112 protein-coding genes, 2 tRNA genes and 2 riboswitches (1 of these 116 only partly in view) are annotated in these 111,732 nt (G+C 61.9%); of the genes, 79 read left to right on the forward strand and 35 right to left on the reverse strand.

Going from position 1 to position 111,732, the window contains the following annotated elements; all coding sequences use genetic code 11:
* Positions 1 to 4 precede the first annotated feature (4 nt).
* The 10 genes from tuf (C7441_RS02680) to rpoC all read left to right on the forward strand — a co-directional run bounded on the left by tuf (C7441_RS02680) (position 5) and on the right by rpoC (position 13,961).
* Positions 5 to 1,180, forward strand: coding sequence for an elongation factor Tu (gene tuf / locus C7441_RS02680; RefSeq protein WP_109611637.1), 1,176 nt, complete (start codon positions 5 to 7; stop codon positions 1,178 to 1,180).
* A 326-nt stretch (positions 1,181 to 1,506) separates the two neighbouring features.
* Positions 1,507 to 1,582, forward strand: a tRNA-Trp gene (locus C7441_RS02690).
* 299 nt (positions 1,583 to 1,881) lie between these two features.
* A complete protein-coding gene (gene secE / locus C7441_RS02695) occupies positions 1,882 to 2,085 on the forward strand; it encodes a preprotein translocase subunit SecE (RefSeq protein WP_019171569.1) in 204 nt (67 codons plus the stop codon).
* A gap of 28 nt (positions 2,086 to 2,113) precedes the next feature.
* On the forward strand, positions 2,114 to 2,641 hold the full coding sequence (gene nusG, locus C7441_RS02700) for a transcription termination/antitermination protein NusG (RefSeq protein WP_019171570.1): 528 nt from the start codon (positions 2,114 to 2,116) through the stop codon (positions 2,639 to 2,641).
* 158 nt (positions 2,642 to 2,799) lie between these two features.
* Positions 2,800 to 3,228 (forward strand): 50S ribosomal protein L11, encoded by a 429-nt coding sequence (rplK, locus tag C7441_RS02705; protein ID WP_019171571.1) that lies wholly within the window; start codon positions 2,800 to 2,802, stop codon positions 3,226 to 3,228.
* A 4-nt stretch (positions 3,229 to 3,232) separates the two neighbouring features.
* Positions 3,233 to 3,931, forward strand: a complete 699-nt coding sequence (gene rplA / locus C7441_RS02710) for a 50S ribosomal protein L1 (protein ID WP_109611639.1) — start codon at positions 3,233 to 3,235, stop codon at positions 3,929 to 3,931.
* Positions 3,932 to 4,281: 350 nt separating this feature from the next.
* Entirely contained in the window at positions 4,282 to 4,800 is a 519-nt protein-coding gene (rplJ, locus tag C7441_RS02715; RefSeq protein ID WP_019171573.1) for a 50S ribosomal protein L10, read from the forward strand.
* A gap of 54 nt (positions 4,801 to 4,854) precedes the next feature.
* Positions 4,855 to 5,232 (forward strand): 50S ribosomal protein L7/L12, encoded by a 378-nt coding sequence (gene rplL, locus C7441_RS02720; RefSeq protein ID WP_019171574.1) that lies wholly within the window; start codon positions 4,855 to 4,857, stop codon positions 5,230 to 5,232.
* A gap of 209 nt (positions 5,233 to 5,441) precedes the next feature.
* A complete protein-coding gene (gene rpoB, locus C7441_RS02725; RefSeq protein ID WP_109611900.1) occupies positions 5,442 to 9,581 on the forward strand; it encodes a DNA-directed RNA polymerase subunit beta in 4,140 nt (1,379 codons plus the stop codon).
* Between the two features lie 183 nt (positions 9,582 to 9,764).
* The gene (gene rpoC / locus C7441_RS02730) at positions 9,765 to 13,961 is read left to right on the forward strand and encodes a DNA-directed RNA polymerase subunit beta' (protein ID WP_109611640.1); all 4,197 of its coding nucleotides are present in this window, start codon (positions 9,765 to 9,767) and stop codon (positions 13,959 to 13,961) included.
* A gap of 515 nt (positions 13,962 to 14,476) precedes the next feature.
* Here rpoC and C7441_RS02735 read toward each other — a convergent pair.
* Positions 14,477 to 14,758, reverse strand: a complete 282-nt coding sequence (locus C7441_RS02735; RefSeq protein WP_109611641.1) for a transcriptional regulator — start codon at positions 14,756 to 14,758, stop codon at positions 14,477 to 14,479.
* A 475-nt stretch (positions 14,759 to 15,233) separates the two neighbouring features.
* Here C7441_RS02735 and rpsL point away from each other — a divergent pair, with 475 nt between their 5' ends.
* The 38 genes from rpsL to C7441_RS02930 all read left to right on the forward strand — a co-directional run bounded on the left by rpsL (position 15,234) and on the right by C7441_RS02930 (position 42,243).
* Complete coding sequence (gene rpsL, locus C7441_RS02740) at positions 15,234 to 15,605, forward strand: 30S ribosomal protein S12 (RefSeq protein ID WP_008837709.1); 372 nt, start codon at positions 15,234 to 15,236, stop codon at positions 15,603 to 15,605.
* 60 nt (positions 15,606 to 15,665) lie between these two features.
* Positions 15,666 to 16,136, forward strand: coding sequence for a 30S ribosomal protein S7 (gene rpsG, locus C7441_RS02745; RefSeq protein ID WP_019171577.1), 471 nt, complete (start codon positions 15,666 to 15,668; stop codon positions 16,134 to 16,136).
* A 30-nt stretch (positions 16,137 to 16,166) separates the two neighbouring features.
* Complete coding sequence (fusA, locus tag C7441_RS02750) at positions 16,167 to 18,257, forward strand: elongation factor G (RefSeq protein WP_109611642.1); 2,091 nt, start codon at positions 16,167 to 16,169, stop codon at positions 18,255 to 18,257.
* 65 nt (positions 18,258 to 18,322) lie between these two features.
* Positions 18,323 to 19,498, forward strand: coding sequence for an elongation factor Tu (gene tuf / locus C7441_RS02755; protein ID WP_109611637.1), 1,176 nt, complete (start codon positions 18,323 to 18,325; stop codon positions 19,496 to 19,498).
* A 67-nt stretch (positions 19,499 to 19,565) separates the two neighbouring features.
* Positions 19,566 to 19,874 carry a 30S ribosomal protein S10 gene (gene rpsJ, locus C7441_RS02760; RefSeq protein ID WP_006205468.1) on the forward strand — a complete coding sequence of 103 codons (309 nt, stop codon included), beginning with the start codon at positions 19,566 to 19,568 and terminating at the stop codon, positions 19,872 to 19,874.
* A 67-nt stretch (positions 19,875 to 19,941) separates the two neighbouring features.
* Positions 19,942 to 20,655 (forward strand): 50S ribosomal protein L3, encoded by a 714-nt coding sequence (gene rplC / locus C7441_RS02765; protein ID WP_019171227.1) that lies wholly within the window; start codon positions 19,942 to 19,944, stop codon positions 20,653 to 20,655.
* Positions 20,655 to 21,275, forward strand: a complete 621-nt coding sequence (gene rplD, locus C7441_RS02770) for a 50S ribosomal protein L4 (protein WP_019171226.1) — start codon at positions 20,655 to 20,657, stop codon at positions 21,273 to 21,275. Before rplC ends, rplD begins: the two co-directional genes overlap by 1 nt.
* The gene (locus C7441_RS02775; protein ID WP_019171225.1) at positions 21,272 to 21,565 is read left to right on the forward strand and encodes a 50S ribosomal protein L23; all 294 of its coding nucleotides are present in this window, start codon (positions 21,272 to 21,274) and stop codon (positions 21,563 to 21,565) included. The genes rplD and C7441_RS02775 overlap by 4 nt, the downstream gene beginning before the upstream one ends.
* Positions 21,566 to 21,587: 22 nt before the next feature.
* A complete protein-coding gene (gene rplB / locus C7441_RS02780) occupies positions 21,588 to 22,421 on the forward strand; it encodes a 50S ribosomal protein L2 (protein ID WP_019171224.1) in 834 nt (277 codons plus the stop codon).
* A 16-nt stretch (positions 22,422 to 22,437) separates the two neighbouring features.
* A complete protein-coding gene (gene rpsS / locus C7441_RS02785; protein ID WP_019171223.1) occupies positions 22,438 to 22,716 on the forward strand; it encodes a 30S ribosomal protein S19 in 279 nt (92 codons plus the stop codon).
* Positions 22,717 to 22,718: 2 nt separating this feature from the next.
* The gene (gene rplV / locus C7441_RS02790) at positions 22,719 to 23,108 is read left to right on the forward strand and encodes a 50S ribosomal protein L22 (RefSeq protein WP_019171222.1); all 390 of its coding nucleotides are present in this window, start codon (positions 22,719 to 22,721) and stop codon (positions 23,106 to 23,108) included.
* Positions 23,108 to 23,824, forward strand: coding sequence for a 30S ribosomal protein S3 (gene rpsC / locus C7441_RS02795; protein ID WP_019171221.1), 717 nt, complete (start codon positions 23,108 to 23,110; stop codon positions 23,822 to 23,824). Before rplV ends, rpsC begins: the two co-directional genes overlap by 1 nt.
* Before the next feature lie 27 nt (positions 23,825 to 23,851).
* A complete protein-coding gene (gene rplP / locus C7441_RS02800) occupies positions 23,852 to 24,265 on the forward strand; it encodes a 50S ribosomal protein L16 (RefSeq protein WP_019171220.1) in 414 nt (137 codons plus the stop codon).
* Positions 24,266 to 24,280: 15 nt separating this feature from the next.
* Positions 24,281 to 24,481, forward strand: a complete 201-nt coding sequence (gene rpmC, locus C7441_RS02805; protein WP_019171219.1) for a 50S ribosomal protein L29 — start codon at positions 24,281 to 24,283, stop codon at positions 24,479 to 24,481.
* Positions 24,482 to 24,492: 11 nt separating this feature from the next.
* Entirely contained in the window at positions 24,493 to 24,738 is a 246-nt protein-coding gene (rpsQ, locus tag C7441_RS02810; protein WP_019171218.1) for a 30S ribosomal protein S17, read from the forward strand.
* Between the two features lie 67 nt (positions 24,739 to 24,805).
* A complete protein-coding gene (gene rplN / locus C7441_RS02815; RefSeq protein ID WP_006205457.1) occupies positions 24,806 to 25,174 on the forward strand; it encodes a 50S ribosomal protein L14 in 369 nt (122 codons plus the stop codon).
* A 12-nt stretch (positions 25,175 to 25,186) separates the two neighbouring features.
* Positions 25,187 to 25,501 carry a 50S ribosomal protein L24 gene (rplX, locus tag C7441_RS02820; RefSeq protein WP_019171217.1) on the forward strand — a complete coding sequence of 105 codons (315 nt, stop codon included), beginning with the start codon at positions 25,187 to 25,189 and terminating at the stop codon, positions 25,499 to 25,501.
* Positions 25,494 to 26,051: a 50S ribosomal protein L5 gene (gene rplE / locus C7441_RS02825; RefSeq protein WP_019171216.1), complete on the forward strand. Its 558-nt coding sequence runs from the start codon at positions 25,494 to 25,496 to the stop codon at positions 26,049 to 26,051. Before rplX ends, rplE begins: the two co-directional genes overlap by 8 nt.
* 27 nt (positions 26,052 to 26,078) lie before the next feature.
* Complete coding sequence (gene rpsN, locus C7441_RS02830; protein ID WP_019171215.1) at positions 26,079 to 26,384, forward strand: 30S ribosomal protein S14; 306 nt, start codon at positions 26,079 to 26,081, stop codon at positions 26,382 to 26,384.
* Positions 26,385 to 26,396: 12 nt separating this feature from the next.
* Positions 26,397 to 26,795, forward strand: coding sequence for a 30S ribosomal protein S8 (gene rpsH, locus C7441_RS02835; RefSeq protein ID WP_019171214.1), 399 nt, complete (start codon positions 26,397 to 26,399; stop codon positions 26,793 to 26,795).
* A 36-nt stretch (positions 26,796 to 26,831) separates the two neighbouring features.
* Positions 26,832 to 27,365, forward strand: coding sequence for a 50S ribosomal protein L6 (gene rplF / locus C7441_RS02840; RefSeq protein ID WP_109611643.1), 534 nt, complete (start codon positions 26,832 to 26,834; stop codon positions 27,363 to 27,365).
* Between the two features lie 81 nt (positions 27,366 to 27,446).
* Positions 27,447 to 27,803, forward strand: a complete 357-nt coding sequence (rplR, locus tag C7441_RS02845; RefSeq protein ID WP_019171212.1) for a 50S ribosomal protein L18 — start codon at positions 27,447 to 27,449, stop codon at positions 27,801 to 27,803.
* A 131-nt stretch (positions 27,804 to 27,934) separates the two neighbouring features.
* On the forward strand, positions 27,935 to 28,501 hold the full coding sequence (rpsE, locus tag C7441_RS02850; RefSeq protein ID WP_019171211.1) for a 30S ribosomal protein S5: 567 nt from the start codon (positions 27,935 to 27,937) through the stop codon (positions 28,499 to 28,501).
* 23 nt (positions 28,502 to 28,524) lie between these two features.
* Entirely contained in the window at positions 28,525 to 28,722 is a 198-nt protein-coding gene (rpmD, locus tag C7441_RS02855; protein ID WP_019171210.1) for a 50S ribosomal protein L30, read from the forward strand.
* A gap of 22 nt (positions 28,723 to 28,744) precedes the next feature.
* Positions 28,745 to 29,221 carry a 50S ribosomal protein L15 gene (rplO, locus tag C7441_RS02860; protein WP_109611644.1) on the forward strand — a complete coding sequence of 159 codons (477 nt, stop codon included), beginning with the start codon at positions 28,745 to 28,747 and terminating at the stop codon, positions 29,219 to 29,221.
* Between the two features lie 131 nt (positions 29,222 to 29,352).
* A complete protein-coding gene (secY, locus tag C7441_RS02865) occupies positions 29,353 to 30,693 on the forward strand; it encodes a preprotein translocase subunit SecY (RefSeq protein ID WP_019171208.1) in 1,341 nt (446 codons plus the stop codon).
* The gene (locus C7441_RS02870; RefSeq protein WP_109611645.1) at positions 30,690 to 31,286 is read left to right on the forward strand and encodes an adenylate kinase; all 597 of its coding nucleotides are present in this window, start codon (positions 30,690 to 30,692) and stop codon (positions 31,284 to 31,286) included. Before secY ends, C7441_RS02870 begins: the two co-directional genes overlap by 4 nt.
* Positions 31,287 to 31,471: 185 nt before the next feature.
* Entirely contained in the window at positions 31,472 to 31,840 is a 369-nt protein-coding gene (rpsM, locus tag C7441_RS02875; protein ID WP_109611901.1) for a 30S ribosomal protein S13, read from the forward strand.
* 145 nt (positions 31,841 to 31,985) lie between these two features.
* Positions 31,986 to 32,375: a 30S ribosomal protein S11 gene (rpsK, locus tag C7441_RS02880; RefSeq protein ID WP_019171204.1), complete on the forward strand. Its 390-nt coding sequence runs from the start codon at positions 31,986 to 31,988 to the stop codon at positions 32,373 to 32,375.
* Between the two features lie 101 nt (positions 32,376 to 32,476).
* On the forward strand, positions 32,477 to 33,487 hold the full coding sequence (locus tag C7441_RS02885; RefSeq protein WP_109611646.1) for a DNA-directed RNA polymerase subunit alpha: 1,011 nt from the start codon (positions 32,477 to 32,479) through the stop codon (positions 33,485 to 33,487).
* A 99-nt stretch (positions 33,488 to 33,586) separates the two neighbouring features.
* The gene (gene rplQ / locus C7441_RS02890) at positions 33,587 to 34,018 is read left to right on the forward strand and encodes a 50S ribosomal protein L17 (protein WP_019171202.1); all 432 of its coding nucleotides are present in this window, start codon (positions 33,587 to 33,589) and stop codon (positions 34,016 to 34,018) included.
* 284 nt (positions 34,019 to 34,302) lie between these two features.
* Positions 34,303 to 35,841 (forward strand): DegQ family serine endoprotease, encoded by a 1,539-nt coding sequence (locus C7441_RS02895; RefSeq protein ID WP_109611647.1) that lies wholly within the window; start codon positions 34,303 to 34,305, stop codon positions 35,839 to 35,841.
* Positions 35,842 to 35,855: 14 nt separating this feature from the next.
* Positions 35,856 to 37,172: a replication-associated recombination protein A gene (locus tag C7441_RS02900; RefSeq protein ID WP_109611648.1), complete on the forward strand. Its 1,317-nt coding sequence runs from the start codon at positions 35,856 to 35,858 to the stop codon at positions 37,170 to 37,172.
* A gap of 92 nt (positions 37,173 to 37,264) precedes the next feature.
* The gene (locus C7441_RS02905) at positions 37,265 to 38,098 is read left to right on the forward strand and encodes an aspartyl/asparaginyl beta-hydroxylase domain-containing protein (protein WP_109611649.1); all 834 of its coding nucleotides are present in this window, start codon (positions 37,265 to 37,267) and stop codon (positions 38,096 to 38,098) included.
* Between the two features lie 192 nt (positions 38,099 to 38,290).
* Positions 38,291 to 39,277, forward strand: coding sequence for an RluA family pseudouridine synthase (locus C7441_RS02915; RefSeq protein WP_019171197.1), 987 nt, complete (start codon positions 38,291 to 38,293; stop codon positions 39,275 to 39,277).
* Positions 39,274 to 40,188 carry a DMT family transporter gene (locus C7441_RS02920; protein WP_109611651.1) on the forward strand — a complete coding sequence of 305 codons (915 nt, stop codon included), beginning with the start codon at positions 39,274 to 39,276 and terminating at the stop codon, positions 40,186 to 40,188. Before C7441_RS02915 ends, C7441_RS02920 begins: the two co-directional genes overlap by 4 nt.
* Before the next feature lie 7 nt (positions 40,189 to 40,195).
* Positions 40,196 to 40,990: an ATP12 family chaperone protein gene (locus C7441_RS02925; protein WP_109611652.1), complete on the forward strand. Its 795-nt coding sequence runs from the start codon at positions 40,196 to 40,198 to the stop codon at positions 40,988 to 40,990.
* 212 nt (positions 40,991 to 41,202) lie between these two features.
* Entirely contained in the window at positions 41,203 to 42,243 is a 1,041-nt protein-coding gene (locus C7441_RS02930) for a glutamine synthetase beta-grasp domain-containing protein (RefSeq protein ID WP_019171194.1), read from the forward strand.
* Positions 42,244 to 42,692: 449 nt separating this feature from the next.
* On the opposite strand, the gene glnA is transcribed toward C7441_RS02930, so the two are convergent.
* Together glnA and C7441_RS02940 are read right to left on the reverse strand one after the other, a co-directional pair.
* Entirely contained in the window at positions 42,693 to 44,102 is a 1,410-nt protein-coding gene (glnA, locus tag C7441_RS02935) for a type I glutamate--ammonia ligase (protein WP_109611653.1), read from the reverse strand.
* A gap of 44 nt (positions 44,103 to 44,146) precedes the next feature.
* Positions 44,147 to 44,485: a P-II family nitrogen regulator gene (locus C7441_RS02940; protein WP_019171192.1), complete on the reverse strand. Its 339-nt coding sequence runs from the start codon at positions 44,483 to 44,485 to the stop codon at positions 44,147 to 44,149.
* Positions 44,486 to 44,804: 319 nt separating this feature from the next.
* Here C7441_RS02940 and C7441_RS02945 point away from each other — a divergent pair, with 319 nt between their 5' ends.
* On the forward strand, positions 44,805 to 46,316 hold the full coding sequence (locus C7441_RS02945; RefSeq protein ID WP_109611654.1) for an NAD(P)H-hydrate dehydratase: 1,512 nt from the start codon (positions 44,805 to 44,807) through the stop codon (positions 46,314 to 46,316).
* Between the two features lie 38 nt (positions 46,317 to 46,354).
* Here C7441_RS02945 and C7441_RS02950 read toward each other — a convergent pair whose 3' ends face one another.
* Positions 46,355 to 47,683, reverse strand: a complete 1,329-nt coding sequence (locus C7441_RS02950; protein WP_109611655.1) for a DNA polymerase IV — start codon at positions 47,681 to 47,683, stop codon at positions 46,355 to 46,357.
* Positions 47,684 to 47,752: 69 nt separating this feature from the next.
* Between C7441_RS02950 and C7441_RS02955 the strand changes: the two genes are divergently transcribed.
* Entirely contained in the window at positions 47,753 to 48,325 is a 573-nt protein-coding gene (locus C7441_RS02955) for a GNAT family N-acetyltransferase (RefSeq protein WP_109611656.1), read from the forward strand.
* A gap of 30 nt (positions 48,326 to 48,355) precedes the next feature.
* Here the strand turns inward: C7441_RS02955 and C7441_RS02960 are convergent, their stop codons facing one another.
* Together C7441_RS02960 and C7441_RS02965 are read right to left on the reverse strand one after the other, a co-directional pair.
* Positions 48,356 to 49,009, reverse strand: coding sequence for a hypothetical protein (locus tag C7441_RS02960; protein ID WP_109611657.1), 654 nt, complete (start codon positions 49,007 to 49,009; stop codon positions 48,356 to 48,358).
* The gene (locus tag C7441_RS02965) at positions 49,006 to 49,302 is read right to left on the reverse strand and encodes a DUF3572 domain-containing protein (RefSeq protein WP_109611902.1); all 297 of its coding nucleotides are present in this window, start codon (positions 49,300 to 49,302) and stop codon (positions 49,006 to 49,008) included. The genes C7441_RS02960 and C7441_RS02965 overlap by 4 nt, the downstream gene beginning before the upstream one ends.
* A gap of 242 nt (positions 49,303 to 49,544) precedes the next feature.
* Here C7441_RS02965 and C7441_RS02970 point away from each other — a divergent pair, with 242 nt between their 5' ends.
* On the forward strand, positions 49,545 to 49,901 hold the full coding sequence (locus C7441_RS02970; RefSeq protein ID WP_019171187.1) for a response regulator: 357 nt from the start codon (positions 49,545 to 49,547) through the stop codon (positions 49,899 to 49,901).
* 34 nt (positions 49,902 to 49,935) lie between these two features.
* Positions 49,936 to 51,309 carry a PleD family two-component system response regulator gene (locus C7441_RS02975; protein ID WP_109611658.1) on the forward strand — a complete coding sequence of 458 codons (1,374 nt, stop codon included), beginning with the start codon at positions 49,936 to 49,938 and terminating at the stop codon, positions 51,307 to 51,309.
* Between the two features lie 131 nt (positions 51,310 to 51,440).
* Here C7441_RS02975 and C7441_RS23935 read toward each other — a convergent pair whose 3' ends face one another.
* Positions 51,441 to 51,677 carry a hypothetical protein gene (locus C7441_RS23935; protein ID WP_170124993.1) on the reverse strand — a complete coding sequence of 79 codons (237 nt, stop codon included), beginning with the start codon at positions 51,675 to 51,677 and terminating at the stop codon, positions 51,441 to 51,443.
* 177 nt (positions 51,678 to 51,854) lie between these two features.
* Positions 51,855 to 52,961: a hypothetical protein gene (locus C7441_RS02985; protein ID WP_109611659.1), complete on the reverse strand. Its 1,107-nt coding sequence runs from the start codon at positions 52,959 to 52,961 to the stop codon at positions 51,855 to 51,857.
* Between C7441_RS02985 and C7441_RS02990 the strand changes: the two genes are divergently transcribed.
* Both C7441_RS02990 and C7441_RS02995 read left to right on the forward strand, forming a co-directional pair.
* Positions 52,945 to 53,529 carry a nitroreductase family protein gene (locus tag C7441_RS02990; RefSeq protein ID WP_109611903.1) on the forward strand — a complete coding sequence of 195 codons (585 nt, stop codon included), beginning with the start codon at positions 52,945 to 52,947 and terminating at the stop codon, positions 53,527 to 53,529. The two genes, C7441_RS02985 and C7441_RS02990, sit on opposite strands and share 17 nt — an antisense overlap.
* A gap of 4 nt (positions 53,530 to 53,533) precedes the next feature.
* The gene (locus tag C7441_RS02995) at positions 53,534 to 54,142 is read left to right on the forward strand and encodes a flavin reductase family protein (RefSeq protein WP_109611660.1); all 609 of its coding nucleotides are present in this window, start codon (positions 53,534 to 53,536) and stop codon (positions 54,140 to 54,142) included.
* Here C7441_RS02995 and C7441_RS03000 read toward each other — a convergent pair.
* The gene (locus C7441_RS03000) at positions 54,139 to 55,020 is read right to left on the reverse strand and encodes an HpcH/HpaI aldolase/citrate lyase family protein (protein ID WP_109611661.1); all 882 of its coding nucleotides are present in this window, start codon (positions 55,018 to 55,020) and stop codon (positions 54,139 to 54,141) included. The genes C7441_RS02995 and C7441_RS03000 overlap by 4 nt on opposite strands.
* Complete coding sequence (locus C7441_RS03005) at positions 55,020 to 55,475, reverse strand: MaoC family dehydratase (protein WP_040692520.1); 456 nt, start codon at positions 55,473 to 55,475, stop codon at positions 55,020 to 55,022. The genes C7441_RS03000 and C7441_RS03005 overlap by 1 nt, the downstream gene beginning before the upstream one ends.
* Before the next feature lie 150 nt (positions 55,476 to 55,625).
* Here C7441_RS03005 and C7441_RS03010 point away from each other — a divergent pair, with 150 nt between their 5' ends.
* Positions 55,626 to 56,747: a DUF2336 domain-containing protein gene (locus C7441_RS03010; protein WP_109611662.1), complete on the forward strand. Its 1,122-nt coding sequence runs from the start codon at positions 55,626 to 55,628 to the stop codon at positions 56,745 to 56,747.
* Here the strand turns inward: C7441_RS03010 and C7441_RS03015 are convergent, their stop codons facing one another.
* Complete coding sequence (locus C7441_RS03015; protein ID WP_170124996.1) at positions 56,748 to 58,820, reverse strand: FUSC family protein; 2,073 nt, start codon at positions 58,818 to 58,820, stop codon at positions 56,748 to 56,750.
* 28 nt (positions 58,821 to 58,848) lie between these two features.
* Positions 58,849 to 60,906 carry a DNA topoisomerase IV subunit B gene (parE, locus tag C7441_RS03020; RefSeq protein ID WP_109611663.1) on the reverse strand — a complete coding sequence of 686 codons (2,058 nt, stop codon included), beginning with the start codon at positions 60,904 to 60,906 and terminating at the stop codon, positions 58,849 to 58,851.
* Positions 60,907 to 61,162: 256 nt separating this feature from the next.
* Here parE and C7441_RS03025 point away from each other — a divergent pair, with 256 nt between their 5' ends.
* Positions 61,163 to 61,426 (forward strand): helix-turn-helix domain-containing protein, encoded by a 264-nt coding sequence (locus tag C7441_RS03025; RefSeq protein ID WP_019171175.1) that lies wholly within the window; start codon positions 61,163 to 61,165, stop codon positions 61,424 to 61,426.
* 76 nt (positions 61,427 to 61,502) lie between these two features.
* Positions 61,503 to 63,236 carry a SulP family inorganic anion transporter gene (locus C7441_RS03030; protein ID WP_109611664.1) on the forward strand — a complete coding sequence of 578 codons (1,734 nt, stop codon included), beginning with the start codon at positions 61,503 to 61,505 and terminating at the stop codon, positions 63,234 to 63,236.
* Positions 63,237 to 63,264: 28 nt separating this feature from the next.
* Here C7441_RS03030 and gcvP read toward each other — a convergent pair whose 3' ends face one another.
* The 10 genes from gcvP to C7441_RS03080 all read right to left on the reverse strand — a co-directional run bounded on the left by gcvP (position 63,265) and on the right by C7441_RS03080 (position 73,464).
* A complete protein-coding gene (gene gcvP, locus C7441_RS03035) occupies positions 63,265 to 66,075 on the reverse strand; it encodes an aminomethyl-transferring glycine dehydrogenase (RefSeq protein ID WP_109611665.1) in 2,811 nt (936 codons plus the stop codon).
* 71 nt (positions 66,076 to 66,146) lie between these two features.
* Positions 66,147 to 66,515 carry a glycine cleavage system protein GcvH gene (gene gcvH / locus C7441_RS03040; protein WP_019171172.1) on the reverse strand — a complete coding sequence of 123 codons (369 nt, stop codon included), beginning with the start codon at positions 66,513 to 66,515 and terminating at the stop codon, positions 66,147 to 66,149.
* A 7-nt stretch (positions 66,516 to 66,522) separates the two neighbouring features.
* The gene (gene gcvT / locus C7441_RS03045; protein ID WP_109611666.1) at positions 66,523 to 67,620 is read right to left on the reverse strand and encodes a glycine cleavage system aminomethyltransferase GcvT; all 1,098 of its coding nucleotides are present in this window, start codon (positions 67,618 to 67,620) and stop codon (positions 66,523 to 66,525) included.
* 44 nt (positions 67,621 to 67,664) lie between these two features.
* Positions 67,665 to 67,766, reverse strand: a riboswitch (glycine riboswitch).
* Positions 67,767 to 67,854: riboswitch (glycine riboswitch) on the reverse strand.
* Between the two features lie 135 nt (positions 67,855 to 67,989).
* On the reverse strand, positions 67,990 to 68,373 hold the full coding sequence (locus C7441_RS03050) for a helix-turn-helix domain-containing protein (RefSeq protein ID WP_019171170.1): 384 nt from the start codon (positions 68,371 to 68,373) through the stop codon (positions 67,990 to 67,992).
* A gap of 175 nt (positions 68,374 to 68,548) precedes the next feature.
* On the reverse strand, positions 68,549 to 69,340 hold the full coding sequence (locus C7441_RS03055) for a molybdopterin-binding protein (RefSeq protein ID WP_019171169.1): 792 nt from the start codon (positions 69,338 to 69,340) through the stop codon (positions 68,549 to 68,551).
* A gap of 1 nt (position 69,341) precedes the next feature.
* Positions 69,342 to 70,208, reverse strand: coding sequence for a cytochrome b/b6 domain-containing protein (locus C7441_RS03060; RefSeq protein ID WP_109611667.1), 867 nt, complete (start codon positions 70,206 to 70,208; stop codon positions 69,342 to 69,344).
* Between the two features lie 119 nt (positions 70,209 to 70,327).
* Positions 70,328 to 71,164 carry an S-formylglutathione hydrolase gene (fghA, locus tag C7441_RS03065; RefSeq protein WP_109611668.1) on the reverse strand — a complete coding sequence of 279 codons (837 nt, stop codon included), beginning with the start codon at positions 71,162 to 71,164 and terminating at the stop codon, positions 70,328 to 70,330.
* 19 nt (positions 71,165 to 71,183) lie between these two features.
* The gene (locus tag C7441_RS03070; protein ID WP_109611669.1) at positions 71,184 to 71,843 is read right to left on the reverse strand and encodes a DUF1345 domain-containing protein; all 660 of its coding nucleotides are present in this window, start codon (positions 71,841 to 71,843) and stop codon (positions 71,184 to 71,186) included.
* Entirely contained in the window at positions 71,840 to 72,322 is a 483-nt protein-coding gene (locus C7441_RS03075; protein ID WP_019171165.1) for a YaiI/YqxD family protein, read from the reverse strand. Before C7441_RS03075 ends, C7441_RS03070 begins: the two co-directional genes overlap by 4 nt.
* A 14-nt stretch (positions 72,323 to 72,336) precedes the next feature.
* Positions 72,337 to 73,464, reverse strand: a complete 1,128-nt coding sequence (locus C7441_RS03080; protein WP_019171164.1) for an S-(hydroxymethyl)glutathione dehydrogenase/class III alcohol dehydrogenase — start codon at positions 73,462 to 73,464, stop codon at positions 72,337 to 72,339.
* 126 nt (positions 73,465 to 73,590) lie between these two features.
* Between C7441_RS03080 and C7441_RS03085 the strand changes: the two genes are divergently transcribed.
* From C7441_RS03085 to dnaE, 3 genes are all read left to right on the forward strand, one after another.
* The gene (locus tag C7441_RS03085) at positions 73,591 to 74,025 is read left to right on the forward strand and encodes an ion channel (protein ID WP_019171163.1); all 435 of its coding nucleotides are present in this window, start codon (positions 73,591 to 73,593) and stop codon (positions 74,023 to 74,025) included.
* A gap of 93 nt (positions 74,026 to 74,118) precedes the next feature.
* On the forward strand, positions 74,119 to 76,131 hold the full coding sequence (locus C7441_RS03090; RefSeq protein WP_109611670.1) for an acetyl-CoA carboxylase biotin carboxylase subunit: 2,013 nt from the start codon (positions 74,119 to 74,121) through the stop codon (positions 76,129 to 76,131).
* A 121-nt stretch (positions 76,132 to 76,252) separates the two neighbouring features.
* Positions 76,253 to 79,783: a DNA polymerase III subunit alpha gene (dnaE, locus tag C7441_RS03095; RefSeq protein ID WP_109611905.1), complete on the forward strand. Its 3,531-nt coding sequence runs from the start codon at positions 76,253 to 76,255 to the stop codon at positions 79,781 to 79,783.
* Between the two features lie 39 nt (positions 79,784 to 79,822).
* Here the strand turns inward: dnaE and C7441_RS03100 are convergent, their stop codons facing one another.
* From C7441_RS03100 to C7441_RS03120, 5 genes are read right to left on the reverse strand one after another with little or no spacing between them, the layout of a single operon-like run.
* Positions 79,823 to 81,031 (reverse strand): molybdopterin molybdotransferase MoeA, encoded by a 1,209-nt coding sequence (locus C7441_RS03100; protein ID WP_109611671.1) that lies wholly within the window; start codon positions 81,029 to 81,031, stop codon positions 79,823 to 79,825.
* A 1-nt stretch (position 81,032) separates the two neighbouring features.
* The gene (gene moaC / locus C7441_RS03105) at positions 81,033 to 81,521 is read right to left on the reverse strand and encodes a cyclic pyranopterin monophosphate synthase MoaC (protein ID WP_109611672.1); all 489 of its coding nucleotides are present in this window, start codon (positions 81,519 to 81,521) and stop codon (positions 81,033 to 81,035) included.
* A gap of 1 nt (position 81,522) precedes the next feature.
* Positions 81,523 to 82,341 (reverse strand): indole-3-glycerol phosphate synthase TrpC, encoded by an 819-nt coding sequence (gene trpC, locus C7441_RS03110; RefSeq protein WP_109611673.1) that lies wholly within the window; start codon positions 82,339 to 82,341, stop codon positions 81,523 to 81,525.
* 3 nt (positions 82,342 to 82,344) lie between these two features.
* Positions 82,345 to 83,358, reverse strand: a complete 1,014-nt coding sequence (gene trpD / locus C7441_RS03115; protein ID WP_109611674.1) for an anthranilate phosphoribosyltransferase — start codon at positions 83,356 to 83,358, stop codon at positions 82,345 to 82,347.
* Positions 83,359 to 83,360: 2 nt separating this feature from the next.
* Entirely contained in the window at positions 83,361 to 85,253 is a 1,893-nt protein-coding gene (locus C7441_RS03120; RefSeq protein ID WP_109611675.1) for a SurA N-terminal domain-containing protein, read from the reverse strand.
* Between the two features lie 149 nt (positions 85,254 to 85,402).
* Between C7441_RS03120 and tpiA the strand changes: the two genes are divergently transcribed.
* From tpiA to C7441_RS03145, 5 genes are all read left to right on the forward strand, one after another.
* Positions 85,403 to 86,167, forward strand: coding sequence for a triose-phosphate isomerase (gene tpiA / locus C7441_RS03125; protein ID WP_109611676.1), 765 nt, complete (start codon positions 85,403 to 85,405; stop codon positions 86,165 to 86,167).
* A 146-nt stretch (positions 86,168 to 86,313) separates the two neighbouring features.
* The gene (gene secG, locus C7441_RS03130; protein ID WP_109611677.1) at positions 86,314 to 86,718 is read left to right on the forward strand and encodes a preprotein translocase subunit SecG; all 405 of its coding nucleotides are present in this window, start codon (positions 86,314 to 86,316) and stop codon (positions 86,716 to 86,718) included.
* 270 nt (positions 86,719 to 86,988) lie between these two features.
* Entirely contained in the window at positions 86,989 to 87,885 is an 897-nt protein-coding gene (locus C7441_RS03135; RefSeq protein WP_170124997.1) for a L,D-transpeptidase, read from the forward strand.
* Between the two features lie 136 nt (positions 87,886 to 88,021).
* On the forward strand, positions 88,022 to 89,659 hold the full coding sequence (locus tag C7441_RS03140) for a CTP synthase (protein ID WP_026060184.1): 1,638 nt from the start codon (positions 88,022 to 88,024) through the stop codon (positions 89,657 to 89,659).
* Positions 89,660 to 89,923: 264 nt separating this feature from the next.
* On the forward strand, positions 89,924 to 90,202 hold the full coding sequence (locus C7441_RS03145; protein WP_019171151.1) for a hypothetical protein: 279 nt from the start codon (positions 89,924 to 89,926) through the stop codon (positions 90,200 to 90,202).
* Positions 90,203 to 90,306: 104 nt separating this feature from the next.
* Here the strand turns inward: C7441_RS03145 and C7441_RS03150 are convergent, their stop codons facing one another.
* Positions 90,307 to 91,119, reverse strand: a complete 813-nt coding sequence (locus tag C7441_RS03150) for a DUF72 domain-containing protein (protein ID WP_109611679.1) — start codon at positions 91,117 to 91,119, stop codon at positions 90,307 to 90,309.
* A 42-nt stretch (positions 91,120 to 91,161) separates the two neighbouring features.
* A complete protein-coding gene (gene uvrA / locus C7441_RS03155; protein WP_109611680.1) occupies positions 91,162 to 94,086 on the reverse strand; it encodes an excinuclease ABC subunit UvrA in 2,925 nt (974 codons plus the stop codon).
* A 752-nt stretch (positions 94,087 to 94,838) separates the two neighbouring features.
* On the opposite strand from uvrA, the gene C7441_RS03160 reads away from it, so the two are divergent.
* The 3 genes from C7441_RS03160 (at position 94,839) to C7441_RS03175 (ending at position 96,674) form a co-directional block, all read left to right on the forward strand.
* Positions 94,839 to 95,423: a dual specificity protein phosphatase family protein gene (locus tag C7441_RS03160; RefSeq protein ID WP_109611681.1), complete on the forward strand. Its 585-nt coding sequence runs from the start codon at positions 94,839 to 94,841 to the stop codon at positions 95,421 to 95,423.
* A 204-nt stretch (positions 95,424 to 95,627) separates the two neighbouring features.
* The gene (locus tag C7441_RS03165; RefSeq protein ID WP_109611682.1) at positions 95,628 to 96,140 is read left to right on the forward strand and encodes a single-stranded DNA-binding protein; all 513 of its coding nucleotides are present in this window, start codon (positions 95,628 to 95,630) and stop codon (positions 96,138 to 96,140) included.
* Between the two features lie 108 nt (positions 96,141 to 96,248).
* Positions 96,249 to 96,674, forward strand: a complete 426-nt coding sequence (locus tag C7441_RS03175) for an OsmC family protein (protein WP_109611683.1) — start codon at positions 96,249 to 96,251, stop codon at positions 96,672 to 96,674.
* A gap of 92 nt (positions 96,675 to 96,766) precedes the next feature.
* Here the strand turns inward: C7441_RS03175 and C7441_RS03180 are convergent, their stop codons facing one another.
* On the reverse strand, positions 96,767 to 97,396 hold the full coding sequence (locus tag C7441_RS03180) for a MarC family protein (protein ID WP_109611906.1): 630 nt from the start codon (positions 97,394 to 97,396) through the stop codon (positions 96,767 to 96,769).
* A 252-nt stretch (positions 97,397 to 97,648) separates the two neighbouring features.
* Here C7441_RS03180 and gyrA point away from each other — a divergent pair, with 252 nt between their 5' ends.
* On the forward strand, positions 97,649 to 100,441 hold the full coding sequence (gyrA, locus tag C7441_RS03185; protein WP_109611684.1) for a DNA gyrase subunit A: 2,793 nt from the start codon (positions 97,649 to 97,651) through the stop codon (positions 100,439 to 100,441).
* Between the two features lie 81 nt (positions 100,442 to 100,522).
* Here the strand turns inward: gyrA and C7441_RS24470 are convergent, their stop codons facing one another.
* Positions 100,523 to 100,657, reverse strand: coding sequence for a hypothetical protein (locus C7441_RS24470; protein WP_280523553.1), 135 nt, complete (start codon positions 100,655 to 100,657; stop codon positions 100,523 to 100,525).
* A 172-nt stretch (positions 100,658 to 100,829) separates the two neighbouring features.
* Between C7441_RS24470 and coaD the strand changes: the two genes are divergently transcribed.
* The 9 genes from coaD to glpK all read left to right on the forward strand — a co-directional run bounded on the left by coaD (position 100,830) and on the right by glpK (position 109,072).
* On the forward strand, positions 100,830 to 101,330 hold the full coding sequence (coaD, locus tag C7441_RS03190) for a pantetheine-phosphate adenylyltransferase (protein ID WP_019171143.1): 501 nt from the start codon (positions 100,830 to 100,832) through the stop codon (positions 101,328 to 101,330).
* Between the two features lie 21 nt (positions 101,331 to 101,351).
* Positions 101,352 to 101,939 (forward strand): peptidylprolyl isomerase, encoded by a 588-nt coding sequence (locus C7441_RS03195; RefSeq protein ID WP_109611685.1) that lies wholly within the window; start codon positions 101,352 to 101,354, stop codon positions 101,937 to 101,939.
* A 27-nt stretch (positions 101,940 to 101,966) separates the two neighbouring features.
* Positions 101,967 to 102,482: a peptidylprolyl isomerase gene (locus C7441_RS03200; RefSeq protein ID WP_109611686.1), complete on the forward strand. Its 516-nt coding sequence runs from the start codon at positions 101,967 to 101,969 to the stop codon at positions 102,480 to 102,482.
* A gap of 13 nt (positions 102,483 to 102,495) precedes the next feature.
* Positions 102,496 to 102,945, forward strand: a complete 450-nt coding sequence (locus C7441_RS03205; protein ID WP_019171140.1) for a DMT family transporter — start codon at positions 102,496 to 102,498, stop codon at positions 102,943 to 102,945.
* A complete protein-coding gene (gene queA / locus C7441_RS03210) occupies positions 102,945 to 104,021 on the forward strand; it encodes a tRNA preQ1(34) S-adenosylmethionine ribosyltransferase-isomerase QueA (protein WP_109611687.1) in 1,077 nt (358 codons plus the stop codon). The genes C7441_RS03205 and queA overlap by 1 nt, the downstream gene beginning before the upstream one ends.
* Complete coding sequence (tgt, locus tag C7441_RS03215) at positions 104,018 to 105,148, forward strand: tRNA guanosine(34) transglycosylase Tgt (protein WP_109611688.1); 1,131 nt, start codon at positions 104,018 to 104,020, stop codon at positions 105,146 to 105,148. The genes queA and tgt overlap by 4 nt, the downstream gene beginning before the upstream one ends.
* A 39-nt stretch (positions 105,149 to 105,187) precedes the next feature.
* Positions 105,188 to 106,600: a pyridoxal phosphate-dependent decarboxylase family protein gene (locus C7441_RS03220; protein ID WP_109611689.1), complete on the forward strand. Its 1,413-nt coding sequence runs from the start codon at positions 105,188 to 105,190 to the stop codon at positions 106,598 to 106,600.
* Between the two features lie 85 nt (positions 106,601 to 106,685).
* The gene (locus tag C7441_RS03225; protein WP_019171136.1) at positions 106,686 to 107,459 is read left to right on the forward strand and encodes a DeoR/GlpR family DNA-binding transcription regulator; all 774 of its coding nucleotides are present in this window, start codon (positions 106,686 to 106,688) and stop codon (positions 107,457 to 107,459) included.
* Positions 107,460 to 107,572: 113 nt separating this feature from the next.
* Positions 107,573 to 109,072 (forward strand): glycerol kinase GlpK, encoded by a 1,500-nt coding sequence (glpK, locus tag C7441_RS03230; RefSeq protein WP_109611690.1) that lies wholly within the window; start codon positions 107,573 to 107,575, stop codon positions 109,070 to 109,072.
* 59 nt (positions 109,073 to 109,131) lie between these two features.
* Here glpK and C7441_RS03235 read toward each other — a convergent pair whose 3' ends face one another.
* Positions 109,132 to 109,614, reverse strand: a complete 483-nt coding sequence (locus tag C7441_RS03235) for a BA14K family protein (protein WP_083867682.1) — start codon at positions 109,612 to 109,614, stop codon at positions 109,132 to 109,134.
* Between the two features lie 378 nt (positions 109,615 to 109,992).
* Between C7441_RS03235 and C7441_RS03240 the strand changes: the two genes are divergently transcribed.
* Positions 109,993 to 110,068, forward strand: a tRNA-Lys gene (locus tag C7441_RS03240).
* Between the two features lie 46 nt (positions 110,069 to 110,114).
* Here C7441_RS03240 and ku read toward each other — a convergent pair.
* The 3 genes from ku to C7441_RS03255 form a co-directional block, all read right to left on the reverse strand.
* Positions 110,115 to 110,963: a non-homologous end joining protein Ku gene (gene ku / locus C7441_RS03245; RefSeq protein WP_109611691.1), complete on the reverse strand. Its 849-nt coding sequence runs from the start codon at positions 110,961 to 110,963 to the stop codon at positions 110,115 to 110,117.
* A 59-nt stretch (positions 110,964 to 111,022) separates the two neighbouring features.
* Complete coding sequence (locus C7441_RS03250) at positions 111,023 to 111,358, reverse strand: hypothetical protein (RefSeq protein ID WP_109611692.1); 336 nt, start codon at positions 111,356 to 111,358, stop codon at positions 111,023 to 111,025.
* A 128-nt stretch (positions 111,359 to 111,486) separates the two neighbouring features.
* Positions 111,487 to 111,732: the final stretch of a DedA family protein gene (locus C7441_RS03255; protein ID WP_019171132.1), read on the reverse strand. Its footprint extends 285 nt past the window's final position; only the last 246 of its 531 coding nucleotides appear in the window; its start codon lies beyond the right edge, outside the window — the gene reads right to left on this strand; its stop codon occupies positions 111,487 to 111,489.

Raw genomic sequence — 111,732 nt, forward strand, 5'->3', positions numbered from 1 at the left:
TACAATGGCTAAGAGTAAATTTGAGCGCACCAAGCCGCATGTGAACATTGGCACGATTGGTCACGTTGACCATGGCAAGACGTCGCTGACGGCTGCGATCACGAAGTTTTTCGGCGATTTCCGCGCCTATGACCAGATTGACGCTGCGCCTGAGGAGAAGGCTCGCGGCATCACGATCTCGACCTCGCATGTTGAGTACGAGACGGAGAACCGCCACTACGCCCACGTCGACTGCCCCGGCCACGCCGACTATGTGAAGAACATGATCACGGGTGCTGCGCAGATGGACGGCGCGATCCTGGTGGTTTCGGCCGCCGACGGCCCGATGCCGCAGACGCGCGAGCACATCCTTCTGGCCCGTCAGGTCGGCGTTCCGTCGATCGTGGTGTTCCTGAACAAGTGCGACCAGGTCGACGATCCGGAGCTTCTGGAGCTGGTCGAGCTGGAAGTGCGCGAGCTTCTGTCGAAGAACGAGTTCCCCGGCGACGACATTCCGATCGTCAAGGGTTCGGCGCTTGCGGCGCTGGAGGATTCGTCGAAGGAGCTGGGCGAAGACGCCATCCGCGCGCTGATGGCTGCGGTTGACAGCTACATCCCGACGCCGGAGCGTCCGGTCGACCAGCCGTTCCTGATGCCGATCGAAGACGTGTTCTCGATCTCGGGCCGCGGCACGGTGGTGACGGGTCGCGTCGAGCGCGGCATCGTCAAGGTCGGCGAGGAACTCGAGATCGTCGGCATCCGCCCGACGACGAAGACGACCTGCACGGGCGTGGAAATGTTCCGCAAGCTGCTCGACCAGGGCCAGGCCGGCGACAACATCGGCGCGCTGCTGCGCGGCGTCGACCGTGAGGGCGTTGAGCGCGGCCAGGTGCTGTGCAAGCCGGGTTCGGTCAAGCCGCACACCAAGTTCAAGGCCGAGGCCTACATCCTGACGAAGGAAGAGGGTGGCCGTCACACGCCGTTCTTCACCAACTACCGTCCGCAGTTCTACTTCCGCACGACCGACGTGACGGGCATCGTGAAGCTGCAGGAAGGCACCGAGATGGTGATGCCGGGCGACAACGTGACCATCGACGTCGAGCTGATCGTGCCGATCGCCATGGAAGAGAAGCTGCGCTTCGCCATCCGCGAAGGCGGCCGTACGGTTGGGGCAGGGGTGGTCGTATCGATCACTGAGTGATCGGTACGGACAACCTCGGCGCCGGCGTCGTCGTGAGCATCGCCGGGTAAGCTGACAAGCTTTCAGCTTTCGGAAAGGGCGGCTTTGGCCGCCCTTTCTGTTGTCCGCAAGGACCTGTAAGCGGACGTGTTGATTCCCCTCCCGGATTGAAATTCGGGGGTGTGCACCCCAAATATCCTGTCCATATCGGGCGGCTGGTCGTGAGGTTGATTGCGCGCCAGGACCGTAGACGCCACGCCCCTGACGATGGATGTGAAAAACATGCGCGAGAAAGTGCTGTCGGCACTTGAAACGCCGCACGCTTTATGAAATGAAGCAGCCGCGTTAGGGGTATAGCTCAGTTGGTAGAGCGGCGGTCTCCAAAACCGCAGGTCACAGGTTCGAGCCCTGTTGCCCCTGCCAGCGCATAGTATGGAATGTGTTGTCGATATAGCCGTTGCCGGTACGATTGGATGGTGCCGACAAAAGGCGTTTGGCAAGTAAGACGGGTTTAGGCACTTGCGTGTGTTCGGAATCAGTCTTATGTAGACACAACAGACACGCGGCGCGTGGAGCTGGAGAGCCGGCTTTACGCGCCTCAAATGCATGGGCGGAATAGGCGGGCTGATTCGCGCCGGCCACCGTAACCAGGCAAGGCAACTCCCGGCCAACGGGAACATCCAGGGGATCCGGCTTCCGGGTCTTTGAAAGCAGAGCGGCAGATGGCGTCAAAAACCACCAATCCCTTTACCTTCTTCCAGCAGGTCAGGTCGGAGACGGCGAAGGTTACGTGGCCCTCTCGGCGCGAGACGTTGATCTCGACGGTTATGGTGATTGCCTTTGCGGTCATCGCGATGATCTTCTTTTTTGCTGCCGATCAGTTGATGTCTTACGCAATCGGCTTGCTGCTCGGCATCGGCCGCTGAACATCGGCGAATACGGAGAAGTCTTGCAATGACCGCGCGTTGGTACATCGTCCACGCTTACTCGAACTTCGAAAAGAAGGTTGCCGAGGATATCGAGCACAAGGCCAGGCAGAAGGGCCTGACGGATCAGATCGAGCAGATCGTGGTCCCGACCGAGAAGGTCGTCGAAGTGCGTCGCGGTCGCAAGGTTGATGCCGAGCGCAAGTTTTTCCCCGGTTATGTGCTGCTCAAGGCGAACCTCAGTGACGCGGTATTCAGCCTTGTGAAGAACACGCCGAAGGTGACTGGTTTCCTTGGTGATTCGAAGCCGGTTCCGATCACCGAGAGCGAGGCGCAGCGCATCCTGAGTCAGGTCCAGGAAGGTGTCGAGCGGCCGAAGCCCTCCGTCACTTTCGAGGTTGGCGAGCAGGTTCGCGTCTCGGATGGCCCCTTCGCCTCCTTCAATGGTTTCGTCCAGGAAGTGGACGAGGAGCGCGCTCGCCTCAAGGTGGAAGTGTCGATCTTCGGGCGCGCTGTGCCTGTCGATCTCGAATTCGGTCAGGTCGAGAAGGGCTGATCCGAAAAGCCGTGCGCCCGATGGCGTGCGGTGGCGACGGGCGGTGCCTGTCGTCGAAACGGGTGGGAGGATCTTGCGGCTCTAGCCGGCCGTGATCATCCGGACCACCAGGCTGCAACCGCCGGAGCGATCCGGCTCTAAGACAAGGCAGACAGAGTATGGCTAAGAAAATTGCAGGCCAGCTCAAGCTTCAGGTCCCTGCGGGTTCGGCGACGCCGTCGCCCCCGATCGGTCCTGCGCTTGGTCAGCGTGGCATCAACATCATGGAATTCTGCAAGGCGTTCAACGCGCAGTCGCAGGAAATGGAAAAGGGATCGCCGATTCCGGTGGTGATCACCTACTATCAGGACAAGTCGTTCACCTTCGTCATGAAGACGCCGCCGGTGACCTACTTCCTGAAGAAGGCCACCAATCTGAAGTCGGGCTCCAAGGAGCCGGGCAAGGCCAAGGCTGGCCAGATCAGCCGCGACAAGGTGCGCGAGATCGCCGAAGCCAAGATGAAGGACCTGAACGCCAACGACGTGGAAGCGGCGATGCGTATGGTCGAAGGTTCCGCCCGTTCGATGGGCCTGGAAGTGGTGGGCTGAGACGATGGCAAAGATTGGTAAGCGCGTAGTCAAGTCCCGCGAGGGCATCGACGTCAATAAGGCTTATTCGCTGGATGAGGCGATCAAGATCCTGAAGGATCGTTCGTCGGTCAAGTTCGACGAGACCATCGAAGTCGCCATGAATCTGGGTGTCGATCCGCGTCACGCCGACCAGATGGTCCGCGGCGTCGTCAACCTGCCGAACGGCACGGGCCGCACGGTTCGCGTCGCGGTGTTCGCCAAGGATGCGAAGGCTGATGAAGCCCGCGCCGCCGGCGCCGACATCGTGGGTGCGGAAGACCTGGTGGAGATCGTCCAGAAGGGCGAGATCAATTTCGATCGCTGCATCGCCACCCCGGACATGATGCCGCTGGTCGGTCGTCTCGGTAAGGTTCTCGGCCCGCGCGGCATGATGCCGAACCCGAAGGTCGGCACCGTCACCACCGATGTTGCCGCAGCCGTCAAGGCTTCCAAGGGCGGTGCGGTCGAGTTCCGCGTGGAAAAGGCCGGTATCGTCCATGGCGGCGTCGGCAAGATCTCCTTCGACGCCAAGGCGCTGGAAGAGAACGTCCGCGCCTTCGCTGATGCGGTCAACAAGGCCAAGCCGACGGGCGCCAAGGGCGTCTACGTCAAGAAGGTTTCGCTGACCTCGACCATGGGCCCCGGCCTCAAGGTCGACCTGTCGACGCTGGCTACGGCCTGATCATTCAAGAGGATCGGGCGCTTCCAGCCCGATCCTCAACCAATTCCGGACCTTCGGGTCCGGAACCCGGAAGCAGCATACGCTTCCGGTTATCCTGTCCGAGATTGCAGGCGGCTCGCCTTAATTCATATGAGCCTGCATGAGACGGGTGAAGACCCGACAACGGAGCGCATGCTCCAATGAAAGGTTCGAACCGTGTTTGCCTTTTGCTTATGCCGGCCTGGCCGGATGGTGAAAGGGGGCAGGATCCTCGAGCGCCGTTCGGGAGATCCGGAAATTCTGGATGTCCTGCCCGGCAAAAGGCAACCCGGCAGTTATCCGCAAGGATGGCTGTCAACTGGAGATAGGCAGTGGATAGAGCGGAAAAACGCGAGCTCGTCACGCATCTGAACGAAGCGTTCTCGAACGCCGGTTCGGTCGTCGTGGCCCACTATGCTGGTATCACCGTCGCGCAGATGAACGATCTTCGTTCGAAGATGCGCGCAGCCGGTGGCACCGTCAAAGTCGCGAAGAACCGCCTCGCCAAGATCGCTCTTCAGGGCACGGAATCCGAAAGCATTCAGGACCTGTTCACCGGACAGACCCTGATCGCCTATTCGGAGGATCCGGTTGTCGCACCGAAGATCGCGTCCGAATTCGCCAAGGGCAATGACAAGCTTGTCATTCTCGGCGGCGCAATGGGCTCGACCTCGCTCGACGCAGAAGGCGTCAAGGCTCTCGCAAGCCTGCCGTCGCTCGACGAGCTGCGTGCACGTCTGGTCGGTATGATCAGCACGCCTGCAACCCGGATCGCCCAGGTCGTCAACGCACCGGCAGGTCAGCTTGCCCGCGTGTTCGGCGCCTACGCCCGGAAGGACGAGGCGGCATGAGGCCGTTCCTCGCTGTCATCAACAACTGTTCGAACTTTTTGAAGGAAATGAAAAATGGCTGATCTTGCCAAGATCGTTGAAGACCTGTCGGCCCTGACCGTCCTCGAGGCGGCTGAGCTGTCGAAGATGCTGGAAGAGAAGTGGGGCGTTTCCGCCGCCGCTCCGGTCGCCGTTGCCGCCGCTGCCGGCGGTGCCGCTGCTGCCGCTCCGGCTGAAGAGAAGACCGAGTTCGACGTCATCCTGGCTGCTGCCGGCGACAAGAAGATCGAGGTCATCAAGGAAGTCCGCGCCATCACCGGCCTGGGCCTCAAGGAAGCCAAGGACCTCGTCGAAGGCGCGCCGAAGCCGCTCAAGGAAGCCGTCGCCAAGGCCGACGCCGAGAAGATCAAGGCCCAGCTCGAAGCTGCTGGCGCCAAGGTCGAGCTCAAGTAAGCGTTACGCTTGCTGGCGGACGGTATTGCCGTCCGCCGGTTCGCCCAAGCGGCGTAGCGCACTAGTTATTGGAAACCTCTTTCCTGAGGGCCGCGGAACGGCTTTCAGGAAACGGGTTTTCACCCGTTTCAGATGGACCGCCGGGCAGGGCGGTCGGACGTTGCAAGGCGCGAGAGGCCGCGCCCCAAGAAAGGCAGCAAGGAGCGATGATGGCCCAGACCCAGACTTTCAATGGCCGCAGACGCGTACGCAAATTCTTCGGAAACATTCCCGAAGTTGCGGAGATGCCGAATCTCATCGAGGTTCAGAAGGCATCGTACGACCAGTTTCTCATGGTCGAGGAGCCGGCAGGCGGGCGTCCCGACGAGGGGCTTCAGTCTGTTTTCAAGTCCGTCTTCCCGATTTCCGATTTCTCCGGCGCGTCGATGCTCGAATTCGTCAAGTACGAGTTCGAAGCCCCCAAGTTCGACGTTGACGAGTGCCGCCAGCGCGATCTCACCTTCGCCGCTCCGCTGAAGGTGACGCTGCGCCTCATCGTGTTCGATATCGACGAGGATACCGGTGCCAAGTCCATCAAGGACATCAAGGAGCAGGACGTCTATATGGGCGACATGCCGCTCATGACGTCGAACGGCACGTTTATCGTCAACGGCACCGAGCGCGTCATCGTCTCCCAGATGCACCGTTCGCCCGGCGTTTTCTTCGATCACGACAAGGGCAAGTCGCACTCGTCGGGCAAGCTGCTGTTTGCCGCGCGCATCATTCCCTATCGCGGCTCCTGGCTCGACATCGAATTCGACTCCAAGGACATCGTGCACGCCCGTATCGACCGTCGCCGCAAGATTCCGGCGACGTCGCTGCTCATGGCGCTCGGCATGGACGGCGAGGAAATCCTCTCCACCTTCTACAACAAGATCGAGTACAAGCGCTCGGGCGACCATTGGCGCATGCCTTACACCGTGGAGCGCTTCCGCGGCCTGAAGGCTGTCGATGACCTGGTCGACGCCGATACCGGCGAGATCGTTGTCGAGGCCGGCAAGAAGATCACTGCGCGCCAGGCCAAGCAGCTCGCCGACAAGGGCCTGAAGGCCATCAAGGCGACCGAGGACGATCTCTACGGCAGCTATCTGGCCGAGGACATCGTCGACTACTCCACCGGCGAGATTTTCCTCGAAGCCGGCGACGAGATCGACGAAAAGACGCTGAAGGTCCTGCTTTCGACCGGCGCCGAGGAATTCACCGTCCTCGACATCGATCACATCAACGTGGGCGGCTACATCCGCAACACGCTCGCCGCCGACAAGAACGAGAGCCGTCAGGACGCGCTGTTCGACATCTACCGCGTGATGCGTCCCGGCGAGCCGCCGACGCTCGAAACCGCCGAAGCGATGTTCAACTCGCTGTTCTTCGACGCCGACCGCTACGACCTTTCGGCCGTGGGTCGCGTGAAGATGAACATGCGTCTCGACCTCGACGCGGAAGACACCGTGCGTGTGCTGCGCAAGGAAGACATCATCGCTGTCGTCAAGACTCTGGTCGAACTGCGTGACGGCAAGGGCGAAATCGACGACATCGACAACCTCGGCAACCGCCGCGTGCGTTCGGTCGGCGAGCTGATGGAGAACCAGTACCGCGTCGGCCTGCTGCGCATGGAACGCGCGATCAAGGAGCGCATGTCCTCGATCGAGATCGACACGGTCATGCCGCAGGACCTGATCAACGCCAAGCCGGCGGCCGCTGCCGTGCGCGAGTTCTTCGGTTCCTCGCAGCTCTCGCAGTTCATGGACCAGACCAACCCGCTGTCGGAGATCACCCACAAGCGCCGCCTCTCGGCTCTTGGACCGGGCGGCCTGACCCGCGAGCGCGCTGGCTTCGAAGTCCGCGACGTGCACCCGACGCACTATGGCCGTATCTGCCCGATCGAGACGCCGGAAGGCCCGAACATCGGCCTGATCAACTCGCTGGCGACTTTTGCCCGCGTCAACAAGTACGGCTTCATCGAGACGCCTTATCGCAAGATCATCGACGGCAAGGTCACGCATGACGTGGTCTATCTGTCGGCGATGGAAGAGGCCAAGCACTATGTCGCCCAGGCGAACGCAGAGCTCGACGGCAATGGTGGTTTCGTGGAAGAATTCGTCATCTGCCGCCATGCCGGCGAAGTGATGATGGCTCCGCGTGAAAACGTCGACCTCATGGACGTGTCGCCCAAGCAGCTCGTTTCGGTTGCCGCCGCGCTCATCCCGTTCCTTGAGAACGACGACGCCAACCGCGCTCTGATGGGCTCGAACATGCAGCGTCAGGCCGTGCCTCTGCTGCGCGCCGAGGCACCGTTCGTCGGCACCGGCATGGAGCCGATCGTTGCCCGTGACTCGGGCGCTGCGATCGCTGCCCGCCGCACCGGCATCGTCGACCAGGTGGACGCGACCCGTATCGTTATCCGCGCCACGGAAGATCTCGATCCGGGCAAGTCCGGCGTCGACATCTACCGCCTGATGAAGTTCCAGCGCTCGAACCAGAACACCTGCATCAACCAGCGCCCGCTGGTGAATGTCGGCGACCGGATCGAGAAGGGCGACATCATCGCGGACGGTCCGTCGACGGATCTCGGCGATCTGGCCCTCGGCCGCAACGTGCTCGTCGCGTTCATGCCGTGGAATGGCTACAACTACGAGGACTCGATCCTTCTGTCCGAGCGTATCGTCGCCGACGACGTCTTCACCTCGATCCACATCGAGGAATTCGAGGTCATGGCCCGCGACACCAAGCTCGGGCCTGAGGAAATCACCCGCGACATTCCGAACGTTTCGGAAGAAGCGCTGAAGAACCTCGATGAGGCCGGCATCGTCTATATCGGCGCGGAAGTGCAGCCGGGCGACATTCTGGTCGGCAAGATCACCCCGAAGGGCGAAAGCCCGATGACGCCGGAAGAAAAGCTTCTGCGCGCCATCTTCGGTGAAAAGGCCTCCGACGTCCGTGACACCTCCATGCGCATGCCGCCCGGAGCCTACGGCACGATCGTGGAAGTTCGCGTCTTCAACCGCCACGGCGTGGAGAAGGACGAACGCGCCATGGCGATCGAGCGCGAGGAGATCGAGCGTCTCGCCAAGGACCGCGACGACGAGCAGGCCATTCTCGACCGCAACGTCTACAGCCGCCTGAGCGACATGCTCATCGGCAAGGACGCGATTGCCGGACCGAAGGGCTTCAAGAAGGGCTCGACGCTCGCCAAGGAAACGCTGGACGAGTACCCGCGCTCGCAGTGGTGGCAGTTCGCCGTCGAGGACGAGAAGCTCCAGAGCGAACTGGAAGCCCTGCGCGGCCAGTACGACGACTCCAAGAAGGCGCTCGAGCAGCGCTTCATGGACAAGGTCGAGAAGGTGCAGCGCGGCGACGAGATGCCCCCCGGCGTCATGAAGATGGTCAAGGTCTTCGTGGCCGTGAAGCGCAAGATGCAGCCCGGCGACAAGATGGCCGGCCGCCACGGCAACAAGGGCGTGGTGTCGCGCATCGTTCCGGTCGAGGACATGCCGTTCCTCGAAGACGGTACGCATGCTGACATCGTGCTCAACCCGCTGGGCGTGCCGAGCCGCATGAACGTCGGCCAGATCCTGGAAACGCATCTGGGCTGGGCCTGTGCGGGCATGGGCAGGAAGATCGGCGAGCTGATCGAGGCGTACAACGCCGGTGGCGACATCCAGCCGCTGCGCCAGACGATCGAGCAGGTCATTCCGTCCAACGACCGCAACGAGCCGGTGCGCGACTATGACGACGCGTCCATCGTTCGCCTCGGCGAGCAGATGAAGCGTGGTGTCTCCATCGCCACCCCGGTGTTCGACGGCGCGCATGAGGCCAACATCAACGAGATGCTGGAGCAGGCGGGTCTTCACACGTCCGGCCAGTCGCAGCTCTATGACGGCCGCACCGGTGAGCCGTTCGACCGCAAGGTGACGATGGGCTACATCTACATGCTCAAGCTTCACCACCTCGTGGACGACAAGATCCACGCGCGTTCGATCGGCCCGTACTCGCTCGTCACCCAGCAGCCGCTGGGCGGCAAGGCGCAGTTCGGTGGCCAGCGCTTCGGCGAGATGGAGGTCTGGGCGCTGGAAGCCTACGGCGCCGCCTACACGCTGCAGGAGATGCTGACGGTCAAGTCCGACGACGTGGCCGGCCGTACCAAGGTCTACGAGGCGATCGTGCGCGGCGACGACTCCTTCGAGGCAGGCATTCCGGAGAGCTTCAACGTTCTCGTCAAGGAAATGCGCTCGCTGGGTCTCAACGTCGAGCTGGAGAACACCCGCGTCGACGAGACCGCGCAGCAGCAATTGCCTGACGCGGCCGAATAAGGACCAGGCCCGCCGCGGAGCTTTTCGGCTCCGCGGCGCAGCCATCGGAATTCAGGCTGGATCGACCGGCCGTATGCATGGATCCGGTGACGCCAACGAAGCGGCGGCGTTCGGGCGGATCGCCAGGGGCTTCACGCCCGCAATATTTCGACTGGGGCCCTGGGTCCCGAGAAGGAGAACGACATGAACCAAGAGGTCATGAATCTCTTCAACAACAACGCCCCGGCGCAGGTGTTCGATGCCATCCGCATCTCGCTCGCCAGCCCGGAAAAGATTCTGTCGTGGTCGTTCGGCGAGATCAAGAAGCCGGAGACGATCAACTACCGTACGTTCAAGCCGGAACGCGACGGCCTGTTCTGCGCGCGCATCTTCGGCCCGATCAAGGACTACGAGTGCCTGTGCGGCAAGTACAAGCGCATGAAGTACAAGGGCGTCATCTGCGAGAAGTGCGGCGTGGAAGTCACGCTGTCGCGCGTTCGCCGCGAGCGCATGGGCCACATCGAGCTCGCTGCCCCCGTCGCCCACATCTGGTTCCTGAAGTCGCTGCCCTCGCGCATCGGCACGCTGCTCGACATGACCCTCAAGGACATCGAGCGCGTTCTCTATTTCGAGAACTACATCGTGACCGAGCCGGGCCTGACCGCGCTCAAGGAAAACCAGCTCCTCTCCGAAGAAGAGTACATGATCGCCGTCGATGAGTACGGCGAGGACCAGTTCACGGCCATGATCGGCGCCGAAGCCATTCATGAGCTGCTGGCCAGCATGGATCTGGAGAAGATCGCCGGCGACCTGCGTTCGGAACTCGCTTCCACGACCTCGGAGCTGAAGCAGAAGAAGCTGCTCAAGCGCCTGAAGGTGGTCGAGAACTTCATCGAGTCGGGCAACCGTCCCGAGTGGATGATCATGAAGGTCGTGCCGGTCATCCCGCCGGACCTGCGTCCGCTCGTGCCGCTGGATGGCAGCCGCTTCGCGACGTCTGACCTGAACGATCTGTATCGCCGCGTCATCAACCGCAACAACCGTCTGAAGCGCCTCATCGAGCTGCGCGCGCCGGGCATCATCATCCGCAACGAAAAGCGCATGCTGCAGGAAGCTGTGGACGCGCTGTTCGACAACGGCCGCCGCGGCCGCGTCATCACCGGCGCCAACAAGCGTCCGCTTAAATCGCTGTCCGACATGCTCAAGGGCAAGCAGGGCCGCTTCCGCCAGAACCTGCTCGGCAAGCGCGTCGACTATTCGGGCCGTTCGGTCATCGTGACCGGTCCGGAACTCAAGCTGCACCAGTGCGGCCTGCCCAAGAAGATGGCGCTCGAGCTGTTCAAGCCGTTCATCTACGCCCGCCTCGACGCGAAGGGGTATTCCTCGACCGTCAAGCAGGCCAAGAAGCTGGTCGAGAAGGAAAAGCCGGAAGTCTGGGACATCCTCGACGAGGTCATCCGCGAGCATCCGGTGCTGCTCAACCGCGCGCCGACGCTGCACCGCCTCGGCATCCAGGCGTTCGAACCCACGCTGATCGAAGGCAAGGCGATCCAGCTTCACCCGCTGGTCTGCACTGCCTTCAACGCTGACTTCGACGGCGACCAGATGGCCGTTCACGTGCCGCTGTCGCTCGAAGCCCAGCTCGAAGCACGCGTGCTGATGATGTCGACCAACAACATACTGCATCCGGCCTCCGGCGCGCCCATCATCGTGCCGTCGCAGGACATGGTGCTGGGTCTGTACTACCTGTCGATCGTCAACCAGAACGAGCCGGGGGAGGGCATGGTGTTTGCCGACATGGGCGAACTCCAGCACGCGCTCGAGACCAAGGCCGTCACGCTGCATGCCAAGATCAAGGGCCGCTTCCGCACCGTGGACGCGGAAGGCAACGTCGTGTCGAAGATCTACGACACCACGCCCGGCCGCATGATCCTCGGCGAACTGCTGCCGAAGAACGTCAACGTGCCGTTCGAGACCTGCAACCAGGAGATGACCAAGAAGAACATCTCCAAGATGATCGACACCGTCTACCGCCACTGCGGTCAGAAGGAGACGGTCATTTTCTGCGATCGCATCATGGCACTCGGCTTCGCCCATGCCTGTCGCGCCGGCATCTCGTTCGGCAAGGACGACATGGTTATTCCGGACACCAAGGCGAAGCTGGTGGCTGACACCGAGGCTTTGGCCAAGGAATACGAGCAGCAGTACAATGACGGCCTGATCACGCAGGGCGAGAAGTACAACAAGGTGGTCGACGCCTGGGCCAAGTGCTCGGAAAAGGTCGCCGACGAGATGATGGCCCGAATCAAGGCCGTGGAGTTCGAGGACAGCGGCCGTCAGAAGCCAATGAACTCGATCTACATGATGTCGCATTCCGGTGCGCGTGGTTCGCCCACCCAGATGCGTCAGCTCGCCGGCATGCGCGGCCTGATGGCCAAGCCCTCGGGCGAGATCATCGAGACGCCGATCATCTCGAACTTCAAGGAAGGCCTCACCGTTCTTGAGTACTTCAACTCGACCCACGGCGCCCGCAAGGGTCTGGCCGACACCGCGTTGAAGACCGCGAACTCGGGCTACCTGACCCGTCGTCTCGTCGACGTGGCGCAGGACTGCATCGTCAACTCGGTTGACTGCGGCACCGACAAGGGCCTCACCATGCAGCCGATCGTCGATGCCGGCCAGGTGGTCGCCTCGCTCGGTCAGCGTATCCTCGGCCGCACCGCGCTCGACGACATCAATCACCCGCTGACGGGCGATCTGATCGTCAAGGCGGGAACGCTGATGGACGAGCGTGATATCGAGCAGATCGAGAAAGCCGGTATCCAGACCGTCCGCATCCGTTCGGCCCTGACCTGCGAGGTCAAGGTCGGCGTCTGCGCGGTTTGCTACGGTCGCGACCTTGCCCGCGGTACTCCGGTCAACCAGGGTGAAGCCGTCGGCGTCATCGCCGCGCAGTCGATCGGCGAGCCGGGCACCCAGCTCACCATGCGTACCTTCCACATGGGCGGTACGGCGCAGGTGGTGGACTCCTCCTTCCTCGAAGCTTCGTATGAAGGCACGGTCCAGGTCCGTAACCGCAACGTCGTGCGCAACTCCGACGGCAACCTCGTGGTGATGGGCCGCAACATGGCGATCCTGATCCTCGACGAAACCGGCAAGGAACGCGCGGCTCATCGCGTCACCTACGGCTCGCGTCTCTATGTGGACGAGGGCGACAAGGTGAAGCGCGGCCAGCGCATCGCCGAGTGGGACCCGTATACCCGTCCGATCATGACCGAAATCGAAGGCAAGGTGGCCTTCGAGGATCTGGTCGACGGTATCTCGGTTCAGGAAACCGCCGACGAATCGACGGGCATCACCAAGCGCGAGGTTATCGACTGGCGGTCCACGCCGCGCGGTGCGGACCTCAAGCCGGCGATCACCGTGCTCGACGCCAAGGGCAAGGTCGGCAAGCTGTCGAAGGGCGGCGATGCCCGCTTCATGCTCTCGGTCGAGGCCATTCTGTCGGTCGAGCCGGGTGCTCACGTGAAGCCGGGTGACGTGCTGGCACGTATCCCGATGGAAAGCGCGAAGACGAAGGACATCACCGGCGGTCTGCCGCGCGTTGCCGAACTCTTCGAAGCCCGCCGCCCGAAGGATCACGCCATCATCGCCGAAATCGACGGCACGATCCGCTTCGGCCGTGACTACAAGAACAAGCGTCGCATCATCATCGAGCCGCATGACTCGACGCTGGAGCCGGTCGAATACCTGATCCCGAAGGGCAAGCCGTTCCATCTCCAGGACGGCGACGCCATCGAGAAGGGCGACTATATCCTCGACGGCAATCCGGCGCCGCACGACATTCTGGCGATCAAGGGCGTGGAAGCTCTGGCTTCCTACCTCGTGAACGAAATCCAGGAGGTCTATCGTCTGCAGGGCGTGAACATCAACGACAAGCACATCGAAGTGATTGTTCGTCAGATGCTGCAGAAGGTGGAAATCACGGCTCAGGGCGACTCGGCCTACATTCCGGGCGATCATGTCGACTCCATCGAGCTCGACGAGGTCAACGAGCGGCTGATCGAAGAGGGCAAGAAGCCCGCTGAAGGCCAGCCGGTGCTGCTCGGCATCACCAAGGCCTCGCTGCAGACGCCGTCCTTCATCTCGGCGGCCTCCTTCCAGGAGACCACCCGCGTGCTCACCGAAGCGGCCGTTGCCGGCAAGACCGACATGCTGCAGGGCCTGAAGGAAAACGTCATCGTTGGCCGTCTCATCCCCGCCGGCACCGGCGGCCAGATGAACCAGATCCGTCGTATCGCGACTTCGCGCGACGAGCTGATCCTGGACGAGCGCCGCAAGGCCTCGGGCGTGGAAACCGCCGAGCCGATGCTGACCAGCATGGTCAACGCCGCGCAGTAAGCCTGCGCAGGGAAAATGAAAGAAGAAGGCCGCCGGAGCGATCCGGTGGCCTTTTTGTCTTTTTATATAGTTTTTATGGTGTTTCGCCTGTTTCGGAGGCAAAGCCCCCCGAATGGGGGATGTTCGGCGCGGCTCGGGTTGGTAGTGTAAGCAAGGCTTATCCAGGCTGCGGGCAGGGTTCAGCGGGCGGGGGCCTGCACCCTTACTACGCTATCGGGACCATGCCACCGGGATGGACCGATAGTTCTGGAATCTCTCGACTACGCGGGTCGATGGCGGCAACAATCCGCTCATACCGCGCTTTGACCGCCCGGTTGTGCCCCATCCGGGCGGTCCTTTTCATTTCATTCGCCTTGGGAAAATCGAGGGGCCCGGCCTTGCGGACGGGTCCGGAAGGCGGGCGGGATAATCTGAGCGCGACCCTGAAAGGGCGGGCGCAACAGCGGAACCGGTTTTCTGAAAAAGGTCTTGCCGCAACAATCAGGCCGTACGGCGCCCGGAGGCGCCGTCGCATTCTAGAAGTCTTCCCTGAACGTGACGATCGAAACCTCGCCTTCAAGTGCGCCCTGATAGGCAGAGATGTGCGGCTCGTCGTCGGGGTCGCCCTGCATGTCGCCGATCTGGTCGAGTTCGGCTTCGGCATAGCCCTCCTTGGCCAGCGCCTCGAGCGCCTGCCGAACGGCCGAGTCGTCATCGGGGGCGACGAGCATGACGTGTACGCCTTCCGACTCACCACCCTTTTTGCGCCAGACCCGACCGGTGATGATGGTTACCGGACGCTCTTCGTTGTCGTTCATGACGTGATTCCTTGCGTTCAAGGCCTGAACTGCCTAATTGACACGTGTTGCCCGACTTTTGGCATGAAGCGAGGGCAGGGGACAGCCAAAACAGCGTCACTTTCCGTTTCGCACCTGCGAAATGACGAAATAATCTGTCGTGGCGGCCTGTCAGGACGCGAAAGCGCGTCTTCGTTAACGTTTTAAGGGGGCTCGGGGTTGACGGCAGCCGTGGTTACGCGTATTAGCCCCCTCGTCTGAACCCATGTGAGGTCTGGCTTTCCGGTGCGTCGCGTGCTGGAGTTTGCCTCAAACAAGGTTCGTTTTACGAGCGCATACACATTTCCGGCATGCACGAAGCGTCAAGGCTTCCTCTGCTTTTTGTTCGGGTGCACCGCGAAGATGGCGGCTTGTGGCCCGAATTTGCGTATGGGAATGACGCTTGGAGCCGCCCGTGAATGGGCTCGAGACACGAATTGAGAGACAAGAGGGTTTAATGCCTACCGTCAACCAGCTGATCCGCAAGCCGCGCATTGCGCCGGTGAAGCGCAATAAGGTTCCGGCCATGCAGGCCAATCCGCAGAAGCGGGGCGTCTGCACGCGCGTCTACACGACGACGCCGAAGAAGCCGAACTCGGCGCTGCGCAAGGTCGCGAAGATTCGCCTGACCAACGGCTTTGAGGTGATTGGCTACATTCCGGGTGAGGGTCACAACCTTCAGGAGCACTCCGTGGTCATGATCCGCGGCGGTCGCGTCAAGGACCTTCCGGGTGTTCGCTATCACATCATCCGTGGCGTTCTCGATACCCAGGGTGTGAAGAACCGCAAGCAGCGTCGTTCGAAGTACGGCGCCAAGCGTCCGAAATAAGGTTTATCGGCTTCGGCGCACTGTAGTCGCGTCGAGCTTCGAAGTTGAGAGACGAGAAACATGTCCCGACGCCACAGTGCAGAGAAGCGTGAGATCAACCCGGACCCGAAGTTCGGCGACCTGGTCATCACCAAGTTCATGAACGCCGTCATGTATGACGGCAAGAAGTCGGTTGCCGAAACGATCGTTTACGGCGCCCTCGATCAGGTTCAGGCCAAGACGAAGCAGGAGCCTGTCGCTGTCTTCCATCAGGCCCTCGACAATGTTGCGCCGCACCTCGAAGTGCGTTCGCGCCGCGTTGGTGGTGCCACCTATCAGGTTCCGGTCGATGTCCGTCCGGAGCGTCGCCAGGCTCTGGCGATCCGCTGGCTGATCACAGCTGCGCGCAACCGTAACGAGACGACGATGGTCGACCGCCTGTCGGGCGAGTTGATGGATGCTGCCAACAACCGCGGCACCGCCGTGAAGAAGCGTGAAGACACGCACAAGATGGCTGAGGCCAACCGCGCTTTCGCGCACTATCGCTGGTAAGCGCGACAGAACGACTGAGAGGCACCTTCCATGGCCCGCGAATACATACTCGAAGACTACCGTAACTTCGGCATCATGGCGCATATCGACGCCGGTAAGACGACGACGACGGAGCGTATCCTTTACTACACCGGCAAGTCCCACAAGCTGGGCGAGACCCATGAGGGCTCGGCCACGATGGACTGGATGGAGCAGGAGCAGGAACGCGGCATCACGATCACGTCGGCTGCCACGACGACCTTCTGGAAGGGCCGCAACGGCGAGACCTATCGCTTCAACATCATCGACACGCCCGGTCACGTCGATTTCACCATCGAGGTGGAGCGTTCGCTGCGCGTGCTCGACGGCGCCATTGCCCTGCTCGACTCCAATGCCGGCGTCGAGCCGCAGACCGAAACCGTCTGGCGTCAGGCTGAGAAGTATCATGTCCCGCGCATGATCTTCTGCAACAAGATGGATAAGATCGGCGCCGACTTCTATCGCTGCCTGGACATGATCAAGTCGCGCCTCGGTGCGATCCCGGTCGCCATGCAGCTTCCGATCGGCGCGGAAAGCGACTTCAAGGGCGTCATCGACCTGATCGAGATGAAGGCGCTGGTGTGGCGCGACGAGGCCCTGGGTGCGTCCTGGGATGTTGTCGAGATTCCCGAGGATCTGAAGGCCAAGGCTGAAGAGTACCGCGAGAAGCTTATCGAGACCGCTGTCGAGATGGACGAAGCGGCCATGGAGGCCTACCTCGAGGGCGACCTGCCGGACAACGACAAGATTCGCGAGCTGATCCGCAAGGGCACCATCGCCGTCAAATTCCACCCGGTCTATTGCGGCACCGCCTTCAAGAACAAGGGCGTGCAGCCGCTGCTCGACGCCGTCGTCGACTTCCTGCCGGCTCCGAACGAAGTTCCGGACATCAAGGGCATCGACCCGAAGACCGAAGCCGAGACGACCCGCAAGTCGTCGGATGACGAGCCGCTCTCGATGCTGGCGTTCAAGATCATGAACGACCCGTTCGTTGGTTCGCTCACCTTCTGCCGCATCTACTCGGGCAAGCTGACCAAGGGCATGTCCCTCGAGAACACCGTGAAGGGCAAGAAGGAGCGCATCGGCCGTATGCTGCAGATGCACTCGAATTCCCGTGAGGACATCGAGGAAGCCTTCGCTGGCGACATCGTGGCGCTCGCCGGTCTCAAGGAGACCACCACCGGCGACACGCTGTGCGACCCGCTGAAGCCGGTTATCCTGGAGCGCATGGAGTTCCCCGATCCGGTCATTCAGATTGCGATCGAGCCGAAGACCAAGGCCGACCAGGAAAAAATGGGCCTCGCGCTCAACCGCCTGGCCGCGGAGGATCCGTCCTTCCGCGTCAAGTCGGACGAAGAGTCGGGTCAGACCATCATCGCCGGCATGGGCGAACTGCACCTCGACATCATCGTCGACCGCATGAAGCGCGAGTTCAAGGTCGAGGCGAATGTCGGTGCGCCGCAGGTTGCCTACCGCGAAACCATCACGCGCTCGTTCGAACAGGACTACACCCACAAGAAGCAGACCGGCGGTACGGGTCAGTTCGCTCGCGTCAAGATCGTGTTCGAGCCGAACGCCGAGAGCGAAGATTTCGTGTTCGAGTCCAAGATCGTCGGCGGTGCTGTTCCGAAGGAATACATCCCGGGCGTGGACAAGGGTATCCGCAGCGTTCTGAGCTCCGGCCCGTTCGCAGGCTTCCCGATGATCGGCGTCAAGGCGACGCTCATCGACGGTGCCTTCCACGACGTCGACTCCTCGGTTCTGGCCTTCGAGATCGCCTCGCGTGCAGCGCTGCGTGAAGCCGCGCCCAAGCTGGGCGTCCAGCTTCTCGAGCCTGTCATGAAGGTCGAGGTCGTTACGCCGGAAGACTATGTCGGCAACGTGATCGGTGACCTGAACAGCCGTCGCGGCCAGATTCAGGGCCAGGAAAGCCGTGGTATCGCGGTTGTCGTCAACGCGATGGTGCCGCTGGCCAACATGTTCAAGTACGTGGACAGCCTGCGCTCGATGTCGCAGGGCCGCGCCCAGTATTCGATGACGTTCGACCACTACGAGCCGGTTCCGACCGCAGTGGCTCAGGAAGTTCAGAAGAAATACGCGTAATTCCGAGGAATTGCGTCGCACCTTAATTAAACGCCGTAACTGGCTGATAAGAATGGAGATTTCACATGGCTAAGAGTAAATTTGAGCGCACCAAGCCGCATGTGAACATTGGCACGATTGGTCACGTTGACCATGGCAAGACGTCGCTGACGGCTGCGATCACGAAGTTTTTCGGCGATTTCCGCGCCTATGACCAGATTGACGCTGCGCCTGAGGAGAAGGCTCGCGGCATCACGATCTCGACCTCGCATGTTGAGTACGAGACGGAGAACCGCCACTACGCCCACGTCGACTGCCCCGGCCACGCCGACTATGTGAAGAACATGATCACGGGTGCTGCGCAGATGGACGGCGCGATCCTGGTGGTTTCGGCCGCCGACGGCCCGATGCCGCAGACGCGCGAGCACATCCTTCTGGCCCGTCAGGTCGGCGTTCCGTCGATCGTGGTGTTCCTGAACAAGTGCGACCAGGTCGACGATCCGGAGCTTCTGGAGCTGGTCGAGCTGGAAGTGCGCGAGCTTCTGTCGAAGAACGAGTTCCCCGGCGACGACATTCCGATCGTCAAGGGTTCGGCGCTTGCGGCGCTGGAGGATTCGTCGAAGGAGCTGGGCGAAGACGCCATCCGCGCGCTGATGGCTGCGGTTGACAGCTACATCCCGACGCCGGAGCGTCCGGTCGACCAGCCGTTCCTGATGCCGATCGAAGACGTGTTCTCGATCTCGGGCCGCGGCACGGTGGTGACGGGTCGCGTCGAGCGCGGCATCGTCAAGGTCGGCGAGGAACTCGAGATCGTCGGCATCCGCCCGACGACGAAGACGACCTGCACGGGCGTGGAAATGTTCCGCAAGCTGCTCGACCAGGGCCAGGCCGGCGACAACATCGGCGCGCTGCTGCGCGGCGTCGACCGTGAGGGCGTTGAGCGCGGCCAGGTGCTGTGCAAGCCGGGTTCGGTCAAGCCGCACACCAAGTTCAAGGCCGAGGCCTACATCCTGACGAAGGAAGAGGGTGGCCGTCACACGCCGTTCTTCACCAACTACCGTCCGCAGTTCTACTTCCGCACGACCGACGTGACGGGGATCGTGAAGCTGCAGGAAGGCACCGAGATGGTGATGCCGGGCGACAACGTGACCATCGACGTCGAGCTGATCGTGCCGATCGCCATGGAAGAGAAGCTGCGCTTCGCCATCCGCGAAGGCGGCCGTACCGTCGGCGCCGGCGTCGTCGTGAGCATCACCGAGTAATTAGAATTAACCGATCTGTCGCGGGCGCGGAGAGACGCCCGCGCCGCGCCAGAACAAGGAAATGACGATGAACGGACAGAATATCCGCATCCGCCTCAAAGCGTTCGATCACCGTGTGCTCGATGCTTCGACGCGCGAGATTGTGTCGACGGCCAAGCGCACCGGCGCCAATGTTCGTGGCCCCATTCCGCTGCCGACGCGGATTGAGAAATTCACTGTCAACCGCTCGCCGCACGTCGACAAGAAGAGCCGCGAGCAGTTTGAGATGCGCACCCACAAGCGACTGCTTGATATCGTGGATCCGACCCCGCAGACGGTCGACGCTTTGATGAAGCTCGATCTGGCCGCCGGTGTCGACGTCGAGATCAAGCTCTAAGGCGAGTGAAAAGAGGCGTGGAGGGGCGAGAGCCCCGACAGGGAACTCTGAAAAGGAAATTGAACCGATGCGTTCAGGTGTTATCGCACAGAAGTTGGGCATGACCCGCGTCTATAACGACGCCGGCGAGCATGTGCCCGTTACGGTTCTCCGCATGGAGAACTGCCAGGTCGTGGCGCAGCGCACGAAGGAAAAGAACGGCTACACCGCTGTTCAGCTCGGCGTTGGTCTGGCCAAGGTCAAGAACACGTCGAAGGCCATGCGCGGTCATTTCGCCGCTGCCTCCGTCGAGCCGAAGGCCAAGCTTGCCGAGTTCCGCGTGTCGGACGAAAACATGCTCGACATCGGCGTCGAGATCACCGTCGACCACTTCGTCGCCGGCCAGAAGGTCGACGTGACGGGCACCTCGACCGGTAAGGGCTTCCAGGGTGTCATGAAGCGCCACAATTTCGGTGGCGGTCGTGCAACCCACGGTAACTCGCTGTCGCACCGCGTTCACGGTTCGACCGGCCAGCGCCAGGACCCCGGCAAGGTGTTCAAGGGCAAAAAGATGGCCGGTCACATGGGCGCCACCCGCGTCACCACGCAGAATGTCGAGGTCGTTTCCACCGACGCCGATCGTGGCCTGATCCTGATCCGCGGTGCCGTTCCGGGCACCAAGGGCGCCTGGATCCTGGTTCGCGACGCTGTCAAGGAAGCGCTTCCCGAGAACGCTCCGAAGCCGGCCGGCATGCGTGCCGCGCAGAAGAATGAAGCTTCGGCCAAGGAAGGAGCCGAATAATGGATCTCAAGATTTCGACGCTTGGCGGCGACGACGCCGGCAAGGTGAAACTCTCCGAGGAGATTTTCGGCCTTGATCCCCGCGAGGACATTCTGCAGCGCGTCGTGCGCTGGCAGCTTGCCAAGAAGCAGCAGGGCACTCACAAGATCAAGGGCCGCGCGGAGATCGCCCGCACCGGCGCCAAGATGTACAAGCAGAAGGGTACGGGCCGCGCCCGTCACTCCTCGGCACGTGCGCCGCAGTTCCGCGGCGGTGGCAAGGCCCATGGCCCGGTTGTTCGCAGCCATGAGCACGACCTGCCCAAGAAGGTTCGCGCCCTCGGCCTGAAGCACGCCCTGTCGGCCAAGGCCAAGGCTTCCAACCTGATCATCGTCGATGATCTGGCGCTTGCCGAAGCCAAGACCAAGGCGCTGGTTGCCAACTTCGCCAAGCTCGGCCTGACCAACGCGCTGGTGATCGGCGGTGCGGAGCTTGACGTGAACTTCAAGCGCGCTGCGGCCAACATCCCGAACATCGATGTTCTGCCGATCCAGGGCATCAACGTCTATGACATTCTGCGCCGCGGCACGCTGGTCCTTTCCAAGGCCGCCGTCGAGGCCCTCGAGGAGCGCTTCAAATGACGGATCTTCGCCACTATGACGTGATCGTCAGCCCGGTGATCACGGAAAAGTCGACCATGGCTTCGGAAGCGAACCAGGTTGTCTTCAACGTCGCTCGCAAGGCGACGAAGCCGGAAATCAAGGCCGCGATCGAAGCGCTGTTCAGCGTCAAGGTCACGGCGGTCAACACGCTGGTCCGCAAGGGCAAGGTGAAGCGCTTCCGTGGCACGATTGGCCAGCAGAGCGATGTCAAGAAGGCGGTAGTGACGCTGGCCGACGGCCAGTCGATCGACGTCGCGACGGGTCTCTGAGCTAGGCCGCGAGGACAGGACAATGGCACTTAAGAAATACAAGCCGGTAACCCCCGGCACACGTCAGCTGGTCATCGTCGACCGCTCGGGCCTCTACAAGGGCAAGCCGGTGAAGGGCCTGACCGAAGGTCTGAGCAAGTCGGGCGGCCGCAACAACTACGGTCGCATCACCGCCCGTTTCATCGGTGGTGGCCACAAGCGTTCGTACCGCATCATCGACTTCAAGCGTCGCAAGCTTGATGTCACCGGCACGGTCGAGCGTCTGGAATACGATCCGAACCGCACCGCCTTCATCGCCCTGGTGAAGTACGAGGACGGCGAGCTCAGCTACATCCTGGCTCCGCAGCGCCTGCAGGCCGGCGACAAGGTCGTCGCCAGCGAGAGCGCCGACGTGAAGCCGGGCAACGCGATGCCGCTGTCGGCCATGCCGGTCGGCACGATCGTGCACAACATCGAGCTGAAGCCCGGCAAAGGCGGCCAGGTCGCCCGTTCGGCTGGTGCTTACGCCCAGCTCGTCGGCCGCGACCAGGGCATGGCGATCCTGCGCCTGAACTCGGGCGAACAGCGCATCGTTCACGGTTCCTGCTTCGCCACCATCGGCGCGGTGTCCAACCCCGAACACGCCAACATCAACGATGGCAAGGCCGGTCGCACCACCTGGCGCGGCAAGCGCCCGCACAATCGCGGCGTGACCATGAACCCGGTCGACCACCCGCACGGTGGTGGTGAAGGCCGCACCTCGGGTGGCCGTCATCCGGTTACCCCGTGGGGCAAGCCGACCAAGGGCAAGAGGACGCGGTCCAACAAGGCGACCGATAAGTTCATCGTTCGCTCGCGCCATCAGCGCAAGAGCTAAAGAGAGGTAGTCTGACGTGACCCGTTCAGTTTGGAAAGGCCCGTTCGTCGACGGCTTTCTGCTCAAGAAAGCCGAGAAGGTGCGTGAAGGTGGCCGCAGCGAAGTGATCAAGACGTGGAGCCGTCGCTCCACCGTTCTGCCGCAGTTCGTCGGTCTCACCTTTGGCGTCTACAACGGCCAGAAGCATATCCCGGTCTCCGTGTCCGAAGACATGGTTGGCCACAAATTCGGTGAATTCGCTCCGACGCGGACCTACTACGGTCACGGCGCGGACAAGAAGGCGAAGAGGAAGTAACAATGGGCAAGGCCAAAGCTCCGCGCAGGCTTGCTGACAACGAGGCGCGCGCCGTACTGCGCACGATCCGCGTCAGCCCGCAGAAGCTGAACCTGGTTGCCGCGCTGATCCGTGGCAAGAAGGTCGGTACCGCGCTGTCGGATCTGGAATTTTCGCGCAAGCGCATCGCCGGCACGGTCAAGAAGACGCTCGAATCGGCTATTGCGAACGCCGAAAACAATCACGACCTGGATGTCGATGCCCTCGTGGTGGCTGAGGCCTATGTCGGCAAGTCGATCGTCATGAAGCGTTTCCACGCCCGTGGCCGCGGTCGCGCCAGCCGTATCGAAAAGCCGTTTTCGCATCTCACGATCGTCGTTCGTGAAGTTGAAGAGAAAGGGGAGGCCGCCTGATGGGTCAGAAAATCAATCCGATCGGTCTGCGCCTCGGCATCAACCGCACCTGGGATTCGCGCTGGTACGCGAACACCGGCGAGTATGGCAAGCTGCTGCACGAAGACCTGAAGATCCGCAAGTACATCGAGAAGGAGCTGAAGCAGGCTGCCATCTCGAAGGTGGTGATCGAGCGTCCGCACAAGAAGTGCCGCATCACGATCCATGCTGCCCGTCCCGGCCTGATCATCGGCAAGAAGGGCGCTGACATCGAGAAGCTGCGCAAGAAGCTGACCGAGATGACCAATGCGGAAACGCACCTCAACATCGTCGAGGTCCGCAAGCCCGAGACCGATGCCACGCTGATCGCGCAGTCGATCGCCCAGCAGCTCGAGCGCCGCATCGCTTTCCGTCGCGCCATGAAGCGCGCGGTTCAGTCGGCCATGCGTCTCGGCGCCGAAGGCATCCGCATCAATTGCGGCGGTCGTCTGGGCGGTGCGGAAATCGCGCGTATGGAATGGTACCGCGAAGGTCGCGTGCCGCTGCACACGCTGCGCGCCGATGTCGATTACGGCACGGCCGAAGCGCAGACCGCCTACGGCATTTGCGGCGTGAAGGTCTGGGTGTTCAAGGGCGAGATCCTTGAGCACGATCCGATGGCCTCGGAACGCCGTGCGACGGAAGGCGATCATCAGCCGGCTGGCGAGCGCGGTCCTCGTCGTCGTGAGAACGCCTGAGAAGCATAGAATTTTGGAGTAAGAACGATGCTGCAGCCAAAGCGCACAAAGTTCCGGAAGCAGTTCAAGGGCCGTATCCACGGAGCCGCCAAGGGCGGTACAAACCTGGATTTTGGTGGCTTTGGCCTGAAGGCGCTGGAGCCGAACCGGGTTACCGCCCGCGAGATCGAGGCGGCCCGCCGCGCGATCACGCGTGAAATGAAGCGTCAGGGTCGCGTGTGGATCCGTATTTTCCCGGACGTCCCGGTCACCTCGAAGCCGACCGAAGTCCGTATGGGTAAGGGCAAGGGTTCGGTTGACTACTGGGCCTGCCGCGTTAAGCCGGGCCGTGTGATGTTCGAGATCGACGGCGTTCCGGAAGATGTGGCTCGCGAGGCCCTTCGCCTGGGTGCCGCCAAGCTCTCGGTGAAGACGCGCTTCGTGCAGCGCATCGCTGAATAAGGAAGGTGACGAGTCATGAAAGCCGCAGAAATCCGGTCTAAGACCGTCGACCAGCTTAACGACGACCTGGCCTCTCTGAAGAAGGAGCAGTTCAATCTGCGCTTCCAGAAGGCAACCGGTCAGCTCGAGAAGACAGCCCGCGTGAAGCAGGTCCGCAAGGACATCGCGCGCATCAAGACCATCGCCGCCGAGAAATCGGCCGGCAAGAAGGCTTAAGGACGAAGAACATGCCAAAGCGCATTCTGCAGGGCACCGTCGTCAGCGACAAGAACGACAAGACCGTTGTCGTGAAGGTCGAGCGTCGCTTCACGCATCCGGTGATGAAGAAGGTCGTGCGTATGTCGAAGAAGTACAAGGCGCACGACGAGAACAACGCCCACAAGGTTGGCGATCAGGTGTTCATCCAGGAATCGGCTCCGATTTCCAAGGACAAGCGCTGGGTCGTAATTACCGACGCCCAGGCGTCGCAGTAACGAAATTTTTGGACAAGCCGGGTAGGGCGCTGCAGCCACTACCCATGAATAAAGAAGGCGGCCAGTCATGATTCAGATGCAAACAAACCTCGACGTCGCGGACAATTCCGGCGCCCGTCGTGTCATGTGCATCAAGGTGCTGGGCGGCTCGAAGCGGAAGTACGCCTCCGTTGGCGACATCATCGTGGTGTCGATCAAGGAAGCCATTCCGCGCGGCCGCGTTAAGAAGGGCGATGTGATGAAGGCGGTCGTGGTTCGCACGGCCAAGGACATCCGCCGCCCGGACGGCAGCGTGATCCGTTTCGACAAGAACGCAGCCGTTCTCGTCGACAATAAGAAAGAGCCGATCGGCACCCGTATCTTCGGACCGGTTCCGCGTGAGCTTCGCGCCAAGAACCACATGAAGATCATCTCGCTCGCGCCAGAAGTGCTGTAAGGAGCCGGAAAAATGCAGAAGATTCGCAAAGGCGACAACGTTGTCGTCCTGGCCGGCAAGGACAAGGGCCGCTCGGGCGAAGTGCTCCGGGTTATGCCCAAGGACGACAAGGCCATCGTGCGCGGCGTGAACATGGTTCGCCGTCACCAGAAACAGACCCAGTCCCAAGAGGGCGGGATCATCAGCAAGGAAGCGCCGATCCATTTGTCGAACCTCGCGCTGACCGACCCCAAGGACGGCAAGCCGACCCGCGTCGGTTTCCGCACCCAGGAGGACGGCACCAAGGTGCGGTTCGCGAAGCGCTCGGGAGAAGTGATCAATGGCTAAGGCAGAATATCAGCCCCGTCTGCGCAAGGTCTATGACGAGACCATCCGCAAGGCGATGCTCGAGCAGTTCAAGTACGACAACGAGATGCAGATTCCGCGCATCGAGAAGATCGTTCTGAACATGGGCGTCGGCGAAGCCACCGCCGATTCCAAGAAGCCGTCGGTTGCTGCTGCTGACCTGGCGATGATCGCCGGCCAGAAGCCGGTCATCACTTATGCGCGCAATTCGATCGCCGGCTTCAAGGTCCGCGAGAAGATGCCGCTGGGTGCGAAGGTCACGCTGCGCAAGGAACGCATGTACGAGTTCCTCGACCGCCTGATCACGATCGCGCTGCCGCGCGTTCGCGACTTCCGTGGCCTGAACCCCAAAAGCTTCGATGGCCGCGGCAACTTCGCCATGGGCATCAAGGAGCACATCGTGTTCCCCGAGATCAACTACGACAAGGTCGACCAGATCTGGGGCATGGACATCATCGTTTGTACGACTGCCAAGACGGACGACGAGGCCAGGGCACTGCTCAAGGCCTTCAACTTCCCCTTCCGGCAGTAACGGCAGCGAGAAAAGGATTTATCTGAAATGGCAAAGACCAGCTCAGTTGAGAAGAACAACAGGCGCCGCAAGCTTGTGGACCAGTACGCTGCCAAGCGTCAGGCACTCAAGGCGATCGTCATGGACAAGAGCCTCCCGATCGAAGAGCGTTTCCGCGCTCAGTTGAAGCTCTCGGCCCTGCCGCGCAACTCGGCGAAGATTCGTATCCGCAATCGTTGCGAAGTTACCGGCCGTCCGCGCGCCTATTATCGCAAACTGAAGATGTCGCGCATTGCACTGCGCGAACTCGGCTCGCTGGGCGCAGTGCCCGGTCTGGTCAAGTCGAGCTGGTAAGGAGCACACGATATGTCTCTTAGTGATCCTCTCGGCGATATGCTGACCCGCATCCGCAACGCTTACGGCCGCAAGAAGACCAAGGTCTCCACGCCGGCCTCGCGTCTGCGTGCCCGCGTTCTGGACGTGCTGAAGGCGGAAGGCTATATCCGTGACTACAGCCAGGTCGATTTCGGTAACGGCAAGTCGGAACTCGAGATCGAGCTGAAGTATTTCGACGGCGCTCCGGTCATCCGCGAGATTTCGCGTGTGTCGAAGCCTGGCCGCCGCGTCTACGTGTCGGTCAAGTCGATCCCGCATGTGGCCAATGGCCTCGGCATCGCAATCCTCTCGACGCCCAAGGGCGTCATGGCGGACCATGAAGCGCGCGAACAGAACGTCGGCGGGGAAATCCTCTGCCAGGTATTCTGATCGGGCGGTTATAACAGAAAGAACGAGGACAAGAACATGTCTCGTATTGGTAAGAAGCCCGTGCAGGTGCCTGCTGGCGTGACCGCGACCGTCAATGGTCAGACCGTCACGGCCAAGGGTCCGAAGGGCGAACTCCAGTTCGTGGTCAACGACGAGGTGCTCGTGGCGCTCGAGAACGGCGAGATCGCCGTTCAGCCGCGCGACCAATCGAAGGAAGCGCGCTCGAAGTGGGGCATGTCGCGGACCCAGATTTCCAACATCCTCACCGGTGTGAAGGATGGCTTCGAGAAGCGTCTCGAGATCAACGGCGTCGGTTATCGTGCCGCTCTGCAGGGCAAGAACCTGCAGCTCGCGCTCGGCTTCAGCCACGACGTGGTCTATCAGGCGCCGGAAGGCATCACCCTCACTGTGCCGAAGCCGACCGAAATCGTCGTGTCGGGCATCGACAAGCAGGTGGTCGGTCAGGTCGCCGCGGAAATCCGCAAGTACCGTGGCCCCGAGCCCTACAAGGGCAAGGGCGTCAAGTATGCCGGCGAGACGATCGTCCGCAAAGAAGGCAAGAAGAAGTAAGCCGCGGTGCTCGGTCGCGGGAGGCGGTTTTCGCCTACCGCACATGGCCGTGCCCGTTTCAGAAGGCAAGGAAAAGACATTATGGCTTCCAAGGAATCCACCCAGCGCCGCGCCGCGCGCGTCCGTCGTCAGATCAAGAAGGTCTCCGGCGACCGCCTGCGTCTTTCGGTTCATCGCTCGTCGAAGCACATCTATGCCCAGCTCATCGATGATTCGAAGGGGCATACCGTTGCCGCTGCTTCGACCCTCGAAAAGGACCTCAAGGATTTGAAGACCGGTGCCGATACGGCTGCCGCTGCCGCCGTTGGCAAACTGGTTGCCGAGCGCGCGCTCAAGGCAGGCGTCAAGGAAGTGGTCTTCGATCGTGGAGCCTACATCTACCACGGCCGCGTGAAGGCTCTGGCCGAGGCTGCTCGCGAAGCCGGCCTCAGCTTCTAAGATACTGGTCGGGACGAGGCGCGTGGCGCCTCGTCGCACGATCGCTAGTTGAAATTAGTCCGGCGACGATATAGACGCCGGATTTCAAGTTTTAACCACCGTGCTTCCGGAAAAGAATAAGGATCAGGAAAATGGCACAAGAACGTAGGGATGGCGGTCGTGATCGCCGTGACCGGGAAGAGCGCGAAAGCGAGTTCGTCGATAAGCTCGTTCATATCAATCGCGTCGCCAAGGTCGTCAAGGGTGGCCGCCGCTTCGGCTTCGCCGCGCTCGTCGTCGTCGGCGACCAGAAGGGCCGCGTCGGCTTCGGTCATGGCAAGGCGCGTGAAGTGCCGGAAGCCATCCGCAAGGCTACCGAAGCTGCCAAGCGCGACATGATTTTCGTGCCGCTGCGTTCGGGTCGCACTCTGCATCACGACGTGGAAGGCCGTCACGGCGCTGGCCGCGTGCTGCTGCGTACGGCAAAGGCCGGTACCGGTATCATCGCCGGTGGCCCGATGCGCGCCGTGTTCGAGACCCTCGGCATGCAGGACGTCGTCGCCAAGTCGATGGGTTCGTCGAACCCCTACAACATGGTGCGCGCCACCTTCGACGCGCTGCAGCGCCAGTTGCACCCGAAGGACGTCGCTGCCCAGCGCGGCATCAAGTACTCGGCCCTTCAGGCTCGTCGCGGCGCCGCCGTCGCGACCGACGAATAAGTCGGACGGGAAGGAACACGACCATGGCAAAGAATGCTACCAAGACGATCACGGTCGAGCAGATCGGCAGCCCGATCCGCCGCCCGCAGGAACAGCGCGCGACGCTCATTGGCCTCGGCCTCAACAAGATGCATCGTCGCCGTACGCTTGAAGACACCCCGGCTGTGCGCGGCATGATTGCTGCCGTGTCGCACCTCGTCCGCGTTGTGGACGAGAAGTGAGCCGCAGCGCAGGAGAAGAACGATGAAACTCAACGAACTGCGTGACAACGAAGGCGCGACCCACTCCAGGAAGCGCGTCGGCCGTGGCATCGGCTCCGGCTCGGGCAAGACCGGCGGTCGCGGCGTCAAGGGCCAGAAGTCCCGCTCGGGCGTCTCGATCAACGGCTTCGAGGGCGGCCAGATGCCGCTCTATCGTCGCCTGCCGAAGCGTGGCTTCAACAACATCTTCGCGAAGGATTTCGTGACGGTGTCGCTGGGCCGCATCCAGGCTGCGATCGATGCCAAGAAGCTCGACGCCAAGGAAACGGTGACGGCTGAAGTGCTCGTCAAGGCCGGCGTGATTCGCCGCGCCAAGGACGGCGTTCGCCTGCTGAGCGACGGTGAGCTGAAGGCCAAGGTTGCCTTCGACATCGCCGGCGCCTCCAAGGCGGCGCTGGAGAAGGTGGAAAAGGCCGGCGGCTCGGTGAAGCTGCCAGAGGCAAAGGCGTCCGCCGAATAATATCCCGGATCAGGCGGCCGCTCCTTCGGGCGGCCGCTTGCATCTTTACCGCCCGAAGCCTATTTCGAGGCTTCGTCGACACGTGCCCGCCTCGTGCGGGCTTTCGAACGTGACCAAGCGGAGAATTTTGCATGGCTTCGGCTGCTGAGCAACTTGCATCCAACCTGAATTTCGCAGCCTTCGCCAAGGCCGAGGATCTCAAGAAGAGAATCTGGTTTACCCTCGGCGCGCTGCTCGTTTACCGGCTCGGCACCTATATTCCGCTTCCTGGTATCAATCCGGAGGCTTTTGCGCAGGCCTTCACCCAACAGGCGGGCGGCGTTCTGGGCATGTTCAACATGTTCGCCGGCGGCGCTGTCGGGCGCATGGCGATTTTTGCCCTCGGCATCATGCCGTACATTTCCGCCTCCATCATCATGCAGCTCATGACGTCGGTTATCCCGTCGCTTGAAGCGCTGAAAAAGGAAGGCGAGCAGGGCCGCAAGATCATCAACCAGTATACGCGTTACGGCACGGTGCTTCTCGCGCTCGTCCAGGCCTATGGCATTTCTGTCGGGCTTGAGAGCGGAAATGGCATCGTCACCGATCCGGGCTGGTTCTTCCGTGCCTCCACGGTCATCACGTTGGTCGGCGGGACCATGTTCCTGATGTGGCTGGGCGAGCAGATCACCGCACGCGGCATCGGCAACGGCATCTCGCTCATCATCTTTGCCGGCATTGTGGCCGGCCTCCCGTCGGCTATCGGCGGCACTCTGGAACTGGGCCGTACCGGCGCGCTTTCCACCGGGCTGATCGTCGGCATCATCGTGCTGGCCATCGTGGTTATCGCCGCGATCGTGTTCTTCGAGCGCGCCCAGCGGCGTCTCCTGATCCAGTATCCGAAGCGCCAGGTCGGCAACCGCATGTTCCAGGGTGACACGTCGCACCTGCCGCTCAAGCTCAACACGTCGGGCGTCATTCCGCCGATCTTCGCCTCGTCGCTGCTGCTGCTGCCGGCAACGGTCGCCGGTTTTTCCAACACGCAGTCGATGCCGGGCTGGGCAAGCAGCATTCTGACCGCGCTCGGCCATGGCCAGCCGCTCTATATGCTGTTCTATGCCGCGATGATCGTGTTCTTCACGTTCTTCTACACTGCGATCGTCTTCAATCCGAAGGAGACGGCCGATCAGCTCAAGAAGCATTCCGGCTTCATTCCGGGCTACCGGCCGGGTGAGCGCACCGCTGAATATATTGACTATGTTTTGACCCGCATCACGGTTGTTGGCGCGATCTATCTTGTCGTCGTCTGCCTCCTGCCTGAATTTCTGATTTCGGCGACGGGCGTTCCGTTCTACCTCGGTGGTACGTCGCTGCTCATCGTCGTCAGCGTGACGCTTGACACGGTTGCGCAGATTCAGGGACATCTGATTGCCCACCAGTATGAGGGGCTTATCAAGAAGTCGAAGCTCCGCGGGGGGAAGAGGGGAAGATGAGACTGATACTGCTTGGGCCGCCGGGCGCGGGGAAGGGCACGCAGGCACAGCGTCTGGTTGAACGTCACGGCATTCCGCAGCTTTCCACCGGCGACATGCTTCGCGCCGCCGTCAAGGCCGGAACCGAGGTTGGCAAGCGCGCCAAGGCGGTGATGGATGCGGGGCAACTCGTTTCCGACGAGATCGTCAACCAGATCGTGTCGGAGCGCGTCGACGAGCCGGATTGCCGCAACGGTTTCATTCTCGACGGCTATCCGCGCACCGTGCCCCAGGCCGAAGCCCTGACGGGCATCCTGGCCGGCAAGGGACAGAGGCTCGATGCGGTGATCGAGCTGAAGGTCGACGAATCGGCCCTGCTGAAGCGCATGGAGAAGCGGGTGGCCGAGACCATCGCCGCCGGCGGTCAGGTCCGTGCCGACGACAATCCGGAATCGTTCAAGAAGCGGCTGGACGAATATCGCGAGAAGACCGCGCCGCTTTCGGCTTATTATGCCGGAACGGGCGAGTTGAAGACCATCGACGGCATGGCCGACATGGATGTCGTGACGGCCGAGATCGAAAACGTTCTCGCAGAGGCTGCCCGCGTCAAGTAACGTGGGCGGTTGACGGATTTGTTCTTGTGGATTATAGCGGCGCGTCTCCCAGTCAGACGCGAGCTATGCTGTCCCATGAGGGCAAGTCAGTCGCATTGAACAAGGAACACCCGCAGGGGCCGGCCTCCACCGGACGCGGGCAAACGCAGCCGCCGGCGAAATGCCGGCCTTACATGGAGAAGAAGATGGCCCGTATAGCTGGCGTCAATATCCCGACCAACAAGCGCGTTGTCATTGCGCTTCAGTATATCCACGGCATCGGCCCGAAGTTCTCTTCCGAGATCGTCGAGAAGGTGGGTATCCCGGCCGAACGCCGCGTCAATCAGCTTACCGACGCTGAAGTTCTCGCGATCCGCGAGACCATCGACCGCGACTATCAGGTCGAAGGCGATCTGCGTCGCGAAGTTTCGATGAACATCAAGCGTCTGATGGACCTCGGCTGCTACCGCGGCCTGCGTCATCGCCGCTCGCTGCCGGTTCGCGGCCAGCGCACGCACACCAATGCGCGCACCCGCAAGGGCCCGGCCAAGGCAATCGCCGGCAAGAAGAAGTAATTGGGTGAATGGTTCGTGGTGAATAGTGAATGGCAGGCCGGCCCAGCGCCTTGTTCCTTCCATTCACCGTTTTACCAGTCACCATTCACTTCAAGGTGTAGCCGCTGGCATTACGGCGGCGTAGAGATCATTTGAAAGGACTGAAATGGCCAAGGAAGCCGCACGTATTCGCCGTCGCGAACGTAAGAATATTTCGTCGGGCGTCGCCCACGTCAATTCCACCTTCAACAACACCATGATCACCATCACCGATGCGCAGGGCAACACCATTGCCTGGTCGTCGGCTGGCGCTCAGGGCTTCAAGGGTTCGCGCAAGTCGACCCCGTTCGCTGCCCAGATGGCGGCTGAAGACGCTGGCAAGAAGGCGCAGGAACACGGAATGCGCACCCTCGAGGTCGAGGTTTGCGGCCCCGGTTCGGGTCGTGAATCGGCGCTGCGCGCCCTGCAGGCCGGCGGGTTCACCATCACGTCGATCCGCGACGTGACGCCGATCCCGCACAATGGCTGCCGCCCGCGCAAGAAGCGCCGCGTCTAACCAGTTATTTTGCTGCCGCATGGGCGTAATTCCACGTTCATGCGGTTTTTCCAGATCGCCTGTCACGATTGGATGGTGCAGGGAACCGGAAGGAAGATAAGATGATCCAGAAAAACTGGCAGGAACTGATCAAGCCCAACAAGATCGAGTTCTCGTCCAAGGGTAAGACGCTGACCACACTGGTCGCCGAGCCGCTTGAGCGTGGCTTTGGCCTGACGCTCGGCAACGCGCTGCGTCGCGTGCTGCTTTCTTCGCTGCGCGGCGCGGCTGTCACCGCCGTGCAGATCGATGGCGTCCTGCATGAATTCTCCTCGATTGGCGGTGTGCGCGAAGACGTCACCGACATCGTGCTGAACATCAAGGAAATCGCCATCCGCATGGAAGGCGACGGTCCCAAGCGCATGGTCGTTCGCAAGCAGGGCCCTGGCGCCGTGCTGGCCGGCGACATCCAGACGGTGGGTGATGTCGAGATCCTCAACCCCGACCACGTGATCTGCACGCTGGACGAAGGTGCGGAAATCCGCATGGAATTCACCGTCGATACCGGCAAGGGCTATGTCCCGGCCGACCGCAACCGCGCCGAAGACGCGCCGATCGGCCTGATCCCGGTCGACAGCCTGTATTCGCCGGTCAAGAAAGTGTCCTACAAGGTCGAGAACACCCGCCACGGCGAGGAACTCGACAAGGACAAGCTGACCATGACCATCGAGACCAATGGCTCGGTGTCGGGCGAGGACGCCGTCGCTTTTGCGGCGCGCATCCTGCAGGATCAGCTCGGCCTCTTCGTCAACTTCGAAGAGCCGCAGAAGGAAGCTGCCGCAGAGCAGGTCACCGAGCTGGCGTTCAACCCGGCGCTGCTCAAGAAGGTTGACGAGCTCGAGCTTTCGGTGCGTTCGGCCAACTGCCTGAAGAACGACAACATCGTCTATATCGGCGACCTGATCCAGAAGACCGAGGCGGAGATGCTGCGCACTCCCAACTTCGGCCGCAAGTCGCTGAATGAGATCAAGAAAGTTCTGGCCGCGATGGGTCTCCATCTTGGCATGGAAGTGGCCGATTGGCCGCCCGAGAACATCGAAGATCTCGCCAAGCGTTACGAAGACCAGTATTGAGCCTGATCCTGCTCCGAGGCTTGAAAAGGTTTCGGAGCGGGCCATGCTCCCAAGAAATCGAGGCGAAGGCCTCTTGAACGAAAATTGAAGGAGTAAGCCATGCGCCACGGATTCGCCGGCCGCCGGCTGGGCCGCAGTTCCAGCCACCGCAAGGCAATGTTTGCCAATCTGGCCGTCTCGCTGATCGAGCACGAGCAGATCACCACCACCCTGCCGAAGGCGAAGGACCTGCGTCCGATCGTCGAGAAGCTCGTCACGCTGGGCAAGCGCGGCGATCTGCACGCTCGCCGTCAGGTCATCGCCCAGATCGGCAACGAGTCGGTCGTCAAGCGCCTGTTCGACACTATCGCGCCGCGCTACGCCACCCGCAACGGCGGCTATCTGCGCATCATGAAGGCGGGCTACCGTCACGGCGACAACGCCCCAATGGCCGTGATCGAGTTCGTCGAGCGCGACACTGCCGCCAAGGGTGCTGGCGACCACGCCCGCACGGCGGCTGAAGAGGCCAGCGCGGAAACCGAAGCTGCCTGATCGGTTTCGTTTCCAACGAATTGCGGAAGGGGGCCTCGCGGCCCCTTTTTGCATTTTGCGGCCTGGCGCGTGATCCCGAACCGGAGGACCGCCAACGAAAACCGGTTCCCGGTTTTCGGAATAGGATCATGCTCAAACTCTGATCCGGCCGATCCGCCGAAAGCAGCCGCGACGGAAGCCGTCAGGCGTCTTTGTCCGGCCGCCACGCCGCAATTTAACCCTTACAGCCTTTCATTTTGCACAATCGTCGTGACAATGACGCGCGCTCGTATTGGAGGATTCGCATGGTTGCGAAAAAGCTGTCCGTTGTTCTGACCGCCATCTGGTTCGCGGCCGTGCCGTTGTGGGCCGCACCCGGCTGGGCCGAGGACGCGCAGCCTCCCGTCAAAACCACGGATGAGCCCGCTCCTCAGGAGGATCGCGGCCTCAAGGAGGTATTGTCGGACCTGCTGGGCAAGGGGCAACAGCCGCTTCCGCCGCCGGCGCCGCAGGGACGGCGCCTGCCGCTCGGCAATGCCGAGCTTCAGCTTTCTTTCGCGCCGCTGGTGAAGGACACCGCGCCCGCCGTGGTGAACGTCTATGCCTCGCAGCAGGTGCAGGTGCGCTCTCCTTTCGCGGGCGATCCTTTCTTCGAGCAGTTCTTCGGCAGGCAGTTCGGCGGCCAGACGCAGCAGCGTATCCAGTCCTCGCTCGGCTCTGGCGTGCTGGTCGATCCCAGCGGCATCGTCGTCACCAACTACCATGTCATCCGCGATGCCGACGAGGTGAAGGTCGCGACCTCTGATGGCCGCGAATACCCTTCCAGGGTTTTGCTGAAAGACGATTCGCTCGATCTCGCCGTGTTGAAGATCGACGGCGACAAGCCGTTCCCGGTGGTGCCGGTGGGCGATTCCGACGCGCTTGAAGTGGGCGATCTGGTGCTGGCGATCGGCAATCCCTTCGGTGTCGGCCAGACCACCACCAGCGGCATCGTGTCGGCATTGGCGCGCAGCCATATCGGCGTGTCGGATTTCGGTTTCTTCATCCAGACGGATGCAGCCATCAATCCGGGTAATTCCGGCGGCGCGCTCATCAACATGACCGGTCAGTTGGTCGGCATCAACACGGCCATCTTCAGCCGCAGCGGCGGCTCCATTGGCATCGGCTTCGCAATCCCGGCGAACATGGTTCGCGCCGTGGTGGACTCGGCCAAGCAGGGCAGGGACTATTTCGAGCGGCCCTTCATCGGCGCCACATTCGAGACCGTCACGCCTGCAATCGCAGAGTCGCTCGGCATGCAGCAGCCATTGGGCGCGCTTGTTTCGGCGGTCGCTCCCGACGGTCCGGCGGCCAGGGCCGGTCTCAAGCCCGGCGATGTAGTGCTGGCGCTGAACGGCATAGCCATCGAGCATGTGGATGCGCTCGGCTATCGGCTGGCCACCTTGTCGATCAACACCAAGGCGGTGCTCAAGGTGCTCAGCCAGGGAGCGGAGAAGCAGGTGGAATTCACCCCCATTCGCCCACCGGCAGGCGCCTCTCCGGCCGAGATCATCATAGATGGCGAAAGCCCGTTTGCAGGCGCCAAGGTTGCGGCCCTCTCGCCCCGCCTCGCGCAAAGGCTGGGCTTGCCCTCCGAGCTGAAGGGTGTGACCATCGTTGACATCAAGCGGGGCTCCGCTGCCGGAAGATTCGGGTTCCTGCCCCGCGACATCGTGCGCGAAGTGAATGGTGAAAAGATCGACACGCCTGAAAAGCTCAACAAGGTTGCCGCGCAGAAGACACGCTGGTGGCGCTTTACGGTAGAGCGCAACGGGCAGTTGATCCGCCAGATGCTGCGCTATTGAGGTCTTGAAACGCCATGGCCGATCTGTTCGGGGCTGCTGAGCCGGAAAAGGCGCCTCCGGGACGTCCCCTGGCCGACCGTCTGCGTCCGGCCAATCTTGCCGAGGTTGTCGGCCAGGAGCATCTGACCGGCGAGGACGGCGCGCTGACGCGTATGATCCGCTCGGGTTCGCTTGGTTCGATGATCTTCTGGGGGCCGCCAGGCACCGGTAAGACGACTGTCGCCAGGCTTCTGGCCGGAGAGACGGGGCTTTCCTTCGAACAGATTTCGGCGATCTTTTCAGGCGTCGCCGATCTGAAGAAAGTGTTCGAGACTGCCCGCCTGCGCCGCGCCAATGGCCGCCAGACCTTGCTGTTCGTGGACGAAATCCATCGTTTCAACCGCGCCCAGCTCGATTCCTTCCTGCCGGTGATGGAGGATGGGACGGTTATCCTTGTTGGCGCAACGACCGAAAACCCGTCCTTCGAGTTGAATGCGGCTCTGCTGTCGCGGGCGCGGGTGCTGGTGTTCCACGCGCTCGATGAAGAAAGCATCGCCAGGCTGCTTGCGCGCGCCGAGGAGGCCGAGGGCAAGCCGTTGCCGCTCGATGAAAACGCACGCCTGATGCTGGTGCGCATGGCCGATGGCGATGGCCGCGCCTCGCTGACGCTTGCCGAAGAGGTTTGGCGCGCCGCCGGACCGGGAGAGGTCTTCGATGCCGAAGGACTGCTGCGGATCGTGCAGCGCCGCGCTCCAATCTACGACAAGGGTCAGGACGGCCATTACAATCTGATTTCGGCGCTCCACAAGTCGGTCCGGGGCTCCGACCCCGATGCCGCGCTCTACTATTTGTCGCGGATGTTCGATGCCGGCGAGGATCCGCTCTATATAGGCCGCCGGCTGGTGCGCATGGCGGTGGAAGACATCGGCCTTGCCGATCCGCAGGCGCTGGTGATCGCCAATGCGGCCAAGGATGCATACGACTATCTGGGCTCGCCCGAGGGCGAACTCGCCTTTGCTCAGGCTTGCGTCTATCTCGCCACCGCACCGAAGTCGAACGCCGTCTATACCGCCTTCAAGAGCGCCATGCGCGCCGCCAGGGAGCATGGATCGCTGCTGCCGCCACGCCATATACTCAACGCCCCGACCAGGCTGATGAAGGAAGAAGGCTATGGCGAGGGCTACGAGTATGACCACGACGCGCCGGGAGCTTTCTCCGGGCAGGACTATTTCCCGGAGAAGATGGGGCGGCGCACCTTCTACGATCCGCCCGAACGCGGCTTTGAACGCGAAATCCGGAAGCGGCTCGACTACTGGTCGAAATTGCGCAGCGAAAAGACGCGTGAAAAATAGTGAGCCGCAAGGGTGGCCGTGACCGCTGGAATGCTGGCATTCAGGCTTCAAATTGCGTAAACAGGGCGAACATTCGCCACATCGGTATCCCCATGGACAAGAAGTCTCGCAAGACCATCCGCAAGATCGCCATCGCGGTGGTCGTTCTGGCGGTGGCGCTCTATGTCATCCCGTTCGTCACGCTGTTCTTCATTGCCTGCGGGCTGATCGACGTGCTGCGCAACGATCGCAAGAATACGCAACTCTTCCGGCTTTATTTCACCGGAAACGGCATGTTCACCTGGCTGTTGTCACCCTTCAACCTGTTCGTTGACCTGCTGTCCTACAAGAATTGGGGCGTGTGGAAGCTGGAGCAGTTTCCCGACGACTATCGCCGTGAGGTTGACGAGGTGCTTGACGTGTTCAAGACCCGGCAGGCCGAGATCATCGCCGACATCGATGCGAATTTCGAAAGCGGCCGGCGCGGCATGTATGTCTATCAGTGGTACGGCAAGCAGCACATTGACAACGTTCCGGAGTTCAACCGGAAGTTCAAATATATCCGCACCATAGCGGTGTCGGTGTTCAGCGGGCGGGAATCGACCTCTTACCATTTCGGCCCGCTGCGGCTGACGTTGCGCGTGCTCTACAATCTGCGCCCGGCCAGAACCGATCAGATCTTCATCGAGTGCGGCGACGTCAAGCAGTTCTGGTACGAGAACCCGCTGTTCATCTTCGACGATACGCTGCTGCACCGCTCGGTCAACGAGCATGACGGCCGCCGCTATTGCGTGTTCATGGACATCATCCGGCCGTCTCCGGTGCCGGCTTTCCTGTCCATGCTGCTGGCGGGCATCTCGATCAGCGTCGATCGCATGAAGGCCATGTTCTACAAGAACTGGAAGATGATCGGCACGCGCGATCCGAAATCAGCGCCCGTCAAATAGGGAAAATGGGCGTTTTGGCCTATTGAATGACGCATCCAAAGATGCGAATCCGGCAATTTGGCCCGATAAAACGTACAAAATCGAATGGATTTTCTGCGATTTCGACAGGTTGCCTGCCGAAATCGCAGAGACGTTTCAGGGCCGGCGCTCGTTCGGCAATGAAGCCGCGAAGAAAACGGAACAGAGTTGGCGATGGCAGGCGTAGAGCAGATCAAGGTTGAGGCCGGCGAGGCGGGCATGCGGCTCGACCGCTGGTTCAAGGCGCATTACCCGGGGCTTGGCTTCGGCCACCTCCAGAAGCTGCTGCGCTCGGGCCAGGTGCGCGTCGATGGCGGCCGCGCCAAGGCCGATACACGCGTCGAGCCCGGCCAGATGGTCCGCGTGCCGCCTCTCGGTGTCGACAAGCAGGGCGAGGGCGCCCTGACCGGGCGCACCATCCGCAACCAGGACGACGGCGACGTGCTCGCCCAGATGCTGCTCTATGAAGATCCGAAAGTGTTCGTCTTCAACAAGCCGGCGGGACTGGCGGTGCAGGGCGGCTCGGGCGTCTCGCGCCATGTCGACGGCATGCTGGAAGCCTGGCGCAACAAGAAGGGCGAGAAGCCGCGGCTTGTCCATCGCCTCGACCGTGACACCTCCGGCGTGCTGGTGGTCGCGCGCACGCGTCTGGCTGCCATGAAGATTTCCGAGGCGTTTCGCGGTCGTGATGCCAAGAAGACCTATTGGGCGCTGGTCAAGGGCGTGCCGAAGAAGCGCGAGGACAAGATTTCCACCTGGCTGGTCAAGGACACGACCCCGGATGGCGACCGCATGCGCGTGGCGCAGCACGGCGAGCGCGGCGCCGACCACGCAGTGTCCTACTACCGGATCGTTGAGCAGGCCGCGCAGAGCCTGGCGTGGCTGGAAATGGAGCCCTATACCGGCCGCACCCATCAACTCCGCGTACATGCCGCCTATATCGGCTGCCCGATCATAGGCGATCCGAAATATTTCGAAGCCGACACCAACTGGGACTTTCCGGGCGGCATGCAGAACCGGTTGCATCTTCACGCCCGGCGCATCCGCATCCCGCATCCGGATCAGGGCGTGATTGACGTGACCGCGCCGCTGCCGCCGCATATGCGGCAGAGCTGGAACCTGCTTGGCTTCGACGAGGCAAGCGGCGAGACCGAGGAATGAGCGCGGCGGACATTCCGCAGCGTCGCGACACAATCGACCTGACGGCTGCATCGATCATGATTTTCCTCACGGTTTCGTGGGGGTTGAACGGTGTCGCGGCGAAGTTCGCCTATCTGGGCTTCAGCCCGGTTTTCCTGTCCATGGCCCGCTCGGCCCTTGGCGCGGTGATTATATATGCCTGGTGCCGCTATCGCGGCGTGCGCCTGTTCGAGCGCGATGGAACGCTGTGGGCCGGCATCATTGCCGGAATCCTGTTCAGCGGCGAGTTTTTGCTGGTTTTCGCCGGCCTCGAATATACGACCGTGGCGCGCAGCACGCTGCTTTTGAACGGCATGCCGTTCTGGGTGCTGATCGGCGGCCATTTCCTGCTTGGCGAACGGATGACGGTGCAGAAATGCCTGGGTCTTGCGCTCGCCTTCGCAGGCGTGGTGGTGGTGTTTTCCGACAAGCTGAGCAGCCCGGGGCCGCAGGCCATCATCGGCGACGTGATGGCGCTGCTGGCCGGCGTGTTCTGGGCGGCGACCACGCTGGTCATCCGCGCGACACGGCTTGCCAATGTCGGTTCCGAAAAGCTGCTTCTGTACCAGCTGGTCGTGGCGACGATCACGGCCATACCGTTTCTGCCGTTCGAAAATGAAGTGTTTCGCGACATCTCGTGGGTGCCTGTCACGGCCGTGCTGTTTCAGGCTGTCTATGTCGTCGCGTTCACCTATATAGTCTGGTTCTGGCTGCTGCGGCGCTATCCGGCAGCGGGACTGTCCAGTTTCGCCTTCCTGACGCCGATCTGCGGCGTTCTGTTCGGCGGCATGATGCTTGGCGAACCGCTGGGGCAGAAAATCTATCTGGCGCTTGGTCTGATCGTCTGCGGCATCATCGTCGTCAACAGGCCTGTCCGCCGTCCGCCGGTGTGAGGAAAACATGCGCGACCTTCTGAACGATCTCGAAACCTCCGACTTCCTGTCTGATCCCGACCCCGTGCGCCGCGCGCAAGGCCAGCTCAAGCGGCAACTGCCCAAGCGCTTCTACAAGGAAGCGAGCGTTGCGCAGGCCCCCGAGGGTTTCGCCGTGCATCTCGACGGCAAATCGGTGCGCACGCCGGCCAGGGCCTTGCTGGCATTGCCGACGCAGGCCGCCGCGCAACTGGTCGCCGACGAGTTCGCCGCGCAGGGAGAAGAGATAGATCCGATGACCATGCCGGTGACGCGCCTGGTCAATACGGCAATCGACGGCGTTGCCGTCGATCCGCAGGCGGTGCTGGAAGACATTTTGCGCTTCGCCTCCTCCGATCTGCTCTGCTACCGCGCCGACAGTCCTGAAAAGCTGGTGGCGAGACAGGCCGAGGCCTGGGATGGCGTGCTGGATTGGGCGCGCGCTTCGCTGGGCGCCCGTTTCCTGCTGGCCGAAGGGATCATGCATGTCGAGCAGCCACGCGAGGCGATCGGCGCCATCGGCATTCACCTGAGCCAGCGCAACGAACCGATGCGGCTTGCCGCGCTGCATCTGATGACATCGCTGACGGGCTCGGCTCTGCTGGCGCTTGCCGTCGAGACCGGCGAACTCGATGCCGAATCTGCCTGGGCTGCCGCCCATGTCGACGAAGACTGGCAGATCGAGCATTGGGGGCAGGATGCGGAAGCCGTGGCGCGCCGCAACAGCCGCAAGCGCGACATGATGGCGGCGGTCGATCTGCTCAAGGCGCTTTCGACACGCTGATGTTGGTGCGGGCCGGAAGCCTGCCGCGGCAGCACGTCTGTTGTGCAATGCTTCCGCTCAAACGAGTGCGATTGCTCATCTTTTGAGCAGGCAGCCGGATGCGATCCCGTCTCTTGGCGTGAGAATCCCGGATTTCTCAAACTGGCACGGAGCTTGCTTTTCTATCTGTGACCGGCCGCCTCATGGCCGATGCAGATGGATGAGAGGTTCGCATGACGAAGTACAAGCTCGAGTATATTTGGCTGGATGGATATACGCCGACGCCCAATCTTCGCGGAAAGACGCAGGTCAAGGAATTTGCCGAGTTCCCGACCCTGGAACAGCTTCCGCTTTGGGGATTTGACGGCAGTTCCACGATGCAGGCCGAGGGCAAGAGTTCGGATTGCGTCCTGAAGCCGGTTGCGGTCTATCCCGACCCGGCCCGCACCAACGGCGCGCTCGTCTTGTGCGAGGTCATGATGCCGGATGGCGTCACGCCGCATCCGTCGAACACCCGCGCCACCGTGCAGGACGATGATGGCGCCTGGTTCGGTTTCGAGCAGGAATATTTCCTCTACAAGGATGGCCGCCCGCTCGGCTTTCCGGAGCATGGCTATCCGGCCCCGCAGGGTCCTTACTACACCGGCGTCGGCTACAAGAATGTCGGCAACATCGCCCGTCAAATCGTCGAGGAGCATCTCGACCTGTGCCTTGCGGCCGGCATCAACCATGAAGGCATCAACGCCGAAGTGGCCAAGGGCCAGTGGGAGTTCCAGATTTTCGGCAAGGGCTCGAAGAAGGCGGCCGACGAGATCTGGCTTGCCCGCTACCTGCTGGAGCGCCTGACGGAAAAATACTGCGTGGACGTCGAATATCATTGCAAGCCGCTCGGCGATACCGACTGGAACGGCTCGGGCATGCATTGCAATTTCTCGACCAGTTTCATGCGCGAGGCGGGTGGCAAGGACTATTTCGAGGCGCTGATGGATGCCTTTGCGGAAGCGCGCGCCGATCACATCGCCGTCTACGGTCCCGACAACCATCTGCGCCTGACCGGCAAGCACGAAACGGCTTCCATCCATGTGTTCAGCTATGGCGTGGCCGATCGCGGCGCCTCGATCCGCGTGCCGCACAGTTTTGTCAACAATGGCTATCGCGGCTATCTGGAAGATCGCCGTCCGAACTCGCAGGGCGATCCCTACCAGATCGCGTCGCGCGTGCTGAAAACGATCTCGGACGTGCCGACCTTCTCGGAGAAGAAGGCGGCTGCCTGAAAAATAACGCAGGGGAGCACTCGCAAAAGGCCCGGAGGCAACTCCGGGCCTTTTCGCATTAGGCGGCTGTTCCGCGCTTATCTTTATGGCTTTTGGTGGTAGTCGGTATCCTTCCACGGCGGATTATAACTGCAATAGAAAGCTTCGCTGTTCGGTCTTCCCCAAAGAGTAACGGATCCATACCGGGGATGATCGTCATTTAGCCATATCCAATGAAAAAACAGATCTGAAGGATGCTCAAGCTCTTCCGCTAGATCATTCAGAATCTCGTGTTTCATAAGGTGCATGCACTCGTCATGAAGGTGCCCGGGTGGACAATTTTCAATCCAGATAAAGGAAGGGTTTGTTTTCCAACTGGTCATACATTGAGTTTCGGCGGAGGTGTAACCCAATGTCAAACAAAAAAGCCCCGGATCGCTCCGGGGCTTTCTTGTAATTATTTTCGGTACTTACACCGAGTAGTACATGTCGAATTCGACCGGATGCGGCGTCATTTCGAAGCGCATCACCTCGGCCATCTTGAGTTCGATGAAGGCGTCGATCTGGTCGTCGTCGAACACGCCGCCGGCCTTCAGGAAGCCGCGATCCTTATCGAGGCTCTGCAGGGCTTCGCGCAGGCTGCCGCACACGGTCGGGATCTTCTTCAGCTCCTTGGGGGGCAGGTCGTAAAGGTCCTTGTCCATCGGCTGGCCGGGATGGATCTTGTTCTTGATACCGTCGAGGCCGGCCATGAGCAGGGCCGCAAAGGCGAGATACGGGTTCGCACCCGGATCGGGGAAGCGGATTTCGACGCGCTTCGATTTCGGCGAGGTGCCGAACGGAATGCGGCAGGAGGCCGAACGGTTGCGCGCCGAGTAGGCGAGCAGCACCGGCGCTTCATAACCCGGGACCAGACGCTTGTAGGAGTTGGTTAGCGGGTTGGTGAAGGCGTTGACAGCCTTGGCGTGCTTGATGACGCCGCCGATGAAATACAGGCAGCTTTCCGAGAGACCGGCATATTCGTTGCCCGCGAAGGTCGGCTTGCCATCCTTCCAGATCGACATATGCACATGCATGCCCGAACCATTGTCGCCGAACACGGGCTTGGGCATGAAGGTGGCCGTCTTGCCATAGGCGTTGGCAACCTGATGCACGACATATTTGTAAAGCATCATCTTGTCGGCGTTGCGCACGAGCGCGTCGAACCGGACGCCCAGTTCATGCTGGGCGGCCGCGACCTCATGATGGTGCTTTTCGACCTGGACGCCCATTTCGCCGAGCACGGTCAGCATTTCGGAACGCATGTCCTGGCAGGAATCGATCGGCGGCACCGGGAAATAGCCGCCCTTCATGCGCGGACGGTGGCCGAGATTGCCGGTTTCATAGTCGGTGTCGTCGTTCGACGGCAGTTCGCTCGCATCGAGCTTGAACCCCGTATTGTAGGGATCGGCCTTGTACTTCACGTCGTCGAAAACGAAGAACTCGGCTTCCGGTCCGACAAAGATGGTGTCGCCGATGCCCTCGGCCTTCACATAGGCTTCGGCCTTCTTGGCGGTGCCGCGCGGGTCGCGATTGTAGGCTTCGCCCGAAACGGGATCGAGAATGTCGCACAGCACGACCATGGTCGACTGGGCGAAGAAGGGGTCCATGTGAACCGTTTCCGGATCGGGCATCAGGACCATGTCCGATTCATTGATCGCCTTCCAGCCGGCGATCGAGGAGCCGTCGAACATCACGCCGTCGGCAAACATGTCTTCGTTGACCTCGGAGATGTCCATGGTCACGTGCTGCAGCTTGCCCTTGGGATCGGTAAAGCGCAGATCGACGAACTTTACGTCGTTGTCCTTGATCTGTTTCAGGATGTCGTTGGCTGTCGTCATGATGTCTTTTCCTGTGTGATGACGTTTGGAGCGGTCTGGGGGGGTCAGATGGCGTCGAGGCCGGTCTCGCCGGTGCGGATGCGCACCACTTCCTCGATATTGGAAACGAATATCTTGCCGTCGCCGATGCGCCCGGTTTGCGCCGCCTTGCGAATGGCATCTATGGCCGCTTCGACGGAATCGTCGTTGAGCACCACTTCGATCTTCACCTTGGGCAGGAAATCCACGACATATTCTGCGCCGCGATAGAGTTCGGTGTGGCCCTTCTGGCGGCCGAAACCCTTCGCTTCGGTAACCGTGATGCCTTGCAGCCCGACTTCCTGGAGGGCTTCCTTCACCTCGTCGAGCTTGAACGGTTTGATGATCGCTTCGATCTTCTTCATTTGATTTGTCGGCCTCCGCTGGAAAAGAACGGGTTGAACCCCGATTGCCTTTGATAAAGCATGAACCGTGCCAATTGCATCCCGGTGCAAGAAAATTTCTTCCGCTCCCGAAATGCCGAAAGAAATTGCGTCTGTGGTTGCAAGACAGGCAATGCAGCCAGCATAGCCGGCACGGTGAAGGAGTATCGGAAACGGATTTGTTCGAAATTTGAGCGTCTTGCCTGTTTTTTGTGCATCTTCATGCTGGCGTCGGGCGGTTTTCGCCGGCACGGTTTTGGGCAATGATGCCAAAATCATCAGCCGATCCGGATCGCTGCCCATGCCGTATGAAATCCTCACCCCGAAGGAGATGGCGCAAGCCGACAGCCTTGCCATGAAGCGGGGGCCGTTCGACGGTTATGGCCTCATGTGCAACGCCGGCGCGGCAATCGCGGCGCTGATCCTGGAGCGGTTTCCGGGGTTGGCGCGGGTGGATGTGCTGTGCGGCCCCGGCAACAATGGCGGCGACGGTTATGTGGTTGCCCGCTTGCTGGCGCAGGCAGGTGTCGACGTGTCGGTCTGGGCGGAAGGAACGCCGCGCGCCGGCGGCGATGCCGCGCGGGCCGCATCCGATTGCCCGATCGTGCCGCGGCCGCTCGCCGAGTTCTCGCCCGTGCCCGGAAGCGTGATTGTCGATGCGCTCTATGGTGCGGGCCTGTCGAAGCCGCTGTCGTCAATGGCTGCACGCGCGGCGCGCTTGGTGGCCGGGCAGGGGGTGCCCGTGGTGGCGGTCGATCTACCCTCTGGGGTTTCGGGAGAAAGCGGCCAGCCGCTGGGGGACGCCTTCGCGGCCGCGCTCACCGTGACCTTCGCCCGGAAAAAACCCGGCCATCTGTTGCAGCCGGGCAGGCGATTGTGCGGCGATGTGGTGGTGGCGAATATAGGAATAACCGATGCGGTGATCGCCGAAATCGGGGCGTGCGCCTTCGAGAATGCTCCTGAACTTTGGCTTGAAGATTTTCCCATATCCCACGTGGATACCTACAAATATCGGCGTGGACATGTGGGTGTATTCAGCGGCGAGCCTTCGACGACGGGTGCTGCCCGACTGGCGGCCATGGCGGCGGCGCGCTCCGGCGCAGGGGCAGTGACCGTGCTGTCGCCGACGCGTTCTTTGGCGGTCAACGGCGCGCATCTGACATCGATCATGTTGCGCAAGGCCGACACGCTGGACGAGGTGCTGGCGTTTCTGGATGCCCGCAAACCGAAGACACTGGTTTTCGGGCCGGGCCTCGGGCCGGAGCCGGAGGTCGGAAACTTCCTGCTTGACCTTCTGGAGGCAATCGGCCGCGCGCCGGAGAGCATGGTGATCGACGCCGACGGTATCACCTCCACGGCCTTGCAGGCCGAGACGTTCTTCCGCGCATTGGAAAGGCAAGGCGCGCCGCAGACAATAATCACCCCGCATGAAGGCGAATTTCACCGTATGTTCAAAAGCATAGGTGAAGATTCTAACCTGTCGAAACTGGAGAAAGCTCGGCGTGCGGCGGCGGTGGCGAACGCCGTGATCGTCTACAAGGGGCCTGACACAGTGATCGCCTCGCCGGACGGGCGCGCGGCCATCAATGAAAATGGCACGCCGTTGCTGGCGACGGCGGGTTCCGGCGATGTGTTGAGCGGTATCTGCGCCGGGTTGCTGGCGCAGGGAATGGCAGCCTTTGAAGCCGCCTGCGCGGCGGTCTGGATGCACGCGGCCGCGGCGACGCATTTCGGGCCGGGCCTGATCGCGGAAGATCTGCCCGAGGCGCTGCGTCCCGTCCTTCGCGATATTTTCGCGCGGCGCGGCGCATAGCCCATTGCTGGCCGGGGCCGGGAGCTTGCGGACAAAACCTAGTGGTCGGCGTCTTCGGGCGGACGGGCGTTGCGACCCTTGCCGAATGTATAGCCGGTCTCCACGGCCTTCTTGCCGAACTTGTCGCGCAGGGCGTCGATGGCGCCTTCCGCAAGTGCGCGTTTGCGCGACTGCACATCGATCAGGTCTGGCGGATCGGCGCGGTCGGCAGCGCTCAGGTCGCTGACGCCAATGCCGAGCAGGCGGTATTTCGTGCCGTCGGTTTCCTTTTCCAGCAATTGCAGCCCGGTCTGGAAAATGCGGTCGGCCAGCCGCGTGGGGTCGCCGAGCTGCCGGTTGCGGGTGCGGATCTTGAAATCATGGGTCTTCAGCTTCAGCACCACGGTACGCCCGGCAATGCCGGCTTTCTTGAGTCTGGCCGAGACTTTCTCCGACAAGGCCCGCAGGATCGGAACCAGATCGGCGGCGGTGGCAAGGTCGGTGTCGAAGGTGGTTTCGGCCGACACGCTCTTGGCATCGTGGTCGGGTTCGACGCGGCGTTCATCCTGGCCGCGCGAAAGGCGGTAGAGGCGATCGCCCATCGTGCCGTAGCGGCGCATGAGTTCACCGCGCTCCATGCGCTGAAGCTGGCTGATCATGCGGATGCCGTCCTGCTCCAGCGTTGCGGCGAACGCCTTGCCCACACCCCAGATCATCGTCACCGGCTGTTCCGCGAGAAAACCGACTGCCTCGTCTTGCCCGATGACGGAAAAGCCGCGCGGCTTGCGGAAGTCGGAGGCAATCTTGGCGAGGAATTTGCAATAGGAAAGGCCAGCCGAAACGGTGATGCCGATTTCTTTCTCGACCGCCCGCGTGAAACGCGCCAGCACCAGCGCCGGCGGCTGGCCGTGCAGGCGTTCGGTGCCGGAAAGGTCCAGAAACGCCTCGTCGATGGACAGTGGCTCCACCAGCGGGGTCAGCGCCTGCATCATGGCGCGCACCTCGCGCCCGACCCGGACGTACTTTTCCATGTCCGGCTTTATCACCACCGCCCCGGGGCAGGCTTCGAGCGCCTTGAACATGGGCATGGCCGAGCGCACGCCATTGATGCGGGCAATGTAGCAGGCCGTTGAGACGACGCCGCGCTTGCCGCCGCCGACGATCACCGGCCTGTCCTTGAGCGCCGGGTTGTCGCGTTTTTCGACGGCTGCATAGAAGGCGTCGCAGTCGATATGCGCGATGGCGAGCGCATAAAGCTCCGGATGGCGTATCAGGCGGGGGCTGCCGCAGGCGCGACAGCGCATGCCCCCGCCGTGCTGCGGGCTCAGGCAGTCGCGGCAGAAACCGTGGCTGGGGTCGTTGACAGATGCGGACATCGCTGCGAACATAAGTGGAACATCATGATTTTATGGCAGCCGGTCGCCGCCTACAAGCGGCAAGCGGGAGGATGCACGTCAATGCTGACAATCGTTCCGGTGACGGGCGACCTTTGGCCGAAATTCGAGCATTTATTCGGCAAGCAGGGTGCCTGCTATGGGTGCTGGTGCACGCATTTTCGACTTCCGCCGGCGGTTCGGCGCGAAAACGACCGTGTCCGCAACAAGGAATTCATCAAGGCGCGAATCGAAACCGGCCCGCCGCCAGGCCTTCTGGCAATAGAGGACGATGTTGCCGCTGGCTGGATGCAGATCGGTCCGCGTGCCGATGTGCCGGAGTGGAACAAGCCGAACAGGGTGTCGATGCCGCTCGAACCGGGCGAGGCCGACGATCCGGCGGTCTGGGCGATTTCGTGTTTCTTCATTCGCAGCTCGGCGCGCGGTAAAGGGCTTACCCATCGCCTGGTCGCGGCAGGCATCGACTTTGCAAAGGCCAACGGCGCGCGGCATCTGGAGGCATGCCCGATGACCGAATCGAAGGATTCGCGCTCCGTCGGGCTGTTCGTGGGCTCCACCCGTGTATTCGAGAAGGCCGGCTTCGAACTGGTGGCCGAGCGCAAGCAAGGTCGCCCGCTCATGCGCCTTGCAATGTGAGGGAGCCAGCCCTCGCGTCGTGCTTGATTCTCAAAGCCCCAGTGCGGAGGCTATCTTCGGGGCAGCATCGGGCCAGTTGCGGGTTTCCACGACGCCTTCCGGAAGCGGTGGCATGAGGGCGCGCAGTTCCTCATGCGCCATCAGGTGGAAGAGATGCGCATCCGCGACGCTTTCGCGCGCGGAAAGCAGGTTGCGCGCAATATCGTCGACGAATGCAACCGGACGAGGCACCGCGCCGCGCAACTGGCGTATCGCCGGTCCCTTGGGCTGTTCGGTGGTAAGCAGCGGGTAGGGGAAGCCGAGGCGGTCCAGAAGCGCGCGGCGCGTGGCGCGATAGCGATGCGGCATCGCCGTCAGCATGACGATTTCAGCACTTTCGGCCAGCCGTGCGATCGCTTCCGCGGCACCCTGCGGCGCGGTCTGCCAGTCCGCCTGCACCTCGAAGAAATCGGCGATCAGTGTCGAAACGCGTTCGCTTGCAACAGCCGTCTGTGTCGCGCGCTCGAAGATGTTGCCGCGCAACCGGAACGAATCGGTCCGGAGTTCCAGCCCCAGCGTGTCAATGAAGGCGACGAACGGGCTGATGAATTCGAGCACGACCTCATCGACATCGAGCACGAGAAGGGGGCGGTCGTCATTGGCCAGTTCCGCAATCTGCCGGGCGGTCTCGGGATCGTCGCTCATATCGAGGTCTGGTGGCTGTCGTCGCCCAGGGGCAGGTGCCTGAGCGCCTTGCCGATTTCACCCGGCGCGATGCCGCTGGCCTGGGCGAATGCCATCAGCGTCGGCTCGTGGGCCAGCACGAATTGCAGCACGCCTGCGAGAAAGCCGGGCTCGCCGGCGGCCTGGCGGATGGCCGTGGCCTCGATGCCGGTGATGGCCAGGAAGCGCGGCAGCAGCTCGGGATCGGCCGCGATGAAGCCCAGCGCCTGGATGGCGATGGATTCTGCTGCTTCCTGTGTCGCGGGATGGTTCATTGCGGCAAGTCCTGTGCTGTCGATTGTCTCGAAGTAGCCCTTGGCCATTCTTCCGGCAAGTTGGCAAACAGACGCGGACAAGGTGATATAAGGCAGGACGAACGGCAACAGGCGCGAGGTTTCCGTTTCGTCAATCATCTCGCGCTAGTCTTGCGATGGGTTTGGTGCCATCGGCAGGGCGCGCGAAAAATGTCTTCCAATGCGCGATCGGCAGTCGGGACGGGAAAATGGCCAAGAAAGTAATGATCGTCGAGGATAACGAGCTCAATATGAAGCTCTTCCGCGACCTGATCGAGGCAAGCGGGTATGAGACGGTTCGCACCCGCAATGGGCTCGAGGCGCTCGATCTGGCGCGCACCCACCGGCCGGACCTGATTCTGATGGATATCCAGCTTCCGGAGGTTTCGGGCCTCGAAGTCACGAAATGGCTGAAAGAGGATGACGAACTGCATGTCATCCCGGTCATCGCGGTGACGGCCTTCGCCATGAAAGGGGATGAGGAACGCATCCGGCAGGGGGGATGCGAGGCCTATATTTCCAAACCCATTTCAGTGCCTCGATTTATCGAGACGATAAAATCCTATCTGGGCGACGCGTGATGAACATGCGTCCTCCACAGTCCGGGCAACCATCATGACTGCGCGCATCCTTGTCGTCGACGACATTCCCGCCAATGTGAAGCTGCTGGAAGTGCGGCTGCTGGCCGAATATTTCGAGGTGCTGACGGCGACCAACGGCGCCGACGCCATCGAGACCTGCGAGAACGGCAAGGTCGATGTCGTGCTCCTCGACGTCATGATGCCGGATATGGACGGGTTCGAGGTCTGCCGTCGCCTCAAGAGCGATCCGGCCACGATGCATATTCCGGTGGTGATGATCACGGCGCTGGATCAGGTGGCGGACCGGGTGCGCGGGCTGGAAGTGGGCGCCGACGACTTCCTGACCAAGCCGGTGAACGACCTGCAACTGATGACGCGGGTGAAGAGCCTGGTGCGGCTGAAGATGCTGACGGACGAGCTGCGCTTGCGCGCCGCCACCACCCGCAACATCGGCATTGAAGAACTGCTGAGCAGGCGTGCGCCGGCCGAGGGCGACATGCCGCGCATTCTGCTGATCGACGAGCGGCCGTCCTCCTATGAGCGCATCCAGAAGATGCTGCGCAGTGTGATGGAAGTCGATCTGGCCACCGACCCGCAGGATGGATTTTTCCAGGCCGCCGAAAAGCCTTATGACTGCGTGCTCGTTTCGACCGCGCTCGCGGATTTCGATCCGCTGCGTCTTTGCTCGCAATTGCGCTCGCTTGATCGCACGCGCTTCCTGCCCATCGTCCTGCTGGCCGATCTGGGGGAGGACGACCGCATCATCCGCGGCCTGGAACTGGGCATCAACGATTATCTGGTGCGGCCCATCGAGCAGCAGGAATTGATTGCGCGGCTGCGCACCCAGGTCAAGCGCAAGCGCTACAACGACCATCTGCGCGCAAGCGTTACCCAGACGATCGAAATGGCGGTAACGGACGGGCTGACCGGCCTGCACAATCGCCGCTATCTGGACAGTCACCTGCAGACCCTGTTCGACCGTGCGGTGGCGCGCCGGCGCCCGCTCTCGATGATGATCACGGATCTGGATCGCTTCAAGTCGGTCAACGACACCTATGGCCATGATGCCGGTGACGAGGTGTTGCGTGAGTTTGCCCGCCGCCTGCGCCAGAATGTGCGCGGGATAGATCTCGCATGCCGTTACGGCGGCGAGGAATTCGTCGTCGTGATGCCGGATACCGAAGGGCATATCGCCGCCAAGGTGGCCGAGCGCATCCGTGCGGAGATCGCGCGCCTGCCTTTCACGGTAGGCAAGGATGGGCAGACGCTGGAGGTCACCATCAGCGTCGGCGTGTCGTCGCTGAAGCGTGGCGCGGATACCGTAGCCGACATGATGAAACGGGCGGATGTGGCGCTTTACGAAGCCAAAAGCGGCGGCCGAAACCGCGTCGTCGCCAAGGCTGCCTGACACAGCAGGGGGCCGGGTGGCTTTTGCCTGAACGGCGTGACAGAGCTTCAACCAGCCGTGAAATGCATTGTGGTTAGGGATTTACCTTAATTTCGCTGATTCGGCGCGCGTGGTTAAGAAATTGTTGATTTTCAATTGGTCTTGCGCAAGTGTCGCATCGGAAAGATGAATGGGCGCCTGAAAGGTAGCGTGACGCGCACCGGAAAGCCCTGAAGTAACCCCATGATGCTCAGGTCCGCCGCATCTCCTGGGTCCATGGGGTCGGCCGGCCGGCGCTGGCACACAGTGGCCTCCTCGTACCGCTGCCAGATCGCCGACCGGCCCCCGATCTTCAAATTTTCCTGAATCAAATCGCCCTGAAATTGCATGAGATGCCGCCCGCGGTCTGTCGCGATTGTCCGCTGCTCGCTCCTGCATCACAAGCGCCAATGCCACCCGGCTGATCGCCCGCCATGTCTGGGCCGATCGGCACGAGCGTGCCGACGCCTGAGGCAGGGCACCAGGCCCCGCCTTTTCCGCTTCTTGCGCAGTCGGCAGGCGGAAGATCAATCCGCGCCGTCGTTAGGGTCCTCGGCTGTCGCCTCATTGGCGATCACCTCGACGTCCTGATTGCGCCCACCGACCACTGTGAAATCGCGCTGATAGATGCGATCCCGGTTCTTGGCGACGATGGTGTAGTCACCTTCTGCCAGCACCATGGTGGCAAAGGCGCCCACGCTTTCACGCACTGGGTCGCCGGCGGTGGTCAGCACCGACCAGGACGTGTCGGCCATCGCCTCGCCGCCTTCTTCGCGCACAAGTTTCAGCGTCACTTCGGCCGCGCGATGCTCAACCGTCGCCTCGGTCAGCTTGCCGGCCTCCACGCGGATGTCGGAGCGGATGACGGCGTTGACGCTCCCGTAGGTCGAGACCACATGGTAGATGCCGGCATTGAGCCGCACGATCGTGTTGGGGCTGACGTCAGGAATGATCAGCGCGCGGTCGCCATCGGCTTCAGGTGTGGCTTCGTAAATGGAAAAGCGCAGCTTCTTCGGCGGGATGCGCACGCCGCCGGCCAAAGTCGCGTCCAGCTTCAGGCCACCGGCGTCCAGCACGATGTTTTCGTGCTTGGCCTGTGCGCTGACGGTAATGCGCTTGGTGGCGCCGGCGCGGCCGAAAGAGGCATGAACCAGATAGCTGCCGGGCTCCAGATGGAAGATACTGGTGCCGCCCTGTGCTGATGCAACCAGTGGCAGCGTGCCGTCAGGACCCGGTTCCGGCCGGAACACGCGCCAGATCAGCCCGCGATTTATGTCGCTGCCCTGATCCGTCAGCTTGGCGGCGAGCGTGACCTCACCGCCCTGCTGGGCAAGGGAGGTTCCGCCATGTGGCGGCGCGTAGCCGGAAATGTCGGGCAGGTGCAGGCCGCGTAACGGGTTGCCGTCCTCGGCCTGGCCAGCCGATGGCGACAGTACGAGAATCGCGGCACCGGTAAAGGCGACCAAATGTCTGGAGAATCCGGCGATCATGACTTGTTTGAAGCGGAATGCGGTGGTAATTTCAAGGCTCTTTTCCAGCACGGCGCAACGCTGCAGCCGAGCCAGGGCCGTCTGCCGATAGGCGCCTCCAGCAAGCACAATCAGGAGAATACCAATCGTGTCGTCACCGATCATAGAATTCATGCTGGCGAGAAGCTCCGCCCCGATCCCGGAATTGCGCGAACCCGCGCCCGGCGACGCGGAGATCGAGACCATGCTGACCATCGCCTCGCGCGTGCCCGACCATGGTCGGCTCGAGCCCTGGCGCTTCATCATCTATCGCGGCGAAGCGCGCCATCGCATCGGTGAACAGCTTGCCGATCTGGCTGAACAGCGTGAGGGACCGCTGACTGAAGGTCGCCGCAATCAGGAACTGGCCCGGTTTTCGCGCGCGCCGCTGGTCATTGGCGTGGTGTCGAGCCCGAAAGAGAGCATCAAGATTCCACAATGGGAGATGTTCCTGTCGGGCGGCGCGGCGGCAATGAACCTCATCGTCGCGGCCAATGGCCTCGGCTACAAGACGAACTGGATCACCAACTGGTATTCCGATGTCGAGGACGGCCGTCGCATACTCGGTCTTGCGCCGCATGAGCGGGTCATCGGGTTCGTGCATATCGGCACGTTCGATGGGGAAGGGCCGGCACGCCCGCGCCCGGATGTCCGCAAGCTCTATTCCGAATACTCAGGGCCGTGGGAAGCTTGAGCCGATGTTTTACGAACCGTCCAAGGGCCATGGGTTGCCGCACGATCCTTCGAAAGCGATCGTAGCGCCGCGCCCCATCGGCTGGATTTCGTCCATCGGCGCGGATGGCAAGCTCAACCTGGCGCCGTATTCTTTTTTCAACGCGCTCTCTAGCAAGCCCTTTCTGGTCTGGTTTTCGTCGGGTGGCGAAAAGGACAGCTCGACCTTCGCAGCCGAAAGCCGGGAATTCGTGGTCAATCTCGTCGGCCGCGACCTTGCGGAAAAGATGAACCGAACCGCCGTGGATTCTCCGCGCGGGATCAGCGAGTTCGAATATGCCGGTCTGGAGGCCGTTCCGTCCCGGCTGGTGAAGCCGCCGCGCGTAGCGGGTGTGCCAGCCGCGCTCGAATGCAAGGTCACAGAGATTCTGCTTCCGAAAAGCCTTTCGGGCGAGGATTCTGGCGCTGTTGTGGTGATCGGCGAGGTTGTCGGCGTCTATATCGACGACGACTATCTGGTCGACGGCATGTTCGATATCGTCAAGGCCGGCAATGTCAGTCGTCTCGGCTATATGGAATACGCGGCCATTGACCACGTCTTTTCCATGCGCCGGCCGCGTTGGGAGCAGGACTAAACCTGAACCCCCGCGGCTTTCGCCCGAGCGAGAAGCCTTTCGGCGCGGCGCAGATGCGGGCGATCGTACATCTGGCCATCGATAGCCACCACGCCGGGATTGCCGGCTGCCTTGAAGGCCTCGACAACCGCCCCCGCTTGGGTGGTTGCCTCGGGTGAGGGGGTGAAGGCATCGTTGATGACCGCCACCTGTGCCGGATGGATGGCCATCTTGCCGGTAAAACCGTCGCGCTCGGCCTCCTCGCATTCGCGGCGAAACCCGTCCATGTCACGGAAATTCGGATAGACGGTGTCGATGGCAGCAGTTTCGGCAGCCGAGGCCGCAAGCAGGGTCATGGTGCGCGCCAGCCGGAAGACATCGGTGTAGGCGCCGCGCTCGTCGCGCGTGGTGCGCGCGCCGATGGCCGCCGAGAGGTCCTCCGCACCCCAGGTCAACCCGGCGAGTCGATTGCACGCACCGGCATAGCTTGCCGCTGCCAGAACGCCAGCGGCCGTTTCGGTGATGATCGGCAATATGGCGATGCCTCCATCCGGCAGTTGGTTTTCAGCTTCATGGACCCGGAGTTTCACCGAAAGCTGCTGCACATCCGCTCCGCTGTTTGACTTGGGCAGCATGATGCCGGTCGGCCTCGTCGGCACGAGCGCCGCCAGATCGTCGTCGGTAAGGCCAGTGGAAAGGTCGTTGACGCGTACATAGATCGCGGGACCCTGTCGCCCCGCCTGGGTGCGGATGAATTCGGCGGCTATCTGGCGCGCGGACGCCTTGTTGTCGGCCGATACGGAATCCTCCAGATCGACGATCACCACGTCAGCCTCGGAGGAAAAGCCCTTTTCCAGCTTCTTTTCCGAGTCGCCGGGAACGAACAGCAAAGAGCGCATCAGGCAGCCACCGTCTTTTTCTTCATCATGGCCTGGCGCGTGCACCTGGCCACCAGGACGCCGTTCTGGTTGAAGGCGCGGTGCTGGAACTCGACGATGCCGCGATCGGGCTTCGATTTCGATTCGCGCACCGAGAGGACTTCAGTCTCGACGCGGATCGTATCGCCGTGAAATACCGGATGCGGGAAGACTGTGTCCGTCATGCCGAGATTGGCGATGGTGGTGCCGAGCGTCGTGTCGTGGACGGAAATGCCGATCATCAACCCGAGCGTGAACAGAGAATTGACCAGCGGCTTGCCCCATTCGGTTTTGGAAGCGAAGTCGAAATCGATATGCAAGGGTTGCGGATTGAGCGTCATCACGGAAAACAGCATGTTGTCGCTCTCGGTCACCGTCTTGGTCAGCGTATGCTGGAAAACCTGACCGGCCGAAAATTCCTCCAGATACATACCCATGCCGAATTCCTCCTGTGGCTGAAGGCTTGATAATTGCTGCGCTGCATGGCCGCAAGCGCGTTAACAAATATGGTGAACCGTTCGTAAACCATTTGTCCCTAGCGTCATTTTCGGGGTTCGGACCAGTGAGTCCGGTGGAAAGGGCGTTGGATGATCGTCGGACATTTTCTGAAATGGGTCGATACCGCGCGTGTGGCTGAACGAGCGGCGGCGGCAGCCGCGCTTGCCCGCGCCTACGTTCAGAAGGAGTTGCCCTTCGAGGAGCGTTGCGCGGCGGAAGCGGCGCTCACGCTGTTGCTCGATGACCCTTCCGCAAAAGTACGACTGGCGATGGCCGAGGCGCTTTCCATGAGCCGTCATGCGCCTCTGCAGGTGATTTGCGCCCTTGCAGGCGACCAGGCGGAGGTTTCGGGCGTGGTGTTGGCGCGTTCGCCGCTGTTGAGCGATGCCGATCTCATCGACCTTGTCGCGGGGGGCGCTCCACCTACCCAGAAGGTGATCGCCGACCGGCCGGCGGTATCCATGCCGCTTTCGGCGGCAATCGCCGAAGTGGGCGACGCGGAAGCCTGCGCGGTTCTGCTGGGTAATGCCGGGGCTGTTATCGCCTCCCTCAGTTTCCGCCGCATCGCGGAGCGCCACGGAGACCTGCCGATGGTGCGCGAAGCACTGATTGCCGATCCGCGCCTGCCTTCCGATTGCCGGCACATGCTGCTGGTGAAGGTCGGCGAGGCGCTGAAACGTTCGCCTCTGGTAGCGGCGCTGATGGGGGCGGCTCGGGCCGAGCGTGTCATGCGCGACGCTTGCGTCAAGGCGTCGCTGACGCTCATCGAGGGAACGCGGGCGGAAGAACACGCGGCGCTGATCGAGCATCTGCGCCTGCGCGGCGACCTGACGACCGGCTTTCTCATTCGCGCCGTAACCAATGGCAAGGTGGATTTCTTCGGCGCGGCCATGGTGGCCCTTGGCGAACAGGGCGAGCAGCGGGTGCGGACATTGTTGGCAGGCGGGCGGGACATTGCGCTGTGCGCTCTGTTTCGCAGTGCGGGCCTCGCAGAGGCTACCCATAAACCGATCATCACCGCGTTGAAGGTCTGGCGCGAGGTCGCCAATGGCAAGCGTGTGGCCGGTGTGCAGGAGGTGAGTTGGCTGATGCTGCAGGCATTGGGCGAGGCGCCTGCCGCCGAAGAGCTTGCGGGCCTCTTGAAAGCCATCCATGTCGAGGCGCTACGCGACAACGCGCGTCGCCATGCTTTGGCGATCGCGGCGGCCTGATCAGGAACGCAGCCGCCCGAAGAAAATCGGGTAATCCTCCAGCGCCGCCGCAATGACGCGCAATGCTGCGGCTGCCTGCAGCGTCTCGGCATCAGAGCGTCTGGCGGCCATTTCGCTTGCGGCTTGCCGTGTGCTGTCTGCCATGGCCTGCAAGGATTTCTTGCCGGTTGGCGGAAGCAACGCTTCATTGGCGAAACGAGACAGGAAGGCCGCGATGAACGCCTTGTCCCGTTCCGCCAGCTTGCCGCCAAACTGAAGCTTGCGCAGGCGTAAGATTTCCAGCCCCACCGTAACCGCCGCCACACTGCCGCCAAGCAACGCCTTGCCGGTGTCTCCGAGCCGTTGCGCATAGGGCAGAAGCTGATTGATGCGGTCGTAGGTCAGGCTTTCGAAAGCCAAGCGGCGTGGTATGCGCTCATGCAGGCAAAGCCGCGCCAGATCTTCATGCAGTGCCCTGACGAGCCGTGCGGCGAAGATGTGCGGTCGTGCCGGCAGCACCACGGCGAAAACGCCCATTGCAAGCAATATGCCCACCAGAATCGATGCCGTGCCGTTGAAGAAGACCTGCGGCGCGTAGACCATTGTCTGGTGCGGATTGAGAAAGGCCAGAAAATTGATGGCGAAAGCCGTGGCGATGCCGACCAGTTGCCGGTTGGCCATGCCGAGCGCGCCGACGACAAGCACCGGAATGACGAACAGCATGAACCAGCCAAAGCCGGGCAGGGCGGGCAGCGCGATCTGGCCGACCATGAAGGAGAAGGGAACCGCCAGAAGCGTGCCCTTGAAGAACTCCCACGACGTCTCCAGTGGCGCAGGGCGCGAGGCGAACAGGCTCGATACCACGGCTACGATGATGGCGATGCCCGCCACATCGGCCCATCGTGTGGCCATCCAGAACGCGATCACCAGGGTGGTTGCCAATGCGGCTCGCACCGCGTTGCGCAGCGCGGCCTCCCGATCCCGATGCACCACCAGCGCCGGTTGACGCTTTTCGCGTTTTTCGTGCCGCGTCGCGGTCGGTTCGCGAACGGCATCGAGGCCGCGCAAGGCTTCCTTCAGAGCATCGGCGAATTCAGCGGCCAAAGTCAGCCGTGCCACGGTGCCTACCCGGTCGTCGCCTTCGGCGGCCTTGTCGGGAACGCGGCGCGCCTGCGTGGCGATTGCGTCGAGGCGTGCGACCCATGGCGCGGTGTCGTCGAGGGCGGCCACGCCGGTGGCCGAGAGGTCCGCCACCACCGATTTCAGCTCATTGCGCACCGGCATCAGCGCCACGTTCTGCGGTGCGGCATGGCCATGCAGCATGCGCGTGGTGGAAAGCGCCGAAAGGAAATGGCCGATCGTGCGGCGCACCGGATGACCGTGTGTGGCGAGGCTCGGCGCTTCCAGCCGCGCATAGGCACGCATCTCCGCCAGCGCCTGGGTTTCGGCGATGAGCTTGCGGTGCAGCGCATCGAGCTTGTCGTTGTCGCCCCCGGTAAAGGCCGCGCGGGCATAGGTCGCAAGGTCGATGATGCTGCGGCTGAGGCGCTGGATGATGGCGTCGCGCGCGAGTTGCGGAAGGATGAGCCGGCTGGCGATGCCGGCACAGACTATGCCCAGCATGATTTCGGAGCAGCGGGCAACCGCCAGTTCCACGGCAAGGTGTTGATGACCGAAAGCCGGCATGGCTATGATGGCCGCCGTGTAGCCCGCCAGCGCGGCGCCGTAAGCCTCGGGATTGCGCAGGAGCGATGCCGCATAGGTGCAAAGCCCGATCCAGATCGCCAGAATGGCGACGAACAGCCACGGGCTGGCGCTTACGGTAACGGTAAGCGCCACCGCCGCGAGCGCGCCGACCAGCGTGCCCAGCAGCCGGAAAAAGCCCTTGGCCAACACCATGCCCGCCACGGGTTGGGAGACGATGAACACCGTCATCATCGCCCATTGCGGCTGCTCCAGTTGCAGCGCATAGGCGACGGAAATCGCAATCAACCCGGCCGCTGTGGTGCGGATGGCAAAAATCCAGTCGGCGCGGGTCGGCTGAACGAAGCCCCGCAGCTTCGTCAGTCGGTCCATCAGGCCGCGCCTGTCCATGTTTTCGCCTGCCTGGAGGTTGCTTCCCTCAGATATCCAGTTCCTGCGCGTATTCGGCCCGCTCCTGGATGAAGCGGAAGCGCGCTTCCGGCTTGGTTCCCATCAGCGCCTCGACCGAGGATTTGGTCACATCTTCATCGTCCACGATGTCGACGCGCAGCAGCGTGCGCTTCCTCGGATCCATCGTGGTTTCCTTGAGCTGCGATGCCATCATCTCGCCAAGGCCCTTGAAGCGGCCGATCTCGATCTTGCCGCGCCCGGTGAACTCGGTGCGCAGCAGTTCGTCCTTGTGGGCGTCGTCGCGCGCATAGGCGGTCTTGCCGCCCTGGCTGATGCGATAGAGCGGCGGCACGGCCATGTAGAGGTGGCCGCCACGAATGAGCTGCGGCATTTCCTGATAGAAAAAGGTGATGAGCAGGGAGGCGATGTGCGCGCCGTCCACGTCCGCGTCGGTCATGATGATGACGCGGTCGTAGCGCAGGTCTTCCTCGCGATATTTCGAGCGCGTGCCGCAGCCAAGCGCCTGGATGAGATCGCCGATGAGCTGGTTCGAGGTCAGCTTGTCGTGACCGGCGCTGGCGACGTTGAGGATCTTGCCGCGCAGCGGCAGGATCGCCTGCATGGTGCGGTCGCGGGCCTGCTTGGCCGAGCCGCCTGCCGAGTCGCCCTCCACGATGAAGAGTTCCGCGCCGGCGGAAGCATTCTGCGTACAGTCGGCCAGCTTGCCGGGGAGGCGCAGCTTGCGCACCGCGCTCTTGCGCGACACTTCCTTTTCCTGACGGCGGCGCAGGCGCTCATCGGCGCGCGCGATCACCCATTCCAGCAGCTTGGTGGCTTCCTGCGGGTTGTCGGCCAGCCAGTGGTCGAACGGGTCGCGCACGGCGGTTTCGACAAGGCGCTGGGCTTCGATGGTGGCCAGCTTGTCCTTGGTCTGCCCTACGAATTCAGGCTCGCGAATGAAGACCGACAGCATGCCAGCGGCCGAGATCATCACGTCCTCGCTGGTGATGACCGAACCGCGCTTGTTGCCGACCAGCTCGGCATAGGCGCGAAGCCCGCGCGTCAGCACGTTGCGGAAGCCGGTCTCATGCGTGCCGCCTTCGCCGGTCGGGATCGTGTTGCAGTAGGAGTTCACGAAGCCGTCGCCGCCATACCAGGTGACGGCCCATTCCATGGTCCCATGGCCACCTTGGCGCTCGCTCTTGCCGGCGAAAATCTCGCGCGTGACCTGCAACTCGTTGCCGAGCGAGGCGGCCAGATAGTCCTTCAGGCCGCCGGGGAAGTGGAACACGGCCTTGGCCGGCGTGTCGTCCTTCTCCTTGATCAGCAGCGGATCGCAGCTCCAGCGAATTTCGACGCCGCCGAACAGATATGCCTTGGAGCGCGTCATGCGGTAGAGCCGCGCCGGCTCGAACGCCGCACCCTTGCCGAAAATCTCTTCGTCGGGATGGAAACGAACCTTGGTGCCACGCCGGTTGTGCACGTCACCGAGCTTTTCCAGCCCGCCTTGCGCAACGCCGCGCGAAAAACGCTGGCGATAGAGCTGGCGGCCGCGCGCGACCTCCACCTCCAGCAGGTCGGAAAGCGCATTCACCACGGAAACGCCCACGCCATGCAGGCCGCCGGAGGTTTCATAGACTTCCGAGTCGAACTTGCCGCCGGCATGCAGCGTGGTCATGATCACTTCCAGCGCGGATTGGTTCGGCGTCTCCGGATGCGGATCGACCGGGATGCCGCGTCCATTGTCGGTGACGCTGAGAAAACCGTCCGCACCCAGTTCGACCTCGATGAAGCTGGCGTGGCCGGCCACGGCCTCGTCCATGGCGTTGTCGATCACCTCGGCAAACAGGTGGTGCATCGCTTTCGCGTCGGTGCCACCGATATACATGCCCGGACGCCGCCGAACCGGCTCCAACCCTTTGAGCACGGTGATGTGCCGGGCATCATAACCTTCGCTCGCATCCTTGGCCGGCTGTGGCGCTGGCGCGCGCTTGGCCGCAGCCTGCGCCAGCGGGTCCGCCGGGCGCGAAGCGGGAAGCGAGGGTTGCTTGCCGAGATTGGCGAAAAGGTCGTTGTTGTCGTCCATCGGGAGGGGATCACGTTGCGCGAATCAGAAGGTCATACTGCCATGCTTTGCGGTTCAAGGCATGTGGTTCGTGTTCTGTTCATGTGGCGGGCATTGGTCAAGCCCATCCTGGCCTATTTGCGAGAAATGCGTGGGACGCATACGGGCCGTTACGGGTGAAAAGGAAGGCAGGTGTGGAGTTTAATATAGCAATACTGATAGATGACATATCAATATACAAATGTTATATAGCCAATGTGATGTTTGAGATCGACCTATGATCACCAGCGGACAAATGAAGGCGGCGCGTGCGCTTCTGGGTATCGACCAGAAGCAGCTTGCCGATCTGGCGGGGCTCTCGGTGCCGACCATCCAGCGGATGGAGGCAAGCGACGGCACCGTGCGCGGTGTGGTCGAAAGCCTGACGCGGGTCGTCGAGGCGCTGGAGCGGGCCGGGATCGATTTGATCGGCGAAGGTGCGGCCAGCGCGAATGGCGGACGCGGCGTTCGTTTGAAGGAGACCCAAACGTCATCCCGTTGATCCACGATCTTCGCGACGGCGACCGCCGACCTCAGCCGACGATCCCGCCGCCTCACAGAGAGGTAGCAGATTTGAAATGACCACGCAGACCCTGTCTTCGCCGCCGGCGCGGCCGAGTTTTGCGGAACTCTACACGCCGAAGCTTGTGACCGTGCTTCGCGAAGGCTACAGCCTCACGAATTTCCGGGCCGATTTCATGGCCGGCCTCACCGTCGCGATCGTTGCGCTGCCCTTGTCCATGGCGATCGCCATCGGCTCGCACGCGACGCCCGCGCAAGGCCTCTATACGTCCATCGTCGGCGGTTTCCTGGTCGCGCTCCTTGGCGGCAGCCGGTTCCAGATCGGCGGACCCGCCGGGGCTTTCATCGTTCTGGTGGCGACGACGGTGCAACAGCACGGCATGGACGGGCTCATTCTGGCAACGATCCTGTCCGGCCTGATGCTGATGGCGATCGGCTATCTGCGGCTGGGCACCTATATCAAGTTCATTCCCTATCCGGTGACGATAGGATTTACCGCAGGTATCGCCGTGACCATCTTTTCCGGCGAAATCAGGCATCTGCTCGGTCTTTCCTTCAACGGCACGGAACCGGGGCCGCTCGTGGAGAAAATCCCGTTCCTGTGGTCGAACCTCTCCACCTTCTCACCCGCCGCGGTCGGGCTTTCGCTGGCCAGCATCGCGGTGCTGGTGGCGTTGCGCATATGGCGCCCGCGCTGGCCGTCCATGCTCATCGTCGTTGTGCTGGCGGCGGCCGCGACCGCCTTTCTCAAACTGCCGGTCGATACCATCGGCACGCAGTTCGGAGGCATCCCGCGCACGCTGCCCATGCCGGCGCTGCCCGCCTGGGACCTGGCGAAAGTGCAGGCGGTGCTGCCCAATGCGATTTCGTTCGCGCTGCTGGGCGCAATCGAATCCCTGCTTTCCGCGGTTGTCGCCGACAGCATGACGGGGCGGCGTCACCGTTCCAATTGCGAGCTGGTCGGGCAGGGGGTCGCCAATATCGGCGCGGGGCTGTTCGGCGGTATCTGCGTCACCGGCACAATAGCGAGAACCGCAACGAATGTGCGTGCCGGCGCGCACGGCCCGGTGTCGGGCATGATGCATTCGCTGTTCCTGCTCCTGTTCATCCTGGTTGCGGCGCCGCTCGCCAGCTACATTCCACTCGCTGTTCTTGCCGCTGTGCTGGCGGTCGTGTGCTGGAACATGATCGAGCGCAACGCCTTCGCCACACTGCTGCGAGCATCACGCGGCGATGCGGCCGTGCTTCTGGCGACCTTCGGCATCACCCTGTTCCGGGGCCTGACAGAGGCCATCGTGATAGGCTTCGCGCTGGGGTCGGTGCTGTTCATCCATCGCATGTCGCAGACGACGGCCATCGAAAGCCATGTGCCGCTGGTGGCGGAGGATATGCCGGACGATGGTTCGCGCGGGGCCTATGACGAGACTTCCCAGCAGGATCCGACCGTCGTCATCTACCGGATTTCCGGCGCCTTCTTTTTCGGCGCGGCTTCATCGATTGGCGCCGTGCTCGAACGCATCGGCGACCAGCATCGTAACCTGATCATCGATTTCACGGCGGTGCCGTTCGTGGATTCCACAGGTTCCAGAACGATCGAGAGCCTGGCGCACAAGGCCGCGCAGCGCGGTGTCGGGGTTTACCTCACCGGGCTGTCGGCAGGCGTGAAAAAGGAGCTTGCCGCGCAGGGCGTGCGCCCGCCGCTGATCCGGATCGCCGGCACGATCGAGCAGGCGTTGCGGCAAACGCAAAAAGAAAGGCCGACGCCCGCGGCGCCGGCCACCATATCGTGAAGCGGGCGGCCCAAAGGCCGCCCGTCTCTTATTCGGCTGCGTTGATATAGTCCGTCACCGGCGGGCAGGAGCAGACCAGGTTGCGGTCGCCACCGACATTGTCGATGCGCGAAACCGGCGGCCAATACTTGGCAGCGGTGTCGGCGTTGCCGGCCGGATAGGCTGCCTCGAGCCGCGAGTAGGGATGGTTCCAGTCGCCGGCCAGCGCCTCGGCCGCCGTATGCGGCGCGTTGACCAGCGGGTTGTCTTCACGCGGCCACTCGCCCCTGGCGACCTTTTCAGCCTCGCCGGCAATCGCGATCATCGCCTCGCAGAAGCGATCGACCTCATGCCTGGGCTCGGACTCGGTCGGCTCCACCATCAGCGTGCCCGCCACCGGCCAGGACATGGTCGGGGCATGGAAGCCGTAGTCGATGAGGCGCTTGGCCACGTCCTCGACGCCGATGCCGGCGCTGTCCTTCAGCACGCGGGTGTCGAGGATGCACTCATGCGCCACCCGGCCATTGCGGCCCTTGAACAGTACGGGGAAATGCTGCTCCAGCCTCGCCGCGATATAGTTGGCGCTGAGGATGGCCGTTTCGGTCGCATGCTTGAGGCCGCCTGCGCCCATCATGCGGATATACATCCAGGTGATGGGCAGGATCGACGCGCTGCCGAACGGCGCCGCCGACACGGCGTGGACCGAACCTTCCTCGACATGGCCCGGCAGGTAAGGCTTCAGATGCGCCTTGACGCCGATGGGGCCGACGCCCGGACCACCGCCGCCATGCGGGATGCAGAAGGTCTTGTGCAGGTTCATATGGCATACGTCGCCGCCAATGTCGCCGAGACGGGCGAGGCCGACCAGCGCATTGAGGTTGGCGCCGTCGAGATAGACCTGTCCGCCATTCTCATGGACGGCCGCACAGATGTCGCGGATGCCTTCCTCGAACACGCCATGCGTCGAAGGGTAGGTGATCATCAGCGCGGCGAGGTCGTTGGCGTGCTCCGCCGCCTTGGCCTTGAGATCGTCGATGTCGACATTGCCGTCGTCGTTGCAGTGCACCACGACCACGTTCATGCCGGCCATGGCGGCGCTGGCGGGATTGGTGCCATGCGCCGAGGACGGGATGAGGCAGATGTTGCGGTGGTGGTCGCCGCGTGACTGGTGATAGCGACGGATTGCCAACAGGCCGGCATATTCGCCCTGGCTGCCGGCATTGGGCTGCAGCGACACGGCGTCGAAGCCGGTGATCTCGGACAGCCATTTGTCCAGATCGTCGATCATCTCGCGATAGCCGGCCGAATGGGCGGTCGGCGCGAAGGGGTGCAGGTTGGCGACCGACGGCCAGCTCACCGGCATCATCTCGGCCGCGGCATTGAGCTTCATGGTGCAGGAGCCGAGCGGGATCATGGCGCGATCGAGCGCCAGATCCTTGTCCGCGAGGCGACGCAGGAAGCGCATCATCTCGGTTTCCGAGCGGTTCTCATGGAAGACCGGCTGCGTGAGGAAGCCCTTGTCGCGCGGGCTGGCGGGCAGGGCGACCTTGTCGGCCGCTGCCGGGGAGGCCCCGAACAGCGCGGCGATTGCGGTGAGATCGGCTTCGGTCGAGGTTTCATCGAAGGTGACGCCAATGCGGTTCTCGTCGATGACGCGCAGCAGTCGGCCCTGCTTCTCGGCGGCCGCGGCGATTTCCTTCGCCTTGCCATTGGCGATGACTGTCACCGTGTCGAAGCGGCGCTCGCCTGCAAATTCGACGCCGGCGGCCTTGAGCCCCTGCGCCAACCGTGCGGCCAGCGCCTGCACCTGCCCGGCGATCGACTGCAAGCCCTGCGGGCCATGCCAGATGGCATAAGCCGCAGCCATGTTGGCCAGCAAAGCCTGCGCGGTACAGATATTGGAGGTCGCCTTGTCGCGGCGGATATGCTGTTCGCGGGTTTGAAGTGCAAGGCGGTAGCCGGGGCGGCCATTGGCATCCACAGACTGGCCCACGAGGCGGCCGGGCATGAGGCGGGTAAGCTTGTCCGACACCGCGCAATAGGCGGCGTGCGGGCCGCCAAAGCCCATGGGCACGCCGAAACGCTGCATCGAGCCCACGGCAATGTCTGCGCCGAGCCTGGCCGGAGCCTCGGAGACGGTGAGCGACAGCGGATCGGCGACGAAGACAACGATCGCGCCGGCCGCCTTGGCCTTCGCGATGGCTGCGGCGTGGTCGCCATAGACGCCGAACGTGTCGGGCCAGGAAACGACGAGGGCGGCGGTGTTCTCACCGATCTCGGACGCGCCGATGGTGATGCCGAGCGGCTCGGCGCGGGTCTTCACCACGTCGAGCGTCTGCGGGTGCAGTTCGCCTGCCAGCACGACCTCGGTGCGCTTGTCGCGGTGATGGCGGACGGCAATGCCGACGGCCTCGGCGACCGCGGTCGCCTCATCCAGCAGGGATGCGGAAGCGACCGGCAGGCCGGTCAGTTCCGCCACCAGCGTCTGGAAATGGAACAGCAGTTCCAGGCGACCCTGGCTGATTTCCGACTGGTAGGGCGTGTAAGCCGTATACCAGGCGGGATTTTCGAACAGGTTGCGCTGAATGACCGGGGGCACCCGGCACCCGTGATAACCGGCGCCGATGAAGCTCTTCAGCACCGTGTTCTTCGCCATCTTGGCCGCCAGCTCGGCCAGTGCGTCCGTCTCGCTGGCAGGAGCCGGCAGGTTCAGGTCGCGGTCGAGCCGGATCGACTTCGGCACGGCTTGCGAGATCAGCGTTTCCAGTGAAGGAACGCCGAGCACAGCCAGCATGGCACGTGCATCAGCCGTATTCGGGCCAATATGGCGTGTCTCGAAGGGGTAGGGCGCGGTGGTCATTCTGTCACCTTGTAATTCTCTGTTTCAGCGCATGATCTTGTCCGAAAAGCCTGCGGCTTCCGGGATCATGCTCAGCCAATCAGGGCCTTGTAGCCCGCCTCATCAAGCAGGCCGGCGAGCTGGCTTTCGTCCGAAAGCTTCATCTTCCAGAGCCAGCCGTCGCCGGTGGCCGCCGAATTGACCAGTGCCGGGTCGGCCGACAGCGCCTCATTTGCTTCGATGATTTCGCCGTCCACCGGGGCGTAGACATCGGAGGCCGCCTTCACGGATTCAACGACAACGGCCACGTCACCCTTGGCAACCTTGCGGCCACTCTCCGGCAGTTCCACGAAAACGAGGTCGCCGAGCTGCTCTTGCGCGTAGTCGGTGATGCCGACGGTTGCTACGCCGTTCTCGACGCGGACCCATTCGTGGTCATCAGTAAAATAAGTGGTTGCCATAAGAAATTCATCCTTTGCGATAGCGATGCGGCATGAAGGGTAGTGGATGTATATCGACGGGCACCTTGGTGCCGCGCACGTCTGCGAAAAGTTTCGTTTCCGGTGCCAGCGTGGCCGAGACATAGCCCATGGCCACCGGCGAGCCGACCGAAGGCCCGAAACCGCCGGACGTGACGCGCCCAACTTGATTGCCGGCCGCGTCGAAGAGATGCGTGCCTGCGCGCACCGGCTGCCGGCCCTGCGGCTTCAGGCCGACGCGCTTTTCGCGCGCGCCCTTGTCGATAGCCGCGCGCAGCGCCTCGGCGCCGACGAAGCGGCCATTGGCGCGCAGATCCTTGGAGATGGCCCACATCAGCCCGGCATCCACCGGGTTGGTCTCGGGCGAGATGTCCTGTCCGTGCAGGCACAAGCCCGCTTCGAGGCGCAGGCTGTCGCGGGCCGCGAGCCCGACCCATTTGACGCGTTCGTCGGAAAGCAGCGTTTCCAGCAACTTGCGGGCATCCGCTTCCGGCAGGCCGATCTCGAAACCGTCTTCCCCGGTGTAGCCGGAGCGGCTCATGAACCAGTCCTTGCGCGGCTCGAAACCATGCATGAACACCAGTTCGCCGGTCTCGATGCCGGCGCGCGAAAGGGCGGCCCAGGCGTCTGGCCCCTGTATGGCGAGGAAGACGCGATCAAGCGGATCAATCTTGCAGTCGAGGCCTTCGGCGAGGCGGCGCAAATGCGTTTCGTCAAGCGCGGCATTGCCGGCATTGGCGACGACCATGAAGCGCTCGCCACCAAGCCGGGTGACGATCAGGTCATCGATGATGCCGGCGTGCTCGTTGAGCAGGAAGGTGTATTTCGACTGCCGTTCGGCAAGCGTGGCAGGGTCGAGCGGGCAGGCCCTGGACAGGAGCGTTGCCGCGTCCGGACCGGAAAGCTCGATGAGTTTCATGTGCGAGATGTCGAACAGGCCGACATGTTCGCGCGTGTGCTGATGCTCGGCCATAACGCCGGCGGGATAGGTGAGCGGCATAGACCAGCCGGCGAAGGCGCCAAAACGCGCTCCGGCTGCCTTATGCAGATCCTCGAGGGGAAGGTTCCTGGTGGCGGCGCCCGTCATGACATCTCCAGAGTCGCACGTTTCCAGCCGCTGCGGCGGCCATTCCGTGCCCCTCTGTCTGAAGCCTGAGAGACTTGCGCAACCGGAACTCTGTCGGCGGCGCTTACACCTTCGGCGCGGGATTACTCCCGACTTTCCAGAGCGTCTTTCCCGTTACGGTTCTTTTGCCTGAGAGATTTCGGGCGATTTCCCCTTCGGCGGCAGCATTGCGCTGCTCTCTCCCGCAAACAGGTAGAGCCTGTTTCCAAGCCCTCGACGACTCATTGCTAGCTCATGGCCGACAATTTGTCACTCCCCAAGCGACAGGAATGCGCTCTGGATGCACCCCTTGGGGTGACTGGATGGAAATGAGTCGTCGAGGGCCTGTAGTCAGTGCGCCGAAAGACGCCCCATATTGCTCTGCAGCCGACGCAACAGATGGTCGGTTTCGGCATGAAGGTTACGCAGCTTGTCGAGCTGCGAGCCGAGAACTTCCAGCGCCTCGCCGTCGTCCTCGACTTCCACGGGGGCCTGGCCCACGCCGTGAAGTACCCAGGACAGGCTGACGCCGAGAAGGCCCGACAGCATATTGAGCCGATGTGCGCCGGGCTGCGATCTGTCTCGCTCCCAGGCGTTTATGGTTGAGGTTTTGACGCCGAGCCGCCAAGCGAGTTGCTTGACGCTCATTCCGCTTGCTTCGCGGGCCCTGGAGAGGCGGCCGCCGATGGTATCAAGATCAGGGATTTCTTCGTAAATGTTCGCGGTGTCGGACACCCGATCAACCTCCTATGGTCGATTGAAACAGACCGGCTTCCGCATGAAGCTCGGCCGCTTTCAGCATAGGCCAGAGGGACTCGATGACAAGTTTTTAGCGGTAAAATCGTGTAAATGCCTGTATTTAGGGGGAAATCCTGAACTTCCGACCGGCTGTGCGGAATACGAATCGGCGTCAGATGCCGCCATACCAGTCATAGCCGCGGTCTTCCCAATAACCGCCGCGGCCCCATCCGAGCCCGGTGTAGCTGTCCACCAGTTCGATCGCGCGCAGATATTTCGGCATCTTGTAGCCAAGCTGGCGCTCGACCCGGACGCGCAGCGGCGCGCCATTCTCGACAGGCAACGGACCGTCATTGAGGCCGTAAGCGAGGATGGTTTGCGGGTGGCGCGCGTCTATGAGGTCAATGGAACCGTAATATTTGACGGGACCATCCTCATCCTGATCGATCGTATCGAGGCAGTGGAAGACCACATAGCGCGCCTGAGGCTTCACCCGCGCCTGGTCCAGAACCAGCGACAGGGGAACCCCCGTCCATTTGGCGATGCAACTCCAGCCCTCCACGCAGTCATGGCGCGTGATCTGCGTGCGCGACGGCATGGCCATCAACTGTTCGCGCGATAGCGACAACGGTTTTTCGACAAGACCGCTGACTTGCAGGCGCCAGTCGGCGAAATTGTTCGCAAGAAGACTTTTATAGGTGTCGTCGTCGGGAGCGGTGATGCCATTAGGGCGCTGCGGCTGGCGAATATCGGCCTGGGTGTATTCTTTCGCCAGCGCGTCGCGCCCTGCCAGAAGGCGTTGCACGTGATAGGTGAGATCGTTGGCCTTCTCCAGTACGTTTCGCACGCCGTTATCGGTGTCGGAAAGTGAATCGAACGCATCGCATCCCGACAGGATCATGCCTGACGTGCCCAGCGCTGCCGTGGTCAGGAACCGGCGACGGGTGATGCGGAAAGCTGGCATCTCACGGTTCCTTGCTCTTATCGGTCGGGTCGGTTCGGTACCAGCCGGTAATCATCGAACGCAATTCGTTGATGGGGCCGGCGGCAAGCACCATCAGAATATGCACGATGAAGAAGAGAACCAGCAGCAGCATGACCGTGAAATGAATCGTTCGTGCCGTTTGCCTGCCGCCGAGCATGTCGGTCAGGAAGGGAACTGCCGCATCCATGCTCGGCGACATCGCAAGCCCCGTCAGGATCATCAACGGCAACAAGATGAACAGGACGGAGCCATAGGAAAACTTCTGCAACGTGTTGTAGTGGTCGGTGTGGTGAAAGCGCAGCCGCGCGTGGTCGGCGATATCGCTCGGCAAGTGTCGGAAATCCTCGCCGCGAGGAAACAGATCGCGGCGAACATGGCCGTTGACCAGACTGCCGATCAGCCACAGCAACAGCGTTGCCGACAGAACCCAGGCGAAGAAGAAATGGATGACCCGCCCGGTGGCGAGGTCGCGATAGGAAGGGATCGTCACCCAAGCTGGGAAGGCGCGCGCCTCGGGATTGTAAGCCGGTCCCGACAGGCCGAGCACACCCGTGGTGTCGAAACGATGCCCGAAAAGATCGGTATAGCCCTTCGGGCCGGTCGGCGTGTTCTCCGCGCTGAATTTCAGGACGGAATTGTCGAATCCGAAGCCGGATTGATCGCCGATGTAAAGGGCAGGGTGCGCGTTGAAGATTTGCAAGCCGCTGAGCAGCAGCAAGAACAGCGCAATCGCCCATAGCCAGTGGGTGAGGCGGGTCCAGGCAGACTGGCGGTAAACCAACTCACCGGTTCTGCCCGGCGTCTCTTCCGCGCCGGGCTGTGCCTGTGTGAATGCCGCGCTCCTCATCCGTCCGGACCTCCCAAGACGCGAAAATCGCATGCCGCTCTGTCAGGATACTACAGCAGCAGCAGGGAAAGCACATTCACGGATGAGGATATGAAGATGACAATCTCGCGACGATATCGTTACCGCGCCAGCCGTTCCGCGTGCCAGCGCAGATGGTCATCCATGAAGGTCGAGATGAAGAAATAGGAGTGGTCGTAACCCTCGCGCATGTTCAGTTCGAGCGGGATGTCGGCGGACCTGCACACCTCTTCCAGCAGCCAGGGCCGCAAACCGTCTTCAAGGAAACCGTCTGCCGAACCCTGATCAACCAGGAATTCGGAAAAGCGCCTTCCATCCTCGATCAGCGCCACGGCGTCGTAGGCGCGCCAGGTGGCTTCGTCCGAACCGAGATATTTTTCGAAAGCGGGCTTCGACCAGCCCGCGACCATCGGGCGCGTGATCGGCGCGAAGGCGGAACAGCTCCTGAAGCGCTCAGGGTTCTTCAGCGCGATGGTGAGCGCGCCGTGGCCGCCCATGGAGTGGCCGAAGATCGCCTGACGCGTCATGTCGGCGGGGAATTCCTTCGCGATCAGCGCCGGCAGTTCCTCGGTGATGTAGGAATACATGCGGTAATTGGCCGAGAAAGGCGCTTGCGTGGCGTCGAGATAGAAGCCGGCGCCGCAGCCGAACTGCCAGTTGTCCTTTTCGTCCGGAATGCTCTCGCCGCGCGGGCTGGTGTCCGGGCACACCACGATCAGGCCGAGCTCGGCCGCCAGCCGGCGGTATTCGCCCTTGTCCATGACGTTCTGGTGCGTACAGGTGAGGCCGGAGAGATACCAGACCACCGGGCAGGGACCGTTTTGGGCCTGCGGCGGCACGAATACGGCAAAAGTCATATCACAGGCGCAGGCCTCGGAAGCATGGGAATAGACGCCCTGGACGCCGCCATGAGATTTTGCGGTGGAAATGGTTTTCATGAAAAGCTGCCTTTCTGCATCAGTTCGCCAGCGACACGACCACATTGACCGCGGCCGCGACGATGACCGTGTTGTAGAAGAACGAGATGATTGAATGCACCATGGCGGCCTGGCGCATGGGAGTTCTGGTGATGCCGGTATCGGCGGTTTGTGCGGTCATGCCGATCACGACCGAGAAATACAGGAAATCCCATCCGCACGGGTGCTTCGTACCCGGAAAATCCAGCCCGCCGACCGGTTGCCTGTTGTGCTTGTCGACGTTCTCGGTGCCGGATTCATCCCCCTTCCAGAACAGATTGGCGTAGTGCAGGGCTGCCATGGAGTGGATCGTGAACCAGCCGAGAGGCAAGGAAAACATGGAAAACGCAAGCCAGTAGGGATGGCCTATCTGCCTGGCGTTTATCAGCATGAACAGGGAGCCGACCGCGACGCATATGATCACGGCGGTGACGAGGAAGATGATCCAGATGGGCTCGTCTGCCTGCTGGGCGCGGCGGCTCAGGAAACTCGCCGTGAGCCGTGGCATCTCGTGTAGCAACAGCAGGATGTAGACCGCGAAGAACGTGTTCGCGCCTATCGCGTAGGCCAGGGGATGGCGCAGGCTGAGCGCAATCCCCAGTGCGACAATGCCGGCGATGACGCTTATGGTGAAAATGAAGTGCCTGTGCCACGGCGTCATGCCGCTCCTCCACCGCCTGATCTGGCAGACTGGAGCGCGCGTCGGGCCATCTGGTCAAGTGCGCCAAGGAAGCGGGAGCGATCCTGCTGGGTGAAGGCGGCATTGTAGCCCTTGCTCTCACCGGTCTCGCGCAGATGCTGCTTCAGGTCGCGCATGGCCACGGCCATGCCGATCGTGTCGGGCGTGAACGGTTTGCCTGTCACGCCCAATACATGCGCGCCAAGCGTAACGGCGCGTGCGGCCAACGGAATGTCGGCTGTAACCACAATGTCATTGGGGCGCGCATGCTCGACGATCCAGTCGTCGGCCGCATCCGCGCCCTTGGAGACAACGACGTGGCGCACCATAGGGTCACGCGAGGGGCGCAGGCCCCCGTTTGACACGAAAGTGACCACCAGCCCCAGCCGGTCCGCGACCTTCTCGGCCTCAGCCTTCACCGGGCAGGCGTCGGCATCGACATAGATGATCGGGTCCGGCATGGCGCTGCTTGGGCTCAGTACACCACGACCGAGCGGATCGACTTGCCCTGGTTCATCAGGTCGAAGCCCTTGTTGATGTCCTCCAGCGGCATGGTGTGGGTGATCATCGGGTCGATCTGGATCTTGCCCTCCATGTACCAGTCGACGATCTGCGGCACGTCGGTGCGGCCGCGCGCGCCGCCAAAGGCTGTGCCCTTCCAGGTGCGGCCGGTGACGAGCTGGAACGGACGCGTCGAGATCTCCTGGCCGGCGCCGGCGACGCCGATGACGATCGATTCACCCCAACCGCGATGCGCCGATTCCAGCGCCTGGCGCATCACCTTGACATTGCCGGTGCAGTCGAAGGTGTAGTCGGCACCGCCGATCTGGTCGGCGCCGCGCTTGGTCATGTTGACCAGGTAGGGCACGATGTCGCCGTCGACTTCCTTCGGATTGACGAAATGCGTCATGCCGAAACGCTCGCCCCATTCCTTCTTTTCATTGTTGAGATCGACGCCGATGATCATGTCGGCGCCGGCAAGGCGCAGGCCCTGGATGACGTTGAGGCCGATGCCGCCGAGACCGAAGACGATCGCGGTGGCGCCGATCTCGACCTTGGCCGTGTTGATGACGGCGCCGATGCCGGTGGTGACGCCGCAGCCGATGTAGCAGATCTTGTCGAAGGGGGCGTCCGGGTTGACCTTGGCCAGCGCGATCTCGGGCAGAACGGTGAAGTTCGAGAAGGTCGAGCAGCCCATATAATGGAAGATCTTGTCCTTGCCGATCGAGAAGCGCGACGTGCCGTCGGGCATCAGGCCCTGGCCCTGGGTTGAGCGGATGGCGGTGCACAGATTGGTCTTGCGCGACAGGCACGACGGGCAGGAGCGGCACTCGGGCGTGTAGAGCGGGATGACGTGGTCGCCCTTCTTGAGCGAGGTGACGCCCTTGCCGACATCGACGACGACGCCGGCGCCCTCATGGCCGAGGATGGCGGGGAAAATGCCTTCGGGATCCGCGCCCGACAGGGTGAACTCGTCGGTGTGGCAGATGCCGGTCGCCTTGATTTCGACCAGAACCTCGCCCTCGCGCGGTCCCTCCAGGTCGACTTCCATGATCTCAAGCGGCTTTCCGGCGGCAACCGCAACCGCGGCACGGGTCTTCATAAGGCAATCCCTCCTGCGTAAATCCAAGTCACAATTCAGTTTCCGGGCCGTCGACCCGCTTGCCTGCTTAGGCGAAATGCGCGCCCATTGCCATAGCCGGGCCGCCATCTACCTATAGCTTCTGGCATGATCGCAAATCTTGTACTTGCGACGGTTTTTGATGTGGCCACCTTTCTGGTGCATGCCGCGGGGCTGATCCTGCTCACGCATATGGTTGCATTCCTGCTGGCTCACCCGGTGGTGAACGGAACGCAGGGAGAAAAGATCATCGCCATGGCATTGGTGGCGCTGGGCCTCTACGTGCTGGTCTGCATCGAACTGACGATCTGGGCGGTCGGCATGCTCGCCATCGGAGCGTTCTCGGATTTCGCCACGGCCTTCTATTTCTCGGCGTCCACATTCGCGACGATCGGTTTCAACGACGCGGCCCCGGCAAAGGGCTGGCGACTGCTGGCGTCGATGGAGGGCATTACCGGATTGCTCATCATGGGCTGGACGGCCGCTTATCTGGTCACGTCAGGCATACGTTTCGGCCCCTTCGAGCGCGACAAGCATTTCTGACCGGAGGTTTCCCAAACGGGTGGACGATCCGGCACTTGAGGCGTGACCGGATAGTCCATAAAACAGGATGGCTACCGGAGGGAATGTGCCCGCATGTTCAAGAAGATACTGATCGCCAATCGCGGCGAGATCGCTTGTCGCGTCATCAAGTCGGCCCGACGCATGGGCATCGCCACCGTGGCCGTCTATTCCGATGCGGATCGCGACGCCGTGCATGTGGAGATGGCGGACGAGGCGGTGCATATCGGTCCGGCGCCAGCCGCTCAGAGCTATCTGGTGGCGGAGAAGATCATCGAGGCCTGCAAGGCCACGGGTGCGCAGGCTGTCCATCCCGGCTATGGCTTTCTTTCGGAGCGCGCTTCCTTCTGCGAGACGCTCGAGCAGGAAGGCATCGTCTTTGTCGGGCCGAAGCCCAAGGCCATCCGCGCCATGGGCGACAAGATCGAATCGAAGAAATTCGCCAATGACGCCAGGGTCAGCACCGTACCCGGCTATCTGGGCGTGATCGAGGATGCGGACCAGGCCGAGCGGATCGCCGGCGAGATCGGCTACCCTGTCATGATCAAGGCTTCGGCCGGCGGTGGCGGCAAGGGCATGCGCATTGCCTGGGGCCAGGCCGAGGTGCGCGACGGCTTCGAGCGCGCGCGCTCGGAGGCGAAAAGCTCCTTCGGCGACGACCGCGTTTTCATTGAGAAGTTCATCGTCGATCCTCGCCATATCGAAATCCAGGTGCTGGCCGATGCGCATGGCAACGCCATTTATCTTGGCGAGCGCGAATGCTCGATCCAGCGCCGCAACCAGAAGGTGGTCGAGGAGGCCCCGTCGCCCTTCCTCGATGAAAAAACCCGCTGCGCCATGGGCGAACAGGCCGTGGCGCTGGCGAAGGCGGTCGACTATCAGAGCGCCGGAACGGTGGAGTTCATCGTCGACCGCGACCGTAATTTTTACTTCCTTGAAATGAACACCCGCCTGCAGGTGGAGCATCCGGTGACGGAACTGATCACCGGCGTCGATCTTGTCGAGCAGATGATCCGCATCGCTGCGGGCGAGAATCTGGCGATCCGGCAGGGCGACGTGAAGCTGAACGGTTGGGCCGTGGAGAGCCGGCTTTATGCCGAGGATCCGTATCGCAACTTCCTGCCTTCCATCGGCCGGCTTACGCGTTATCGGCCACCGGCAGAGGGGCGGTTTGGCGATATCGTGATCCGCAACGACACCGGCGTTACGGAAGGTTCCGAAATCCCGATGTTCTACGATCCGATGGTCGCCAAGCTCTGTACCTGGGCGCCGACGCGGCTCGAAGCCATCGACGCCATGTCGGAGGCGCTGGACGAGTTCGTGGTTGACGGTATCGAGCACAACATCCCGTTCCTGTCCGCACTGATGCAGCATCCACGCTGGCGCGAGGGACGGCTGTCGACCGGGTTCATCGCCGAAGAATATCCGGACGGCTTTGCGCCGATGATGCCCGACGACGAGGAAAAAGCGGTGCTGGCCTGCGTCGGGACCGTGATCGAGCTTCTGCGCCGCGACCGTCTCGACCGGCTGACCGGCCGGCTGGCGCCGCATTCGGGTGTGCTGAAACCGGACTGGGTGGTGCGTCTGGATGATGAATATATTCCTGTTTCCATCGGCGAGGGCATGGTTTCGATCCCGATGGAGATCGACCTTTCCGTTGCGGGCGGCAAGCCACAGACCGTGATTTCCGATTGGCGCCCCGGCGAGCCCGTGTGGCGTGGCACCGTCGGGGAGCACAGCGTTGCCGCCCAGATCCGACCGATTGGCAACGGCGCGCGTATCGCGTGGCGCGGTCTGTCGGTCATGACGCGCACGATGCTGCCGCGCACGGCCGAACTCGACCGGCTGATGCCGATCAAGGCCGCGCCCGACACTTCCAAGCTGCTGTTGTGCCCGATGCCGGGGCTGGTCGTTTCGATTCCCGTTGCCGAAGGACAGGAGGTCAAGGCGGGGGAGACGCTGGCAATCGTCGAAGCGATGAAGATGGAAAACGTGCTGCGCGCCGACCGTGATCTGACCGTGGAAAAGATCAACGCCAAGCCGGGTGAAAGTCTGGCCGTGGATGCGGTGATCATGGAGTTTGCGTAAAGGCCCGGCGTTATTCCGGGAGGCCGCGACCACCTTTCTGTGATTGCAGCCGGATCGCACTGGACCCGGCCGTATTCATCCGTGACAATGGCCGCACTCCGACTCTTGAAGCGAAATGACCATGACCAGCGGCAGGTTGCCACGCGATCCGATCCTGCGGAGCGCGCTTACATCGCAGACGAACGGCACGACGAAGGAAACGCAGGCGCGCGCGTTCATCCATCTGCGCGTGCATTCGGCCTATTCGCTGCTGGAAGGCGCGTTGCCGCTTGGCAAGGTCGTGGGCCACGCGGTGAAGGACGAAGCGCCGGCCATTGCCGTCACCGACACCAACAATCTGTTCGGCGCGCTGGAGTTCGCGCAAAAGGCCAGCAAGGACGGGGTCCAGCCGCTGGTCGGCTGCCTGCTTTCGGTCGATTTCGGTGACGGTGGCGAAGCGGGCTCCGCACGCAAGCAGAACCTCGAACTCCATTCGGTCGTGCTGATCGCAGCAACCGAGGCGGGTTACGCCAATCTCGTCCGCATCGTCAGTCGAACCTATCTGGAAACGCCGCCGGGCGAATCCGTGCATGCGCAGGTCGGCTGGTTCGAAAACCTTTCGGAAGGCATCATCTGTCTCAGCGGTGGGCCGCGCGGACCGGTCGGCGCGGCGATCAGGAACGGACATGCAGATCTCGCCGAAAGCAGGCTTCTGGCATTGCGGTCTCTGTTCGGCGACCGGCTCTATGTCGAGATCGAGCGTCTGTCCGGCTATGACAAGGCCATCGAGGCCGCGACCGTCAATCTGGCTTATCAGCACGGGCTGCCGCTGGTCGCCACCAATGAGGCATTTTTTTCCAAGCGCGAGGACTATGAGGCGCATGACGCGTTGATCGCCATCGCCGAAGGTTCGGTGGTCGCCGAAGACAATCGCCGCCGGCTGACGCCGGACAATTACCTCAAGTCACAGAAGGAGATGTCGGAGCTTTTTGCCGATCTGCCTGAAGCGATCGACAACACGATCGAGATCGCCCAGCGCTGCTCCTACTATCCGCTCAACCGCAAGCCTATCCTGCCGCGCTTTGCAGGTGCGGATGTGACGGATGCCGATGCAGCCGAACAGGCGGAAGCCGAGGAACTCGCGCGACAGGCCCGCGAGGGTCTTGCCCAGCGCATCGCCACGCGCGGCATTCATCCGGGTTTTACCGAGGAACAATATCGCGAGCGCCTGGAATTCGAGATCGGCATCATCCAGCGCATGAAGTTCCCCGGCTACTTCCTCATCGTGTCGGACTTCATCAAATGGGCCAAGGCACACGGCATACCCGTGGGGCCGGGGCGCGGTTCGGGCGCCGGCTCGCTGGTGGCCTATGCGCTCACCATCACCGACGTCGACCCACTGCGCTTCTCGCTGCTGTTCGAGCGCTTCCTCAACCCGGACCGCGTGTCGATGCCCGACTTCGACATCGACTTCTGCCAGGACCGGCGCGAAGAGGTGATCCGCTACGTTCAGGGCAAATATGGCCGCGATCAGGTCGGCCAGATCATCACCTTCGGTACGTTGCAGGCGCGTGCAGTCCTCCGCGACGTAGGTCGCGTACTCCAAATGCCCTACGGCCAGGTCGATCGGCTGTGCAAGATGGTGCCCGCCAATCCGGCCAATCCGGTCAAGCTGGCCGAGGCCATCGCCAACGAACCGCGCTTCGCCGAAGAAGCCGAGAAGGAGCCCATTGTCCAGACGCTCCTGGACATGGCGCAGAAGCTGGAGGGGCTTTACCGCCACGCCTCCACCCACGCCGCCGGCATCGTCATCGGCGACCGTCCGTTGTCCGAACTGGTGCCGATGTACCGCGATCCGCGTTCGGACATGCCGGTCACGCAGTTCAACATGAAGAAGGTCGAGGACGCCGGGCTGGTGAAGTTCGACTTCCTCGGCCTGAAAACGCTTTCCGTACTGGAAAACGCCGTCAAGCTCATCAGCCGCCGGGGCGTGGATATCGACCTCGCGCAGATTCCGCTGGACGATCCCGAAACCTACGCCATGCTGTCGCGCGGCGAGACCGTCGGTATCTTCCAGGTTGAAAGTGCCGGCATGCGCAAGGCGCTGATCGGCATGAAGCCCGACCGCATCGAAGACATCATCGCGCTCGTGGCGCTCTATCGCCCCGGCCCGATGGAGAACATTCCCACCTACAATGCGCGCAAGCATGGTGAGGAGGAGATTGCCTCCATCCATCCCAAGATCGACCATCTGGTGAAGGAGACGCAGGGCGTCATCGTCTACCAGGAGCAGGTCATGCAGATCGCGCAGGAACTGGCAGGCTACTCACTGGGCGAAGCGGACCTGCTGCGTCGCGCCATGGGCAAGAAAATCCGCGCCGAGATGGACCAGCAGCGCGAGCGCTTCGTGTCCGGAGCGGTGGAGAAAGGCGTCAGCAAGCAGCAGTCCGATTTCATCTTCGACCTGCTGGCGAAGTTCGCCGACTACGGCTTCAACAAGTCGCATGCGGCAGCCTATGCCATCGTTTCCTACCAGACGGCCTATCTGAAGGCGCACTATCCGGTCGAATTCCTGGCCGCGTCGATGACCTACGATATGTCCAACACCGATAAGCTGTCGGACTTCCGGCAGGATGCGATCCGGCTGGGCATCGAGGTTGTGCCGCCATCGGTCATGACGTCCTACCGGCCGTTCGAGGTGGGTGAAAACCGCATCTATTATGCGCTTGCGGCCATCAAGGGCGTGGGCGACGCGGCGGTTGAGCACATTGTCGCCAAGCGCGCCGAAAAGCCGTTCGAGGATCTCGAGGATTTCTGCGAGCGCATTGATCCCAAGATCGTCGGCAAGCGCGTCTTCGAAAGCCTGATCAATGCGGGCGCGCTGGATTGCTTCGGGCATGACCGCGCCGCCCTGATGGCAGGGGTGGAGCGCATGATGGGCCTTGCCTCGCGCGCGCAGGCCGATGCCGCGGCCGGCATCACCGATATGTTCGGCTCGTCGTCGGCGAGCAAGCAGAAGCAGCTTCACCTTCCTGCCGCCGATCCGTGGCTGCCGGCCGACCGGTTGCACCGCGAATTCCAGGTGGTCGGCTTCTATCTCTCCGCGCATCCGCTCGACGAGTACAAGAAGGTGCTGGAAAAGATGCGGGTCCAGACGTGGTCGGATTTCTCCGCTGCCGTCAAGCGCGGCGCCAGCGCGGGCCGGCTGGCAGGTACCGTCACTTCCAAGCAGGAGCGCAAGACCCGCACCGGCAACAAGATGGGCGTGGTGATGTTTTCCGACACCACCGGCCAGTATGAGGCGGTGCTGTTCTCCGAAGCGCTCGCGCAATATCGCGACCTGCTTGAGCCCGGCCGCTCGGTGGTCATCACCGTTGCCGCGGAAGACAGGCCCGAAGGCGTCAATCTGCGCATTCAGACCGTGCATTCGCTGGAAGATGAGGCAAGCCGCGTGCAGAAGGCGCTTCGCGTCTATGTACGCGATGCGTCTCCACTCAATACGCTGGCCAGCCAGCTTACCGTCAAGGGTGAGGGGCAGGTGAGTTTCGTGGTCATCAAGGAGGATGCACAGGGCGAAGTGGAGATCGGGCTTCCGGATCGCTATCGCATCTCGCCGCAGGTGGCGTCCGCCATGCGCGCCCTGCCGGGCGTGGTGGAAGTGGAACTGGTATAGGCGGAGCCGCTTCCGCCTTCTCCGGAAAAGAGACCGCGGTCAGCGCAGTCGAAGCACCTTGCAGATCGATCCGGCCTCGGCTGCGGGCGCAAATGGCTCGCGGATGATCAGGCCGTTGGCTTGCGAAAAAGTCTTCAGCATCGAGGAATCCTGCGTCGCGAACGGCGTGGCCGTGATACGGCCGTCGGGTTCGTCATGCAGCATCGCGCGCACATAGTCCTGCCGCAGGTCATTGGCTGCCATGGGTTCGTCCAGCACTGCGTCGCGAATGTCCTGGCTGAAGGCTCGCCCGCCCAGGCGTGACAGCAGCGGCTTCAGGAACAGGTGCGAGCAGACGAGGCTCGCCACCGGATTGCCGGGAAAGCCAAGGAAGCGCGTGGTGCCGCGCCGGCCGAACATCAGCGGCTTTCCGGGACGCATGGCGATCTTCCAGAAACCGAGCGTCATGCCTTCCGCTACAAGTGCGTCATGGGTGAGGTCGTGGTCGCCGACAGAGGCGCCGCCGAGCGTGACGATTACATCCGCGCGCTGCTCGATGGCGTGGCGAATCCGGCTCGATATCGCCGGAAGACTGTCGGAAACGATGCCGAGATCGAGTACCTCGGCGCCGACCGAGCGCGCAATCGCCGCAACGCCATAGCCGTTTGAAGCGATGATCTGGTCCGGCCCCGGTTCGCTTCCGGGCGGCAGAAGTTCGTCGCCCGTGGCGATGATGGCAAGGAGCGGTCGCCGCAGAACCGAAAGCGTCGGATGATTTGCAGCCGCTGCAAGCGAGACCGCGCCGGCATCCAGCAGCCAGCCCTTTTCCAGGAGCAGGTCGCCGGTCGAGAAGTCCAGTCCTTTCAGGCGGATGTTCCGGCCGCTTGCGGTCAACTCGACTATTTCGACAGCGCCATTATCCAGAAGGCGGGTGTTTTCCTGTATGACCACCGTGTCCGCACCGGGCGGAACGGGGGCGCCGGTAAAGATGCGCACGGCCTGTCCTGGGCCAACCATGCCATGAAAATGCTGGCCGGCAGGAGCCTGACCGATGACATCGAGTGTCACGGGAACGGTTTCGATATCCGCCGCGCGCACGGCATAACCATCCATTGCCGAGGCGTCGAATGGCGGCTGGGTGCGCAGTGCGCGCACCTCTTCTGCCAGCACGCGACCGGCTGCTTCGCCTATGGAGACCTGTTCGCTGTCGGCCGGCTCGGCACCGTCCAGAAGCCGCTGCAGCGCCTGGTCGACCGGCAACAGCGCCATGTCAGCCTTCCGCCTTGTAGTCGCCAGACTTGCCGCCGGTCTTTTCGACCAGCCGCACGCCGGAGATCGTCATGCCGCGATCCACCGCCTTGGCCATGTCGTAGATGGTGAGGCAGGCGACGGAGGCCGCCGTCAGCGCCTCCATTTCCACACCGGTCTTGCCTGTGACACGGGCAAGCGCAGTGACGCGCAGACCGGGCAGCGACTCATCGGGTTCGATGTCGACGGTAACCTTGGTCAGCAACAGCGGATGACAGAGCGGGATCAGTTCATGCGTGCGCTTGGCGGCCATGATCCCGGCAATGCGGGCGGTGCCGAGCACGTCGCCTTTCCTGGCATTGCCTTCACGGATCAGGTTCAGCGTCTCCGGCTGCATGATGACAGCGCCTTCCGCGATCGCGGTACGCTGCGTTTCAGCCTTTTCGCCGACATCGACCATGTTCGCCTGGCCTTCGGCGCCGAGATGGGTGAGGGCGGGTTGGGTCGTCATTCTAGCTATCTGCGTCCTGTGCAACCGGCATGCCGGTAAGCAGCGTCCTGGTCGCTGCCGTCACATCACTCTGTCGCATCAGGCTTTCGCCGACAAGGAACGCGCCGATGCCGCTGTCCTGCAGCCGAAGGCAATCTTCATGCGTGAAGATGCCGCTTTCGCCCACCAGCAGCCTGTCGTCCGGCACCAGCGCGGCCAGACGCTCCGACGTTTCGAGACTGACCTCAAACGTGCGCAGGTTGCGATTGTTGACGCCGATGAGCGGGGAGGCGAGTTTCAGCGCCCGTTCCGTCTCGGCCTCGTCATGCACTTCGACCAGCACATCCATGCCAAGTTCGAAGGCGGTGTCTTCCAAAGCTTTCGCCTCATCATCGTCCAGACTCGCCATGATGACGAGAATGGCGTCAGCACCCCACGAGCGGGCCTCATAAACCTGATAGGGCTCGAACATGAAGTCCTTGCGCAGCGCCGGCAGGTGGCAGGAAGCGCGGGCGGCGGTGAGAAATTCCGGCGCGCCCTGAAATGACGGCGTATCGGTCAGCACCGAAAGGCAGGCCGCGCCTCCAAGTTCATAAGCGCGAGCCAGAGCGGGTGGATCGAAATCCGGGCGGATGAGCCCCTTTGACGGGCTGGCTTTCTTGATCTCGGCGATCAGACCGAATTCGCCGGCGGCCCGCTTGCTCTTCAAAGCAGAAAGGAAGCCGCGTGGGGCTTCGGCTTCGCGGATGCGCGCCTTGAGCTCGGGAAGCGGCAGACGAGCCTTGGCGGCCGCGATTTCCTCGCGCTTGTAGGCTTCGATCCTGGCTAGAATATCGACCATGACTTATCCGTTGGAAACCTTGACCAGCGCCTCCAGCACACCGAGCGCACGGCCATTGTCGATGGCGCTGGCGGCTGCGGCAACGCCATCGGCAAGGGTTGCGGCCTTGTCCGCCACCACCAGCCCGGCGCCGGCATTCATCAACACCGTATCGCGATAGGCGCCCGGCGTGCCTGAAAGCACCGCCCGCAGGGCGTTGGCGTTGTAGGCCGCATCGCCGCCGCGCAGCTCTTCCTTGGAATAGCGCTTCAGGCCAAGTTCCTCGGGCGTCAGCACGAAGGTGCGGATCCGGCCATTCGCAAGTTCCGCCACATGCGTTTCACCGGTGGCGGTGATCTCGTCATAGCCGTCGCCATGAACCACCCAGATGTGATCGGCGCCAAGCGTTTTCAGCGTCTCGGCGACGGGCTCTACCCATTCCGGCGCGAAGACACCGACCATCTGGCGCGTCACTCCGGCGGGGTTGGAAAGGGGGCCAAGCAGGTTGAAGATGGTACGTGTACCAAGTTCCGAACGCGTGGGACCGACATGGCGCATGGCCGGGTGATGCGCTGGCGCGAACATGAAGCCCACGCCTGCCTCGCGCACGCAATCGCCGATCTCCTCCGGAGTCAGGTCGATCTTGACGCCAAGCGCCATCAGCACGTCAGCCGCACCCGTCTGCGAGGAAAGACCACGATTGCCATGCTTGGCTACCGGCACGCCAGCGCCCGCAATGACGAACGCGGATGCGGTGGAAATGTTGACGCTGTGCGAACCGTCGCCGCCGGTGCCGACGATGTCGACCGCACCGGCCGGTGCATTCACGCGCAGCATCTTGTCGCGCATGGTTGCGACGGCGCCGGAGATTTCCTCCACCGTTTCGCCGCGCACGCGCAACGCCATGAGAAAGCCGCCGATCTGGCCCGGCGTGGCATCGCCGGACATGATGATGTCGAAGGCTTCCCTGGCTTCTTCAAAGGTCAGCGGCGTACCCGCTGCCACCTTCGCGAGATGAGGCTTCAGGGTGCTGCTCATGATCAGAACGCCTGTGCCTGGTTGATGGCGTTCTGGTTGACCTGCACCGGATACTCCGTCTGCAGGCGCGCCACCAATTCATCGAGCAGATCCTCGCCTATGCCGGCCGCGAACTGCCTGCGCACGTCTTCCGGCACCGAATTGGCGTCCGCACCCGCCGGCTCGAACACTTCGGCGACCTTAAACAGGATTTCCGCGTCACCCGTGGGCGAGGGAAAGACGCCGACGCCGTTCTCGCTCACGCTGAACGTCGCGGCAACGCCGGCACGACCGAAATCGCCGTCGTCAGCCTCGCGCTTGAGGCCGCGTTTGGTCTGTTTTTCCAGCGACAGTTCGGTTGCTATCGTTTCGAGCGTCGTGCCGTCCTTCAGCCGCTTGCTCAGCTCCTCGCCCTTGGCGGCCAGGCGCTTTTCGGCTTCGGCCTTGGTCCAGTCCGCAACGACCTTCTCACGCACTTCATCCAGCGTGCGGTCGCGGGCGGGGGTGATGTCCTCGACTTCATAGAAGACATAGCCGCTGGAACCGACAGTAACAGGCGGATTGTCCACCCCGACATCGGCCTGGAAAGCGGCCTGCAGAAGCTGGCGCGACTGCGGCAGCGTTTCGACAGTGCTGCCGTCCGGGCGCTGCGCGGCGTTGTCGATCGCATCGATCGTCACCAGCTTCAGGTGGGTCTTGGCGGCGGCGTCGGCCATCGAATCGCCGTTGACGCGGGCATCCTCGAAGGCGTCGTGCACATCCATCAACCTGCGGACAGCGTCGGCCAGCGCGAGCTGCTTGCGGATTTCACCCGAAACCTGATCCAGAGGCTTGACCGCTTCCGGCTTGATTTCGGTGACGCGCAGCAGCACCGGGCCGAACTGGCCCTGCACCACCGGGCTCACTTCGTTGACGGCCAGCGAGAAGGCGGCATCGGCTATTGCCTTGTCGGGAATCTTGTCCTTCGATAGCGTGCCAAGGAGAATGTCGCTGTCGCTCTTGCCCTCGGCCGCCGCGATCTTGTCGAAGGTCGCGCCGCCCCTGATGGAATCGAGCGCGGCATTGGCGGTGTCGGCGGACTTGAACACGATCTGCTGGATCGTACGCTCTTCCGGCGTGGTGTAGCGTGCCTTTTCCTTCTCGTATTCCTCACGCACCTGTTCGTCAGAAACGGAGGAATCCTCGATAATGTCTTCCGGCTCGAGCTTCACATAGGAGAGCTTGCGATATTCCGGCGCGGCATATTCCTTCTTGTGCTCTTCGAACCAGGCCGAGAGCACGTCGTTGGACGGCGCGGAGATCGGCTCGACAAGCGACTTGGGCAGCACCAGATAATCCACGGTGCGGTCTTCGCCGCGATAAAGTGCAAAAGCACGCAGGAAGGTGTCCGGCGTCTTCAGCCCGTCGGACAGAGCCTCCACGATCTGCTGTCGGATGGCGACCTGCGAGCGGCTGGCGAAATAGTCGTCGGGACGCATATTGAGCTGGCGCAGCACATAGTCGAACTGCTGCCGGTTGAAGCGGCCATCCGGTCCCTGGAAGGCCGGATCCTCGGCGGTCAGCGCGGCGAGCCTGTCCTTGGAAAGTCCAAGGCCCATCTTGCGTGCCTGCTCGTCCAGCAGCGCGCCGGCCACAAGCTGCGCAAGCACCTGGTTTTCCAGGCCGAAAGCCTTCATCTGCTCGCGCGTCAACCGCTGGCCGAACTGCTGCGACATCAGGTTCGCCTGACGGTCATAGGCAAGCCGGTAATCGTTGATGGTGACATCCGTGCCGCCCACGGTCAGCACATTGTTGCCGCCGCCATTGCCGTCCACCAAATTGCCGGAGATTCCCCAGACGGCAAAGCTCACAACCAGCATCAGAAGCAGAAGCTTCGCAACCCAGGTTCCAGAGGCTTTTCGCAAGCTATCGAGCATGATTTCTTCCGGTCTTCACGTTTTTCTGCCGCGTTTTCGCGACTGTTACAGGGCAATAGCGTCCTTCCGCCCCAGTGTCGATTGCTTTGTGCCCTGTTTTTGGTAGGGAGTGTGCCGGTAATCGACCGCACGAACAGGATGGGAGCATAATGACACCAGGAATTCGCCCACTCGTTGCCGGCAACTGGAAGATGAATGGCACCAGCGCCTCTCTGGGCGAACTGCGCGGCATAGCCGAAGGCTTCGCGCAAGGGCTCGGCGAAGTTGCGGACGGACTTGTCTGTGTTCCGGCCACGCTCCTTGCGCGGGCAGCCGAGGTCACGACCGGAACGCCGTTGAATGTTGGCGGCGAGGATTGCCACCCCAAGGAAAGCGGCGCGCATACTGGCGATATTTCGGCCGAGATGCTGAAGGATGCCGGTGCAACCCATGTCATTGTCGGTCATTCAGAGCGTCGCACCGATCACGGCGAGAGCAATGCCACAGTACATGCCAAGGCCGAGGCCGTCTGGCGTGCGGGGCTGGTCGCCATCATCTGCATTGGGGAGACGCAGGCGCAGCGTGAGAGCGGCTCCACGCTCGATGTGCTTGCGCAGCAGATCGCCGGCTCGGTTCCCGCCGACGCCAATGCCGGCAATGCGGTGATCGCCTATGAGCCTGTCTGGGCGATTGGCACCGGCCTGACGCCCACCGTGGACGATGTGGCGCAGGCCCATGCGTATATTCGCGCTCGCCTCGGCGACAAGCTCGGCGCAGTCGCCGGCAGGATGCGCATTCTTTATGGCGGATCGGTCAAGCCGTCGAATGCGGTCGAGTTGCTGTCGGTCGAGAATGTGGACGGCGCGCTGGTTGGCGGAGCCAGCCTGAAAGCGGCGGACTTCCTGGGCATTGCACGAGCCTATCGTTCGCTCTGATTTTCACCCGTCGGCCAGTTGCAAAGCAGCTTTCATATCCCATATTCGGACACGGACTTGGAAATAACGCGAAAGCGTTGTATTGAGCCGCCTCCAGTTCCCCGGTCGGGCTCACGTCCGCAAATCCACCAGATTCAGGTGAAGCCATGCAAACCGTTATCATCGTCGTTCATCTGATGATCGTTCTGGCGCTCGTCGGCGTCGTCCTGCTGCAGCGTTCGGAAGGTGGCGGTCTCGGCATCGGCGGCGGCTCCGGCTTCATGACCGCGCGCGGCGCGGCCAACGCGCTGACCCGCGCAACAGCCATTCTGGCGGCTGCCTTCTTTGCGACCTCGCTGCTGCTTTCGATCCTCGCGCGCTATGGCGAGCGGCCCATCGACATTCTTGATCGTGTTCCAACCACGCAGGGCGGCACCACCAACGGTGGCAGCTCTTCGGGCGGTGGCATCCTCGATCAACTCGGCGGCCAGAGCACGACGCCGCCGGCAACCGACAATGCGCCGGCCGAGCAGCCTGCGCAGCCGGCAGCGCCGCAGGTTCCAAACCAGTAATCCGTTTGGCTTTCGAGCCTGACGACCCGCCGCGTCCCGACGATGCGGCGGGTTTTTTTGTTGTGGTCGCGAATGGCTGCGCGAGCTGTTGTCGTTTGAACACACTGGCGGCAAATACGATTCGCCCTTGGGATTTCGTGGTATCGACGACCACGGGCATCTTGAGATTTTCAGGATTAATTGCTTATAAATCCAAGTGCGGCAGTAACTGCTTTTGCATCGCGTAATTGTTCGCGCTGTCGCATGCATTTATATTTCAGGATCGCAATCATGCATATTCGCAGCCTCCTCGTTCTGGGCATCTGCGCAGCAATCGGCGTGGCCGTCCCGGCCTATGCCGATACGGCGCCGGCAAAGACCTACCTGTTCCCCTCCAAGGCAAAGGCGGCTGAAACTGCCTCCAAGGAAGAGAAACTTCCGAAGAAAAAGCAGACAGCCAAGCAGAAAGAGACCGAGAAGGCTCGCAAGGCGGCAGCCAGGAACAAATCTTCCGAGGTGACCACCGCTGCTGTTCCCGATGCGTCGACAATCGCAAAGACCGGCAACAATGGTGAACTGCGCAGTGAAGCCAATGGCCGGCCGCAGGGCGGCTTCCTTTCGGTGCTGTTCGGCGGCGATCCGGCTGCGCCCAACATGCTGCCTCAGACCCGTGCGCTCGACGCCGTACTCGAACAGCGCCAGTCCAAGAAGCAGTTCAAACTGAAATCGGATTTCGAACCGCGGGAGGTCGCGTTCTCCGGCTATCCGCGCGGCACGATCGTCATCGATACCAAGGCGCGCTATCTTTATCTGGTCGAAAGCTCCACGACCGCGCGCCGCTACGCCATTGCGGTCGGTCGCGAAGGCCTGGAGTTCAAGGGCTCGGCCAAGATCGGCGACAAGCAGGAGTGGCCCCGCTGGTTCCCCACGAAGGACATGCAGAAGCGCGAACCCGCGAAATACGGTCGTTACAAGGACGGGATGAATGGTGGGCCGGATAACCCGCTCGGCGCACGCGCGATGTATCTCTATCAGGGCAAGAAGGACACCTACATCCGCATCCACGGCACCAACCAGCCCCAAACCGTCGGGACGAACGCCTCCTCCGGCTGCTTCCGCATGGTCAATGACCACGTGATCGACCTGTACAACCGGGTCAAGATGGGGATGGACGTCGTCGTACTGTGACTGATATGGCATGCATGAAAGGGCCGGCCCTGCCGGCCCTTTTCGTTTGGGCGTATGGTGCCCATTTCATCTCGCCGGGGAAAATGCGCGCTGCGCTGATTTTTCACTGGCGGAATCGATCCTCCAGCGTTAAGCGATGACTCCCATGGCGCGATATGTATTCATCACTGGCGGCGTGGTTTCTTCCCTTGGAAAAGGCATAGCCGCAGCAGCACTCGGTGCTCTCCTCCAGGCACGCGGTTACCGCGTGCGTATCCGTAAACTCGATCCCTATCTGAATGTGGATCCCGGCACGATGTCGCCGTATCAGCACGGCGAGGTCTTTGTGACCGACGACGGGGCCGAAACCGACCTCGATCTCGGACATTATGAACGCTTCACCGGCCGCTCTGCCAACCAGAGCGACAACATAACCACTGGCCGTATCTACAAGAACATCATCGAACGCGAGCGGCGCGGCGACTATCTTGGCGCAACCGTTCAGGTCATTCCGCACGTCACCGACGAGATCAAGAACTTCGTCCTGTCGGGCAATGACGATTTCGACTTCGTACTGTGCGAAATCGGCGGCACCGTTGGCGACATCGAGGCAATGCCGTTTCTTGAAGCCATTCGCCAGCTCGGCAATGACCTTCCGCGCAACAATGCGGTCTATGTGCATTTGACGCTGATGCCTTACATTCCGACCGCGGGCGAACTGAAGACCAAGCCGACCCAGCATTCGGTCAAGGAACTGCGCTCCATCGGCATTGCGCCGGATATCCTGCTCGTGCGTGCGGACCGCGCAATCCCCAAGGAAGAACGCCGCAAGCTTTCGCTGTTCTGCAATGTGCGCGAATCCGCGGTCATTCAGGCGCTCGATGTCGGCCACATCTACGATGTGCCGCTGGCCTATCACCACGAGGGCCTCGATTCGGAAGTGCTGGCCGCTTTCGGAATCGACCCGGCGCCCAAGCCGCGCCTCGAGCCCTGGGAAGGGGTTTCGCAGCTCATCCACAATCCGGAAGGCGAGGTCACCATCGCCGTGGTCGGCAAATATACCGGCCTCAAGGATGCCTATAAATCGCTGATCGAAGCGCTGTCGCATGGCGGCCTGGCCAACCGGGTGAAGGTCAAGCTGGAATGGATCGAATCGGAAATCTTCGAGAAGGAAGATCCGGCGCCATGGCTGGAGAAGGTACACGGCATTCTGGTGCCGGGCGGATTCGGCGAGCGCGGTGCGGAAGGCAAGATCCTGGCCGCGAAGTTCGCGCGCGAACGCAAGGTGCCGTATTTCGGAATCTGCTTCGGCATGCAGATGGCTTGCCTTGAGGCGGCCCGCTCGCTTGCCGGCATTGCCGACGCGTCCTCCACCGAATTCGGACCGACCAAGGAACCGGTCGTGGGCCTGATGACCGAATGGCTGAAAGGCAACATGCTGGAAAAGCGTCAGGCTGCTGGCGATCTGGGCGGTACGATGCGCCTCGGCGCTTATGAAGCGCGACTGGCCGAAGGCTCCAAGATTGCGGACATCTATGGCGACACCGATATTTCGGAGCGTCATCGTCATCGCTACGAGGTCAATATCGACTACAAGGATCGGCTGGAAGAATGCGGCCTGGTCTTTGCCGGCATGTCGCCGGACGGCGTTCTGCCGGAAACCGTCGAATATCCCGATCATCCGTGGTTCATCGGCGTGCAATATCATCCCGAGCTGAAGAGCCGCCCGCTCGACCCGCATCCGTTGTTCGCAAGCTTCATCGAAGCTGCCGTGGAGCAGAGCCGACTGGTCTGACCCGCGTGTCAGCCGAAACGGTATTGGAAGACGAGGGGTGGGTGCTTCGGCATCCGCCCCTTTTTCTTTTCCCGTCATCCGGTTTGCTGCCGGATCACGCCTTTTCGAAAAAGAACCGACCGTTCACGCCAAGATGTGAGCACGTCTTGTTCAACGCATCGTTCACAAAAACGCATCTGATAAATCAAACTGCGTTCACATATCTGAGGTGCATCGGAACTGGCCATGTGGCCACCGAAAGTGATCGTTTATCGGAGAGTTGAAATGAAAAAGACCGTTCTTACCCTTGCCGCCGTTCTTCTTGCTTCGGGCACGGCTTTCGCCAGCGAGCGTTTTGGTGATGCCGCACCGGCCGTGAACCATGAAGCTCAGGGCATCATCGCCACGGTTGCTCCTGCTGTCACCGCCCTCTCGGGCGACGCTGCTCCTGCCTCGGTCGTCGTCAATGCGCCCAGCATCAACGACTTCGCCTCGAGCGCTGCCATTGGCGCCACCGGCAACCAGATCGGCGCCAGCCCGCGTATCCTCTATGGCAGCAACTAACAGCCAGATAGCATAACCGTTGCAATATGGGCGGCGGGCTTCGGCCTAGCCGCCCATGCTTTATCAGGAACCGCTTGCGCCTGGCGGTTCGTATCCCGCGATTTTCAGGTCGAGCCGTTCACCCGCTGCATGAACGCCATGGCGCCGTGTGGCGCATGAACCTTTCCGGAGGTGATGAAATAGACGAACACGTCGCGCGGCTTCACCGGCACGTCATATGCCGGGTCCGCACGGTGCAGATCGTCGGGTACGCGACCTTCCGCCCAGGTTCTGGCGCGAGCAGCCCAGTCATCCAGCGCCCTGGGCTCGTAGCAGGTCGCGATGTCGTCAGAACCGGTCTGGAGGCGGGCATAGACGAAATCGCCGGTGACATCGGCGATGGCCGGGTAGGTGGCATGATCGGCATAGACCACCGGGACATTGTATTTGCGCAGCAACGCGGCGAATTCCGGCACGACGAAGGAGGGGTTACGCACTTCCACCGTATGCCGCAGCTTCACGCCATCCTGCTTTTCCGGCAGCAGCTTCAGGAACGCCTCGAAATCGTCCGGGTCGAATTTCTTCGTCGGTGCAAATTGCCAGAGGATCGGTCCGAGCTTTTCCCCCAGCGCGGCAACGCCCGATTCGAGAAAACGCATCATGGATTCGCCGGCCTCGCCCAAAACGCGCCGGTTAGTAATGAAGCGGTTGCCTTTCAGCGAATAGACGAAGCCATCGGGTGCCTCGCTGGCCCATTTGACGAAGGTGGGCTCCTTGAAGCTCGAATAATAGGTGCCGTTCACCTCTATGGTCGGCACCTGACGGCTGGCGTAATTGAGTTGCTTCGCCTTGGGCAGCTTTTCGGGGTAAAAAGAGGTGTTCCAGGGTTCGAAGGTCCAGCCGCCCATGCCTGCGCGGATCGTTCCCGACTTGGTCATTCGCTCCTCCTCCCCAAACAGCTTATGGATTGAAACCGATCGTCACTCGGCCGCGACCTGTTTCCTGCCCGGACGCCGCTCCAGAAGCTCCCTCAAAAAGTGCCCGGTATAACTGCGGGGTTCGGCAATGATCGCTTCCGGCGGTCCCGAGGCCACCACTTCACCGCCGCCGTCGCCGCCCTCGGGGCCGAGATCGAGGATCCAGTCGGCCGTCTTGATGACCTCCAGATTATGCTCGATCACCACAACCGTGTTGCCCTGATCGACCAGTTCATGCAGCACTTCCAGAAGCTTGGCGACGTCATGGAAATGCAGGCCTGTCGTCGGCTCGTCGAGGATATAGAGCGTCTTGCCGGTCGCCTTGCGCGACAATTCCTTGGCGAGCTTGATGCGTTGCGCCTCGCCGCCCGACAATGTCGTGGCCTGCTGGCCGATATGGATATAGCCGAGGCCAACCTTGACCAGCGTTTCCAGCTTGTCACGCACCGCAGGAACGGCCGCAAAGAACTCGACGCCTTCCTCGACCGTCATCTCCAGCACGTCGGCGATCGACTTGCCCTTGAAGGTGACGTCCAGCGTTTCGCGGTTGTAGCGCTTACCGTGACAGACGTCACAGGTGACATAAACATCCGGCAGGAAGTGCATCTCGATCTTGATGACGCCGTCGCCCTGGCAAGCCTCGCAGCGGCCGCCCTTGACGTTGAAGGAGAAGCGGCCTGGCTGGTAGCCGCGCGCCTTGGCTTCCGGCAGGCCGGCGAACCAGTCGCGGATCGGCGTGAAAGCGCCGGTATAGGTTGCGGGGTTCGAGCGCGGCGTGCGTCCGATCGGGCTCTGGTCGATGTCGATGACCTTGTCGAGGAACTCCAGCCCCTCGATGCGGTCATGCTCGGCCGGATGCTCGCGCGAGCCCATGATGCGCCGCGAAGCTGCCTTGAACAGCGTCTCGATCAGGAATGTGGACTTGCCGCCGCCCGACACGCCCGTCACGGCTGTGAAGGTGCCGAGCGGAATCTCTGCCGTCACGTTCTTCAGATTGTTGCCGCGTGCGCCGACCACCTTGATGCGCCGCCCCTTTTTCCCCTGCCGTCGTTCCGGGGGCTGTGGAATCTCCATCTGGCCCGTCAGATATTTACCGGTGACCGAGTTGGGATTGGCCATGATCTCGGCCGGCGTTCCTTCCGCGATGATCCGCCCGCCATGGATGCCGGCAGCAGGACCTATATCCACGACATGGTCAGCGGTGAGGATCGCATCCTCGTCATGCTCGACGACGATGACGGTATTGCCGAGATCGCGCAGATGCTTGAGCGTATCGAGAAGCCGGTCATTGTCGCGCTGATGCAGCCCGATCGACGGCTCATCGAGTACGTAGAGCACGCCGGTCAGTCCCGAACCGATTTGCGAAGCCAGGCGAATGCGCTGGCTCTCGCCGCCTGAAAGCGTGCCCGAGTTACGCGCCAGCGTCAGGTAATCCAATCCGACATCGTTGAGGAAGCGTAGCCGCTCGCGGATTTCCTTGAGGATGCGGCCCGCGATTTCATTCTGCTTCTCGTTGAGCCGCGCCGGCAGTTCCTCGAACCAGCCATTGGCCTTGCGGATGGAAAGCCCGGTTATTTCGCCGATATGCTTGCCGGCTATCTTCACCGCCAGAGCCTCCGGCTTCAGGCGGTAGCCGCGGCAGGCCGGGCAGGGGGTGGCCGACATGAAGCGCTCGATCTCCTCGCGCATCCAGGCGGATTCCGTTTCCTTCCAGCGGCGCTCCAGATTCGGGATCACACCCTCGAAGGTCTTGGTGGTCTTGTAGGAGCGCAGGCCGTCGTCATAGTTGAAGGTGATTTCGCGGTCGCCCGTGCCGCAGAGCACGGCCTTCTGCGCTTCGGCCGAAAGATCCTTGAACTTGTCGCCCAGCTTGAAGTCGTAGACCTTGCCCAAGGCTTCCAGCGTTTGCGAATAGTAGGGCGAGGTCGATTTCGCCCACGGACTTACCGCACCGTCACGCAGCGAGACGCTGTCGTCCGGCACGATCAGGCTGGCATCGATCGCCCGCTGGCTGCCGAGCCCATCACAGGTCGGACAGGCTCCGAACGGGTTGTTGAACGAAAACAGCCGCGGTTCGATCTCCGGAATGGTGAAGCCGGACACCGGGCAGGCGAATTTTTCGGAAAACAGGATGCGCTCATGCGTGTCGTTGGCCGATTTGTTGGCCGCGCCACCTTCCGCCGTCTCTTCCGCCGGCAGTGGCTTGTCCGCGAACTCAGCCACCACCAGGCCATCGGCCAGCTTCAGCGCCGTCTCCATGGAATCAGCAAGACGGGTCGCCAGGTCGGGGCGCACGACGATGCGATCCACCACCACGTCGATGTCGTGCTTGTACTTTTTGTCCAGCGCCGGCACGTCGGCAATCTCGTAGAACGTGCCGTCGACCTTGACGCGCTGAAAACCCTTCTTGAGCAGTTCCGCAAGCTCCTTGCGGTATTCGCCTTTGCGGCCGCGCACCAGCGGCGCAAGAATATAGAGGCGGGTGCCTTCATCGAGCGCCAGCACGCGGTCGACCATCTGGCTCACCGTCTGGCTTTCGATCGGCAGCCCGGTTGCCGGCGAGTAAGGCACGCCGACGCGGGCAAACAGCAGGCGCATATAGTCGTAGATTTCGGTGACGGTGCCGACCGTCGAACGCGGATTGCGTGAGGTGGTCTTCTGCTCGATCGAGATGGCAGGCGACAGGCCGTCGATCTGGTCGACATCCGGCTTCTGCATCATCTCAAGGAACTGGCGCGCGTAAGCCGACAGGCTTTCGACATAGCGACGCTGCCCTTCGGCATAGATCGTGTCGAAAGCGAGCGACGACTTGCCCGAGCCCGACAGGCCCGTCATAACGATGAGCGAGTCCCGTGGCAGGTCGAGATCGACATTCTTCAGATTGTGCTCGCGCGCTCCGCGAATGGAGAGATATTTGTGCTCGGCCATTGCCGGTTCGCCGCCTCAATTCCTGAAATTACCAGCCGGCCGGAAGGTCGGCCAAGCTGCTCATGTAGGTATTTTCATCAATCTGTCGAGAGATCGGCCAATCCCTCCGGCTCACGGGTTTAACCGCCTTTGGACGAGAGGGGCAAGCAAAAAGAACAAAGATCGAACGCACTCCTGACAAGTTTCGTCACGGGCCGGGGCGGGCGGACACCGCCAGACGCGCTTGCAGGCAACTTAGGTGTTGACCCAAGGTAAGGATCGGGGCACACTCAATCAGCCGCCGAAGTGAGCGTCTGCTGATGTTCTTCGCAGCCAACGGGCGGTTTGCGAGGCGCCGCAAGCCAGCGAATGAAAGCTTCGGGGGCAAGGACAAGAACGGATAGAAGGAGTAAGGAATGACTCCACCGGACAGTCCCTGCTGGCTTCGCACAGGTTGCGGGGCCACGGCTCACCAGACCTCAGGGCACCCTGTGCCGTCGGTGAGTTGTTTCCTTCACAATTAGTCTTCAGTCGGGTCGTCGGTCGAATCCGCGTTGCACCCGAAAACAGAGAAGCCGGTTAATCCCTTACCCGGCGTTTGGTGAACTGCACCATACAAGGCCCCGTGAGTTCCTGATGAGCCACGGGGCCGCTGCATTTGTAAGGCCTGCGAAGGCGCCCAAGCAGCCATCTGCCCTGGTACCACGCCCGAACCGTCATCATCCCGACAATATCCGAGATGGAGAGTTGGACGTTCTTTACACGGAATTCCCATGAAGAAAGGCGGCGTTCGCTACAGGCTTGCATGGCGTGCTCTTTCGGCAATGTCTGGCGCGGCCGCGATAGCCGTGGGTCTTTTCCTGGCCTCGCTGCAATGGTTCGGCAATTTTCATACTGTAGTGGCGGGGGAGCTTTATCGCTCGGCGCAGGTGACGCCCGATGAACTCTCGGCCTATGTCGCCACCTACGGGATCAGGACTGTGATCAACCTGCGCGGCGATGGCGGCGCCACGAAATGGTATGTGGAAGAGAAGGACGCCAGTTCGCAGCTGGGCATTGAGCATGTCGACTTTTCGATGTCGGCGCAGAAGCCGCTGAGCCGCAGCAAAACCGAGGAACTTGCCGAAATCCTGCGTTCCGCCCCGAAGCCCATTCTCATCCATTGCAAGGCTGGTTCGGATCGTAGCGGCTTTGCGTCCGCCCTCTATCTGGCGGCGGTGAAAGGTGTCGATGTGGAGGAGGCGGAAAACCAGCTTTCCGTTCGCTACGGTCACATTTCGCTTCCGTTCATGCCGGCATACGCCATGGACGAAACTTATGAGGATGTCGAAGCGTGGCTCGGCTACCCAGACAGTTGAGCCGAAACTGTGCTTCTCATGACTTGATCAGCTGCCAGGCAGACAAACAGCTTGAAATCATGTGCGGCAGTCTATAGAACAAAGAAAGAACAAAACAAATTGTGGACAGAACGTGAATTTGTGCAGCCCCCGCGCGCGGTCAGATCGTGATGGGGTAGAGTGCGCGCAATTAGAGTTTTGTTCGGATGAGCGCGGAGCGGTGTCATGGCGGGTAGCGTCAACAAAGTCATTCTGGTGGGCAATCTTGGCGCGGATCCGGAAATCCGTCGGTTGAATTCGGGGGATCCGGTCGTCAACATCCGCATTGCGACCTCCGAAACCTGGCGCGACAAGAATACGGGCGAGCGCAAGGAAAAGACCGAGTGGCACAATGTCGTGATCTTCAACGACAATCTGGCCAAGGTTGCCGAACAGTATCTGAAGAAGGGCATGAAGGTCTATGTCGAGGGTCAGCTCCAGACCCGCAAATGGCAGGACCAGAACGGCAATGAACGCTACACCACTGAAGTGGTGCTGCAGAAATTCCGTGGCGAGTTGCAGATGCTCGACGCGCGCGGGCAGGGCGGTGACAGCGGCCAGGTCGGCTATGGCGGCGGGCGCGGTGGTTCTGACTTCGGCCAATCCGGTCCGACGGACAATTACGCGCGTGGCGGCGGTGGGAACCGTGGCGGCGGCGGTGGTGGTTCGCGCGACTTCGACGACGAGATTCCGTTCTGATTGACTTTCGCGGGCGCCAGTCATGCGCCGGTCGCCCGATATGTCGGCAGGCTGTAGCGCCGAACGAGCCGACGCGGATCGATGAGTGCACATAAGGAGCGTCTCGTCATGAAAGCACGTGTGAAATGGGTCGAAGACCGCACCTTCGTCGGCGAGTCCGCCAGCGGTCACAAGCTCGTTTTCGGTACGGCATCGGGGCAGGAGGGTAATACGCCCGGCCCCAGCCCCATGGAGTTGGTGCTGATCGGCACGGGCGGTTGCTCGGCCTATGATGTCGTCCATATTCTCGAAAAGGGCCGTGAGGCAGTCGAGGATGTGGTGGTCGAACTGGACGCTGACCGCGCCGATACCGAGCCCAAGGTGTTCACGCGCGTTCACATGCATTTCATCGTCAAGGGCAGGAAGCTGGCGCCGGAGAAGGTCAGGCGCGCTATCGATCTTTCGATCGAGAAATACTGTTCCGCCTCGGCGATGGTCGCCAAGACGGCTACCATCACACACGATTTCGAAGTCGTGGACACTTCGGCTGACTGACGGCGCCTATGCGCCCATATCGTCTTCGCCCCACACCAAAACTTGTTCAGCACGGCAGCGTGATTACTCCGCTTCCGGCTTGCTGAACCGGATTACATGGCCGCCAGCGCCTTGATGCCATCGGCAACGAATTGCACCGCAAGCGCCGCCAGGATCACACCCAGCAGGCGGGTCAGGATCGATCGACCGGTGTGACCCAGCCATTTGTCGATGCTTTGCGACAGCACGAAGACCAGATAGGTGATCGCAAGGCAGGCCAGCAGGATGCCCACGAGCGTCGCCTGAGCCACCCAGCCCGGGAACGAGCCTGATAGCAACACCGTTGCCGAAATGGCGCCGGGGCCGGCGATCAGCGGGATTGCCAGCGGGAAGGCCGCGATGTTGTGAATGTGATCGCGCGTGATCGCAACGTCCGAGATCTTCTCCTTACGGTCCTGGCGCTTTTCAAACACCATCTCGAAGGCAATGAAAAACAGGAGAAAGCCGCCGGCGACGCGAAACGCAGGCAGCGTGATGCCGAACATGGTGAGGATCGCGGAACCGGCCAGGGCAAACAGCGCGAGTACGCAGAACCCTATGATGCTGGCCCGGATCGACACCTGACGGCGCTCGGCGTGCGTCATGCCTCGCGTGACGGCCAGAAAGATGGGGGCCAGGCCGGGTGGGTCGATCGTGACGAGGATGGTCACGAAGGCATTGAAAACACTTTCGAAACTTAGCATCCGTCCCTCTTTTTCCATTCAGGCTATCGCGCCTGCCGGACCGACGCCAGCCCCTGCATGAGCGTTTTCGCACCATGCCCGCGACAGCTTGTCGGCAATTTTTCTGTCAGGGTGTCACATGGTCGCGGAAATCAGCGTTATCCATTTGAAATTTCGATGAAAAACAGTTCTGGAAAAGCGTAGGCGAGGTTGGAGAATCCACCCGCGTTCCTATATAAGAGGGAAGTGATTCCAACGACTCAGTGATCCGATTTGACCGACCAGAAGATACCGGGTGGACCCGGCGGCCCCTCCGACATCGAGCCTATCTCGATTGTCGAGGAGATGCAGCGTTCCTATCTCGACTATGCGATGAGCGTCATCGTCAGCCGCGCGTTGCCTGACGTGCGCGACGGGTTGAAGCCGGTTCACCGCCGCATCCTTTATGCCTCCCATGAGAGCGGCTATCACTGGAACCGCAAATATGTGAAGTCGGCGCGCCCCGTGGCCGACGTCATGGGTAAATATCACCCGCATGGCGACGCCTCCATCTACGATGCCCTCGTGCGTATGGCGCAGGACTGGTCGATGCGCGTTCCGCTCATCGACGGTCAGGGCAATTACGGCTCTATCGACGGCGACCCGCCGGCGGCGATGCGTTACACCGAGGCGCGTCTCATCAAGGTCGCGCATGAGCTTCTGGAGGACATCGACAAGGATACCGTCGATTTCCAGGAGACCTACGATTCGTCGGGCAGGGAGCCGCGCGTTCTGCCGGCGCGCTTCCCCAATCTGCTGGTTAACGGTTCGGGTGGCATTGCCGTCGGCATGGCCACCAATATTCCGCCGCACAATCTGCAGGAAGTCTGCGACGGCGCCATCGCCCTCATCGACAATCCGGCACTCGATCTGCCGTCACTGATGGAAATCGTGCCCGGTCCGGATTTCCCGACCGGCGGTATCGTGCTCGGGCGTTCGGGCATCTACAATGCTTATTCCAGCGGGCGCGGCTCCATCATCATGCGCGGTCGCGTGCATGTCGAAGCAATCCGCAACGATCGCGAAGCCATCATCATCACCGAAGTTCCCTATCAGGTGAACAAGGCCACGATGATCGAGAAGATGGCCGAACTGGTGCGCGACAAGCGCATCGAGGGCATCTCCGACATTCGTGACGAGTCCGATCGCCAAGGCTATCGCGTCGTCATCGAGTTGCGGAAGGACGCCAATTCGGACGTCATCCTCAATCAGCTCTATCGCTTCACGCCGCTTCAGACGTCATTCGGCGCCAATGTGGTGGCGTTGAATGGCGGTAAGCCGGAAGTGCTGACGCTGATCGATATGCTCAAGGCGTTTGTGAGCTTTCGCGAGGAAGTGGTTAGCAGGCGTACGAAATTCCTGCTGCGCAAGGCGCGTGATCGCGCCCACGTATTGGTCGGCCTCGCAATCGCCGTTGCCAATATCGATGAGGTGATCAAGCTCATCCGTGGCGCGCCCGATCCGCAGACGGCGCGCGACCAGTTGATGGAGCGCCGCTGGCAGGCTTCGGATGTCGAGGCGCTGATCCGCCTGATCGACGATCCGCGCCATCGCATCAACGATGACGGCACCTACAATCTTTCGGAAGAGCAGGCGCGCGCCATCCTCGAACTGCGCCTGCAGCGTCTGACCGCCCTCGGCCGCGACGAAATCGACGACGAACTGAACAAGATCGGCACCGAGATCGCGGACTATCTCGAAATCCTGTCGTCGCGCGCGCGCATCCAGCAGATCGTCAAGGACGAACTGGCGCAGGTGCGCGACGAGTTCGGCACGCCGCGCCGCACGGAACTGTCCGAGGGCGGGGCCGACATGGAGGACGAGGACCTTATCCAGCGCGAGGATATGGTCGTCACCGTCAGCCATTCCGGCTACATCAAGCGCGTGCCGCTATCGCTCTATCGGGCGCAGCGCCGTGGCGGCAAGGGCCGTTCCGGCATGTCCACCAAGGACGAGGATTTCGTCACTCGCCTGTTCGTGGCCAACACGCACACCCCGGTGCTGTTCTTCTCCTCGCGCGGCATCGTCTACAAGGAAAAGGTTTGGCGGCTGCCCATCGGCAATCCGCAGTCGCGTGGCAAGGCGCTTATCAACATGCTCCCGCTGGAGCAGGGCGAGCGCATCACGACCATCATGCCGCTGCCGGAGGATGAAACAAGCTGGAGCGAACTCGACGTGATGTTCGCCACCACGCGCGGAACGGTGCGGCGAAACAAGCTGTCCGACTTCGTCCAGGTCAACCGCAACGGCAAGATCGCCATGAAACTCGATGAGGAGGGCGACGAGATTCTCGGCGTCGAGACCTGCACCGAGTTCGACGATGTGCTGCTGACGGTGGCGTCCGGCCAGTGCATCCGCTTCCCGGTTTCGGACGTGCGCGTCTTTGCAGGCCGCAACTCGGTCGGCGTGCGCGGCATTTCGATGGCCGAGAGCGATCGCGCCATTTCCATGACCATCCTGCATCATGTCGATGCAACGCCGGCAGAACGCGCGGCTTATCTCAAGCAGTCGGTGGCTGAACGCAGGCTTGCAACTGGCGAGGACGAGGAAATCTCGCTCACCAATGAGGATATCGGTGAAGAGACCAGCCTGTCGGCCGAACGCTACGAGGAGCTGCAGGCGCGCGAACAGTTTGTGTTGACTGTCACCGAATATGGCTATGGCAAGCGCTCATCGTCGTATGACTTCCGCCTGACGGGGCGTGGCGGCAAGGGCATCCGCGCCACCGACGTCTCCAAATCCACCGAGATCGGCCGTCTCGTTGCTGCCTTCCCGGTCGGCGACGACGATCAGATCATGCTGGTGTCAGATGGTGGGCAGGTAATCCGCGTGCCGGTAGACGGCATCCGCACCGCCAGCCGTGCGACCAAGGGCGTCACCATCTTCAACACCGCCGAAGGCGAGAAGGTGGTTTCGGTCGAGCGGATTTCCGAGCCCGAGGGCGAGGAAGGAAACGGCGTGGCCGACAATGGCGACGAAACCCCGGACATTGCTGCCGAAAGCAGCAACGGTAACGACGAACGGTAATGTTTGGAAAAAAGATGTGTCGGAAGTAAACGTTACTTCCGGCATATCATCGCCTCATGAAACGGGTTTCCGGCAATTCGGTCAATGCGGCCCAAACCCCTTGGAGCGTACCTTCTGCTCCTTGTAACGGAGACGTTGCGATTCCTGATGAAGGCCGAAAGCGGTTGCGATCAGCATGGCAATGGTCATGGCAGCGGCAAGCATGTAAATCATCATGATCTTGTTCTCCTGCTCCTCCAACGCTGATGTGGCTATTTGGTTTCACGCTTTCCAGATGACATTACTTGCGTCATCTTGAACTTGTTGTGATCGCTGCGTTCATCCGGCATTCATCGCTCGACGCTTCGCCAGATTGCGTTCCAACCACGCGCCCGCTAGAAAACACGCCATGACAGATCGCATCGCCATCTATGCCGGGTCGTTCGACCCTCTCACCAATGGCCATCTCGACGTGCTCAAGGCTGCCTTGCACGTGGCCGACACGATCTATGCGGCCATCGGTATCCAGCCGAGCAAGAAGCCGTTGTTTTCCTTCGATGAGCGGGTGGAACTGATCCAAAAGGCCACTGCTGCCGAACTCGGCGCCGATGCAGCTCGTATCAAGGTGGTGTCGTTCAGCGGCCTCGTCATTGATGCCGCGCGCAAGCACAATGCCTCGATCATGATCCGCGGCCTGCGCGACGGTACGGACCTGGACTATGAAATGCAGATGGCTGGCATGAACGAAACCATGGCGCCTGAACTGCAGACCGTCTTCCTGCCCGCCAGCCCTTCGGTGCGAACCATTACTGCCACTTTGGTGCGCCAGATCGCTTCCATGGGCGGAAACATCCGTCCCTTCGTGCCGGAAGTGGTTGCCGGCGCGCTCCTCGACAAGTTCGCGAAGTAGAAATCAACGGAGATTTTCCTCATGCAGTTCAGGAAGCTTGTTTCGGCTTTTGTCTTCACGGCGGGTCTTGTGGCCGTTTCGCTTCCGGCATGGGCGGCCGACCCGGACAACACCATGGTCATCACGCTGAAGGACGGTGATGTCACCATCGCCCTGCGGCCTGACCTGGCGCCCAAGCATGTCGACCAGATCAAGAAGCTGGTGCGCGAGGGCGCTTACGACAATGTGGCCTTCCACCGCGTGATCGATGGTTTCATGGCGCAGACCGGCGACGTGAAATTCGGCAACATGGCCAAGGATTTCAATCCTGACCGCGCCGGCACAGGCGGTTCGGATCTGCCGAACCTGCCCGCCGAATTCTCCACCGAGCATTATGTGCGCGGCACGGTCGGCATGGCCCGCGCGCAGAACCCGGATTCGGCGAATTCGCAATTCTTCATCATGTATGCTCCCAACCCCAGCCTGGATGGCAATTACACCATCGTCGGCAATGTGGAGAGCGGCATGGAATTCGTCGACAAGATCAAGAAGGGCGATCCCGCCGCCAACGGGGTTGTCAGCGAGCCCGATCGCATGATCAAGGTGCGCATCGCCGGCGACGGCAAGTAACTGGCAATCCGGAAAAGGAAATCTGATATGGCCGAAATCAAGGATCGCGAAAACGCGCTCATCATGGAGACCACGAAGGGCAGGGTCGTTATCGAACTCTTCCCCGATCTCGCTCCCGGCCATGTCGGCCGCATCAAGGAACTGGCGCGCGAGGGCGCTTATGACGGCGTGGTGTTTCATCGCGTCATCGACGGCTTCATGGCCCAGACGGGCGACGTGAAGTTCGGCAAGTCCGATGGCCCGAATTTCAATCCCGCCCGCGCGGGCATGGGTGGTTCCGACAAGCCGGACCTGAAGGCCGAGTTCTCCAACGCCAATCACGGCCGCGGCACATGCTCGATGGCGCGTGCGCAGAACCCGAACTCTGCCAACTCGCAGTTCTTCATCTGCTTTGACGACGCCGGCTTCCTCAACCGCCAGTATTCGGTTTGGGGCCAGGTCATCGAAGGCATGGAGAATGTCGACAAGATCAAGCGCGGTGAGCCGGTGCAGGATCCCGACAAGATCGTGTCGATGAAGGTCGCGGCCGACGTCGCGGAATAAGGCAGGTACGGCCGTGGCGAATATTCTCTGGTCTCTGCTCGGCATCCTGTCTGGCGCTTTCATCGCCATTCAGGCGCCGATCAATACCCAGCTCGCGCGCGGGCTGGGCATGCCTGTCGCCGCGGCCGCCATCTCCTTCCTGGCCGGCGCGGTCGTGCTGAGCGTCATCACGTTCCTTACGGTACGGGCGCAAGGCGTCGAGCTCGACTGGCGCGCGCCGGCTCCCTGGACGTTCCTGGCCGGCGGTGCGCTGGGGGCGATCTATGTGACCAGCTCGATCTTTCTTATTCCACGCATCGGCGCAGCCGCGCTGATGGCGTTTCTGGTGGCGGGGCAGCTTCTGGCCGGCATGCTGGTCGATCGCGTTGGGTTCCTGGGCGTTGCGGTTCGTGAGATTTCCATGGGGCGCCTTGCCGGTGCAGCGATGCTGCTGGCCGGCGCGCTGCTGATCAAGCTCTACTGATGCGCGTAGATCTCTTTGATTTCGACCTGCCGGAAGAGCGCATTGCTCTTCGCCCGGCCGAACCGCGCGACGCCGCGCGGATGCTGGTCGTACGTGCCGAAGCACCGCTGGAAGACAAGCGCGTCGGTGATCTGCCGTCGTTGCTTGAGCCGGGCGACGTGCTTGTCTTCAACGATACCAAGGTCATCCCGGCGCAATTGAAGGGCTTGCGTCAGCGTGGCGAGGCGGTTGCGCATGTCGACGCCACCTTGCATATGCGCGTCGGTGCCGATCGCTGGAAAGCTTTCGTGCGGCCGGGCAAGCGCGTTGCCGAAGGCGATCGTATCCGCTTCGGCCACAGCGCCGAGGCCTGCATGCTGGGCGCGCTCGACGCCACGGTGATCGAAAAGGGTGAGGCGGGCGAAGTGCTGCTGGCCTTCGACCTGTCCGGCCCGATGCTGGATGAGGCGCTGCACGCCGTCGGACACATTCCGCTGCCGCCCTACATCGCCTCCAAACGGCCAGACGATGAGCGCGACCGCAAGGACTACCAGACCGTTTATGCGCGCGAGGAGGGGGCGGTCGCCGCCCCTACCGCGGGCCTACATTTCACACCCGAGCTGTTTGCCGCGTTGGATGCGCGGCGCATCGAACGCCGGTTCGTGACGCTGCATGTCGGGGCAGGCACATTTCTGCCGGTGAAGGCCGACGACACCGCCGATCACAAGATGCATGCGGAGATCGGCTATGTTTCGGAAGAGACGGCCGCTGCCATCAACGCCGCACGCGCCGAAGGGCGTCGCGTCGTCGCTGTCGGCACCACCTCGCTGCGCTTGCTCGAAAGTGCTGCTACCCCCGATGGCACGATGTCTGCCTGGTCCGGTGCGACCGACATTTTCATCACCCCCGGCTACAAGTTCCGGGCGGTCGACGTGCTGATGACCAATTTTCACCTGCCACGCTCGACGCTGTTCATGCTGGTTTCCGCCTTTAGCGGGCTCGAAACCATGCGTGTCGCCTATCAACACGCGATCGACACCGGCTACCGCTTCTATTCCTACGGCGACGCCAGCCTGCTGTTCAGGACCGATAAATGAGTACCGAGTTTACCTTCAAAGTCCTCGCCACGGACGGCAAGGCGCGGCGCGGCGAGATCACCATGCCGCGCGGCACCATCCGCACGCCTGCCTTCATGCCGGTGGGCACCGGCGGCACGGTGAAGACCATGTATATGGATCAGGTGCGCGATCTCGGCGCCGATATCATCCTTGGCAATACCTATCATCTGATGCTGCGACCGGGCGCGGAACGCGTGGCACGGCTGGGTGGTTTGCATGAATTCGCCCGCTGGCCTCATCCAATTCTTACGGATTCCGGCGGATTTCAGGTGATGTCGCTGTCGAAACTACGCAAAATCACCGAGAAAGGGGTCACTTTTCGCTCACATATCGATGGTGCTCCGTACGAAATGTCGCCCGAGCGCTCGATCGAGATTCAGGGACTGCTCGATTCCGACATCCAGATGCAACTCGATGAATGCACCGCGCTGCCGGCCAAGGAACGCGAGATCGAGCGCGCCATGGAGCTTTCGCTGCGCTGGGCCGACCGCTGCAAGACGGCTTTCGGCGACCAGCCAGGCAAGGCCATGTTCGGCATCGTGCAGGGCGGCGACAATGCGCGCCTGCGCGAACGTTCGGCGCAGTCGCTCGCCAGTCTTGGGCTGAAGGGCTATGCGGTTGGCGGCCTCGCCGTGGGAGAGCCGCAGGACGTGATGCTCGACATGCTCGACGTCACCTGTCCCGAGTTGCCGGCCGACAAGCCACGCTACCTGATGGGGGTCGGCACGCCGGATGACATCGTCAAATCCGTCGCACGCGGCATCGATATGTTCGACTGCGTTATGCCGACCCGCGCCGGCCGCCACGGCCTTGCCTACACGCGGCGCGGCAAGGTGAACCTGCGCAATGCCCGTCATGCTGACGACCACCGCCCGCTCGACGAGGAAAGCGATTGCCCCGCCGCCCGCGACTATTCGCGAGCCTATCTGCACCACCTGGTGCGCTCGCAAGAGGCGCTCGGCGCCATGCTGCTCACCTGGAACAACCTTTCCTACTATCAAAGCCTGATGCAAGGCCTTCGCGATGCCATAGAACAGGGCCGCTATGCGGAGCATGTGGCCGAGGTTTCGGAAGGCTGGGCGAGGGGAGACATCCCGGCTCTTTAAGAGAACGCCGGCGCGGAAATCGGATCAGGGGAGGAGCAATTGAACGGCGAGGAATTCCGGCACTGGTCGCGCAAGGCGGCTGACTGGGGCACCGACTATCGCGAGAGCTTGCGCGAGCGGCCCGTGCGCGCCCAGACCCAACCCGGCGAGATCGCCGCGCGGATCGCGGACACGCCGCCTGAAGCCGCCGAGCCGATGGAAAGGATCTTCGCCGATTTCGAAGAGACGATATTGCCCGGCATGACGCATTGGCAGCATCCGCGTTTCTTCGCCTATTTTCCCGCCAACGCCGCGCCGGTCTCGGTGGTGGCCGAATATCTGGTTACGGTCATGGCCGCGCAATGCATGCTGTGGCAGACCTCGCCCGCGGCGACCGAACTGGAAACGAAAGTCATCGACTGGCTGCGCCAGGCACTCGGCCTGCCCGCCGGTTTTTCGGGCGTGATCCAGGACAGTGCATCCTCCGCCACGCTGGCTGCGGTGCTCACCATGCGCGAGCGCGCGCTGGACTGGCAGGGCAACAAGCAAGGACTTTCCGGACAGCAACGCCTGCGGATTTATGCCACGGACCAGGTCCATACCTCGATAGACCGCGCGATCTGGGTGGCCGGCATTGGCGAGGAAAACCTCGTGCGTGTTCCTGTCACGGGTGAATTGCGCTCGATGGATGCGGAAGTGCTGGAAGCGGCGATCCTTGCCGACAAGGCGCAAGGCTTCGTGCCTGCCGGCATCATTGCGTGCGTGGGCGGCACCAGTGTGGGTGGCACGGATGACATCGCCGCGGTTGCGGCAATCGCGCGCAAGCACGGGCTCTATCTGCATGTCGATGCCGCCTGGGCAGGGTCTGCGATGATCTGCCCGGAGTTCCGCCACTACTGGGCGGGTATCGAGGGCGCGGATTCGATTGTTTTCAATCCGCACAAATGGCTCGGCGCGCAGTTTGACTGTTCGGTGCAGTTCATTCGCGATCCCGACGCACTCGTGCGCACGCTTGCGATCAAGCCGGAATATCTGAAGACGCACGGCAAGGACGGTATCATCAACTATTCCGAATGGTCGGTACCGCTCGGCCGACGCTTCCGGGCGCTGAAACTGTGGTTCCTGCTGCGCGCGCACGGGCTGGAGGAATTGCGCGGGATGATCCGCAACCACGTGGCCTGGGCAGGCAAGCTCGCCAAGCGTATCGAGGCCGAACCCGGCTTCGAACTGGTCACGCACCCCATGCTCTCGCTGTTTTCCTTCCGGCACACCCCTGAGGGCATTGCCGATCTCGATGCCCACAATCTGCGGCTGCTTGAAGCGATCAACGAAGACGGCCGCATCTATCTGACTCAGACGAAAGTTGACGGCCGTTTCGCGATACGCTTCCAGGTCGGCCAGTTCGACGTCACTGAAAGCGATGTCGACGAAGCGTTCGAGGTCATTACTTCGATGGCAGTCTCAATCCGGTAAGAAAGTCCTGATCTGGTAAAGGTGCAACTTTCGCCGCCTTTCGTTTTGGACTAGCATCGCGCCGAACGAAGATTGGAGATGTGCGGTGTTCCTGTCGGCGCGACATGCTGAAATCATCCAGATGGCGAAGGATTCCGGCCGTGTGCTGGTTGACGATCTCGCCGTGCATTTCGGCGTGACGCCACAGACGATCCGCAAGGACCTGAACGATCTGTGCGAGCAGCGTCTGCTTAGTCGCATTCATGGCGGAGCGCTGTTTCCCTCCGGCATTGAAAACGTGGAATATGAGGCCCGGCGCAAGATCGCAGCCGAGGAAAAGGAAGCTATCGGCCGTGCGGCGTCGCGGCTCATTCCCGACAAGGCCTCGCTGTTCATCAATATCGGCACCACGACGGAGGCGGTAAGCAACGCGCTGCTGGACCATGTCGGCCTCATGGTCATTACCAATAATATCAACGTTGCCAACAGGATGCGCGTATATCCTGAGATAGAGGTCGTGATAGCCGGCGGCGTGGTGCGCGGTTCGGATGGCGGTATTGTCGGCGAGGCGGCGGTCGATTTCATCAAGCAGTTCAAGGTCGATTTCGCGGTCATTGGCGCTTCCGCGATCGATGACGACGGCGCGCTGCTCGATTTCGATTTCCGCGAAGTAAAGGTGGCGCAGGCGATCATCGCCAATGCCCGGCATGTCATATTGGTCGCCGACGCCACCAAGCTCGAGCGCGTGGCACCGGTGCGGATCGGGCATTTGTCCCAAGTGGACACCTTCATCACCGATCGCTGCGACAGCGAGGCGATCCGTGCGATGTGCCGGGAAGCCGAGGTGCAGCTTGTAGAGACGTCACGCCTGGACGGCTGAACGCCGGTTTCGTTTGACATTCGCTCCCGATGCGAAACAATCGTCCATGTTTCGCGAGCGCGGTCTCAGGGCCTCGACGCGAGGCGGGAGACAGCCGGCGCAAGGGGGATGACATGAGCGGATTGGTGCTGGCGATCGATCAGGGCACGACTTCCACGCGCGCGATCATCTTCGATGCGGATCGCCGGATCGCCGGCGTCGGTCAGCAGGAATTCCCTCAGCATTTTCCCGCTTCCGGGTGGGTCGAGCATGACCCGGAGGATATCTGGCAGAGCGTTCTGGCCACCTGCAAGACGGCGCTGCGCAAGGCGAAATGCAAGGCCGCCGACATTGCCGCCATCGGCATCACCAACCAGCGGGAGACCGTGGTGGTCTGGGACAAGGCCACCGGCAGACCCATTCACAACGCCATTGTCTGGCAGGATCGGCGCACTGCGCCACTGTGCCAGAAATTGCGGAAGCAGGGTCTGGAGCCGCTTTTTTCGCGCAAGACCGGGCTTTTGCTCGATCCCTATTTCTCCGCCACCAAGATCGCGTGGCTGCTGGACAGGGTGCCAGGCGCGCGCAAACGCGCCGAGAGAGGCGAACTGCTCGCCGGCACGATCGATGCGTTCCTGATCTGGCGGCTGACCGGCGGCAGGGTCCATGCCACCGATGCCACCAATGCCTCACGTACGCTGGTCTACAACATCCGGGACAATCGATGGGACGAGGAGCTTTTGAAGATTCTGCGCATTCCCGCCGCGCTGCTGCCGGAAGTGAAGGACTGCGCGGCCGATTTTGGCATGACGGAGAAAACCTTGCTTGGCGCGGAAATCCCGATTCTGGGCGTTGCCGGGGACCAGCAAGCCGCGACGATCGGCCAGGCCTGCTTCGAACCCGGCATGATGAAATCGACCTATGGCACCGGCTGCTTCGCATTGCTCAACACCGGTTCCGATCTCGTACAATCCCGCAATCGGCTACTTACCACCATCGCCTACCGCCTGAATGGCAAGACAACCTATGCGCTGGAAGGCTCGATCTTCGTAGCGGGAGCGGCCGTGCAATGGCTGCGTGACGGGATCAAGGTCATCGGCAAGGCAGAGCAGAGCGGGCATCTGGCCGCGCACGCGGATGAAACCCAGGAAATCTATCTCGTGCCGGCCTTCGTCGGTCTCGGTACACCGCACTGGGATGCGGAGGCGCGTGGTGCCATTTTCGGGCTCACGCGCAACACCGGCCCGGCGGAATTTGCACGCGCCGCGCTCGAGTCGGTTGCCTTCCAGACCCGTGACCTGCTTGACGCCATGCGCAAGGACTGGAAACCGAAGCACGGCAACAGCAAGACGGTCTTGCGCGTGGACGGAGGAATGGTGGCCTCGGATTGGGCCATGCAGCGGCTGGCCGATATTCTCGATGCACCAGTGGATCGGCCGACCAGCCTCGAAACGACAGCGCTGGGAGCCGCCTGGCTTGCGGGAGCGAGGGCGGGGGTCTGGCCGGAGCAAAAGGCATTTGCCAAATCCTGGTCGCTGGAGCGTCGCTTCGGACCGGCCATGGATGAGAAGGACCGCCGGCGCAAGCTGAAAGGCTGGCGGGATTCAGTTCGCCGCACGCTCACGGACTTCTGAAGAATAACAGGCCCGCGGCTTGCGTCGCGGGCCTGCCTGCCGCGCGGGTCATGCGTCTCTTAGCCATAGGGCGAGATGCACTGCCGGCGCGGGCCATTATAAGGCTGGAACGTGTTGTCGTAGGCGCGATAGGAGCGATAACGATTGTAGCACCAGCGCACATGAGCACTCTCGCCGCGATAGTAGCGTCGCGGGGGAGGAGCCGCCAGCATGCTGCCTACGATCGCGCCACCCAGGAATGCAGCGCCCGGGAACCACCAGCCATCGTGGTAGCGGTAGCCCGGCCTGTAGTAGCGATAGCCGCGATGGCCGCGATACCAGCCGTGGCGATAACTCGGCCTGGGCCCATGCCATCCGGGTCTGTAGTGACCGTGCCCGCCATGTCTCCAGCGGTATTGCACCGTCTGTACCCCCTGGGAATCAGGCTGGGCGGCCGCAGGGCGCGGAATGTTGATCTCACCTGCACTCACCGGCAATGAAGAGGACACGGCAAAGGAGAGCGCAAGAGCCGAGGCACAAAGGCCGGAAAGAAGCTTTCTCATCGTAAATCTCCTGCTGTAGAAAGGTTGCAGCATCCCTCGCTGGACTCAACGTCGCACTCTGCGCGTTTGTTCCGGTCGAATCGCAAGGCGTTGAAAACCAAGCATTTCGGCAATCTGGCCGGGGCTGGAGGATATTAAGTCGTCCGGCGCTCCTGTGGTCGTCAAAACGGTGTGGGAAATGCCGTTTTTTCCGGTTGACCGGCTGCGTCACTCTCCCTATGTTCCGCCGCAATTTCGCGGTTGCGCACGCAATCGGCGAGAGGTCCACCAGGCTCCGGCCACCGATCCAGAAAACAGGCATTGCGGACAGGTTCGCATTCAGCTTTCCGGAAGTTCGGAGTACTTTTGTTCGACACGGACAGATGGCCAGTGGTGGAAGGGCTGGTAGCTCAGATGGTAGAGCACGGAACTTTTAATTCTGGGGTCATGGGTTCGAGTCCCATCCAGCCCACCAAAACATCGACAAGATCGACATGGCGGAGACGGGAAGTCGCTGCCTGCTAGGCTGATTTCTTTCGTTTCGCACCCTGCTTGTTCCGCGAAGATGGGCTGGCGATCCCTTCTTTCTCCAGGCTCTTTTTCAGCACATCCGCCAGATTGACCACATTTTCCTTGGGGCGTGGTGCCGCCTTGGGTGGTTGCTTGCCTTCGCGCTTGGCCTTTATCAGCCCCAGCAGTGCATTCTCATACTGATCTTCGAACTTCGACGGATCGAACCGCGTCACCTTCTTGTCGATGATCATGGCCGCGATTTCGGTCATGTCGGGGTCGATCTTCCGGTCCTTGAGATCACCGAACACCTTTTGGGCCGGAACGATTTCCCTGGGGCTATGCAATATGGTCATCAGCATGCCATTGCCCTCCGGCTCCACCAGCACGTGGCGCTCGCGCTGCGAAAGCACGATCGAGGCAAGACCGGCTTTCTTCGTTCGCCGCATCGCCTCGCGGATCACCGCAAAGGCATCCGTGGACGGCTTGTCTGCCGGGTACACATAATAGGGCTTTTCGAGATAGACCGGATCGACCTGAGCCTTTTCGACAAAACTTTCTATCTCCAGCGTATGTTCCGATTCGATCTTGAGCCGCGCGATTTCCTCCGGCTCTATCAGCAGATATTCGTTCTTCTGGACCTCGTATCCCTTGATCTGGTCTTCACGTTCGACCGGTTTTCCTGTGCCTTCGTCCATGTAGGCAGCCTTCACCGGTTCGCGCGTCTTGCGGTTGAGAATCCGCAAATGCACGCGCTCGGCTTCACTGGTGGCGCCCGCCAGCTTGATCGCGCATGTCACGCTGCCGAGTTTCAAAAACCCCCTCCACATTGCTCGTGGTGCAACCATGGCAACCTCCATAGGACAGGGAGAAACGGTCGCGCGCGGCCATGGTTCCGGGTTCGGTCGATGGCGCACCGTCAAGGCACAAGCTTGACGGCGTCGATGATGATCGCCAGCACAATCCCAAGGCCGGTCAGAACGACGCCGATCAGAAATCTGCGGTTTGCCTTGGCGTAGATATTGTGCTGCAGCGAAGCGATCCTCAACAGGATGGCAAGCGCCATGATCTGATAGATGATGCCAGCAATTATCAGGAAGACCGGCGGAAGGTCGATGAAGTTCCAGGGAAGTGGGTTGTTGGCCCATTGAGTGAGGAAACTGAGGGAAAAGGAAAGCACGATGCCCACGACGGTGATCGTGCCGTTGCGGAATAGCGTTTCGACGATTTGGTCGTTGTCGTCATGGAGGTGCATGGTCGTCTCCGGGCATGGCTTGAGCGTGGAATACGCGCAGCTGAAGATTTAAGCGCAGCCAGGCGTGCGGCATCAACTATCGGATAACAAACTCGGCAATGCCGATTGGTCTTAAGTCGTAGAGGAGCTTAGCGAAAATACGCCATCAGCAGCGTTCCGGGCACAAGCAGCACGAACGCCCAGATCAAGGCGGAAGCGATATTGGCAAGCTGAAAATGCAAGGCTCGCATTTCGAAGATGCCGGCCAGCAGCGGCACGATCGCGCGCAGTGGCCCAAAGAACCGACCGACGAAGACACTCCACGGCCCCCAGCGATGAAAAAACACATGCCCGCGCTCGAGCATGTGCGGATATCTGGAAAGGGGCCAGACCCG

It is taken from the genome of Pseudaminobacter salicylatoxidans (genome assembly GCF_003148475.1).
Classification (GTDB): Bacteria; Pseudomonadota; Alphaproteobacteria; order Rhizobiales; family Rhizobiaceae; genus Pseudaminobacter; species Pseudaminobacter salicylatoxidans.

Bases quoted from the DNA above. Each gene is read 5' to 3' on its own strand.
- rplA (WP_109611639.1), top strand. From the start codon at position 3,233: ATGGCAAAGATTGGTAAGCGCGTAGTCAAGTCCCGCGAGGGCATCGAC.
- rpsE (WP_019171211.1), top strand. From the start codon at position 27,935: ATGGCACAAGAACGTAGGGATGGCGGTCGTGATCGCCGTGACCGGGAA.
- C7441_RS03070 (WP_109611669.1), bottom strand. From the start codon at position 71,843: ATGACGCCGTGGCACAGGCACTTCATTTTCACCATAAGCGTCATCGCC.
- trpD (WP_109611674.1), bottom strand. From the start codon at position 83,358: ATGAGCAGCACCCTGAAGCCTCATCTCGCGAAGGTGGCAGCGGGTACG.
- rplK (WP_019171571.1), top strand. From the start codon at position 2,800: ATGGCTAAGAAAATTGCAGGCCAGCTCAAGCTTCAGGTCCCTGCGGGT.
- C7441_RS03075 (WP_019171165.1), bottom strand. From the start codon at position 72,322: ATGCCGGACCCGATCATCTATGTCGATGCCGACGCCTGCCCGGTGAAG.
- rplQ (WP_019171202.1), top strand. From the start codon at position 33,587: ATGCGCCACGGATTCGCCGGCCGCCGGCTGGGCCGCAGTTCCAGCCAC.
- moaC (WP_109611672.1), bottom strand. From the start codon at position 81,521: ATGACGACCCAACCCGCCCTCACCCATCTCGGCGCCGAAGGCCAGGCG.
- C7441_RS02985 (WP_109611659.1), bottom strand. From the start codon at position 52,961: ATGATCGGTGACGACACGATTGGTATTCTCCTGATTGTGCTTGCTGGA.
- C7441_RS03180 (WP_109611906.1), bottom strand. From the start codon at position 97,396: ATGCTAAGTTTCGAAAGTGTTTTCAATGCCTTCGTGACCATCCTCGTC.
- C7441_RS23935 (WP_170124993.1), bottom strand. From the start codon at position 51,677: ATGCAATTTCAGGGCGATTTGATTCAGGAAAATTTGAAGATCGGGGGC.
- uvrA (WP_109611680.1), bottom strand. From the start codon at position 94,086: ATGGCCGAGCACAAATATCTCTCCATTCGCGGAGCGCGCGAGCACAAT.
- C7441_RS03135 (WP_170124997.1), top strand. From the start codon at position 86,989: ATGCATATTCGCAGCCTCCTCGTTCTGGGCATCTGCGCAGCAATCGGC.
- rpsQ (WP_019171218.1), top strand. From the start codon at position 24,493: ATGCCAAAGCGCATTCTGCAGGGCACCGTCGTCAGCGACAAGAACGAC.
- rplN (WP_006205457.1), top strand. From the start codon at position 24,806: ATGATTCAGATGCAAACAAACCTCGACGTCGCGGACAATTCCGGCGCC.
- gcvH (WP_019171172.1), bottom strand. From the start codon at position 66,515: ATGGCAACCACTTATTTTACTGATGACCACGAATGGGTCCGCGTCGAG.
- tpiA (WP_109611676.1), top strand. From the start codon at position 85,403: ATGACACCAGGAATTCGCCCACTCGTTGCCGGCAACTGGAAGATGAAT.
- rplO (WP_109611644.1), top strand. From the start codon at position 28,745: ATGAAACTCAACGAACTGCGTGACAACGAAGGCGCGACCCACTCCAGG.
- C7441_RS03250 (WP_109611692.1), bottom strand. From the start codon at position 111,358: ATGCACCTCCATGACGACAACGACCAAATCGTCGAAACGCTATTCCGC.
- C7441_RS03160 (WP_109611681.1), top strand. From the start codon at position 94,839: ATGAAGAAAGGCGGCGTTCGCTACAGGCTTGCATGGCGTGCTCTTTCG.
- rplV (WP_019171222.1), top strand. From the start codon at position 22,719: ATGGGCAAGGCCAAAGCTCCGCGCAGGCTTGCTGACAACGAGGCGCGC.
- secE (WP_019171569.1), top strand. From the start codon at position 1,882: ATGGCGTCAAAAACCACCAATCCCTTTACCTTCTTCCAGCAGGTCAGG.
- rplR (WP_019171212.1), top strand. From the start codon at position 27,447: ATGGCTTCCAAGGAATCCACCCAGCGCCGCGCCGCGCGCGTCCGTCGT.
- C7441_RS02905 (WP_109611649.1), top strand. From the start codon at position 37,265: ATGGACAAGAAGTCTCGCAAGACCATCCGCAAGATCGCCATCGCGGTG.
- rplF (WP_109611643.1), top strand. From the start codon at position 26,832: ATGTCTCGTATTGGTAAGAAGCCCGTGCAGGTGCCTGCTGGCGTGACC.
- rpsK (WP_019171204.1), top strand. From the start codon at position 31,986: ATGGCCAAGGAAGCCGCACGTATTCGCCGTCGCGAACGTAAGAATATT.
- rplB (WP_019171224.1), top strand. From the start codon at position 21,588: ATGGCACTTAAGAAATACAAGCCGGTAACCCCCGGCACACGTCAGCTG.
- C7441_RS02925 (WP_109611652.1), top strand. From the start codon at position 40,196: ATGCGCGACCTTCTGAACGATCTCGAAACCTCCGACTTCCTGTCTGAT.
- rpsN (WP_019171215.1), top strand. From the start codon at position 26,079: ATGGCAAAGACCAGCTCAGTTGAGAAGAACAACAGGCGCCGCAAGCTT.
- rplP (WP_019171220.1), top strand. From the start codon at position 23,852: ATGCTGCAGCCAAAGCGCACAAAGTTCCGGAAGCAGTTCAAGGGCCGT.
- gcvP (WP_109611665.1), bottom strand. From the start codon at position 66,075: ATGACCACCGCGCCCTACCCCTTCGAGACACGCCATATTGGCCCGAAT.
- secY (WP_019171208.1), top strand. From the start codon at position 29,353: ATGGCTTCGGCTGCTGAGCAACTTGCATCCAACCTGAATTTCGCAGCC.
- C7441_RS02950 (WP_109611655.1), bottom strand. From the start codon at position 47,683: ATGTTCGCAGCGATGTCCGCATCTGTCAACGACCCCAGCCACGGTTTC.
- dnaE (WP_109611905.1), top strand. From the start codon at position 76,253: ATGACCAGCGGCAGGTTGCCACGCGATCCGATCCTGCGGAGCGCGCTT.
- rplE (WP_019171216.1), top strand. From the start codon at position 25,494: ATGGCTAAGGCAGAATATCAGCCCCGTCTGCGCAAGGTCTATGACGAG.
- C7441_RS03030 (WP_109611664.1), top strand. From the start codon at position 61,503: ATGACCACGCAGACCCTGTCTTCGCCGCCGGCGCGGCCGAGTTTTGCG.
- C7441_RS03175 (WP_109611683.1), top strand. From the start codon at position 96,249: ATGAAAGCACGTGTGAAATGGGTCGAAGACCGCACCTTCGTCGGCGAG.
- C7441_RS03200 (WP_109611686.1), top strand. From the start codon at position 101,967: ATGGCCGAAATCAAGGATCGCGAAAACGCGCTCATCATGGAGACCACG.
- rpsJ (WP_006205468.1), top strand. From the start codon at position 19,566: ATGAACGGACAGAATATCCGCATCCGCCTCAAAGCGTTCGATCACCGT.
- C7441_RS03150 (WP_109611679.1), bottom strand. From the start codon at position 91,119: ATGACCAAGTCGGGAACGATCCGCGCAGGCATGGGCGGCTGGACCTTC.
- C7441_RS03055 (WP_019171169.1), bottom strand. From the start codon at position 69,340: ATGCCAGCTTTCCGCATCACCCGTCGCCGGTTCCTGACCACGGCAGCG.
- C7441_RS03000 (WP_109611661.1), bottom strand. From the start codon at position 55,020: ATGCGCTCTTTGCTGTTCGTTCCCGGCGACTCGGAAAAGAAGCTGGAA.
- rpmD (WP_019171210.1), top strand. From the start codon at position 28,525: ATGGCAAAGAATGCTACCAAGACGATCACGGTCGAGCAGATCGGCAGC.
- C7441_RS03085 (WP_019171163.1), top strand. From the start codon at position 73,591: ATGATCGCAAATCTTGTACTTGCGACGGTTTTTGATGTGGCCACCTTT.
- C7441_RS03090 (WP_109611670.1), top strand. From the start codon at position 74,119: ATGTTCAAGAAGATACTGATCGCCAATCGCGGCGAGATCGCTTGTCGC.
- trpC (WP_109611673.1), bottom strand. From the start codon at position 82,341: ATGGTCGATATTCTAGCCAGGATCGAAGCCTACAAGCGCGAGGAAATC.
- rpsH (WP_019171214.1), top strand. From the start codon at position 26,397: ATGTCTCTTAGTGATCCTCTCGGCGATATGCTGACCCGCATCCGCAAC.
- C7441_RS03060 (WP_109611667.1), bottom strand. From the start codon at position 70,208: ATGAGGAGCGCGGCATTCACACAGGCACAGCCCGGCGCGGAAGAGACG.
- tuf (WP_109611637.1), top strand. From the start codon at position 18,323: ATGGCTAAGAGTAAATTTGAGCGCACCAAGCCGCATGTGAACATTGGC.
- C7441_RS02870 (WP_109611645.1), top strand. From the start codon at position 30,690: ATGAGACTGATACTGCTTGGGCCGCCGGGCGCGGGGAAGGGCACGCAG.
- C7441_RS03195 (WP_109611685.1), top strand. From the start codon at position 101,352: ATGCAGTTCAGGAAGCTTGTTTCGGCTTTTGTCTTCACGGCGGGTCTT.
- rpoB (WP_109611900.1), top strand. From the start codon at position 5,442: ATGGCCCAGACCCAGACTTTCAATGGCCGCAGACGCGTACGCAAATTC.
- C7441_RS02940 (WP_019171192.1), bottom strand. From the start codon at position 44,485: ATGAAGAAGATCGAAGCGATCATCAAACCGTTCAAGCTCGACGAGGTG.
- rplD (WP_019171226.1), top strand. From the start codon at position 20,655: ATGGATCTCAAGATTTCGACGCTTGGCGGCGACGACGCCGGCAAGGTG.
- C7441_RS02945 (WP_109611654.1), top strand. From the start codon at position 44,805: ATGCCGTATGAAATCCTCACCCCGAAGGAGATGGCGCAAGCCGACAGC.
- tgt (WP_109611688.1), top strand. From the start codon at position 104,018: ATGAGTACCGAGTTTACCTTCAAAGTCCTCGCCACGGACGGCAAGGCG.
- secG (WP_109611677.1), top strand. From the start codon at position 86,314: ATGCAAACCGTTATCATCGTCGTTCATCTGATGATCGTTCTGGCGCTC.
- rpsG (WP_019171577.1), top strand. From the start codon at position 15,666: ATGTCCCGACGCCACAGTGCAGAGAAGCGTGAGATCAACCCGGACCCG.
- C7441_RS03080 (WP_019171164.1), bottom strand. From the start codon at position 73,464: ATGAAGACCCGTGCCGCGGTTGCGGTTGCCGCCGGAAAGCCGCTTGAG.
- C7441_RS02895 (WP_109611647.1), top strand. From the start codon at position 34,303: ATGGTTGCGAAAAAGCTGTCCGTTGTTCTGACCGCCATCTGGTTCGCG.
- rpsL (WP_008837709.1), top strand. From the start codon at position 15,234: ATGCCTACCGTCAACCAGCTGATCCGCAAGCCGCGCATTGCGCCGGTG.
- C7441_RS02960 (WP_109611657.1), bottom strand. From the start codon at position 49,009: ATGAGCGACGATCCCGAGACCGCCCGGCAGATTGCGGAACTGGCCAAT.
- C7441_RS03010 (WP_109611662.1), top strand. From the start codon at position 55,626: ATGATCGTCGGACATTTTCTGAAATGGGTCGATACCGCGCGTGTGGCT.
- C7441_RS02975 (WP_109611658.1), top strand. From the start codon at position 49,936: ATGACTGCGCGCATCCTTGTCGTCGACGACATTCCCGCCAATGTGAAG.
- nusG (WP_019171570.1), top strand. From the start codon at position 2,114: ATGACCGCGCGTTGGTACATCGTCCACGCTTACTCGAACTTCGAAAAG.
- rplX (WP_019171217.1), top strand. From the start codon at position 25,187: ATGCAGAAGATTCGCAAAGGCGACAACGTTGTCGTCCTGGCCGGCAAG.
- C7441_RS03100 (WP_109611671.1), bottom strand. From the start codon at position 81,031: ATGGCGCTGTTGCCGGTCGACCAGGCGCTGCAGCGGCTTCTGGACGGT.
- rpsC (WP_019171221.1), top strand. From the start codon at position 23,108: ATGGGTCAGAAAATCAATCCGATCGGTCTGCGCCTCGGCATCAACCGC.
- coaD (WP_019171143.1), top strand. From the start codon at position 100,830: ATGACAGATCGCATCGCCATCTATGCCGGGTCGTTCGACCCTCTCACC.
- rpmC (WP_019171219.1), top strand. From the start codon at position 24,281: ATGAAAGCCGCAGAAATCCGGTCTAAGACCGTCGACCAGCTTAACGAC.
- C7441_RS02965 (WP_109611902.1), bottom strand. From the start codon at position 49,302: ATGAACCATCCCGCGACACAGGAAGCAGCAGAATCCATCGCCATCCAG.
- C7441_RS03005 (WP_040692520.1), bottom strand. From the start codon at position 55,475: ATGGGTATGTATCTGGAGGAATTTTCGGCCGGTCAGGTTTTCCAGCAT.
- queA (WP_109611687.1), top strand. From the start codon at position 102,945: ATGCGCGTAGATCTCTTTGATTTCGACCTGCCGGAAGAGCGCATTGCT.
- C7441_RS02920 (WP_109611651.1), top strand. From the start codon at position 39,274: ATGAGCGCGGCGGACATTCCGCAGCGTCGCGACACAATCGACCTGACG.
- C7441_RS03165 (WP_109611682.1), top strand. From the start codon at position 95,628: ATGGCGGGTAGCGTCAACAAAGTCATTCTGGTGGGCAATCTTGGCGCG.
- rplC (WP_019171227.1), top strand. From the start codon at position 19,942: ATGCGTTCAGGTGTTATCGCACAGAAGTTGGGCATGACCCGCGTCTAT.
- C7441_RS02775 (WP_019171225.1), top strand. From the start codon at position 21,272: ATGACGGATCTTCGCCACTATGACGTGATCGTCAGCCCGGTGATCACG.
- C7441_RS02955 (WP_109611656.1), top strand. From the start codon at position 47,753: ATGCTGACAATCGTTCCGGTGACGGGCGACCTTTGGCCGAAATTCGAG.
- fusA (WP_109611642.1), top strand. From the start codon at position 16,167: ATGGCCCGCGAATACATACTCGAAGACTACCGTAACTTCGGCATCATG.
- rplL (WP_019171574.1), top strand. From the start codon at position 4,855: ATGGCTGATCTTGCCAAGATCGTTGAAGACCTGTCGGCCCTGACCGTC.
- C7441_RS03015 (WP_170124996.1), bottom strand. From the start codon at position 58,820: ATGGACAGGCGCGGCCTGATGGACCGACTGACGAAGCTGCGGGGCTTC.
- tuf (WP_109611637.1), top strand. From the start codon at position 5: ATGGCTAAGAGTAAATTTGAGCGCACCAAGCCGCATGTGAACATTGGC.
- C7441_RS03140 (WP_026060184.1), top strand. From the start codon at position 88,022: ATGACTCCCATGGCGCGATATGTATTCATCACTGGCGGCGTGGTTTCT.
- C7441_RS02995 (WP_109611660.1), top strand. From the start codon at position 53,534: ATGTTTTACGAACCGTCCAAGGGCCATGGGTTGCCGCACGATCCTTCG.
- C7441_RS24470 (WP_280523553.1), bottom strand. From the start codon at position 100,657: ATGATGATTTACATGCTTGCCGCTGCCATGACCATTGCCATGCTGATC.
- C7441_RS03145 (WP_019171151.1), top strand. From the start codon at position 89,924: ATGAAAAAGACCGTTCTTACCCTTGCCGCCGTTCTTCTTGCTTCGGGC.
- glnA (WP_109611653.1), bottom strand. From the start codon at position 44,102: ATGACGACAGCCAACGACATCCTGAAACAGATCAAGGACAACGACGTA.
- parE (WP_109611663.1), bottom strand. From the start codon at position 60,906: ATGGACGACAACAACGACCTTTTCGCCAATCTCGGCAAGCAACCCTCG.
- C7441_RS02970 (WP_019171187.1), top strand. From the start codon at position 49,545: ATGATCGTCGAGGATAACGAGCTCAATATGAAGCTCTTCCGCGACCTG.
- C7441_RS02915 (WP_019171197.1), top strand. From the start codon at position 38,291: ATGGCAGGCGTAGAGCAGATCAAGGTTGAGGCCGGCGAGGCGGGCATG.
- rpoC (WP_109611640.1), top strand. From the start codon at position 9,765: ATGAACCAAGAGGTCATGAATCTCTTCAACAACAACGCCCCGGCGCAG.
- ku (WP_109611691.1), bottom strand. From the start codon at position 110,963: ATGGAGGTTGCCATGGTTGCACCACGAGCAATGTGGAGGGGGTTTTTG.
- C7441_RS03120 (WP_109611675.1), bottom strand. From the start codon at position 85,253: ATGCTCGATAGCTTGCGAAAAGCCTCTGGAACCTGGGTTGCGAAGCTT.
- C7441_RS02900 (WP_109611648.1), top strand. From the start codon at position 35,856: ATGGCCGATCTGTTCGGGGCTGCTGAGCCGGAAAAGGCGCCTCCGGGA.
- glpK (WP_109611690.1), top strand. From the start codon at position 107,573: ATGAGCGGATTGGTGCTGGCGATCGATCAGGGCACGACTTCCACGCGC.
- C7441_RS03235 (WP_083867682.1), bottom strand. From the start codon at position 109,614: ATGAGAAAGCTTCTTTCCGGCCTTTGTGCCTCGGCTCTTGCGCTCTCC.
- fghA (WP_109611668.1), bottom strand. From the start codon at position 71,164: ATGAAAACCATTTCCACCGCAAAATCTCATGGCGGCGTCCAGGGCGTC.
- rpsM (WP_109611901.1), top strand. From the start codon at position 31,472: ATGGCCCGTATAGCTGGCGTCAATATCCCGACCAACAAGCGCGTTGTC.
- C7441_RS02735 (WP_109611641.1), bottom strand. From the start codon at position 14,758: ATGAACGACAACGAAGAGCGTCCGGTAACCATCATCACCGGTCGGGTC.
- gcvT (WP_109611666.1), bottom strand. From the start codon at position 67,620: ATGACGGGCGCCGCCACCAGGAACCTTCCCCTCGAGGATCTGCATAAG.
- C7441_RS03025 (WP_019171175.1), top strand. From the start codon at position 61,163: ATGATCACCAGCGGACAAATGAAGGCGGCGCGTGCGCTTCTGGGTATC.
- C7441_RS02930 (WP_019171194.1), top strand. From the start codon at position 41,203: ATGACGAAGTACAAGCTCGAGTATATTTGGCTGGATGGATATACGCCG.
- C7441_RS02885 (WP_109611646.1), top strand. From the start codon at position 32,477: ATGATCCAGAAAAACTGGCAGGAACTGATCAAGCCCAACAAGATCGAG.